96 protein-coding genes and 4 pseudogenes are annotated in these 107,792 nt (G+C 71.8%); 48 read left to right on the top strand and 52 right to left on the bottom strand.

All coding sequences use genetic code 11. The annotated features are described in order from the left end of the window. Positions 1 to 145: 145 nt before the first annotated feature. The 5 genes from purU to ACZ63F_RS02385 all read right to left on the bottom strand — a co-directional run bounded on the left by purU (position 146) and on the right by ACZ63F_RS02385 (position 5,100). Complete coding sequence (gene purU / locus ACZ63F_RS02405; RefSeq protein ID WP_469707916.1) at positions 146 to 1,051, bottom strand: formyltetrahydrofolate deformylase; 906 nt, start codon at positions 1,049 to 1,051, stop codon at positions 146 to 148. Then, positions 1,048 to 1,920 carry a methylenetetrahydrofolate reductase gene (locus tag ACZ63F_RS02400; protein ID WP_469707915.1) on the bottom strand — a complete coding sequence of 291 codons (873 nt, stop codon included), beginning with the start codon at positions 1,918 to 1,920 and terminating at the stop codon, positions 1,048 to 1,050. Before ACZ63F_RS02400 ends, purU begins: the two co-directional genes overlap by 4 nt. Positions 1,921 to 1,951: 31 nt before the next feature. Continuing rightward, positions 1,952 to 3,295: an aminomethyl transferase family protein gene (locus ACZ63F_RS02395; protein ID WP_469707913.1), complete on the bottom strand. Its 1,344-nt coding sequence runs from the start codon at positions 3,293 to 3,295 to the stop codon at positions 1,952 to 1,954. A gap of 91 nt (positions 3,296 to 3,386) precedes the next feature. Continuing rightward, complete coding sequence (locus tag ACZ63F_RS02390; protein ID WP_469707912.1) at positions 3,387 to 3,578, bottom strand: hypothetical protein; 192 nt, start codon at positions 3,576 to 3,578, stop codon at positions 3,387 to 3,389. Positions 3,579 to 3,750: 172 nt separating this feature from the next. Then, positions 3,751 to 5,100, bottom strand: coding sequence for an aminomethyl transferase family protein (locus ACZ63F_RS02385; RefSeq protein ID WP_469707910.1), 1,350 nt, complete (start codon positions 5,098 to 5,100; stop codon positions 3,751 to 3,753). 313 nt (positions 5,101 to 5,413) lie between these two features. Between ACZ63F_RS02385 and ACZ63F_RS02380 the strand changes: the two genes are divergently transcribed. From ACZ63F_RS02380 to ACZ63F_RS02370, 3 genes and pseudogenes are all read left to right on the top strand, one after another. Continuing rightward, on the top strand, positions 5,414 to 6,064 hold the full coding sequence (locus ACZ63F_RS02380) for a TetR/AcrR family transcriptional regulator (RefSeq protein WP_469707907.1): 651 nt from the start codon (positions 5,414 to 5,416) through the stop codon (positions 6,062 to 6,064). Between the two features lie 277 nt (positions 6,065 to 6,341). Continuing rightward, the gene (locus tag ACZ63F_RS02375; RefSeq protein WP_469707906.1) at positions 6,342 to 7,517 is read left to right on the top strand and encodes an MBL fold metallo-hydrolase; all 1,176 of its coding nucleotides are present in this window, start codon (positions 6,342 to 6,344) and stop codon (positions 7,515 to 7,517) included. 82 nt (positions 7,518 to 7,599) lie between these two features. Next, positions 7,600 to 7,820: pseudogene (locus tag ACZ63F_RS02370) on the top strand (substrate-binding domain-containing protein); the annotation flags it as partial. A gap of 125 nt (positions 7,821 to 7,945) precedes the next feature. Here ACZ63F_RS02370 and ACZ63F_RS02365 read toward each other — a convergent pair. The 3 genes from ACZ63F_RS02365 to ACZ63F_RS02355 all read right to left on the bottom strand — a co-directional run bounded on the left by ACZ63F_RS02365 (position 7,946) and on the right by ACZ63F_RS02355 (position 13,308). Continuing rightward, positions 7,946 to 9,637 (bottom strand): tannase/feruloyl esterase family alpha/beta hydrolase, encoded by a 1,692-nt coding sequence (locus ACZ63F_RS02365; RefSeq protein ID WP_469707904.1) that lies wholly within the window; start codon positions 9,635 to 9,637, stop codon positions 7,946 to 7,948. 536 nt (positions 9,638 to 10,173) lie between these two features. Beyond that, positions 10,174 to 11,595, bottom strand: coding sequence for an alpha/beta hydrolase-fold protein (locus ACZ63F_RS02360; RefSeq protein ID WP_469707902.1), 1,422 nt, complete (start codon positions 11,593 to 11,595; stop codon positions 10,174 to 10,176). Positions 11,596 to 11,916: 321 nt separating this feature from the next. Next, positions 11,917 to 13,308: a hypothetical protein gene (locus ACZ63F_RS02355; RefSeq protein ID WP_469707900.1), complete on the bottom strand. Its 1,392-nt coding sequence runs from the start codon at positions 13,306 to 13,308 to the stop codon at positions 11,917 to 11,919. 750 nt (positions 13,309 to 14,058) lie between these two features. Between ACZ63F_RS02355 and ACZ63F_RS02350 the strand changes: the two genes are divergently transcribed. Beyond that, positions 14,059 to 15,384, top strand: coding sequence for a lipase family protein (locus ACZ63F_RS02350; protein WP_469707899.1), 1,326 nt, complete (start codon positions 14,059 to 14,061; stop codon positions 15,382 to 15,384). Positions 15,385 to 15,447: 63 nt separating this feature from the next. Here ACZ63F_RS02350 and ACZ63F_RS02345 read toward each other — a convergent pair whose 3' ends face one another. After that, on the bottom strand, positions 15,448 to 16,494 hold the full coding sequence (locus ACZ63F_RS02345; RefSeq protein ID WP_469707898.1) for a LacI family DNA-binding transcriptional regulator: 1,047 nt from the start codon (positions 16,492 to 16,494) through the stop codon (positions 15,448 to 15,450). A 109-nt stretch (positions 16,495 to 16,603) separates the two neighbouring features. On the opposite strand from ACZ63F_RS02345, the gene ACZ63F_RS02340 reads away from it, so the two are divergent. The 6 genes and pseudogenes from ACZ63F_RS02340 to ACZ63F_RS02315 all read left to right on the top strand — a co-directional run bounded on the left by ACZ63F_RS02340 (position 16,604) and on the right by ACZ63F_RS02315 (position 22,260). Continuing rightward, positions 16,604 to 17,782: a phytanoyl-CoA dioxygenase family protein gene (locus ACZ63F_RS02340; protein WP_469707897.1), complete on the top strand. Its 1,179-nt coding sequence runs from the start codon at positions 16,604 to 16,606 to the stop codon at positions 17,780 to 17,782. Between the two features lie 16 nt (positions 17,783 to 17,798). Further along, entirely contained in the window at positions 17,799 to 18,560 is a 762-nt protein-coding gene (locus ACZ63F_RS02335; protein ID WP_469707896.1) for an SDR family oxidoreductase, read from the top strand. An 83-nt stretch (positions 18,561 to 18,643) separates the two neighbouring features. Further along, positions 18,644 to 18,841: pseudogene (locus ACZ63F_RS02330) on the top strand (Gfo/Idh/MocA family protein); the annotation flags it as partial. A 116-nt stretch (positions 18,842 to 18,957) separates the two neighbouring features. Then, complete coding sequence (locus tag ACZ63F_RS02325) at positions 18,958 to 19,722, top strand: SDR family oxidoreductase (protein ID WP_469707894.1); 765 nt, start codon at positions 18,958 to 18,960, stop codon at positions 19,720 to 19,722. 135 nt (positions 19,723 to 19,857) lie between these two features. Then, on the top strand, positions 19,858 to 20,646 hold the full coding sequence (locus ACZ63F_RS02320; RefSeq protein ID WP_469707892.1) for an SAM-dependent methyltransferase: 789 nt from the start codon (positions 19,858 to 19,860) through the stop codon (positions 20,644 to 20,646). 57 nt (positions 20,647 to 20,703) lie between these two features. Beyond that, positions 20,704 to 22,260: an oxidoreductase gene (locus ACZ63F_RS02315; RefSeq protein WP_469707890.1), complete on the top strand. Its 1,557-nt coding sequence runs from the start codon at positions 20,704 to 20,706 to the stop codon at positions 22,258 to 22,260. A 91-nt stretch (positions 22,261 to 22,351) separates the two neighbouring features. Here the strand turns inward: ACZ63F_RS02315 and ACZ63F_RS02310 are convergent, their stop codons facing one another. Together ACZ63F_RS02310 and ACZ63F_RS02305 are read right to left on the bottom strand one after the other, a co-directional pair. Further along, the gene (locus ACZ63F_RS02310) at positions 22,352 to 24,025 is read right to left on the bottom strand and encodes an esterase-like activity of phytase family protein (RefSeq protein WP_469707888.1); all 1,674 of its coding nucleotides are present in this window, start codon (positions 24,023 to 24,025) and stop codon (positions 22,352 to 22,354) included. A 208-nt stretch (positions 24,026 to 24,233) separates the two neighbouring features. After that, on the bottom strand, positions 24,234 to 27,020 hold the full coding sequence (locus tag ACZ63F_RS02305; RefSeq protein WP_469707887.1) for a lectin: 2,787 nt from the start codon (positions 27,018 to 27,020) through the stop codon (positions 24,234 to 24,236). A 366-nt stretch (positions 27,021 to 27,386) separates the two neighbouring features. On the opposite strand from ACZ63F_RS02305, the gene ACZ63F_RS02300 reads away from it, so the two are divergent. Continuing rightward, positions 27,387 to 28,868 (top strand): FGGY-family carbohydrate kinase, encoded by a 1,482-nt coding sequence (locus tag ACZ63F_RS02300; protein WP_469707885.1) that lies wholly within the window; start codon positions 27,387 to 27,389, stop codon positions 28,866 to 28,868. Positions 28,869 to 28,946: 78 nt separating this feature from the next. Beyond that, positions 28,947 to 29,375, top strand: coding sequence for a VOC family protein (locus tag ACZ63F_RS02295; protein WP_469707883.1), 429 nt, complete (start codon positions 28,947 to 28,949; stop codon positions 29,373 to 29,375). A 351-nt stretch (positions 29,376 to 29,726) separates the two neighbouring features. Here ACZ63F_RS02295 and ACZ63F_RS02290 read toward each other — a convergent pair whose 3' ends face one another. Continuing rightward, positions 29,727 to 30,713, bottom strand: coding sequence for a helix-turn-helix transcriptional regulator (locus ACZ63F_RS02290; RefSeq protein WP_469707881.1), 987 nt, complete (start codon positions 30,711 to 30,713; stop codon positions 29,727 to 29,729). 92 nt (positions 30,714 to 30,805) lie between these two features. Between ACZ63F_RS02290 and ACZ63F_RS02285 the strand changes: the two genes are divergently transcribed. Further along, positions 30,806 to 31,204 carry a VOC family protein gene (locus tag ACZ63F_RS02285; RefSeq protein WP_469707879.1) on the top strand — a complete coding sequence of 133 codons (399 nt, stop codon included), beginning with the start codon at positions 30,806 to 30,808 and terminating at the stop codon, positions 31,202 to 31,204. Positions 31,205 to 31,220: 16 nt separating this feature from the next. On the opposite strand, the gene ACZ63F_RS02280 is transcribed toward ACZ63F_RS02285, so the two are convergent. Further along, positions 31,221 to 31,739 carry a P-loop NTPase family protein gene (locus ACZ63F_RS02280; protein WP_469707877.1) on the bottom strand — a complete coding sequence of 173 codons (519 nt, stop codon included), beginning with the start codon at positions 31,737 to 31,739 and terminating at the stop codon, positions 31,221 to 31,223. A 120-nt stretch (positions 31,740 to 31,859) separates the two neighbouring features. Here ACZ63F_RS02280 and ACZ63F_RS02275 point away from each other — a divergent pair, with 120 nt between their 5' ends. Together ACZ63F_RS02275 and ACZ63F_RS02270 are read left to right on the top strand one after the other, a co-directional pair. Continuing rightward, positions 31,860 to 32,627, top strand: a complete 768-nt coding sequence (locus tag ACZ63F_RS02275) for a hypothetical protein (RefSeq protein ID WP_469707876.1) — start codon at positions 31,860 to 31,862, stop codon at positions 32,625 to 32,627. 39 nt (positions 32,628 to 32,666) lie between these two features. Further along, complete coding sequence (locus ACZ63F_RS02270; RefSeq protein WP_469707875.1) at positions 32,667 to 33,872, top strand: cytochrome P450 family protein; 1,206 nt, start codon at positions 32,667 to 32,669, stop codon at positions 33,870 to 33,872. A gap of 81 nt (positions 33,873 to 33,953) precedes the next feature. Here ACZ63F_RS02270 and sbnA read toward each other — a convergent pair whose 3' ends face one another. The 7 genes from sbnA to ACZ63F_RS02235 form a co-directional block, all read right to left on the bottom strand. Further along, positions 33,954 to 35,045, bottom strand: coding sequence for a 2,3-diaminopropionate biosynthesis protein SbnA (gene sbnA / locus ACZ63F_RS02265; RefSeq protein ID WP_469707873.1), 1,092 nt, complete (start codon positions 35,043 to 35,045; stop codon positions 33,954 to 33,956). A 36-nt stretch (positions 35,046 to 35,081) separates the two neighbouring features. Next, entirely contained in the window at positions 35,082 to 36,152 is a 1,071-nt protein-coding gene (gene sbnB, locus ACZ63F_RS02260) for a 2,3-diaminopropionate biosynthesis protein SbnB (protein ID WP_469707872.1), read from the bottom strand. Continuing rightward, positions 36,149 to 37,153, bottom strand: coding sequence for a TauD/TfdA family dioxygenase (locus ACZ63F_RS02255; RefSeq protein ID WP_469707870.1), 1,005 nt, complete (start codon positions 37,151 to 37,153; stop codon positions 36,149 to 36,151). Before ACZ63F_RS02255 ends, sbnB begins: the two co-directional genes overlap by 4 nt. Before the next feature lie 39 nt (positions 37,154 to 37,192). Further along, complete coding sequence (locus tag ACZ63F_RS02250; protein WP_469707868.1) at positions 37,193 to 40,465, bottom strand: non-ribosomal peptide synthetase; 3,273 nt, start codon at positions 40,463 to 40,465, stop codon at positions 37,193 to 37,195. A 13-nt stretch (positions 40,466 to 40,478) separates the two neighbouring features. Next, positions 40,479 to 43,061, bottom strand: coding sequence for a Pls/PosA family non-ribosomal peptide synthetase (locus ACZ63F_RS02245; RefSeq protein ID WP_469707866.1), 2,583 nt, complete (start codon positions 43,059 to 43,061; stop codon positions 40,479 to 40,481). A 339-nt stretch (positions 43,062 to 43,400) separates the two neighbouring features. After that, positions 43,401 to 43,682 carry a hypothetical protein gene (locus ACZ63F_RS02240; RefSeq protein ID WP_469707864.1) on the bottom strand — a complete coding sequence of 94 codons (282 nt, stop codon included), beginning with the start codon at positions 43,680 to 43,682 and terminating at the stop codon, positions 43,401 to 43,403. Positions 43,683 to 43,760: 78 nt separating this feature from the next. Then, positions 43,761 to 44,201, bottom strand: a complete 441-nt coding sequence (locus ACZ63F_RS02235) for an ATP-binding protein (RefSeq protein WP_469707862.1) — start codon at positions 44,199 to 44,201, stop codon at positions 43,761 to 43,763. Positions 44,202 to 44,486: 285 nt separating this feature from the next. Here ACZ63F_RS02235 and ACZ63F_RS02230 point away from each other — a divergent pair, with 285 nt between their 5' ends. Genes ACZ63F_RS02230 through ACZ63F_RS02220 form a run of 3 tightly spaced genes read left to right on the top strand, consistent with a single transcriptional unit; the run spans position 44,487 to position 46,485 of the window. Then, positions 44,487 to 45,362 carry a helix-turn-helix domain-containing protein gene (locus ACZ63F_RS02230; protein WP_469707861.1) on the top strand — a complete coding sequence of 292 codons (876 nt, stop codon included), beginning with the start codon at positions 44,487 to 44,489 and terminating at the stop codon, positions 45,360 to 45,362. Beyond that, positions 45,359 to 45,643: a DUF397 domain-containing protein gene (locus tag ACZ63F_RS02225; RefSeq protein ID WP_469707860.1), complete on the top strand. Its 285-nt coding sequence runs from the start codon at positions 45,359 to 45,361 to the stop codon at positions 45,641 to 45,643. The genes ACZ63F_RS02230 and ACZ63F_RS02225 overlap by 4 nt, the downstream gene beginning before the upstream one ends. Before the next feature lie 35 nt (positions 45,644 to 45,678). After that, the gene (locus tag ACZ63F_RS02220; protein ID WP_469707858.1) at positions 45,679 to 46,485 is read left to right on the top strand and encodes an SAM-dependent methyltransferase; all 807 of its coding nucleotides are present in this window, start codon (positions 45,679 to 45,681) and stop codon (positions 46,483 to 46,485) included. A gap of 73 nt (positions 46,486 to 46,558) precedes the next feature. Here the strand turns inward: ACZ63F_RS02220 and ACZ63F_RS02215 are convergent, their stop codons facing one another. Further along, the gene (locus ACZ63F_RS02215) at positions 46,559 to 47,416 is read right to left on the bottom strand and encodes a chitosanase (protein WP_469707857.1); all 858 of its coding nucleotides are present in this window, start codon (positions 47,414 to 47,416) and stop codon (positions 46,559 to 46,561) included. A 127-nt stretch (positions 47,417 to 47,543) separates the two neighbouring features. Beyond that, positions 47,544 to 47,744 carry a hypothetical protein gene (locus ACZ63F_RS02210; RefSeq protein ID WP_382729210.1) on the bottom strand — a complete coding sequence of 67 codons (201 nt, stop codon included), beginning with the start codon at positions 47,742 to 47,744 and terminating at the stop codon, positions 47,544 to 47,546. Between the two features lie 185 nt (positions 47,745 to 47,929). On the opposite strand from ACZ63F_RS02210, the gene ACZ63F_RS02205 reads away from it, so the two are divergent. Then, positions 47,930 to 48,712, top strand: coding sequence for an Fpg/Nei family DNA glycosylase (locus tag ACZ63F_RS02205; protein ID WP_469707855.1), 783 nt, complete (start codon positions 47,930 to 47,932; stop codon positions 48,710 to 48,712). Positions 48,713 to 48,752: 40 nt separating this feature from the next. On the opposite strand, the gene ACZ63F_RS02200 is transcribed toward ACZ63F_RS02205, so the two are convergent. Next, positions 48,753 to 49,325: a dihydrofolate reductase family protein gene (locus ACZ63F_RS02200; RefSeq protein ID WP_469707853.1), complete on the bottom strand. Its 573-nt coding sequence runs from the start codon at positions 49,323 to 49,325 to the stop codon at positions 48,753 to 48,755. A 206-nt stretch (positions 49,326 to 49,531) separates the two neighbouring features. Between ACZ63F_RS02200 and ACZ63F_RS02195 the strand changes: the two genes are divergently transcribed. Next, positions 49,532 to 49,819 (top strand): hypothetical protein, encoded by a 288-nt coding sequence (locus ACZ63F_RS02195; RefSeq protein ID WP_352364292.1) that lies wholly within the window; start codon positions 49,532 to 49,534, stop codon positions 49,817 to 49,819. Positions 49,820 to 49,821: 2 nt separating this feature from the next. Here ACZ63F_RS02195 and ACZ63F_RS02190 read toward each other — a convergent pair whose 3' ends face one another. Further along, positions 49,822 to 50,136, bottom strand: a complete 315-nt coding sequence (locus ACZ63F_RS02190) for a DUF6343 family protein (RefSeq protein ID WP_469707851.1) — start codon at positions 50,134 to 50,136, stop codon at positions 49,822 to 49,824. A 151-nt stretch (positions 50,137 to 50,287) separates the two neighbouring features. Here ACZ63F_RS02190 and ACZ63F_RS02185 point away from each other — a divergent pair, with 151 nt between their 5' ends. After that, positions 50,288 to 50,647 carry a tetratricopeptide repeat protein gene (locus ACZ63F_RS02185; protein ID WP_469707849.1) on the top strand — a complete coding sequence of 120 codons (360 nt, stop codon included), beginning with the start codon at positions 50,288 to 50,290 and terminating at the stop codon, positions 50,645 to 50,647. 64 nt (positions 50,648 to 50,711) lie between these two features. On the opposite strand, the gene ACZ63F_RS02180 is transcribed toward ACZ63F_RS02185, so the two are convergent. From ACZ63F_RS02180 to ACZ63F_RS02170, 3 genes are read right to left on the bottom strand one after another with little or no spacing between them, the layout of a single operon-like run. Further along, the gene (locus ACZ63F_RS02180) at positions 50,712 to 51,632 is read right to left on the bottom strand and encodes a M56 family metallopeptidase (RefSeq protein WP_469707847.1); all 921 of its coding nucleotides are present in this window, start codon (positions 51,630 to 51,632) and stop codon (positions 50,712 to 50,714) included. 6 nt (positions 51,633 to 51,638) lie between these two features. Next, complete coding sequence (locus tag ACZ63F_RS02175) at positions 51,639 to 52,055, bottom strand: BlaI/MecI/CopY family transcriptional regulator (protein ID WP_469707845.1); 417 nt, start codon at positions 52,053 to 52,055, stop codon at positions 51,639 to 51,641. A gap of 60 nt (positions 52,056 to 52,115) precedes the next feature. Continuing rightward, positions 52,116 to 53,528, bottom strand: a complete 1,413-nt coding sequence (locus ACZ63F_RS02170; RefSeq protein WP_469707844.1) for a PepSY-associated TM helix domain-containing protein — start codon at positions 53,526 to 53,528, stop codon at positions 52,116 to 52,118. Between the two features lie 123 nt (positions 53,529 to 53,651). Between ACZ63F_RS02170 and ACZ63F_RS02165 the strand changes: the two genes are divergently transcribed. Then, positions 53,652 to 54,296, top strand: a complete 645-nt coding sequence (locus ACZ63F_RS02165) for a peptide deformylase (RefSeq protein ID WP_469707842.1) — start codon at positions 53,652 to 53,654, stop codon at positions 54,294 to 54,296. A gap of 341 nt (positions 54,297 to 54,637) precedes the next feature. Here the strand turns inward: ACZ63F_RS02165 and ACZ63F_RS02160 are convergent, their stop codons facing one another. Beyond that, the gene (locus ACZ63F_RS02160; protein ID WP_469707840.1) at positions 54,638 to 56,065 is read right to left on the bottom strand and encodes a dihydrolipoyl dehydrogenase family protein; all 1,428 of its coding nucleotides are present in this window, start codon (positions 56,063 to 56,065) and stop codon (positions 54,638 to 54,640) included. A gap of 136 nt (positions 56,066 to 56,201) precedes the next feature. Between ACZ63F_RS02160 and trxA the strand changes: the two genes are divergently transcribed. Next, positions 56,202 to 56,582: a thioredoxin gene (gene trxA, locus ACZ63F_RS02155; protein WP_352364070.1), complete on the top strand. Its 381-nt coding sequence runs from the start codon at positions 56,202 to 56,204 to the stop codon at positions 56,580 to 56,582. A gap of 36 nt (positions 56,583 to 56,618) precedes the next feature. On the opposite strand, the gene ACZ63F_RS02150 is transcribed toward trxA, so the two are convergent. Then, entirely contained in the window at positions 56,619 to 57,665 is a 1,047-nt protein-coding gene (locus ACZ63F_RS02150; protein ID WP_469707837.1) for a LacI family DNA-binding transcriptional regulator, read from the bottom strand. Between the two features lie 281 nt (positions 57,666 to 57,946). Here ACZ63F_RS02150 and ACZ63F_RS02145 point away from each other — a divergent pair, with 281 nt between their 5' ends. Continuing rightward, positions 57,947 to 58,618 carry a TetR/AcrR family transcriptional regulator gene (locus ACZ63F_RS02145; RefSeq protein WP_469707835.1) on the top strand — a complete coding sequence of 224 codons (672 nt, stop codon included), beginning with the start codon at positions 57,947 to 57,949 and terminating at the stop codon, positions 58,616 to 58,618. A gap of 9 nt (positions 58,619 to 58,627) precedes the next feature. Next, entirely contained in the window at positions 58,628 to 59,809 is a 1,182-nt protein-coding gene (locus ACZ63F_RS02140; RefSeq protein WP_469707833.1) for an FAD-dependent oxidoreductase, read from the top strand. Here ACZ63F_RS02140 and ACZ63F_RS02135 read toward each other — a convergent pair. Then, on the bottom strand, positions 59,784 to 60,464 hold the full coding sequence (locus tag ACZ63F_RS02135) for a TetR/AcrR family transcriptional regulator (RefSeq protein ID WP_469707831.1): 681 nt from the start codon (positions 60,462 to 60,464) through the stop codon (positions 59,784 to 59,786). The two genes, ACZ63F_RS02140 and ACZ63F_RS02135, sit on opposite strands and share 26 nt — an antisense overlap. Positions 60,465 to 60,566: 102 nt before the next feature. On the opposite strand from ACZ63F_RS02135, the gene ACZ63F_RS02130 reads away from it, so the two are divergent. After that, positions 60,567 to 61,124 (top strand): NAD(P)H-dependent oxidoreductase, encoded by a 558-nt coding sequence (locus ACZ63F_RS02130; RefSeq protein WP_352364061.1) that lies wholly within the window; start codon positions 60,567 to 60,569, stop codon positions 61,122 to 61,124. A gap of 94 nt (positions 61,125 to 61,218) precedes the next feature. Here ACZ63F_RS02130 and ACZ63F_RS02125 read toward each other — a convergent pair whose 3' ends face one another. After that, positions 61,219 to 62,100 carry an LLM class F420-dependent oxidoreductase gene (locus ACZ63F_RS02125; RefSeq protein WP_469707829.1) on the bottom strand — a complete coding sequence of 294 codons (882 nt, stop codon included), beginning with the start codon at positions 62,098 to 62,100 and terminating at the stop codon, positions 61,219 to 61,221. A gap of 324 nt (positions 62,101 to 62,424) precedes the next feature. On the opposite strand from ACZ63F_RS02125, the gene ACZ63F_RS02120 reads away from it, so the two are divergent. Then, on the top strand, positions 62,425 to 63,399 hold the full coding sequence (locus tag ACZ63F_RS02120; protein WP_469707827.1) for an alpha/beta hydrolase: 975 nt from the start codon (positions 62,425 to 62,427) through the stop codon (positions 63,397 to 63,399). 279 nt (positions 63,400 to 63,678) lie between these two features. Here the strand turns inward: ACZ63F_RS02120 and ACZ63F_RS02115 are convergent, their stop codons facing one another. Continuing rightward, complete coding sequence (locus ACZ63F_RS02115) at positions 63,679 to 65,364, bottom strand: right-handed parallel beta-helix repeat-containing protein (RefSeq protein ID WP_469707825.1); 1,686 nt, start codon at positions 65,362 to 65,364, stop codon at positions 63,679 to 63,681. 155 nt (positions 65,365 to 65,519) lie between these two features. Beyond that, positions 65,520 to 65,684, bottom strand: coding sequence for a hypothetical protein (locus ACZ63F_RS02110; protein WP_469707823.1), 165 nt, complete (start codon positions 65,682 to 65,684; stop codon positions 65,520 to 65,522). Positions 65,685 to 65,843: 159 nt separating this feature from the next. Between ACZ63F_RS02110 and ACZ63F_RS02105 the strand changes: the two genes are divergently transcribed. Further along, the gene (locus ACZ63F_RS02105) at positions 65,844 to 66,908 is read left to right on the top strand and encodes a helix-turn-helix domain-containing protein (RefSeq protein WP_469707821.1); all 1,065 of its coding nucleotides are present in this window, start codon (positions 65,844 to 65,846) and stop codon (positions 66,906 to 66,908) included. Positions 66,909 to 66,911: 3 nt separating this feature from the next. Here ACZ63F_RS02105 and ACZ63F_RS02100 read toward each other — a convergent pair whose 3' ends face one another. Continuing rightward, complete coding sequence (locus ACZ63F_RS02100; protein WP_469709291.1) at positions 66,912 to 70,928, bottom strand: molybdopterin-dependent oxidoreductase; 4,017 nt, start codon at positions 70,926 to 70,928, stop codon at positions 66,912 to 66,914. 547 nt (positions 70,929 to 71,475) lie between these two features. Between ACZ63F_RS02100 and ACZ63F_RS02095 the strand changes: the two genes are divergently transcribed. Continuing rightward, complete coding sequence (locus ACZ63F_RS02095; protein ID WP_469707819.1) at positions 71,476 to 73,107, top strand: SpoIIE family protein phosphatase; 1,632 nt, start codon at positions 71,476 to 71,478, stop codon at positions 73,105 to 73,107. A 177-nt stretch (positions 73,108 to 73,284) separates the two neighbouring features. Here ACZ63F_RS02095 and ACZ63F_RS02090 read toward each other — a convergent pair whose 3' ends face one another. Further along, positions 73,285 to 74,310 (bottom strand): alcohol dehydrogenase, encoded by a 1,026-nt coding sequence (locus ACZ63F_RS02090; protein ID WP_469707817.1) that lies wholly within the window; start codon positions 74,308 to 74,310, stop codon positions 73,285 to 73,287. 488 nt (positions 74,311 to 74,798) lie between these two features. On the opposite strand from ACZ63F_RS02090, the gene ACZ63F_RS02085 reads away from it, so the two are divergent. Further along, the gene (locus ACZ63F_RS02085; protein ID WP_469707815.1) at positions 74,799 to 75,002 is read left to right on the top strand and encodes a cupin domain-containing protein; all 204 of its coding nucleotides are present in this window, start codon (positions 74,799 to 74,801) and stop codon (positions 75,000 to 75,002) included. On the opposite strand, the gene ACZ63F_RS02080 is transcribed toward ACZ63F_RS02085, so the two are convergent. The 3 genes from ACZ63F_RS02080 to ACZ63F_RS02070 all read right to left on the bottom strand — a co-directional run bounded on the left by ACZ63F_RS02080 (position 75,003) and on the right by ACZ63F_RS02070 (position 78,591). Beyond that, complete coding sequence (locus tag ACZ63F_RS02080; RefSeq protein ID WP_469707814.1) at positions 75,003 to 76,190, bottom strand: hypothetical protein; 1,188 nt, start codon at positions 76,188 to 76,190, stop codon at positions 75,003 to 75,005. A 64-nt stretch (positions 76,191 to 76,254) separates the two neighbouring features. Beyond that, a complete protein-coding gene (locus tag ACZ63F_RS02075; protein WP_469707812.1) occupies positions 76,255 to 77,673 on the bottom strand; it encodes a lamin tail domain-containing protein in 1,419 nt (472 codons plus the stop codon). Positions 77,674 to 77,832: 159 nt separating this feature from the next. Beyond that, a complete protein-coding gene (locus ACZ63F_RS02070) occupies positions 77,833 to 78,591 on the bottom strand; it encodes a GbsR/MarR family transcriptional regulator (protein ID WP_469707810.1) in 759 nt (252 codons plus the stop codon). A 236-nt stretch (positions 78,592 to 78,827) separates the two neighbouring features. Here ACZ63F_RS02070 and ACZ63F_RS02065 point away from each other — a divergent pair, with 236 nt between their 5' ends. The 3 genes from ACZ63F_RS02065 to ACZ63F_RS02055 all read left to right on the top strand — a co-directional run bounded on the left by ACZ63F_RS02065 (position 78,828) and on the right by ACZ63F_RS02055 (position 81,850). Beyond that, positions 78,828 to 79,502 (top strand): DUF4097 family beta strand repeat-containing protein, encoded by a 675-nt coding sequence (locus ACZ63F_RS02065; RefSeq protein ID WP_469707809.1) that lies wholly within the window; start codon positions 78,828 to 78,830, stop codon positions 79,500 to 79,502. A gap of 232 nt (positions 79,503 to 79,734) precedes the next feature. Then, positions 79,735 to 80,532: an alpha/beta fold hydrolase gene (locus ACZ63F_RS02060; RefSeq protein WP_469707807.1), complete on the top strand. Its 798-nt coding sequence runs from the start codon at positions 79,735 to 79,737 to the stop codon at positions 80,530 to 80,532. Positions 80,533 to 80,623: 91 nt separating this feature from the next. Further along, positions 80,624 to 81,850, top strand: coding sequence for a glycoside hydrolase family 88 protein (locus tag ACZ63F_RS02055; protein WP_469707805.1), 1,227 nt, complete (start codon positions 80,624 to 80,626; stop codon positions 81,848 to 81,850). A 10-nt stretch (positions 81,851 to 81,860) separates the two neighbouring features. On the opposite strand, the gene ACZ63F_RS02050 is transcribed toward ACZ63F_RS02055, so the two are convergent. After that, complete coding sequence (locus tag ACZ63F_RS02050) at positions 81,861 to 82,046, bottom strand: hypothetical protein (RefSeq protein WP_469707803.1); 186 nt, start codon at positions 82,044 to 82,046, stop codon at positions 81,861 to 81,863. A gap of 335 nt (positions 82,047 to 82,381) precedes the next feature. Here ACZ63F_RS02050 and ACZ63F_RS02045 point away from each other — a divergent pair, with 335 nt between their 5' ends. The 4 genes from ACZ63F_RS02045 to ACZ63F_RS02030 all read left to right on the top strand — a co-directional run bounded on the left by ACZ63F_RS02045 (position 82,382) and on the right by ACZ63F_RS02030 (position 84,212). Next, entirely contained in the window at positions 82,382 to 82,555 is a 174-nt protein-coding gene (locus tag ACZ63F_RS02045) for a hypothetical protein (RefSeq protein ID WP_351955444.1), read from the top strand. A gap of 132 nt (positions 82,556 to 82,687) precedes the next feature. Next, entirely contained in the window at positions 82,688 to 83,179 is a 492-nt protein-coding gene (locus ACZ63F_RS02040; protein ID WP_469707801.1) for a DUF2975 domain-containing protein, read from the top strand. Continuing rightward, on the top strand, positions 83,179 to 83,400 hold the full coding sequence (locus tag ACZ63F_RS02035; protein ID WP_388598878.1) for a helix-turn-helix domain-containing protein: 222 nt from the start codon (positions 83,179 to 83,181) through the stop codon (positions 83,398 to 83,400). The genes ACZ63F_RS02040 and ACZ63F_RS02035 overlap by 1 nt, the downstream gene beginning before the upstream one ends. 161 nt (positions 83,401 to 83,561) lie before the next feature. After that, a complete protein-coding gene (locus ACZ63F_RS02030) occupies positions 83,562 to 84,212 on the top strand; it encodes an NAD(P)-dependent oxidoreductase (RefSeq protein WP_469707799.1) in 651 nt (216 codons plus the stop codon). 75 nt (positions 84,213 to 84,287) lie between these two features. Here ACZ63F_RS02030 and ACZ63F_RS02025 read toward each other — a convergent pair whose 3' ends face one another. Next, complete coding sequence (locus ACZ63F_RS02025; protein ID WP_469707797.1) at positions 84,288 to 84,509, bottom strand: hypothetical protein; 222 nt, start codon at positions 84,507 to 84,509, stop codon at positions 84,288 to 84,290. A gap of 28 nt (positions 84,510 to 84,537) precedes the next feature. On the opposite strand from ACZ63F_RS02025, the gene ACZ63F_RS02020 reads away from it, so the two are divergent. The 3 genes from ACZ63F_RS02020 (at position 84,538) to metX (ending at position 88,240) form a co-directional block, all read left to right on the top strand. Then, entirely contained in the window at positions 84,538 to 85,233 is a 696-nt protein-coding gene (locus tag ACZ63F_RS02020; protein ID WP_469707795.1) for a hypothetical protein, read from the top strand. Between the two features lie 449 nt (positions 85,234 to 85,682). Further along, the gene (locus tag ACZ63F_RS02015; RefSeq protein WP_469707793.1) at positions 85,683 to 87,044 is read left to right on the top strand and encodes a bifunctional o-acetylhomoserine/o-acetylserine sulfhydrylase; all 1,362 of its coding nucleotides are present in this window, start codon (positions 85,683 to 85,685) and stop codon (positions 87,042 to 87,044) included. Beyond that, complete coding sequence (gene metX, locus ACZ63F_RS02010; RefSeq protein WP_469709288.1) at positions 87,041 to 88,240, top strand: homoserine O-acetyltransferase MetX; 1,200 nt, start codon at positions 87,041 to 87,043, stop codon at positions 88,238 to 88,240. The genes ACZ63F_RS02015 and metX overlap by 4 nt, the downstream gene beginning before the upstream one ends. A gap of 40 nt (positions 88,241 to 88,280) precedes the next feature. On the opposite strand, the gene ACZ63F_RS02005 is transcribed toward metX, so the two are convergent. The 4 genes from ACZ63F_RS02005 to ACZ63F_RS01990 all read right to left on the bottom strand — a co-directional run bounded on the left by ACZ63F_RS02005 (position 88,281) and on the right by ACZ63F_RS01990 (position 91,731). Beyond that, complete coding sequence (locus ACZ63F_RS02005) at positions 88,281 to 88,619, bottom strand: hypothetical protein (RefSeq protein WP_469707791.1); 339 nt, start codon at positions 88,617 to 88,619, stop codon at positions 88,281 to 88,283. Positions 88,620 to 88,921: 302 nt separating this feature from the next. After that, the gene (locus tag ACZ63F_RS02000) at positions 88,922 to 89,782 is read right to left on the bottom strand and encodes an MBL fold metallo-hydrolase (protein WP_469707790.1); all 861 of its coding nucleotides are present in this window, start codon (positions 89,780 to 89,782) and stop codon (positions 88,922 to 88,924) included. Next, a complete protein-coding gene (locus ACZ63F_RS01995; RefSeq protein ID WP_469707789.1) occupies positions 89,779 to 90,531 on the bottom strand; it encodes an SDR family NAD(P)-dependent oxidoreductase in 753 nt (250 codons plus the stop codon). The genes ACZ63F_RS02000 and ACZ63F_RS01995 overlap by 4 nt, the downstream gene beginning before the upstream one ends. A 600-nt stretch (positions 90,532 to 91,131) precedes the next feature. Then, complete coding sequence (locus tag ACZ63F_RS01990; protein ID WP_469707787.1) at positions 91,132 to 91,731, bottom strand: TetR/AcrR family transcriptional regulator; 600 nt, start codon at positions 91,729 to 91,731, stop codon at positions 91,132 to 91,134. A gap of 136 nt (positions 91,732 to 91,867) precedes the next feature. Here ACZ63F_RS01990 and ACZ63F_RS01985 point away from each other — a divergent pair, with 136 nt between their 5' ends. After that, positions 91,868 to 93,031 (top strand): epoxide hydrolase family protein, encoded by a 1,164-nt coding sequence (locus ACZ63F_RS01985; RefSeq protein WP_469707785.1) that lies wholly within the window; start codon positions 91,868 to 91,870, stop codon positions 93,029 to 93,031. A 343-nt stretch (positions 93,032 to 93,374) separates the two neighbouring features. Next, complete coding sequence (locus tag ACZ63F_RS01980) at positions 93,375 to 93,530, top strand: hypothetical protein (protein ID WP_469707783.1); 156 nt, start codon at positions 93,375 to 93,377, stop codon at positions 93,528 to 93,530. 320 nt (positions 93,531 to 93,850) lie between these two features. On the opposite strand, the gene ACZ63F_RS01975 is transcribed toward ACZ63F_RS01980, so the two are convergent. Further along, the gene (locus ACZ63F_RS01975; RefSeq protein ID WP_469707781.1) at positions 93,851 to 94,546 is read right to left on the bottom strand and encodes an SDR family NAD(P)-dependent oxidoreductase; all 696 of its coding nucleotides are present in this window, start codon (positions 94,544 to 94,546) and stop codon (positions 93,851 to 93,853) included. A gap of 134 nt (positions 94,547 to 94,680) precedes the next feature. Here ACZ63F_RS01975 and ACZ63F_RS01970 point away from each other — a divergent pair, with 134 nt between their 5' ends. Next, complete coding sequence (locus ACZ63F_RS01970; RefSeq protein WP_469707780.1) at positions 94,681 to 95,568, top strand: helix-turn-helix transcriptional regulator; 888 nt, start codon at positions 94,681 to 94,683, stop codon at positions 95,566 to 95,568. Between the two features lie 212 nt (positions 95,569 to 95,780). Here the strand turns inward: ACZ63F_RS01970 and ACZ63F_RS01965 are convergent, their stop codons facing one another. The 5 genes and pseudogenes from ACZ63F_RS01965 to ACZ63F_RS01945 all read right to left on the bottom strand — a co-directional run bounded on the left by ACZ63F_RS01965 (position 95,781) and on the right by ACZ63F_RS01945 (position 99,887). Then, positions 95,781 to 96,239, bottom strand: coding sequence for a MarR family winged helix-turn-helix transcriptional regulator (locus tag ACZ63F_RS01965; RefSeq protein ID WP_469707779.1), 459 nt, complete (start codon positions 96,237 to 96,239; stop codon positions 95,781 to 95,783). A 181-nt stretch (positions 96,240 to 96,420) separates the two neighbouring features. Next, the gene (locus ACZ63F_RS01960) at positions 96,421 to 96,990 is read right to left on the bottom strand and encodes a TetR/AcrR family transcriptional regulator (RefSeq protein ID WP_469707778.1); all 570 of its coding nucleotides are present in this window, start codon (positions 96,988 to 96,990) and stop codon (positions 96,421 to 96,423) included. Positions 96,991 to 97,246: 256 nt separating this feature from the next. Beyond that, positions 97,247 to 97,869: pseudogene (locus ACZ63F_RS01955) on the bottom strand (dioxygenase family protein). A gap of 134 nt (positions 97,870 to 98,003) precedes the next feature. Then, positions 98,004 to 98,708 (bottom strand): dioxygenase family protein, encoded by a 705-nt coding sequence (locus ACZ63F_RS01950; protein ID WP_469707776.1) that lies wholly within the window; start codon positions 98,706 to 98,708, stop codon positions 98,004 to 98,006. 243 nt (positions 98,709 to 98,951) lie between these two features. Continuing rightward, positions 98,952 to 99,887 (bottom strand): amidohydrolase family protein, encoded by a 936-nt coding sequence (locus ACZ63F_RS01945; protein ID WP_469707774.1) that lies wholly within the window; start codon positions 99,885 to 99,887, stop codon positions 98,952 to 98,954. Between the two features lie 364 nt (positions 99,888 to 100,251). Here ACZ63F_RS01945 and ACZ63F_RS01940 point away from each other — a divergent pair, with 364 nt between their 5' ends. Both ACZ63F_RS01940 and ACZ63F_RS01935 read left to right on the top strand, forming a co-directional pair. After that, positions 100,252 to 100,812 (top strand): MarR family winged helix-turn-helix transcriptional regulator, encoded by a 561-nt coding sequence (locus ACZ63F_RS01940; protein ID WP_469707772.1) that lies wholly within the window; start codon positions 100,252 to 100,254, stop codon positions 100,810 to 100,812. A gap of 469 nt (positions 100,813 to 101,281) precedes the next feature. After that, complete coding sequence (locus ACZ63F_RS01935) at positions 101,282 to 102,247, top strand: SDR family oxidoreductase (RefSeq protein ID WP_469707770.1); 966 nt, start codon at positions 101,282 to 101,284, stop codon at positions 102,245 to 102,247. A 127-nt stretch (positions 102,248 to 102,374) separates the two neighbouring features. Here ACZ63F_RS01935 and ACZ63F_RS01930 read toward each other — a convergent pair. Both ACZ63F_RS01930 and ACZ63F_RS01925 read right to left on the bottom strand, forming a co-directional pair. Then, positions 102,375 to 102,506 (bottom strand): annotated as a pseudogene (locus ACZ63F_RS01930) (IS5/IS1182 family transposase); the annotation flags it as partial. Between the two features lie 215 nt (positions 102,507 to 102,721). Then, positions 102,722 to 104,110 carry an AbfB domain-containing protein gene (locus tag ACZ63F_RS01925; RefSeq protein ID WP_469707768.1) on the bottom strand — a complete coding sequence of 463 codons (1,389 nt, stop codon included), beginning with the start codon at positions 104,108 to 104,110 and terminating at the stop codon, positions 102,722 to 102,724. Positions 104,111 to 104,335: 225 nt separating this feature from the next. On the opposite strand from ACZ63F_RS01925, the gene ACZ63F_RS01920 reads away from it, so the two are divergent. From ACZ63F_RS01920 to ACZ63F_RS01910, 3 genes are all read left to right on the top strand, one after another. Beyond that, on the top strand, positions 104,336 to 105,760 hold the full coding sequence (locus tag ACZ63F_RS01920; protein ID WP_469707767.1) for an amidase: 1,425 nt from the start codon (positions 104,336 to 104,338) through the stop codon (positions 105,758 to 105,760). Positions 105,761 to 105,821: 61 nt separating this feature from the next. Beyond that, on the top strand, positions 105,822 to 106,040 hold the full coding sequence (locus ACZ63F_RS01915; protein WP_366356216.1) for a hypothetical protein: 219 nt from the start codon (positions 105,822 to 105,824) through the stop codon (positions 106,038 to 106,040). A 133-nt stretch (positions 106,041 to 106,173) separates the two neighbouring features. Further along, entirely contained in the window at positions 106,174 to 107,664 is a 1,491-nt protein-coding gene (locus ACZ63F_RS01910; RefSeq protein ID WP_469707765.1) for an SPFH domain-containing protein, read from the top strand. Positions 107,665 to 107,792: the final 128 nt, after the last annotated feature.

The raw sequence follows: 107,792 nt of genomic DNA, 5'->3' as shown, positions 1-107,792 counted from the left end.
ACTCCCTCCCCCCCCCCCCCCCCCCCCCCCCCCCCCCCCCCCCCCCCCCCCTTGCCCCCCCCCCCCCCCCCCCCCCCCCCCCCCCCCCCACGACGAGACCGCCTGTCCCCGCACCGGGCGGTGGTGGTGCCGTCGGCCTGTGCTGTCAGGCGAAGACGATGGTGTGGTTGCCGTTGCGGATGACGCGGTCCTCGGCGTGCCACAGCACCGCGCGGGAGAGCACGGCGCGTTCCACGTCCGCGCCGCGGCGGGTGAGGTCGGCGGCGGTGTGGGCGTGGGTGACGCGGACGACGTCCTGCTCGATGATGGGTCCTTCGTCGAGGTCCTCGGTGACGTAGTGGGCGGTGGCCCCGACCAGCTTCACGCCCCGTTCCTTCGCCTTGGCGTACGGTCCGGCGCCGATGAAGGCCGGCAGGAAGGAGTGGTGGATGTTGATGATGGGGACGCCGACCTGCTCGATGAAGTCGCCGGAGATGATCTGCATGTAGCGGGCCAGGACCACGAAGTCGACGTTGCCCCTGAGCAGCCGCAGGTGCTCGGCCTCGGCGGCGGACTTGTCCGCGCCCTGGCAGGGGACGTGGAAGAAGGGGATGCCGAAGGAGCGTACCTCCTCGGCCACGTCCGGGTGGTTGGCGATCACCATGACGACGGTGACGGGCAGTTGGCCCTGCCGGTGCCGCCACAGGAGGTCGAGCAGGCAGTGGTCGGACTTCGAGGCGAAGATGGCGACCCGCTTGGGCACGGCGAGGTCGCGCAGGGTGTAGCTCAGCCCGAACGCGTCCACGAGGTGCTCGTCCAGGTCGGCGCGCAGGGCCGGCAGCGCGGCCTGGAGACCGTCGAGGCCGAACACGGTGCGCTGGAAGAAGGCACCGCCCTGCGGGTTGTCGGAGTACTGGTCGAGGGAGACGATGTTCGCGCCGTGCCGGCCGAGGACCGAGGTCACGGCGGCGACGATGCCCGTGGCGTCGGCGCCCTGCACGATCAGCGAGGCCTGCGACGTCGACGCCCTGCCCACGGTGGTGCGGGCCGGGGCGGCGTGCGTGAGGGTCATGCCAGGCTCTCCTTACGGAAGCGGGCGGCCCAGTCGGAGGTGGCCTTGAGCCCGCCGAACGTATAGAAGTGGATCTTCAACTCGCCGTGGCGGACGGGGTCGTGGGCCGCGGCGAGGTCGCGCAGGAAGCGGTCGGGTCCCGCGGTGCCCATCAGGTTGGTCAGGGAGAACCCGTACTTCTTCACGACGGAGGCACTGGTGCCGACGCCGAAACGGGCCGCGTACGACATCAGGCGGCGCACGCCGGCCGGACCGGGCACGCCGATCCTGACCGGCAGCCCGATGCCGTGGCCGCGGACCTCCTCCACCCAGGCCAGCACCGGATCGACGTCGAAGCCGAACTGGGTGATGATGCCGCCCTCCAGGGGCTGGGCGGTGAGCGCCGAGTGCTTGGCGCGCAACGCGGCCCAGAGTGCGCCGCCGTCGATCGCCGGATGGCCTTCCGGGTATCCGGCGATGCCGACGTGGCGGACGCCGTACTCCTGCAGGAGCCCCGTGTCGATCAGGGACAGGGAGTCGGTGTAGGGGCCCTCGGGGTGGGCCGGGTCGCCGCCGACCAGGAACACGTTGTCGCCGGTGCCGTCCGCCCGCAGTCCGGCCAGGAAGCGCTCGAAGTCCTCGCGCGAGCCGAGACGGCGGGCCGATATGTGCGGGACCGGGACGAAGCCGAGCCGCTTGACCGCCCTGGCCGCCGCGAGGCGCAGCTCCAGGTCCTCGTTGCCGAGGAAGGTGACATTGATCCGGGTGCCCTGCGGAATGCTGTCGCGGGCCTCCTCCAGTTTCGGGACGTCCTTCCCCGTCATCTCCAGGGAGAAGTCCTCGAGCAACGACGTGCCGGCCGCCGCTCGTACCGTGCTCGCGGGATTCATCTCTCTCGCCTCGTCTTTCGTACGGCCGTCGTCAGCGGTCGCGGCGGTAGAGCGTGCGCGCGTGCTCGTCGAACGGGGAGGGCTGGACGGTGGCGCGGATGCGCGGGAAGCCGAGATCGGCATCGGGGTCGGTGCCCGCGCCCGGGTGCTCGCCCCAGACCACCTCGACCCGGGTGCCCGGTTCGGCGTGCTCGGCGTCGACGAGGCTCTGCGCGAGCACGGCGCCGACCGGGTCGATCGACGCGCTCTGCATCGTGACCCCGACCAGTCCCGCGTCGGTCTCGACGCGGTGGCGGGCGTAGGAGAGGACGAAGCCGGGGTCCTCGCCCTGCCCGACGACACTGCGCACGTCGTCCGGATCGAGGACCAGGGTGACCTTGGAGCGCAGTGGCCCCTCCTTGGCCTTCAGGAGGGCGTCCCGGCCGACGAAGTCGTGGTTGAGGTGGATCAGCTTGCCGTAGCCGAGTTCGAACGGGGAGACGTAGTAGTCCTCGATGTCCGGGGAGAAGAAGCTTCCGTTCAGCGGGCGTTTGCCCTCGATGCCGAACAAGGGCAGCCACGTGCGGTATTCCGCGAGCTCGGGGTCGGTGTAGATACCGGGGACGGGCGAGGGGATCCAGCCGCTCTCCACGCTCGGCGTGGTGTACGCCAGCGCCCCGACCTGGACCAGGCCGAGCGGCTCGCCCGCCTTCAGGAAAGCCTCGTGGACGTACGCGGCGTGCTCCCACGGGCCGATGAACTCGAAGCCCGCCTGGCCGGCCATGCCGTGCCGCAGGGCGCGGAAGGAGCGGCCGTCGAGGGTGACCTGGCTGGAGTGGAAGAACTTCGTCTCCGGCAGCGGTCCGCCGAAGGCCCGCTCGACCAGGTCCATCGCCAGCGGGCCCTGGATCTGGTAGCGGAACAGCTTCGGGTCCCCGCCGCCGGGCCGGAACGCTGACGACGCGTCGGTCTCGAACGCGACGTCGTAGCCGCCCTTCTCGGCGTGGTACTGCACCCAGTGCTGCGCGGCCGGGATGCCGCTGAGCAGGTACGTGTTCTCGCCCTGCCGGGCGAGGATGCCGTCCGTGACGATGTCGCCGTGGCGTGTGACCGGCACGTACTGCTTGGCCTGGCCGATCGCGAACTTCTCGAAGTTGTTGACGCCGTGGTCGGCGAGCACCTTCGTGGCGTCGGGGCCCTCGATCCACATGTCGTACATGTGGTGGGAGAGGTTGAGGAGGGCCACGCCCTCGTGCCAGGCGGCCTGTTCCTGCCGCCAGCCGGAGTACTCGCGGGCCACGACCTCGGGGGTCCACGGCTCGGCGTCCGGCTGCCACAACAGCGCGACGGGCGATCCGGCCTTGTCGATGCCGTCCTGGAGAGAGGGGAGTCCCATGGCGGTTCCTTGTCTTGTAGCGATCTGTCCCGAGAAAGCTAGATCGATCTAGTAGAACTAAATCGATCTAGCGGAAGCTAGCAGAGCGGCCTCACCGAGAGGAGTGCCCGGGGCGCATCCTTTGCTGACGGGACCCGCGTGCCGCGCCGTCGGCCGGGTTCCCGCAGGCCGGGTCGAGGTCCTGGTCGTAGAGGTCTCGGGTGGAGTGGTCGAGGTACGCGGAGGCGATGCGCACCGCGTCGAGCCCCGCGTCGAGCCCCGAGTCGACGTCGTGGACGCGCACGCAGAACGCACATACTGCGCCCGGAGCCGGGCCGCGGCCCCCACTCCGGCTCGCGTCGGCGAGCGACGCCGGTCCTGGGGCGAACGGCCTTGCCACGCCGGTGTGACGGAGAGGACAGGGCCGCCGGGCCCCGGGATCGTGGTGTCCGGGGCCGGACGGGGTTGCCGGCAGGTCAGCGCTTGTCGCTCGCGAACGGCCTGCGGGAGATGGTGGCGCGAAGGGTGGTCTGGGAGTGCCGTTCCACCGAGGGATTGGCGGACCCGCCGTCGGGTTCGCCCCACACCAGCCGGATCTCGCGGCCGAAGCCCACCTCGTCCGCGTCGATCATGCAGACGGAGATCCAGCCACGGACGTTGGCCGAGTAGCTGCACAGGGTCGAGACACCGATCAGCCTGCCGTCGACGCTCTCGACCCGGTCGAACTGCGCGGCCGAGTAGAACGCGGCGGGCATCTCGATGTACTTGAACCGCCGGTCGCCCTGCTCGTACATGCTGGCGAAGACGCGGGCGACGTCGTCGCGGTGCCAGGACAGCCACACCTTCCTGCGGTGCTTGCGCCCGCGCATTTCCTCCAGAGCCTCCCGGCCGATGAAGTCGTGGTCGAACCTGAGGATGTGGCCGTAGCCCAGGTCGTAGGGGGTGACGTAGTAGTCCTCCACCTTGTCCGGGGTGAAGCTGCCGCCGGTCGAGAGGTGGGCCTCGAAGGAACGTGCGCCCAGCCACTCGCGGAACCGGCGCGTGCTCTCGCCCGAGTAGACGGCGGGCACGGTGGAGGCGATCCAGCCGGACTCGGTGGCCACGGACGCGTAGGCGCGGCCGCCCACCTGCCGGATCCCGTACGGCTCGCCCGCCTCCAGGATCGTGTCGCGGATGCCGTCGAGGTCGGCGTAGGGGCCGAAGAACTCCAGGCCCGGGAAGCCGGACATGCGGTGGTTGAGGGCGGTGGTCTCGTACTTGCCGATCTGGAAACGACCCATGCTGAAGAACGGGATGTCGGGCATGGGACCGCCGTTGACCACCTCGAAGATGCGGGCCGCGTGCGGTCCCTGCAACTGGAGGCGGTAGAACTCGCGGCCGTTCGGGTTCTGCGCGGTGCGCTCGTCCCGCCGGAGGGTGACGTCGTATCCGCCGGTCTCGGCATGGAAGTGCACCCAGTTGAGGGCGGGCGGCCGGCCGACGAGGCGGACCAGGTTGTCGGCGAGGCAGAAAAGGATGCAGTCGCCGATCATCCGGCCGTCGTGGTTGACGGCGATGAACTGCTTGGCCTGCATCGGGCCGAAGCCCTCGAAGCTGTTCGCGCCGAGCGCCGACAGCAGGCGGTAGCAGTCGGGACCCTCCACGGTCAGGTCGGTCATGTGGTGGGAGAGGTCCATGAGCGCCGCGCTGTTGCGCCAGCTCTCCTGCTCGTCCCGCCAGTTGGTGAACTCGGCGCGGATCGGGAAGGGGTAGGCCCCCGACCGGCCGCCGCGCAGCAGCCTCAGCGGGCCGCCTGCCTCGCGTATCTGGTCCTCGAGATGTGCCATTGCTTCCTCCGTGTTGTGCCTGTGCGGCTGCGGGCTCGTCACCAGGGATCGGGAAGGGAGGGAAGGGAGGGAGGGAAGGGATCGCCACGGGCAGGGCCGGCGGGTACGCGGGCAGGGGGCGCTCTCGGCCCGGCGTACCGCATACCGCATGCGCAGCGAACGGGAGCGGGCTCCGCCGCTATGTGAACTGTACTGTACAGTACTGTTATGGCCCGACGGGGACAAGGGGTCCGTGCGCACGGCCGGGAAGGCACGGACCGGGGCGGCCTCCACTGCTCCGCCCCGCAAGAAGGCGGCTTATACGATGGCGACCGTGCCCAGAACGAGATCCGCCGACCGCCGGAACCTGATCCTGCGAGCAGCCGGCGAGCTGTTCATCGCCAGAGGCTTCGCGGGCGTCAGCATGGACAACGTCCTGGCGGAGGTCGGCGGATCCAAGGCGACGCTCTACCGGCACTTCTCGGACAAGGCGGAGCTGTTCCAAGCCGCGGTGGAAGCCCTGTGCGACGAATGGTCGAAGCCGGTGCACACCTTCACGCCTCCGGGCACGGATCTCGCCGAGACACTCACGGCCCTGGGCGGGCATTTCGCCGCTCTGGTGCTCAGCCCCCAGGCCGTCGCCCTGCACCGGCTGGTCACCGCGGAGGCCGCACGCATGCCGGAGGTGGGCCGGGCCTTCTTCGAGCACGGCCCGTCGGCCGGCCAGCGTGTCCTGGCCGGGTATCTGCGGCAGGCGCGCGACGCCGGCGAGATCGAGGTGACCGACCCGGCCCGTGCGGCGGCACAGCTCTACCAGGCGATGCTGGGCGACGCCCAGATGCGCCTGCTGACCAACTCCCCGCAGAAGCTGGACGACGCGGAGATCCAGGAGGACATCGCCGTCGCCGTAAGGGTCTTCCTGCGCGGCGCGGCCCCGGCACCCACCCGCACCGGCGCGGTCACGACGCGAGCCGTCGGACGGTAGCCGCGGCGCTCCCGCTCCTTGCATGGACGGGCCGGACCGGTGGTGCGCGACGCATCCCGACTCTCCGGAGTGACCGCCGTGGCACCCGCGCAAGGAAGCGGCTCGCCACCTTAGGTTGCGGTGCGCGCACTCCCCCTGTCGCACGAAGAGGAGCAGCATCACGCGCAGTGATCGCGGTCGCAGTGCGCGGTGCCGGGACGACGAGCCGGTCCGGTCCCGCGTGTCCCGACCCGACCGCCCTCGCCACGTCCCGCACAGCACACAGGAGCCGCCCACCATGTGCCAGCACGACCATCCGACACAGAACCCGGCGAGCGGCACACCCCGGGACGGGACACCGCACCCGTCCCGCCGGACGCTCCTGGGCGCCGTGGCGGCGTCGGCGGTCGCCGCCGCACCGTTGCTCACCGCGGCACCCGCCGCGGCCGCACCCCTCGGGGCCGCACCCGCCACGGCCGCACCCGGCACAGCCTTGTCGCTCGTCCTGCTCGGCACCAACAGCGGACCGCCACCCCTGGCGAACCGCTACGGCATCTCGTCCGCCCTGGTCGTCAACGGCAGGACGTACGTCGTCGACTGCGGCCGCGGAGCGGTGAGCCAGTACATGCGCGCGGGGCTGTCCATGCCCTCGCTCACCGGAATCTTCCTCACCCACCTGCACGCCGACCACATCGTCGACTACTACTCCTTCCCCCTCCTGGCCGCCGGCGCGGCCGGCACGCAGGGGTTCCGGACACCGGTGTCCGTCCACGGCCCCGGCCCCGCCGGCATCCCGTCCACGGTGGCCGGCGCCCCCGGCCCGCTGCCGGGCACCGTCGCGATGACCCGGCTGGCCGGACAGGCGTACGCCGCCGCCCCCACCTTCTTCATGACCGAACACATCGGCATCGACCCGGCCACCCTGCTGGACGTCCACGACGTGCTGCCGCCGGCCGCGGCGGGCGCGTCGGCGACGGACACCGCACCCGCCATGCGCCCCTTCACCGTCATGGAGAACGACGACGTCAAGGTCACCGCCGTCCTGGTGCCGCACGGCGCCGTGTTCCCCGCCTACGCCTACCGCTTCGACACCGACCACGGCAGCGTCGTCTTCTCCGGCGACACGACCCTCTCCCCCAACGTCATCACGCTGGCCCGGGGAGCGGACGTGCTGGTCCACGAGGCCCTCTACCCCGAAGGGCTCGCGGGCCTGGGCCTGTCGCAGTCCCTCATCGACCACATCCTCGCCACGCACACCGACGTGGCCGAACTCGGCCGGATCGCCGCCGAGTCCGGCGTCGGCACCCTGGTCGCCACCCACCTCAGCCCGGGCGACCCGGCGGCGGTCCCCGCGGCGACCTGGCGACGTCTGCTCCGCGACAGCGCACGCAGCGCCGACTTCGGCGGCCGGACGGTCGTGGGGGCGGATCTGCTGAACGTCCCGGTCGTGCGGCGACGGGCGCGCCGGGGTTAGGGCAGGGACGCGCCCCGGCTCTGCGGCTACCCCGTTGCCGCCCGCTCGCGGATGAGCCGCACCGTGCGCACGGGCTCCTCCGGGCCTGCGGGTCCCCCGTGACGTGTCGCTCACCGGCTTCGACGACGTCCCCTACGCCGCGGACCTGACCCCGTCCCTCACCACGGTCCGGGTCCCGTACGAGGAACTGGGGCGGACCGCCGTACGCCTGGCGTTCGACCGCGAGGAGACGTCAAGGGTGACGACCATGTGGTCCTGAGCACCCAGTTGGTGATCCGGGAGTCGGGGCGGCCGCACAAGTGACGTACCGCCGTACCGCCCCCGTTTGGTGCGCTCGGTGGTGCCGATCGGGCTACGGCCGTGCCCCCGGTCGGCCGGGGGCACGGCTTCGCATCTTGGACGCGGTCCCGTCCGGTCGGCTCACACGGTCAGTGCTTGCCGTTGGTGACGAGCCACTTGCCGTCGACCCAGTTGCCGACGGTCTCGTAGCCGGAGCGGAAGGAACCGAGCCAGTTCAGCTCGAGGTTCGCCTCGGCGGTGGACCTGACGGGGGTGTAGCTGCTCGCGTCGGTGGCCGGGCCGCCCGTGGTGTTCTTGGCGTAATAGGGGAAGGGGTACACCGGGCGGGAGGCGGTGGTGTTCCCGCTGCTGTCGACCGACCTTGTCGTCAGGCTGGCCGGGGCGTCGCCCTTGGTGACCCAGTCGGTGATCGCGGTCAGTGCGTCGAAGGTGTCCGGGCCCTGGCCGCCGCCGCAGTGCGCCACACCGGGGAGCAGGAACAGCCGGGCGAAGCTCTCGGTGGCCGCCTCGCCACCCATGGCCTTCTCAACGGCCTTGTAGTAGGCCATCGTTCCCACGGCCGGTATGTGCTGGTCGCCCAGTCCGTGCCAGAGGATCAGCTTGCCTCCGGCCTTCCTGAAGGCGCTGAGGTCCGGGTCGGTGGCGTCGTACATGCCCTCGCCCAGCTGCATGACTTTGCGGTAGTAGGCGGCCGTGAACTTGATGTCCTTGTACGTCAGCGCCGGCTGCGGGCTGTCGAAGATCTGGTAGCGCAGGGTCTCGCGGACGAAGCTGATGTCACCGGAGGCGCCGGTGGCGGTGGCCGGGGTGATGATCCCGGCCCAGTTCAGCTCGGAGCCGCGCAGCTGGTAGCCCGGGTACAGCAGCCTGCCGTGCTCGTCGGTGGGGCCGGCGTAGATCCGGCGCAGGGTGGTGACCTGGTCGGCGGTCAGGCAGTAGTCGTCGGACGTCGACGTCTGCCCGGCCTTGCACCGGATGGTGCCGGGGTCCCAGGTGCAGCTCAGCGGGTCCGCGATGATGCCGTCGGCGGGCGCGCCGCAGCCCTTGAGCACGGCCTTGTGCAGGTCCGCGAGGTCGGCGTTGGTGATGGTCGCCGGGCCGCCGTCGAGGTAGACGGACTGAGCGGTCCAGGCGTGCGAGAAGGTGTTCAGCGCGGTGAAGTTGTTGGCCGGGGCGCCGGCGATGATGCCGTCGAAGTCGGTCGGGTAGCGCTGGGCCTCGGTGAGCGCCTGGTGACCGCCCTGCGAGCAGCCGTCGAAGTAGGAGTGGGTGGCCGCCTGGCCGTAGTACTTCTCGATGACGGCCTTGGACGCCTGGACCAGCTCGTGGTCGGACTTGTAGCCGAAGTCCGCGCGCAGCGTCGGGTCGCTGGAGAAGAGCCCGCCGCCCTGGTAGTGGCCCTCGTCGCTGGAGGCGACGGCGAAGGCGCCGGACGTGAGCGGGACACAGCCGGTGGAGGCGGGGGCGTTGGTCACGTTGGTGTTGCCGCACAGACCGCCGCAGCCGACCTGGAGGTAGTCGGCCTGCCAGCCCGTCTCGGGCAGTTTGATCTCGAAGTGGATCTGCGGGGCGATCACGCCCTTCACGTCGCAGGCGGCCCAGTTGCCCAGCGTGTTGCTGCTCGCGGCGAGTTCGGCGGCCGAGGTGATCTCGAAGGGAACGCCGGGGACAGCGCTCGCCAGGTCCAGCTGGGCGACGGCGGAGCAGGACATGGCCGGCGCGATGCCCGAGGACGTGTCACTCGCCGCCCTGACGGAGGTGGCGGTGGAGACCTGGCCGCCGGTCAGGGAGATGGCGAGAGCCGTACTCGCTCCCGTCACGAGCGCGAGACCCGCAGCGAGGACCGCCAGGAAAGGAGTTGTCTTCCAACGACACCATCTGGAGAGCATGCGCATGCTCCGTCTCCGTTCGAACGTCAGGGAAGCCGGGCGGTTTCGGCGCGGCAGGCGGGCCCATCGGCAGCGACACCGGCCTTGTTGTGTGACTGCGGCTTCGCATGGGGCTACGGCGAGAAAGAACGTAGTCCCGTCCTCCGCCCCCAACAAGACCGTCGACCAAATTGTTGACGTTTTTGTCTCACCGTGACCTCCGGGGCGCCCTGCGCCGTCGAGCAAGCGGCCTTCCCTGCCGGTACCGGGCTCGATGCCGGAGCCCCTGGGCGGCCGGACCGCCGGCCGGGGTTGGGGGGGGGGGGGGGGGGGGCCTCCCCCCCCCCCCCCCCCCCCCCCCCCCCCCCCCCCCCCCCCCCCCCGGCGCTCCGGCAGGGCACCACCGGACCGGACCGCCGCCGTCGTGCGCGCCGCGGCACCCGAGGACCGGGGATTTCGTGGCGTGGCTCGCGTGTCCCCGTCGCCCGCTACCGCGACTGGCGCATGATCCAGTCCCGGATGCCCGGGATGGTGTAGGCGATGCGCCAGGTCTCCATGTGTGCGCTGGTCGTGGAACCGGACGGCACGGTGGTGCCGGCCTGGAAGGACGCGTAGTTGACCGGGGCCTTCTGCTGCTTCAGGCTGCGTACGTCCGCGGCGAACTGGGCGGCGGTGGACCGGCCGTCCCACACGGCGGTGCCGACCTTGGTGCCCGCTTCCTCGATGACCTGGGTGATCGCGTTCTCACCGGGGAAGGCCTTGGTGTCGTCCTGGGAGACGACGATCCACAGCTTCTTGGCGGCGAGCGGCGCGGCCTGGTCGGAGGGCCACTGGCCGGCGACGATGTAGGCGGCGGCGAACAGGTCGGGGTACCTGATGTTCAGGCCCAGCGACATCATGGCGCCCATCGACTGACCGGTGGTGTAACGCCGGTCGGCATCGATGCTGTACTCCTGCGTCACGGCCTCGACGAGGTGGGCCGTGGCGTCGAACAGGGTCGACGGCTCGTAGGTGTCGTCGATCACGACCGCGCCGTACTCGGGCGCCAGGACGAAGGCCTCGTGCCGTGCCTGGTCCTCGTCGCTCGCCCAGCACACGGCGCCCAGCCCCTGGACCAGGGGGCCCTGCGTGGCGACGTTGACGACGCTCGCGTCGTGCATGAACAGCACCAGCGGGTACCGCTTGCGAGGGTCGTAGCGCTTCGGGACGAAGAGGTTGTACTTCAGGGTCTGGCCCGTCGCGGGGTCGTCGAAGGTGAACTGCCGGAAGTCGTCGACGATCAGGTTGACGACCCGGCTGGTGGTCAGGGTCGTGCCGTCGGGTGCGTAGCGGCGGCCCTGGACGGTGGTGACGGTGTCCTTCTGGACGAGGGAGGCCGCGGCCGCCACGATCGTGCCGCCCGGCGTGGTGTCACCGACCTGCGGGCCGCCACTGCCCGGAGCACCGCCGCCCGACCCGTCGGACGCGCTCGGCGAGGGGCTGGGCGACGTGCCGGCGCTGCTCGACGCGGTGGGCGAGGCACCGCCGCCACCAGGGCCCTGCTGGGTGACCCACAGCGCCGCCGCCGTGTCGTCGGCCGAGAGCTCGATGATCACGTAGCGGCCGTCCCTGCCCCGCTCCGCGAGCTCGGCCGTCCTGTTCGCGTACACCTTGGTGATGGTCCGGTCCGTCACGCCGAACGTCGACGTGCTCAGAGACGAGGTGGCGATGTCCCGGTCGTACTCCACGGCCACGGCGATCAGCTTCTGCCCGTCGCCGAAGACCTTGGTGACGGCGGTGGCACCGAGTATGTGACCGGCTCGCGAGCGCGTGCCGTCTGAGGCCGCGGCCGAGCCGTAGGCCGCGGTGCCCAGCAGGGCCGCGGCTCCGGCGGTCGCGGACCCGGCGATGAACGTACGCCTGGCAACCAATGGGAACTCCTCATGGCAGGGGCGGGAAACCGTCGGGAAAATTCACGGCGGTTCCCCTACGGGAATTTTCTGACGTGGCGAACCGCTCCCGGACGCTCGCCGGTGAGGGCGGATTTCATGAACGCGGCGCGGTCGGCGGTCGTCTTCGCGGCCGACGTCACCGTGACGTCCGTGGCGAGTTCGGTGGCGGCCGACCTGCCGTATCGGACAGCGAGGCCGACCCGGATGGCCCCACGGCCGGCTTCCTTCTCTTTCTCGACTTCGCGTATGACACGCGAATGCGAGGGGAATCGAGGACGCCGGCAACGGAGGCGGTGTACCTCAGTGCAGGGCTTTGATGATCCGTTCGATCCGGGCCGCCGCCTTCTCCGCGGTGCCCTTCATGTAGAAACCGTCCACCGCTTCGTAGGTGAAGTGCTCGAAATTCCAGCGGTCGGGCATGTTCTTGGCGCCGCCTTCGAACATCGACATCACGAAGGTGCTGGCGAAGGGCGACGCCTTGCGGATGGCCGTGGCGGTGGAGGTGGACAGTTCGGGCTCCACTCCGGCGAACACGCCCTTGCCGACCTGGAAGATCCACAGGGGTACCTCGGCGGTGCCGACGGGGGTGAAGGTGGCCGTCTTGACCGGTCCGGTGGCCTGGGCGGTCTGGACCTGGGTGGTGGTGATGTCGTCGGTGACCAGGCGGACCGTGACGTTCCTGCCGCGCTCGTAGGAGGTGATGGCCTGCGCCACCCGTACGATCTCGTTCCCCAGGCGCTCGCCCTGCGCGGTCAGCAGGGCGAAGCCGGCGTCGTGCAGGTCGACGCCGTAGGTCCAGTTCTTGTCCTTGTCGATCGTGTAGCGCTTCGAGCGGTAGCCCGGGAACTGGTCGCCGCAGGCGCCGACGAGCCAGAAGCCGATGGCGCCGGAGTACTGGGCCTCGACGTGGGCCACGGCGGCGCCCGCGAGGTCGGCGGTGATCGGCAGGCTGCCGTCGCTCATCACGGAGTCCTGCATCACGCAGGACTGCACGTTGTAGTTGGTCAGCACGGCGATGGGGTTGCCGTCGAGGTCGTTGAACCGGGCGACGTACACGCCCTTGTCCGAGGGACCCTGCTCGTCGGCGCCGAGCCAGTAGCCGTCGGCGGTGAGCACATTGCGGTTGACATTGACATCGGCCGCGCCGGCACCGTAGCCGACCTCGGCGTCCTGGAGGTTCTGCACCGCGTCCGCCACCGCGCTCCGGGCGGCGGCCGCGATGTTCTGCACGTACGCCGCCGCGCCGGAGGACGAACTGGCGGCCTGGACGTGCGGCGCGGAGAAGCAGTGCGTCACCGTGACCATGATGTCGGCGGCGGCGATCCCGGTGGCCGCGGTGACGGCCTGCCGGACCAGCGTGATCGCCTCCGCGCTGATCGAGGTCAGGTCCAGGACGACCAGAGCGATGCGCCGGGACCCGGACTCCACGAGGAGCACCCGCGCGTACAGGTCGTCGTGGACCGAGGTGAAGTTGTCCAGCGGCAGCAGCGCGGACGAGGGGGTGAACGCGGCCTTTCCCGCACCCACTTTCAGGCCGGTGCCGGACGCCGTCGCGGCCCGGGCCGCGGTGGCGCCGCCCACGACGGTCGTGGCCGCCGCGGCGAGGGCCGCGGACGCGGCCACGAAGGACCGCCGGCTCACGGGCCGGGAGGCACCGGCGTCCTCGGTCCCGGCTTCGTGCTGTTCGGACATCACAAACCTCCGCAGTACATCTGGGGCGAACTCGTCAGAAATTCCTCGAGTCCGCCTCGTCGGCTCGTCTCGTTCAAGCGGATTCAGCATCACAAGCGCATCGCGGCGATTCACGAGCATCACCATCGATATGCCGTCGGGCAATTCTCAGGACGCAACCATTGGGTTCATCGCGTGCATGCTGCGCGCCATGCCGGCGTTTTTCGGCTCACCCGGAGCGGAAACTGCACGCGAAACGCAAGGTCGGGCACCCGGTGCGCGCGAAATCGGCCACACATGTCATTTCCTTGGCCGTCCGCTGTGAAATGGCCATGAATTCTTCGCGTCGGCTCTTTTCAGCCGACCCGGCCCGGACAGCGGCAATGCCCGGCCGGCTCGAAGACTCGAAGACCCGGCGAGACGACGGAGGTGGCACACGCAGGCCCGCCTGCCGGTGCTCTCCGGACCGAGGCCCCCACCCGGTCGCGAGGCATGGGCAGTTCAGGAACACCCCCCACCGGCCCGCACCCGAACGAGAGACACGCGCGCAAGCCGCAGGCCTCACGATCCGTGACCACCGCAGGTCGTTGTTGGACGGGCCGTCACATTACCGAACCGTAACCTGCACGGTGGTGCCACGAGTAACTTACTCGCGCGTAAGGTTCTGGCGCAGTCGCCACCGAGCGGCGAGAGCGCGCCCATGGGACGGCCGCGCTCCCGTGCCGCACCCGCCTGTGCACCTCACTCCAGCCGCATCACAGGAGGTTCGCCATGCCCGCACGCAGACGGCTTCTGGCCGCGGCAGTCACCGCTGCCGCCTGCCTAGGCGCTCAGGCCCTCTCGGAGACCCCCGCCTCGGCGGCCGCCGAGGTGGTCTCCCGGGGTGTCGCCATCCCCGCGTTCTACAACCCGCCCGCCGAACTGCCCGCGGCCGACGGCACCCTGATCCGCAGCGAGCCGCTCCGGCTCGCCCTCAGCCTGCCCGGCCTCGGCGGGCCGCTCCCCGGCAGCGCGACCCGTCTGATGTACAAGTCCACGGACTCCACCGGCCGGCCGGTGGCCGTCACCGGCGCCTACATCGAGCCGTCCGCCGCATGGCAGGGCGGCGGACCGCGCCCCCTGGTCGTGGTGGCTCCCGGCACCATGGGACAGGGCGACCAGTGCGCCGCCTCGCTGGGACTCGAACACCCGGTGACGGTCAACAGCCAGACCGTCTCCGTCGGTTACGAGGACCTGGCGATCTACCGTCTGCTCGCGAAGGGCGTGGCGGTGGTCGTCACCGACTACGTCGGTCTCGGCGCGACCGACCGCCTGCACACCTATGTCAACCGCGTCGACGAGGGGCACGCGGTGCTGGACGCCGCCCGCGCCGCCCGCTCGGTCGGCGGAGCCTCCGTCACCGAGGCCTCCCGGGTGGGGCTGTTCGGCTACAGCCAGGGCGGCGGGGCGACCGCCGCAGCAGCCGAACTCCAGGCGTCCTACGCCCCCGACGTCACACTCGCCGGCACCTACGCGGGCGCCCCGCCCGCCGACCTGACCTCGGTCACCAAGGCCATCGACGGCAGCGAACTGGCCGGTGCGCTGGGCTGGTCACTCAACGGCTTCCTCCAGTCCGACCCCTCGCTGCGGCCGATCGCCGAGGCGCATCTCAACGCCACGGGCAAGGCCGCCCTGGCGGACCTGTCGACCATGTGCGTCGGCGACGCGATCCTCGGCTACGCCTACGCGAAGAGCACCAAGTGGACGACCGACGGGCAGTCCATCAGCGACATCATCGCCAACACGCCCGTGCTCCAGTCGTTCCTGGACGGCCAGCGCATCGGCACCCGCACACCGTCCGGACCCGTCCGCATCGCAACCGGCGTCAGCGACGACCTCGTTCCGCACTCCCAAGCCCGGCAGCTCGCCGTCGACTGGTGCCGCAAGGGGGGTGACGTCACGTACAAGGCCGTCGTCCTGCCCGACGTCGGCAGCGCCCTCCTCAACCACTTCGCGCCGCTCCTCACCGACCAGGGCGACGCAGTCCGCTGGCTGGCCGACCGCCTCGCCGGCGAGGCGCCCACCTCCAACTGCGCCGGCCTGCCCGTGCAGCCCTGATACCGGGCCACGCCGGAGTGTGCCGGGCAGGGCGGCAGCAGGTCGGCGGCGGTCCTTCGACGTTCAGGCCGCGGGCGTCGTCGACGGGGTCCCGGGTGGCATGTTGAAGGGTGTGACCACCTGGATCGCCGACGGCAGGGCGGGGCCGTCGGGCGGGAGTGCCTTGTGGGCGCGCATGATCGTCTGGCAGGCGCGGCGCATGTCCTGGCGCAGGTCGTGGTGGAGCACCGCGGACAGGCGGCGCTCGCGCAGCAGCCGGGTGTTGTCTCGGTCCAGGTCGTGGGCGATGAACACCACGCACTGGCGTCCGAGCGCGTCGAACGCCTCCAGGGTGGCGCGGTTGCCGCCGCCCACGGAGTACACGGCCACGATGTCCTCGTCGCGTTCGAGCGCGTCGACGACGAGGTCGTACTGGGTGGTGTCCAGGCCGTCGCTGTCCGTGACCTCCACCAGGGACCGGTGCGGACCGGTGAGGCGCATCGCGCTGCGGAAGCCCATCTCGCGCTCCTCCTCGCCCCGGAAGGATCCCCGGCTGAGGGTCGTGAGCACATGGCCGGGCCGGTCGCCCAGCCACTGTTCGAGGAGATAGGCGGCCGTGGTGCCTGCCGCGCGGTTGTCGATGCCGACGTAGGCCATGCGTGCGCTGTGCGGGAGGTCGGTCACCAGGGTGACGACGGGGATGCCCGCCGCGACCAGTCGCCCGACGGCGGCAGCGACCTCCGGTACGTCGGGGGCCTTGAGGATCACGCCCTGCGAACCCCGCTTGGCGATCTTGTCCAGGGTCCCGATCAGCTCGGCGGCCGGGCAGGTCTCACGGAAGTGGAAGCGCGACCGCACGACGGCGGGATGGAGGGAGGGCAGTTCGGCCTCCAGCGCCTCGCGCACCGCGGTGGAGAACCGCTCCGGTGCCTGCATCACGATGTCGATCATGAAGGTGCGGCCGCCGATGCGGACCTGCGCCTGCTGGCGGTCCAGGTCCTTGATGGCTTCCCGCACCTCCCTGACGGTGCTCTCCCGCACATTGCCGCGCTCGTTGAGCACACGGTCCACCGTGGCCGTGCTCAGGCCTGCCTGGCGGGCGATTTCCCTGATCGGGTAAGGGTGCCTCATGACGGATTCGCAAACCTTCTGATGCACTTTTGATGTATTGCCAAGCATTGAATGATGGCTTCGGGTTCTCAAGACTGGCAGAAATGCACGGACGACGAAAGGACCACGGATGCCCATCTCCACCGCGGGAGCGCGGACCTGGCTGACCGAGGCCGACTGCGACCTCGACGCGTTCCGCTCCCTCGTGGACCAGCGCACCGATCCCGCCGACACCCCCTCGGCCGAGCACGTGGAGCAGAACGTCCCGCTCTACGACAGCGACCGGCTCCGCCTCCTCACGGCCACCCCGGAAGGCCGGCGCGAGGTGCAGGGCGAACTGGTCCGGGCACTGCTCGACGGCCCCGGCATCGTGGTCCTCAAGGGTGCGTTCGCCGATGAGGACGTCGTCGACCGGGCCACCGCGGCCTTCACGGCGCTGATCGAGGAAGAGCGCGCGAGCGGTGCCGCCCGCGGCGACCACTTCGCGAAGCCGGGCGCCAACGACCGCGTCTGGAACGCCCTGGACAAGGTGGCCGTACGGGCGCCCGAGGTGTTCGCCGACTACTACGCCAACGACATGGTCGCGCTGATCGCCGAGGCCTGGCTGGGCCCCGCCTACCAGGTCACCTCACAGGTCAACGTGGTCAACCCGGGCGGCGCCGCACAGAGCGTGCACCGCGACTACCACCTCGGCTTCCTCTCCCAGGAGCGGGCCGCCGCCTACCCGGCGCACGTGCACCGCCTGTCCCCCGTCCTCACCCTCCAGGGCGCCGTCGCCCACTGCGACATGCCCGTCGAGTCCGGCCCCACGCTCTACCTCCCGCACTCCCAGAAGTACGAGCCCGGCTACCTCGCCTGGCGACTGCCCGAGTTCGTCGAGTACTTCGACACCCACCACGTCCAACTCCCCCTGGACAACGGCGACGCCGTCTTCTTCAACCCCGCGCTCTTCCACGCCGCCGGGCACAACCGCTCCACCGGCATCCGCCGCATGGCGAACCTGCTGCAGATCTCCTCCGCCTTCGGGCGCGCCATGGAGACGGTGGACCGTGCGGCGATGGCGCGCGCCCTCTTCCCCGTGCTGCTGCGCCGGAAGGCCGAGGGGGTCTCGGAGGACTGGCTGCGCCGCGTGGTCGCCGCCACCGCCGAGGGCTATCCCTTCCCCACCGACCTGGACCTCGACCCGCCGGTCGACGGTCTCGCCCCGCCCTCGCAGGCGGACACCGTGTGGAAGGCCGTGGCGGAGGGCTGGTCGCCCGAGCTGCTGCACGAGGAACTGCAGGCGGCCGCCAAGCGCCGCCGGAGCTGAAGGGAACACCGGATTCATGGGACTGCTGGAGGACAAGGTCGTCCTCGTCAACGGCGGCAGCCAGGGCGTCGGCGCGGGCATCGTGCGGGCGGCGGTACGGGAGGGCGCGAGCGTCGTCCTCACCGGCCGCCGGGCCGAGGTGGGCGAGCGGCTCGCCGCCGAGACAGGCGCCCGCTTCGTACGCGCGGACCTCGCCGACCCGGAGCAGGCACGCGACAGCGTCGTACGCACCCTCGACGCGCACGGCAGGATCGACTGTCTGGTCAACGCGGCCGGGCTGACCTCGCGCGGCTCGCTCCTGGACACCACACCCGAGCTGTTCGACCAGCACATGGCGATCAACCTGCGGGCGCCGTTCTTCGCCATGCAGGCGGCCGTGGCCGACATGGTCGCCCGTGAGGCGCCCGGCACCATCGTCAACATCATCTCCGACTGCGCCCACGGCGGCCCGCCCTTCCTGGCGCCGTACTCCGCGGCCAAGGCCGGCCTTGCCGGGCTCACCCGCAACGCCGCCCACGCCCACCGCTGGGACCGCATCCGGATCAACGGCCTCAACATCGGCTGGACCGACACCGAGGGCGAGGACGAGGTCCAGCGTGCCTTCCACGGCGCGGGCGACGACTGGCGGGAGCGGGCAGCGGCGGCCCAGCCGATGGGCAGGCTCGGGCAGGTCGACGAGATCGCCGACTTCGTCGTCTTCCTGCTCTCCGACCGCAGCGGGGTGGTGACCGGGTCCGTCATCGACTGGGGCCAGGTCGTCTTCGGCGGCCAGGGCTGAGCCGCTTCGTCGGGAGAGAGGGCGGAGAACCCACCTGGTTCGGCAACCATGAGGCTGAGCGGGATCGCCGGAGCGTGCGAGGGATGACGGACACACCCCTGCGGATCGGCGTCCTGGGCGCCGCCCGGATCGCCGAACTCTCGATCGTCGGACCCGGTCGTGCGGGCGGCCACCGACTCGTCGCGGTGGCGGCCCGGGACCGGGTCCCGGCCGTGGAGTTCGCCGCCGCGCACGGCGTGGAGCGGGTGGTGGACTCGTGCGCCGAGCTGATCGCCGACCCCGGGACCGCGAAGTCCCCCTCGTCCCAGATCAGTTGCCGAGAGCATGCCGGGTATGCGGTTTCTGCAATGAGTTATGCTCGCGCAGCGTATGCGACTGATCATGACGTGGGGGCCCGATGGGTACGCTGGGCGGCAGAACGGCTCTGGTCACCGGTGCCGGGCGCGGGATCGGCCGGGCCATCGCCCGCCGTCTCGCGGCGGACGGCGCGCTCGTCGCCGTGCACTACGGCAGTGACGAGACCTCGGCCCGGGAGACCGTCGCGCTGATCACCGATGCCGGTGGCCGCGCGTTCCCGCTGCGCGGTGCGCTCGACGAGCCCGACGGCATCCGGACCGTGTACGAGCGGTTCGACGCCGGGCTGCGCGCCCTGGGCGAGCCGACCGCGCTGGACATCCTGGTCAACAACGCGGGCTTCAACATCGGGGGCGGTGTCCGTGAGGTGACCCCGCAGGACTTCGACCGGCTCATGGCCGTCCACGCCAGGGCCCCGCTCTTTCTCGTGCAGGAAGGACTTGCGCTGCTGCGCGAGGGCGGCCGTATCGTCAACATCAGTTCGGCGGCCACCCGTGTCGCCCTCCCGTCCGCCCTCGCCTACTCCATGGCCAAGGCGGCCCTGGAGGCTCTCACCCACACCCTCGCCAAGGAGCTGGGGGTCAGGCAGATCACGGTGAACTGCGTGGCACCGGGGTTCGTCAGGACGGACATGAACCGAAGGCGCTGGGCAACGCCCGAGGCCGAGGCCCAGCATGCCGCGCTCTCCGCGTTCGGCAGGATGGGGGAACCCGCGGACGTCGCGGACATCGTGGCCTTCCTCGCCTCCACGGACTCCCGTTGGGTGACGGGACAGTGCATCGACGCGTCCGGCGGCTCGGCCCTGTGACCGCTGCACCGAACGGCAACTCTGCGCGAAGCCCGGGCCAATGACACAATCACAACGCCCCCCACCGCCTCGTCCGCGGCGCGCGAAGCGACCTCGGTGAGCCGGTCAGTGATCTAGTGCGCGCTGGAGTCATGCATGACCGCCTTACCTTCTTCCGAAGGCCAGATCGACACGAGCAGGCCCCATCCGGCACGGGTCTACGACTGGCTGCTGGGCGGCAAGGACAACTATCCGGTCGATGAGGAGGTGGCGTCGAAGCTGCCGCCGGAAGCGCGTCTCAACGCGATGCGCAACAGGGCTTTCATGCACCGCGCGGCCGCCTGGCTGGCCGGCAACGGCATCGACCAGTTCCTCGACATCGGTACGGGCATCCCGACCGAGCCGAACCTGCATCAGATCGTGCAGGGCACAGTGCCGTCGGCGCGGATCGCCTACGTCGACAACGACCCCATCGTGCTGCGGCACGCGGAGGCTCTCCTCTTCAGCAGCCGCGAGGGGGCCACGGACTACATCGAGGCCGACGTGCGGAGGCCGGGAACCATCCTCGACCACGCCCGGACGTTCCTGGACTTCACCCGGCCGGTCGCGCTGTCGATGATCGCGCTGATGCACTTCATCACCGACGACGAGGACCCCTACGGTCTGACGCGGACGATTCTCGACGCGCTGCCCTCGGGCAGCTACTTCATGTTCTCCCACGGCACCACCGACGAGCACCCGCACCTCGTCAAGTCGGTGAACGCGACCTACCGCAAGGGCGAGATCCCCCTGCGCATGCGTACGCGGGCCGAGATCGAGCCGTTCTTCGAGGGCCTGGAACTGGTGGCTCCCGGACTGGTCACGGCGACCCACTGGTACCAGGACCCACCGGCTCCCGCCCAGGAGCTGAGCGGCTTCTACGTCGGCGTCGCCCGCGTGCCGTGACAACGCCCCCGCCCCCGGGGCGAGGCGGGAACGCAGGAGGATCACTACGCTGCACGGGTGTTCTCATACGACGAATTGACTTCGCCGGAACGCGAGTTGTGGGACGCGTTTCCCGAGGGGCGGGCCGTGAGCCTGCGCGCGGACGGGCCCGGGGACGACCGCGCCGTCGAGGGTGGGCGCTGGGGGCCGGAGCGGACGGTCAGGGCCTCCGTGATCGCGGCACTGATGCTGGGCGCGCGCAGCGGGCAACCCGGCGCCGTGCCGTGTCTGCGGCTGGCCGGAGCCCGTATCGCCGGCCCGCTCGACCTGGCCGGCGCGCAGCTCGCGTACGCCCTCTGGCTGGAGGAGTGCTGGTTCGACGAGGCGGTGAACCTGCTCGGGGCGACCACCCAGACGCTCGTGTTCAAGGGCTGCCGGGTGCCCGGCATCGAGGCCGGGGCGGCCCGTGTCGAGGGGAACCTCGACCTGGGGCGCTCGATCGTCGAGAGCGGCGCCCCGTCGCACTTCCACCATCGCGTCACCGCCCTGTCCCTCACCAACTCCCGGGTGACCGGCGGGGTGATCCTCAACAGGGCCGAGCTGAACGCGCCCGGCGGGTGGGCCCTGGCCGGCGGCGGCCTGGTCATGGAAGGGGGACTCTTCTGCCGGCCCGGGTTCGTCGCGCGGGGTGAAGTACGGCTGCCGGGTGCGCAGTTGCCCGGCGGGCTGTACATGAACGGCGCGCGTCTCGAGGAGCCCAGCCCGCGTGGCCTGGCGCTCAACCTGGAGAACTCCGTGACCTCGACGGTCGTCCTGTCCAGCGGGTTCGTCGCGAACGGCACCGTGGAGCTGCGGGGCGCCCGTATCTCGGCCGGCCTGAGCTTCGCGGGGGCCGTGCTGAACGGGCCGCCCGAGGGCGCCGGGCCGTCCCTGTCGGCCTCGTTGATGCAGGCCGTCGACTTCGACTTCACGCTCGCCCGGCCGCCGTCGGGCGCCGTGGACCTGCGGGGTGCGCAGGTGTCGTACCTGCGCGACGGCGAACGCAGCTGGCCGGACGTGGTGGAGCTGGACGGCTTCGAGTACGGCGCCATCAGGGGGGTCGAGGCCGGCGGGCGGCCGGAAGCCGCGGGGCAGCGCAACTCCGTGGCCCGCCGGGTGGCGTGGATACGGCGCAGCCCCGGCTACAACCCCCAGCCCTACGAGCAGTTGGCGAGCTGGTACCGCAAGGCCGGGCACGACGACGAGGCCCGCCGGGTGCTCCTCGCCCGGCAGCGCCACCGGCGGCGGACCCTGCCCCCGGCCGCGCGGGCGTGGGGGCACCTGCTCGACGTGACCGTCGGCTACGGCTACCGCCCCTGGCTGGCCGGCGTCTGGCTGCTCGCGCTGACCCTGCTGGGCACCCTGTCCTTCGGCGGCCACTCCCCCAAGCCGGTCCAGCAAGGCCAGGGCGCCCCGTTCCAGCCGCTCGTCTACACCCTCGACCTGCTGATCCCCATCGGCGGCCTGGGCCAGCGCGGCGCCTGGTACTGGCCGGACGAGGGCCTCCAGTGGCTGGCCTACCTGCTGATCGCCTTCGGCTGGATACTGACGACCGCCGTCATCGCGGGGGTCACCCGCGCCCTGCAGAAGAACTAGCGGCGACTGCCCGGCGCGGGCGCCCTCGGCAGCCGAACGGGCCCGTCCACCGACGGACGGGCCCGGGTCCGGACGCTGGGCGCTGGGCGTGTCAGTTCACGCGCACGGTGACCGTGACGGTCTTGAGCACGGCCGGCAGCTTGGTGGTGTCGACCTTCAGGATCTCGCCGTTGTCGGTCTGGCCCGTGGCCGGCAGCACCTTCTGGTGGACGGTCCACTTCCCGTCGGGGTCGACGGCGATGGTGTCGATGCCGAAGTCGTCGTCGTTGGACAGGTACAGCGTCTTGCCCGCGTCCGTGGTGGCGACGCCCTCGACCTTGTCGTGCCCGAAGAACTTCCCGCTGGGGTCGAGCTGGCTCACCAGCGTCCCGACGTTGAGGTAGGGCTGCTTCTGCGCGACCTGGACGCCGGCGCCGGTGAGCGCGGTGAGCGCGGCGTTGGTGCCGACCTTGCCGACGAACGCCTCCGGCGACTTGCCGCCGACGGTCAGCCCGCTGACGTCGGTGGCACCGTTGATGTCGACCTCGTAGAGGGACTTCTGGGCGAACGGCTCGACGTTTCCGTCGCGCTCGTCGACGACGAACTTCGTGTCGGACAGCGCCGTGATCTCGCTGTTGGCGTCACCGGTGGTGGCCGGGTCGTCCAGCAGGTACAGGTACTGCTTGGTCCTGAACGTGCGCAGGTCGATGGTGACGATGCGGGTGGGCGCGAGGTTGGACGCCTTGGTGCTGCCCAGATCCGGCTGCTGCAGCGCGGCCTGCATGACGCCCACCAGGGTCGAGCCGTCCGGCGTGACCGTCAGGCCCTCCATGCCCTTGTTCTTCAGGCGGTTGGCCAGCTCGGCCGGCAGGTAGGCGAGGATCTTGTGGAACTGGTTGTCCTGGCTGTCCTTGTACGGGGTCAGCCGGCCCAGTTCGTAGCCGTTCGCGTCGAAGTGCGTGAGGTACGGACCGTACTCGTCCGAGACCCAGAACGTGCCGTCGGGCAGCGCCACCAGGCCCTCGGAGTCGTAGCCGTAGGGGTCACGCCGGACGGGCACGGGGGTGCCGCCGTTGGCGTTCGTCGCGGTGACGTCGTCGATGACCTCGCTCGTGTCGTGCGGCGGACGGCCGCTGTACGGCACGCCGCCCAGGCTCTTCGGGCCCTTGAGCGTGATCTTCCCGACCAGCTCGGCCCTGCCCTTGTCGAGCTTGAACTCACCGATCTGCGGGGTGAAGTCGGTGAGCATCTCGGACTTGTTGCCGTCCGGGGCGTCGGCGTTGGGACCGCGGTCGGTGAGGCCGTAGAAGCGGCCGGACTTGCCCGGTACCGGGGTGAGCGCGGAGCCGTAGCCCTCGCCGGAGATGCGGGTGGTCGTACCGCCCGGTCCCGCGACCGTGGCGAGCGAGGGCAGCGGGTCGCCGTTGCGCTGCGTGTCCTTGAACAGCTGCACGGCGTCGGTCGCCGTGTACGTGAAGGTGTCCGTGCCCTTGAAGCCGGCGTGCGGCGTGTACGTGAACGTGCCGTCCGCGTCGACCGTCGCCGTGCCGTGGGACGGGGTGGTGTGCCGCACGACCGCGGTCGCGCCGTCGTCGTTGCGCAGCACGTCACCCGTTACCTTGCCGTGGCCGGAGAACGAGTCGGCGGCCGCGTCGAAGTCGTGCGTCGGGGCCGACAGCCAGCCGTGGGCCTGGGCCACGACGGTGCCCGTACCCGCAACGGCGACGGTGACAAGGATCGCTGTGCCGATCCGGGTGCGCTTGCGCAAGCGAGGTCTTGAGGTCATGCCCATGAACTTGTAGGTCGGGAGTGAACCCTGAGTCGCCATCAGGTGAACCGACGGTTCAAAGTGGCCTGTTTTCGGCCGGGTCGCAGCACGTCCACGCATCTGCCATGTTCACATCTTGACGGACGTGGTATAGACCAACTGCTGATCACTCCGCGGGTGCGCGGAGCCGGCCGGGCGTGCGGCTGCCCGGCCGGCTCGGTGCCGCTCAGCCCGGCAGTCTCCAGTTCTGGGCGGCGGTGCCGTTGCAGGTGTACAGTTGGAGCTGGGTGCCGTTCCCCGTCGAGGAGTTGGGGTCGTCGAGGCACAGCTTCGACTCGGGGTTGACCAGCGACCCGTTGCCGCCGGCGGTCCACTGCTGGGCGCCGGTGCCGTTGCAGGTCCACAGCTGGATCAGCGTGCCGTTGGTGGTCCCGCTGTGGTCGGCGTCCAGGCACTTGCCGAGGGCCCGGACCGTTCCGTCGCCGGCGACGATCCAGTCCTGGGCGTACGTGCTGTCGCAGCCCCAGATCTGGACGTGGGTGCCGTCAGCGGTGCCGGAGGACGCGACGTCCGCGCACAGGTTCGAGGCCACCGACGAGGTGAGCGGACCGATCCGCGGCGAGGTGGGCGCGGTGGTGTCGCCCGCGTACGAGGGCGGCGCCGCGCCGGCCGCGGTCGCCCAGGAGGTGTTGGCGCCGGTGCCCAGCGTGAAGTCCAGCGTGCCGCCGGCCGTGATCGCCGTGGTGGGGGCGTAGGCGTTGTTCCACGCCGTGCCGTTCCACGCCGCGGACTGGACGTAGGGGGCGTTGTCGGCGGCGCCGTTGCCGTTGACCGTGAGCGTCCTGCCCGACGGGAGCGTGACCACGGCCTGCGTGAACAGCGGTGAGCCGAGGGCGAGGTCGGCGGTGCCGGGCGTCTCGGGGAACATGCCGAGCGCCGACCACACGTACCAGGCGCTCATCGCACCGAGGTCGTCGTTGCCGTCGGCCAGGCCGCCCGGCGTGTTCGACCAGATCTGGTCCTGGATCGCCCGCACCGTGCCCTGCGTCCTGTAGGGCTGCCCGGTGTAGTCGTACTCCCAGGGAAGTTCGATGCTCGGCTCGTTGCCGACCCAGGCGTAGCCGTTGGCGCCGGTGTAGCTGCGCAGCACGGTGTCCAGGTAGTGGTTCATCGCCGTGTTGCCGCCCTTGGCGCGGGCAAGCCCACCGATGTCGAAGGGCACCATCCCGGTGTAGATCCACGAGTCGGCCTCGACCATGTCGGTGCCGCTGGTGGGATCGAAGCCGCCGGTCCACGAGCCGCTCGCGTTGCGGGGCTCCACGAAGCCGGAGGCGGGGTTGAGCACGTTGCGCCAGTCCTGCGCGCGGTTGGCGTAGGTCTTCTGGTTCGCGGTGTCCCCGAGCGCTCCGGCCAGCGCGGAGATCGCGAAGTCGGCGGTGTCGTACTCCAGGGTGGTGGCCACCGGGCCGTAGAAGTTGCAGCAGCCGTAACTGCCGTCGTGCGGCATGTAGCCAGGCGAGTTCAGATAGGCGAGGCCGGGGCGGTCGTTGTTGGCGGTGCTCGCCTGTTTCAGCATGTCGGCCAGGGCGGCCGTGGTGTCGAAGTTCCGGGCGCCGAAGGCGTAGTAGTCCGCGAGGATGGCGTCCGCCGGGTCACCGACCATGACGTACGACTCGCCGTTGTTCTCCGACCACTTGGGGAAGATCCCGGTCTGCGCGTAGTCGTCGACCATGGACTGGGCGGTGTCCGAGGCGACCTGGGGCGCGACGAGGGCTTCGAGCTGGGCCTGCGAGCGGTAGATGTCCCAACCGGAGTAGTTCGCGTACACCGCGCCGTGACCGGCGTCCACGGTGTGCGTCTTCCCGTCGAAGCCGTAGTACTGCCCGTTGCTGTCGCTGATCACGTTCGGGTGCAGCAGCGAGTGGTAGAGCGCCGTGTAGAAGCTCTGCTGCTGTGCGGCCGTCCCGCCGGCGATCTGCACCTTGCCGAGCGTGCTGTTCCACGCGTTCTGCGCCGCGGTCCGCGTCGCGTCGAAGTCCCAGCCGGCGTTCTCCGCGGTCCGGTTGGCGACCGCGCCCGCGACCGACACGTAGGAGATGCCGACCTTGGCCTGCACGACCGGGTTGCTCGTGGTGTTGAAGGTGACGTAGCCGTTCGAGGCGGCGGCGGCCGGGGCGGCGCTGCTCCGTGTGCTCTTCGCGGACCCGGGGTGCGCGGTGCCGGGGTTCTTGCCGTGCAGGACCGGCTGGTTGGGCTTCTCAGCGGCGTTCTTCGAGGCCTTGGCGGTGGCCGGAGGCGTGGTGGCCGACGCCTTGGCGAGCGAGCTGCCCTGCGAGGCGAACGGCTGGTCGAAGACCATGTCGAAGTACACGGTGTACGTGTTTCCCGCGCCGCAGAAGTGGCCGCTGGTGACCTGCCCGCTGACCTCCGTGTTCGACACCTTGGTGAACTGGGTCGAACTGGCACCGTTCTGACTGCCCGTCAACTTGAAGATCAGGTTGGCCTGGCTGGTCGAGGGGAAGGTGAAGCGGGCCATGCCGCTGCGGGTCGTGGTGGTCAGCTCGGTGGTCACCTGGTTGGTGAGCGTGACCTTGTACGACCCGGCGGAGGCCGACTCGTCCGCGTGCGAGAACGCGTCCGTGGCACCGGTGTTCACCGCTCCCACCGTCGGCAGCACGGGTATGTCCCCGGCCGCACCGCAGCCGGGACCGCCGATGTGGGTCAGGCTGAAGCCGGTGATCGACGAGTCGTTGTACTCGTAGCCTCCGCCGTCGGGCCGCGACGGCGTGTCCGGGCTCCACTGCACCATGCCGAACGGGACGTCGGCGCCCGGGAAGTCGTCGGCCTGGTTCGACGTTCCGATGAACGGATTGACGAGAGTGGCCGGTGAGGTGACGAGCGCGGCCTTGCCTGCGGCCCACGCCGGGGTGCACAGTCCGGCCGCGGCGAGCGCCGCGGCCGCGAGGAGACCGGTCGCCATGGTGCCGGGAGGTCTCGACAGTCGTGTGATCACGGGGTGTGCTCCTCTACTCGGAAGTTGAGGTCCGACAACGTTGTCGGCGCGGTCGGGAACGCGACCCCGGATGAGGAACGGCGCGCGCCGGGTGGTCGGATGGCCAGCGCTGACAACGTTGTCCGACCGTGGAGACGAGGTGCCTGAGCTACGAACGCTTCGAAGGGTCCCCGGGCCGTGAGCGCCCCGGGAGCAGAGCGGGAACTGTCCGTGAAGCTAGCCACAAGGCAGGGGCATGTCAACGACTGCCGCGCAGTGGCGCGTTGGGTACGACGCGAGCCGGCCGCCGCGGCCTGCGGGTCGCAGACGCCGTCACCGCGGAGCGGCAGGCTACGGTGGCGCATCCGGCGCCAAGGGAGGCAGCACATGATCGACGTCGTTCTCGGAGTGGACGTGGGCACTTCCAGTACCAAGGGCGTCGTGGTGGACACGGCCGGCCGCGTCCTGGGCGAGGCCGTACGCGGTCATGCGGTCGACCGTCCCCGGCCGGGGCACGTTGAGATGGACGCACAGGTGTGGTGGGACGAGTTCGTCTCGCTCGCGGCCGAACTCCTGGACCGCGACGACGTCACCGTCCGGGCCGTCGGAGTCAGTGGCATGGGCCCGTGCACCCTGCTGGTCGACGGCGCGGACCAACCGGTGCGTCCGGCGGTGCTGTACGGCGTGGACACCCGCGCCGGGGAACAGATCACGCGGCTGAACCGGGAGTTGGGGCCGGACACGGTCTTCCGCAGGTGCGGTTCGGCGCTGTCGTCCCAGGCCGTCGGGCCGAAGCTCGCCTGGATCCGCGAACGGGAGCCCGACGCGTGGGCGCGCGCCCGCCGTCTCTACATGCCGGCGTCGTGGCTCGCCCACCGCCTGACCGGCGCCTATGTGCTGGACCTGCACTCCGCCAGCCAGTGCACCCCGCTGTTCGACATCCACGAGCAGCGCTGGATCCCCGAGTGGGCCGAGCACATCGCACCCGGCATCGAACTCCCGCCGCTGCGCTGGCCGGGCGAGGAGGCCGGCCGGGTGCGGACGCCCGTCGCGGGCGTCCCGGCGGGGACGCCGGTCATCGTGGGGACGATCGACGCCTGGAGCGAGGCCGTCAGCGTCGGCGGCCACGGTGTCGGCGACCTGATGCTGATGTACGGCACCACGATGTTCCTGGTGAACACCGTCGACCGGCTGGTGACCAGCCCGTCGATGTGGTCCACGGTGGGTGCCCTGCCCGGCACCCGCTGCCTGGCCGGCGGCATGGCGACCTCCGGAGCCGTCACCGACTGGCTGGGACAGCTCTTCGGCGGCATCGGGCCCGGCGTGCTGTTCGGCGAGGCGGCCGCGTCGCCGCCGGGTGCGAACGGCCTGGTGATGCTGCCCTACTTCGCCGGGGAGCGCACGCCCGTCATGGACCCCGACGCCCGAGGAGTGATCGCGGGCCTGACGCTGGGTCACACCCGGGGCGACCTGATGCGGGCGGCGCTGGAGGCGACCGCCTACGGGGTCCGGCACAACGTCGGGACGATGCTCGCGGCCGGCGCCGACATCCGGCGGATCGTCGCGGTGGGCGGCGGCACCCGGGGCGGGCTGTGGCCCCAGATCGTCAGCGATGTCACCGGCCTCGAACAGATCGTCGCCCGCACCACCATCGGGGCCAGTTACGGTGCCGCCTTCCTCGCCGCCGGGCTGACCGGCCGGCCGGACATCACCGCCTGGAACCCGCCGGAGTCGGTGGTCCGGCCCGATCCCGCGACCGCGGCCGTCTACGGCCGCCGGTTCACCCAGTACCGGGACCTGTACGAGAGCACCACCGCGGTCACCCACGCCCTGGCCCACGACCAGCGGACCGGCCCTCGAACACGCTGACCGGCTTGCGCAGTTGTTGCCGGCGCACCGCGAAACAACGGGCCGCGCAGCGCGGAGTGCGCCTGTTACGGTACGCCGGTGTCAGCGATCAAGCAGTTCCAGGTCACCTTCGACTGCGCGGAACCCGAGCGTCTCGCCCGCTTCTGGTGCGAGGTGCTGGGGTACGTCGTACCACCGCCGCCGGCGGGGTTCGCCACCTGGGACGAGTTCAGGCGCGCGCAGCCGCCCGAGCAGCAGGACGCGTGGTTCGCCTGCGTGGACCCTTCGGGAGTGGGCCCGCGGCTCTACTTCCAGCGCGTGCCCGAGGGGAAGGCCGTCAAGAACCGGGTGCATCTCGACGTGCGGGTCGGCACCGGCCTCGTGGGCGAGGAGCGCCTCGCCGCGCTGGAGGCCGAGTGCGCGCGGCTGGTCCCGCTCGGCGCGGTGCACGTGCAGACGCTGTACGACGGCAATGACGCGTGCATCCCGATGCTGGACATCGAGGGCAACGAGTTCTGCATCGACTGAGCACGCCCGGCCGCCCCGGGGTTGTCCTGGTCCGCTTGGTCAAGTCCATCCGTTCGTCGGGCCCCGGGAGCGCTCGCCGAGGTGCTCCGGCCGCGGCCGCCGGCTGTGGGGCGAGGTGCTGGCGCGATGTCGAACGGCAGCCGTGCACATGGAGGTTCACGACGTCGGGTGCCGGAGTGGTTCGGCCACGGTGCGGCACGGCGTCGTCCGACGCCCGGTCAGAAGCCGGTGAGCGTGGTCTTGTCGATGGCGGAGCCGCTCTCCTGGAGGCGGTGGGCCGCGCGGAGGGTGGCGGCGTTGACCGGGCCCAGGTCGCGGGGTTCCGACCGCTCCGGGCCGGCCCGCTCGCGGTCAGGTCCGGCGGGCGCAGGACGCGAGGCGGTCGGCGAGGGCGGCGACGAGGTCGCGCAGTTCGCCGGGGCGCTCGACGACGAACGGCCGGTCCAGCGCGGCGAGTACCGGAGGCAGCCAGTCGAGCCGCTCCACCCGCAGCTCGACCCGCAGCCAGCGCTCGGCCGCCGGGTCCCGGTCCGCCGCGGGTTCGTGTTCCTCCAGGGTGGCAACGGCGGCGGGCAGCCGGGCCCGGATCTGCTCGGGCGTCCCGTGGATCCGCAGGGTCACCTCGTGCCGGTACCCGGCCGTGGCGAACCCGGAGAGCACGCGCTCCGCGGGAGCGGGGCCCTCGGGCGCCTCGAAGGAGCCGGGCAGGGTCCGCGCGTCCGCGATCCGGTCGAGCCGGAAGGTCCGGTCCGCACCTGCCGAGGCGTCCCTGCCGGTGACGTACCAACGGCCCGCGTGTGCGACGATCCCGTACGCGTGCAGGGTGCGTTCGCTGCGCCGTCCGTCGCGGTCGCAGTAGCGGATCGAGACCGGCCGGCGGTGGCGTACCGCGTCGGCGACGGTGAGCAGGACCCCGGCGTCCGGGGTGTCGAACTCGCCGGGCCGGTCCGTGAAGGCGAGGGCCTCCAGGAGGGCGTCGAGACGGCGCGCGACATGCCTGGGCAGCACCCGCCGGATCTTCGCCGCGGCCGTCTCGCTCGCCGTGAGCTCCGTCGTCAGCCCGGCCCGGCGGCCGGCGACCAGGCCGAGCAGTACGGCCAGCGCCTCGTCGTCGCCGAGCATGAGCGGCGGCAGGCGGTAGCCGGGGGCGAGCCGGTACCCGCCGTAGCGGCCGCGCACCGATTCGACGGGCACGTCGAGGTCGATCAGCTGGTCCACGTACCGCCGTACGGTGCGCCCTTCGACGCCGAGCCGGTCGGCGAGTTCGGCCACGGTCCGGGTGCCGCCCGACTGCAGCAGTTCCAGGAGGGTCAGCACGCGGCCGGTGGGTCGGGACATGGACACAATCTAGCGCGAATACCGGACCGATTCTGTCCGCTATTTCTCCTAGCCTGCGTGGTGCCCAGCTTCAGCACAGCCAAGGAGACACCATGGACTTCGTCTCGATCCGCATCATCACCGGCGACGTGGCACGCCTCGTCGCGTTCTACGAGCGGGCCACCGGGGCTCGGGCGGCGTGGGCCACCGAGGACTTCGCCGAGCTCAGGACGGCCGGCGCGACCCTCGCGATCGCCGGCACCCGCACCGTCCCGCTGTTCGCACCGGGCTCCGCCCGCCCGGCGGAGAACCACAGCGTGATCACCGAGTTCCTCGTCGACGACGTGGACCGCGTCCACCGGAACCTGAAGGACTTCGTCACCGACTTCGTCACCGAGCCCACCACGATGCCCTGGGGCAACCGGTCGCTGCTGTTCCGCGACCCCGACGGCAACCTCGTCAACTTCTTCACCCCCGTCACCCCGGCTGCCGTCGCGAAGTTCGGGCGCTGACGCCTCGGCCGCGCTCTCAGAGGGCGGCCAGCCAGGCCGCCGTGTCGTCGGGGTGCGCGAAGCGGTGGGTGTCGAGGGGGGCGAAACGGGGATCCCCGACCCGGCGCCCGATCTCGCGGCTTCGGGGGCCGTGCTGGGACCAGGCCCACCAGGCCGGGTGCTCCCGGCTCAGCCACCCCGACCAGGTCTCCCTGTTGCCGCCGAAGAGGGCCTCGCGTGTGACGGTCCGCCGGACGGAGCGGCGCAGCACGCGGGGCATGACGACGCGCCTGGGATAGTCCAGCCAGACCACGGTGTCGGCCCGGACCCACAGCAGGTCACGGACTTCCGGATAGCCGAGCGAGTCGACGATCCAGCGCGGCCCGGCGGTGAGCCGTGCCACGTCCGCGGACAGTTCGCCGTTGACAGCCCAGCCGGGGCCGTTGAAGTACAGCGCGTCCATCTCGTGGTAGGGCAGGCCCAGACGACCGCTCAGGGCCCGGGCGAGCGTGGACTTGCCCGCGCCGGTGACCCCCACCACCAAGATCCGCTCCATCCGTGCACCCTATCCCGCGGCCTCACCTGCGCTGCCCTGAGTACGGCTACTCATGCCGCCGCGCACCGGGGCAGGGACGATGGGCCGTACCGGCGGGCGGGAGACAGGGGGACACGGACCATGGGCAGGTTTCTCGGAGCGCTGGCGGCCGTCGTCGCGGCGGCCACGGCGCTGATCCTCGCGTACGTGGCGGGGGCGCCGCCCGCTGTGGTGTTCGCCGTGGGTGCGGGGGTGCTGAGCCTGCTGTGGCTGCTGCTCCTGCTCACCCTGCCCTGGAACCTGTACTTCAGGGCGCATGCGGTGCTCGCCGAGATCGCGGTCAGCCGGGAGAAGGGCATGACGGTCCCGGCGGCCCGGGACGCCGAGGCCGCGCGCATCGCCCGCGCGATGCTCCGGGCGGCGGTCGCGGGGCACCTCGTGACCGCCGCGGCCGTCGTCGCGGTCACCTGGGCGACGGGCGAGTTCACGGGGTACTGGTTCGCCGCGTTCTTCCTGCTGAGCACCTTCTTCCGGCCGGCCGGCGCCTACTTCGGCCAGCTCCGCAGGCGCCTGGGCAGCCTCCTCGAGGACGTCACGTACCCGCGGGACGACGTCGTCGAACTGCACGCCCGGCTGGACCGCGCCGAGGCCGGGACGCGGGTCCTGGCGGATCAGGCGGAGGAACAGCACCGGGCCCTCGCCGAACTGCGGCATGCCGTCGACGCGCTGGCCCAGCGCTCGGACGAACGGGCCGAGGCGGCGGATCGCAGGATGGTGGCGTTGGGAAGGCAGTTCGAGGCCACGGTGAACCGGCTCACCGACGACCAGGAACTCATCGCGGGCATCAAGGCCTTCCTGCGCCTGCTGCGCTCCCCCGACGCCGCCGACGGCGCCCCGGCCTCCGGGTGACCGACCCCCGTCCGCTCCCGCACTGTCTAGGGTTGGGGCATGGACGCCCGTACAACGCACCCCGCTCCGGCTGCCGTTGACCACGCCGAGCTGCTCGCCGACCCGTACGCCGGGTACGCCCGGCTGCGGGAGGCCGGACCCGTGCACCGGATCACCGGCACCGACGGGCTGCCTGCCTGGCTGGTGACGCGGTACGAGGACGTGCGGCAGGCCCTGGCCGACCCACGGCTCTCCCTCGACAAGGCCCACGCCGAGCCCGGCAGTTATCGCGGGCTCGCGCTGCCGCCCGCGCTCGACGCCAACCTGCTGAACATGGACCCGCCGGACCACACCCGCGTCCGGCGCCTGGTGTCCCGGGCCTTCACGCCCCGCCGCATCGCCATGCTGCGCGAACCCGTCCGGGCGACCGCCGACGCGCTCCTGGACGCGATGGCGCCCCTCGGCCGTACCGATCTGATCGCCGCCTACGCGGCGCCGCTGCCCGTCGCCGTGATCTGCGAGCTGCTGGGCGTGCCCGAGGGGGACCGGCCGGACTTCAGGTCCTGGACCGACGCGCTCGTCGTGCCGGACCACACCCGTCCCGGGCGGGCGAAGGAGGCCGTCGGGGCGCTGCTGGCCTTCTTCGTCGGGCTGCTCGCCCGCAAGCGTGCCGAGCCCGCCGACGACCTGCTCTCCGCCATGATCGCCGTGCGGGACGAGGAGGACCGGCTCAGCGAGGACGAGTTGATGTCGCTGGCCTTCCTCATCCTGTTCGCCGGGTACGAGAACACCGTCCACCTGATCGGCAACGCCACGCTGGCCCTGCTGGAGAACCCCGGGCAGCTGGCCGCGCTGCGCGCGGAGCCGGCCCGGCTCGGGCCGGCCGTGGAGGAACTGGTCCGCTACGACGGGCCCGCGCCGCTCGCGATCCGCCGCTTCCCGACCGAGGACGTCGTCATCGGCGGGGTCACCGTCCCGGCGGGCGAGACGGTGCTGCTGTCCCTGGCGGCGGCCCACCGCGACCCGCGCCGCTTCCCCGAGCCCGACCGGCTCGACCTCGGCCGTGACGCCACCGGGCACCTGGGCCTCGGCCACGGCATCCACTACTGCCTGGGCGCGCCACTGGCCCGGCTGGAGACCGAGATCGCCCTCGGCGCGCTCCTCGCACGCTTCCCCCGCCTCGAACTCGACGTCCCGGTGGACCGGTTGGAGTGGCGTCCGTCGATGCGCACCCGCGGGCTGCGCGCCCTGCCCGTGCGCTACTGAGCGGACCGGCCGGCAGGCGGCGGCCCCCCGGTCGCCGCCGCGTGGGCGTGTCCGGGGGGCCGCTGCCGGCGTGCACCGCCGTCAGGTGCTGGTACGCCGGCGGGCCGGTGCCCGGGAGGCCGACTTGGGCTCCCGGGGCAGGGGCTTCGCCGGCGCGGTGTCCCTGGTGCCGAGCACCTGGCCGTCGCCCGCGGTGCGGGCCACCAGGTCGCCGTCCTCGGTGGCCAGCACCTGGTCGCCGTAGAGGTCGTGCAGCCAGTTGGTCTGGTAGATGGTGTCGAGGTAGCGCTCGCCGAGGTCCGGTGCGATGGCGACCGCGGTGAGGTCGCGGGCGTCGTGCCGGGTCAGCCAGTCGGTCGCGCCGCTGACCACGGTCCCGGTCGAGCCTCCGAAGAGGAAGCCGTGCCGGGCCATGCGGTGACACATCCGGATGGTGTCCGGCTCCTCCACCTGGATCACCTCGTCGACGAAGGACTCGTCGAGCAGCGGCGGGCGCATGCTCATGCCGAGGCCCGGGATCATCCGGCGGCCCGGCTCGCCGCCGAACGCCACCGAACCGGCCGCGTCCACCGCGACGATCCGCACCGGCCGGTGCCACTCGCGGAAGTAACGGGCGCAGCCCATCAGGGTTCCGGTGGTGCCGGCCCCGACGAACAGCACGTCGAGTTCCGGGAACCGGCGGGCTATCTCCGGGCCGGTGGTGCGGTAGTGCGCCGTCCAGTTGCCCACGTTGGTGTACTGGCTGAGCCACACGTACCGGTCGTCCGACTTGCACAGCGAGCGGACGTACTCGATCCGCGTGCCCAGGAACCCGCCGTTGGAGTCCTGGTCGGCCACGATGTGCACCTCGCTGCCGAGCGCCTCCATCAGGAGCCTGGTCGACAGGTTGCAACGGGAGTCCGTCACACACAGGAACCGGTAACCCTTGCTCGCGGCGATCATGCTGAGCGCCACGCCGAGATTGCCGGAGGAGGACTCGACCAGCACGGAGTCCGCTTTCAGGATTCCGTCCCGCTCGGCGTTCTCCACCATCTCGTTGGCGGCCTTCAGTTTGATGGATCCGGCGAAGTTGAAGGCCTCGCACTTCAGGTAGAGCGGGTGTCCGCAGATCGACTCCAGGTCGACGTAGAGGTCGCCCTCGTTGAAGGCGTAGGGAGCGGAGATGACAGGCACGGCGGGCCTCCTGGTGCCGGGCCGAGGACGACGGCCTCAGCCGTAGCGGCGCAGTTCGTGGAAGAAGTCATCGATGAGACAGAGGTCCCCGGCCCGGGACACCTCGTCGTAGACGTACTTGCCGACGGCGAGGTCGAGGACGCCGAGTCCGAAGGGCGAGAAGATCACCGGGCGGTCGGGCGGCGGGGCGGCCCGGCCGGCCATGATGTCGCCGAGGGTTCCGTTGAGGAAGTCCCGGTTCCCGGTGAGCTGTTCGACCAGGTGGGGTGACGTGTCGGCCTTCAGGCAGTGGTCGACGTCGTCGACGAAGTTGGCCGCGCCCAGGAGGACCTCGGGGGCGAGGTCGCGCAGGGACACGTGCAGGACCAGCGGGTTGTGGGTGAACCAGGCCGGGTCCGTGACATGGGGTTGGCCGGCGATGGTGGCGAAGACCACCAGGTCGCTGCCGCGGACCAGGTCCTCGGCGTTGTCGTGGACGGTGATCCGCGCGCCGGTGCCGGTCTGTTCCAGGTAGCCGCGGAAGCCGCCGGCGCTGTCGGCGGACAGGTCGTGCACGCCGATCTCGTCGAAGTCCCAGCCGGTGCCGGCCAGGAAGGTGTGGATGTAGCGGGCGATCAGGCCGGTGCCGAAGAAGCCCACCCGGCGGGGGCGGGTGCGGCCCCGGCTGAGCCAGTCGGCGGCCAGGGCGGCGGAGGCCGCGGTCCTGGTGGCGCTGATGATCGAGCTCTCCAGGCAGGCGAAGGGGTAGCCGGTGTCGTGGTCGTTGAGGATCAGCACCGCGGAGGCCCGCGGCAGCCCGGCGCCGACGTTCTCGGGGAAGCTGGAGATCCACTTCAGGCCGTCAACCTGGACCGGCCCGCCGAGGGAGGCCGGCAGCGCGATGATCCGCGAGGCCGGCCGGTCCTCGAAGCGCAGGAAGTACGACGGCGGGTTGACCGAGTCCCCGGCGTCGTGCAGCCGGTAGGCGGTCTCGACCAGCTCCACGAGTTCCTTCTCGCGGCCGCTCAGGGCGCGCTGCACCCGCTCACCGGTGATCACCGCGAAGGTCGGCGCGGATCCCGGCCCGGGCCGGGCCGCCCGGGCGGCCGTGGACAGTACGTCGGTCATCGCTCGCTCGCCTCCAGGGCCTGGCAGTCCTCGGCAGGCCGGACGGGGTCGCCCATGCCGACGAGGACCTGCCGCTCGCCGGTGAAGGCCTCTCTGCTGTGCGCGGTGCGGATGTTGTCCACGAGCAGCAGGTCACCCTGGTGCCAGGGCTCGCGCCGGGTGTGTGCCTCGTAGGTGCTGTTGATCAGCTGGACGACGTCCTCGCCGACCGGACTGCCGTCGCCGTGGCGGGTGTTGAACGGCAGTCCGTCCGCGCCGTAGACGTCCACCAGGTACTCGCGGACCTCGGGGGCGAGGGTCCATTCGTTGAGGAAGGCGATCTGGTTGAACCAGCAGCGGCGGCCGGTGACCGGGTGCCGGACGACGGCGTTGCGACGCTGTTCGGTGCGCAGGCTGCCGTCGGGCTGCCAGGTGAAGTCGATGGCGTTGGCCCGGCAGTAGCCCTCGATCGCGGCGCGGTCGGCGGTGCCGAACGACTCCGTGAGGCTGGCACCGATCTCGTCGTTGTAGGTGCGGGTCAGGATCCAGCCCTCCCGCTCGAACCGTTCGACGAGCCCCGCGGGCAGCGCCCGCAGCACCTCCTCGGCGTCGGCCACCGCGGTCGCCCCGCCCTGCTCGGCCGCGGTGCGGCAGGCGAACAGCATCAGGCCGGGCACCCGGAGCTGGTAACTCAGTTCGTGGTGCATGCACATGGGCTGGTTGGCCGGCCAGGGCGTGGAGTCGTACACGCCGGGCAGGTGGGCTTCACGGGGGGTGAAGGCCTCCCGCTCCGTCATGAGTTCCCCGGCCAGCTGTCCGAAGACGGCACCGACCTGGGCGGTGTCGCGCAGTCCGAGGCCGCGGACGACCAGTGCCCCGTGCTCGGTGACCTGGGCGCGCAGCGCCTCGCGGTGCTCGGCCGCCCACTTCGGGGGGTCGTCGGGGGGATCGACGCACAGCAGGGCCGGCTTGTCCGGCCGCAGCTCCACGTCGAGCGCTGATGCCAGGGAGGAGAAAGGCATCTCGGGTTCCTTTCGGTCGCCCGCCTGGGGTGTGACGGGTCAGGAGGAGGCGAGGGGGAGGACGGTGGTCAGGACGGCCTGCGCGGCCTCGGTGGGGCGGGTGCGCAGGAAGTGGTGGCCGCCGTCGGCGAGTTCGTGCAGCTCGACGCGGTCGGCAAGGAGCAGCCAGTCCCGGTGCAGCCGGGCGTGGCCGGCGGTGTGCGGGTCGTCGGCGGCGACGACCACCGAGACCGGGACGGGCAGCTTGGCGGACGGCGGGGCTTCCAGGGCCGAGCCGAAGTAGCGGTGGGCCGCGGCGCAGTCGTGCCGGTATGCGGCGGCGATGTGGGCGGCGTGCCGCGGGTTCAGCTCGGCGAGTTCGGGGTGGCCGCCGTCCGCGGCCAGGCGGGCCGCGATCTCGGCGTCGCTCAGGTGCGCCAGCTCGGCGACGGCGGTGCGGCGTTCGGCGGCGGTCCCGAGCAGGTGCGCGGCGAGGAAGAGCCGTTCGACGGGTACGCCCCGCTGCTGGAGCCTCCTGGCCGTCTCGACGGCCGGTGCGGTTCCCGAGGAGTGGCCCCAGAGCAGGACCCGGGTCAGGCCGCGTGCCGTGATCTCGGCGGCGACCTGCTCGGCCACCTCCTCGACGGACGCGAACGGCTCGGGGGGTTCGGCCAGGTTGTGGCCGGGCAGGTCCACGGCCAGGACCGCGAGGCCGCTGCCCGCGAGCGCACCCGCCATCGGCTGGTAGTTGACCGCGTTGCCGCCCGCGTACGGGAAGCAGACCAGGGCGCTCCCGGGGGTGCCGTTCCCGTCCGCCAGGGTCAGCAGCAGTTCGGGGCGCTGCCGGGCCGGGCCGTCGAGGAGGGCGGCGAGGTCGGCGAGGACCGGGTGCCGGGTGATGTCCTTCAGGGACACCGCGCGGTCGAGGGCGAGGCTGAGTCTGACCGCGGTCAGGGAGGTGCCGCCGGAGTCGAAGAAGTGGTCGGTGCGGCCGACCTGCTCCTCGGGCACCCCCAGCAGTTCGGCCCAGGCGGCGGCCACTTTCCGCTCGGTCGCGCTGAGTCCACCCGCGTCGGCCCCGTGCGGGGCGCCGTCCGCCCGCCGTGCCTCGCCGGCGGGGGCGGCTTCGGCCAGCCTGGTGAGGGCCTTCTTGTCGATCTTGCCGTTGGCGGTCAGCGGCAGGCTGTCCTGCCGGTGGAAGGCGGAGGGCACCATGTAGGCGGGCAGTGTCGCGCCGAGCGCCTCGCGCAGGGCCTCCGGGTCCTGCCGGTCGCCCGAGTAGAAGGCGATGAGCTGCTTGCCGCCGCCGGTCCGCTCGGCGACGACCACCGCGCCGTCCCGTACGCCGGGCACCCGCAGCAGGCAGTTCTCGATCTCGCCGATCTCGATCCGGAATCCGCGGATCTTGACCTGGCTGTCCCGGCGGCCCAGGAACTCCAGCTTGCCGCCGGGGTGCCAGCGCCCCCAGTCGCCGCCCAGGTACAGGCGTTCGCCCGGCCGGTACGGGTCGCTGCGGTACGCCTCCCGGGTGCGCTCGGGGTCGTTGACGTATCCGCGGCCCACGCAGACGCCGGAGAAGGCGATGAGTCCCGGGGCGCCCAGCGGTACCGGTGCCAGGTGCTCGTCGACGACGTGGACGCGGACGTTGTTGACGGGCCGGCCGAGCAGCACCCGGTCGGGCACCTCCGTGAGGAGTTCGTGGTTGGTGTCGTCGGACGTCTCGGTCAGCCCGTAGGCGTTGAGCAGGCCGATGCCCGGCTGGACCGCCAGCCAGCGCTGGACCAGTTCGCGCTTCAGCGCCTCGCCGGTCACCGACACGTACCGCAGGTCCGGCAGGGTGCGCGGGTGCTTCTCCAGGTAGGAGACCACGACCTCCAGGTACGACGGCACGAGCTGGGCCACGCCGACCCGGCCGCGTACCAGGGTGTCGGTGAACCGGGCCACGTCCGTGATCACGTCCTGCTCGACCAGCAGGGTCCGCCCGCCGACCAGCAGCGGGGCGACGAGCTGCCACAGGGAGATGTCGAAGCACTGCGGGGCGGTCTGCGCGACCACTGTCCCCGCGCCGATCTCCAGGTCGTCGATCTTGGCGTGGAGGTGGTTGAGCATGCCCGCGTGCTCGCACATCGCGCCCTTGGGCTCGCCGGTGGAGCCGGAGGTGAAGTAGATGTAGGCGAGTTGACCGGCGTCGACGCGGATCCCGGGGTCGTCGTCGGCGTGCGGTTCGGCGTACGCCGCGTCGAACGGCAGCTTCTCGACGTCCGGCAGGGCGGCCAGCGCCCCGTCCAGGGTGGCGGTGCTGCCGGGCTCGGCCAGGACGAGCCGGCAGCCGGCCCGGGACAGGGTGGCCTCGATGCGGCCGGCCGGGAAGTGCGGTTCGATCGGCAGGTACACGCCGCCCGCCTTGAACACCGCCAGTACCGCCGCCGGCCAGTCGAGGGTGCGCTCGGAGACGACGGCGACGACGTCCTCCCGGCCCAGTCCCCGGGCCAGCAGGGCGCGGGCCAGCCGGTTGGCGCGGCGGTTGAGTTCGTCGTACGTCCACTCCCGCGTGCCGTGCACGGCCGCCACGGCCTGTGGATGCGCCCGCACTTGCTGCTCGAACAGTTCGTGCGCGCGGGCGTCCGGCAGCGGGCGGTGCGGCCCGGCCAGGCCCTCCAGCTGCTCGTACCGTTCCTCGGCGGAGAGCAGGCTCTGCCGGGTGTGGTCGGCGCCGGGGTCCGCGGTGAGCAGCCGCAGCGCGGTGAGGTGGTAGCCGCCGATGCGGGCGGCGGCCTCGGCGTCCAGGACGTCGGTGCGGTATCGCACGTGCAGCGTCATCCGGCCGTCCCGGTCGGACCAGCGCACGTCCAGGACGCATCCGTCGGCGTGGGCCGCCTGGACTCCGAATCGGCCCCAGGCGGTTTCGTACGGGGGCTCGGTCAGGCCGAGTTCGCCGCGCAGCTTCGCCACCGGGTGGTCCCGGTGGGCCGACACCTCCGCCTCGGCGTGGCCGGCGGCCGTGAGCAGGGCGGACCAGCTTCCCGGGGGGACGGTCACCCGGCAGGGCAGCGGCTCGCCGCCGGCGTCGGTGACCAGGCCCGTGACCACGTCCGGCTCGCCCGAGAGCGCGGCCAGCACCTTGAGGTGGGCGGCCAGCAGCAGTGCACGGACCGGCAGGCCCTGCCGGCCGGCCATCTGCCGCACCGCCCGCGTCACGTCGTCCGGCACCGGTGTGCGGTGTCCGGCCGTTCCCGGCGCCGGGTGCCGGACCCAGCGGGGCACGGCGGTGGCGCCGCCGGCGGTCAGTGTCCGGGTCCAGAACTCCCGGTCCGTCTCCACGCGCGTTCCCATCGGATGACCTTCCTCAGCTCACGGTCGCCGTGGCGGCGTCGTCGGCTGCTGTCGTGACCCGGCCGGTGCCTGCGGACCGGCTGCCGCCGTCCGGCATGTCCACCGCGGGATTGCCGCCCCACCGGGCGTTCGGGGGGAGTTCCTCGCCCTTCATGAGGAAGGAGTCGGGTGCGAGCACCGCACCGTCGCCCATGGTCACGCCGTAGTGCACATGGGCGGCGACGCCCAGCGTGCAGCCGGCGCCGATCGTGGTGACGTCGGACTTGAAGGTGCCGTCCTCCTGCGAGTGGCACTGGATCTTGCTGCCGGCGTTGAGGGTGCAGTCGTCGCCGATGGTGGCGAGGGTCCGCTCGGTCAGGTAGCAGCCGTCGTCGAACACCCTGCGGCCGATGCGCACCCCCAGCAGCCGCCAGACCAGGCTCTTGAACGGGGTTCCGTTGAAGATGTTGAGGAAGTGGTCCGGGACCTTCCACAGCCGTTCGTGCCACCAGAAGTACGGGTCGTAGATGGAGCAGAGCCTCGGGCGCAGTGCGCGGAACGAGGCGAGGCAGCGCTCCACCAGGACGAAGTAGGCGGCGGAGAAGGCGAGGGTGAGCGCGAAGTAGCCCGCTATGATCACCTGTCCGACCACGCCGTACAGGTCCACGGAGGCGAGGCCGAAGAGGGTGAGCGCGAAGGTGTGCAGCCAGCGCACGAACAGCATGAGCGCCATGGAGCAGAGGTTGTAGCGGTTCTTCGCGGCCAGCCGGCGGCGGAACGTCTCGCCGGTCCGGAGGTGGTCGAAGCCGGCGTCGCGGTCCACCGAGCGGGGGATCTCGAAGCAGGGTGAGCCGAGCAGCCCGACCCCTTCCCGGATCTCGCCGTCGAGGGGCACCATCACCTTGGTCGCGAGCAGGCAGTTCTCACCGGTCCTGGCGCCCGCCGGATAGGCGATGTTGTTGCCCAGGAAGTTGTGCGCCCCGATCGTCGCCCGGGACAGCCGGAAGGACGTGCTGGAGAAGTCGGCGTTCAGGACGGAGAGGCCGTCGGCCACCATCGTCCCGCTGCCGACGCTGACCAGCAGGGGTGTCTCGTGCTGCACCTCGGTGCCGAAGTTCGACCCGGTCTGCTCGACCCGTGACAGGTCGTATCCGATGCCGCGGAGGTAGCCCACGATGTAGGAGCTGTCGCCGAAGAGCCAGGCGAAGAATTTGACGTTCGTCATGCGGGCCGTGGTGCGCTGCAGCGCGTAGTGGAACCCGTAGAGCGGGTAGACCTTGTCGGGCTTGACCAGGAGGCCCACCAGGCGCGGCAGGGTGCACAGGGCCGCGAGTCCGACCACGAGGAACCCGAAGAACAGCACGGCGGAGAGCAGAGCTGCGTCGGGGAGCAGTTGCGACCAGCCGAGCGCGGCCGTGGTCGGGTCGAGCCGCTTGCCGATCACCGGCACTTCGGTGAACACCATGTAGACGCCGCCGATGGCCAGCGGGACGTACAGGAGGAACAGCTGAAGCAGCGTGCCGAGGCCGAACCAGGCACGCCGCAGGGTGCCGCAGTGCGCCGGGGCGATCCGGATGTAGTCGGTCCTGGTGGGTTCCGCGGGGGATCCGTGCCAGCGCTCGCCGTCCGGGACCGCCTGGCCGCGGTGCAGCGCGGAGGAGTGGCCGAGTTGGGCGCCGTCGCCGACGGAGGTGTCGATGTCCAGGACGGTCTTCTCGCCGACGAAGGCGTTCGTGCCGAGGGTGATGCGGCCGGTCTGGATGTGTCCGGCGTGCGCCCGGTAACCGAGGAAGAAGGAGTCCTTGCGGATCACCGTGCCCGCGCCGATGGTCAGCAGGTCGGTGCAGACGGGCACGGAGTGGGAGAGGATCGTGACGCCCTTGCCGATGCGGGCGCCGAGGGCCCGCAGGTAGAGCACGTACAGCGGGGTCCCGGTGAGGAAGACCATCGGGTTCGCGTGCAGCAGCGCCTTGACGAGCCAGAACCGCAGGTAGGTCAGGCCCCAGACGGGGAACTCGCGGGGGCGCCAGCGGCCGACGAGCAGCCATTTCGCGACGACGGGGAAGGTGCACAGCGTCACGAACGCGGCGCCTCCGAAGAGCAGCGACCGCAGATAGACGTCGGCCAGTCCCTTGCCGGTGGCGATCCACTCGTATCCCGTGGCGGTGACGTATCCGGAGACCAGGGAGTAGCCCAGGAAGACCAGCAACTGGAGGGTTCCGCAGACCAGATGGTTCCACCGGGCGGGGCGCGGGCCCGGTGCCGGTGACGGCTCGGGCGGCTGCGGGGCGGGCACCGGATCGGCGGGGGCGGGGGCGGTCTCGCCGAGCGCCGCCGCGAGGCTGCGGATCGTGGGGTGCCGGTAGATGTCCCGCATGGAGGGCGAGGGCAGGTCGGCGGCCTTGCGTATTCGTGCGCAGAACTGGGCCATGACCAGGGAGTTGGCACCGAGGTCGGTGAAGAAGTGGCCGTCGACCGGGACGGTCTCGGCGTCGAGGAGGTCGGCCAGTGCCTGCGCGAGTCGCCGCTCGGTCTCCGCCCCCCTGGGGCCGGTTCCGGTCAGGACGACGGCAGGTTCATCCGGCTCCGAAACGACCTCGGAGGACTGTTCCACCATGCGATCTCCTGGAGAACGGGATGTTCCTGATCACGAACCGGCGGATTCAGTTTGTCCGGATAAGAGGCTTACCTGCCACTTGTCCCCTGGGTGGGCGCGACCGCCCGGCACGCGCCGGCAGGCCCGCGTTCCTTTGGTTTCACGCCCGGAAGACGAGCGTGCGAATCACCCGAACGGCGGCCCCCCGGCCGGCAGCACCCGGCACGGGCAGCGGCATCGGCATCGGCATCGGCATCGGCCGCGGAACAGAGCCACCGCAGGCGGTGGTCGTGACCGGATCCGTGCCGCGCCGGCGGGAGCCCTCACCGGCGGCGCACGGGCACGGATCCCCGGGTCGCGTCAGCCGTCGGCGCCGCCCGCCGCCGCGACGGCGGTCTCGTGCGCCGCGATCCCGACGAAGCGGCGTACGGCCTCCACGGGCATGTCGAGCCCCTCGGAGGCGGCACGCTCGTCACCGAACACCTGGACCGCCTCGGCGACGGCCACGGCCAGTTCGGCCTCCGCCTTGCGGACCTTCACCTCGGCCTTGTCGACGGTGTCGACCACCGCCAGCTGCCGGCGCTGCTTCTCCTGCAGTCGCTGCTTACGGGAGGGCGTTTTGTCAGAGTTCTGCGCAGTCACGACCAAGATCATATGCGGGCCCCCACACCCGCACGAAATCGGCAACTCCAGCCCTCGACAGTGCCGTTGGCTCTCCCGTCAGACCGTCAGCGTCGCCCACACCGCGTGGCCGCTGGTGAGCCTCGACCGGTCGACGCCCCAGGAGTCGGCGAGTTGCTCGACGAGCAGCAGCCCCCTGCCGCCCTCGTCGTCGGGGCCCGGGTCGCGCCGGGGCAGCCCGTCGCCGGAGTAGTCGTGGTCGTGGACCTCCAGCCGCACGCATCCGTCGCCGACGAGCCCCATGCCGCACAGGATCCGCACGCTGAGCGTGTGGATGACGGCATTGGTGGCCAGCTCGGACACCAGCAGCACCGCGTCCTCGCACACCTCGCGGGAGAGTCCCCACCCGGTGAGCCTGGCTCTCACGGAGCGACGGGCGACTCGCACGCTGGAACGGTGCGAGGGCAGTTCGAGCCAGTGCGCACGGTCGGGTGCGTCTACGTCTAACAGGTCGCGGGGGGTGGTCGCGTGGGGGGACACGATGGCTGCCTTCCGTGAGACGGGCGCGGCGGAGAGCGGGCGGTGCAGGCTGAGCAGGCAGAACGGGTGGAGCGGAGCGGCCGGGCGAGCAGGACTGGGCAACGGTCTGACGGGGTCCGTGGCGTCGTCCGTGCTCGTGGCCGCGGTTACTCAAGTAATCATGCGCGCATGCGAGTTCAGGCTGCAACCGACTCCCTGATAATTTCAGCATGCCGGTTTCGGTCTGGCCGCTTCAGCAAGTGCCTGCCACACTCGACCGGGTGACAGTCCCTCAGGAGGTAGGGCGTGAGCGAAAGCCGTTCGAACGCGGGGAGCACCAGTGCGCCCACCGTGCTGCGCATGATCCTGGGCCGCAGGCTCCAGGAGCGGCGGCAGGAAGCGGGCGTGTCACTGGAGGACGCGGCGCGGGCGCTTCGGGTCACCCCTCTGACCATCCGCCGTCTGGAGAAGGCGGAGGTCACCCTCAAGCCCCTCTACGTGGAGAAACTGCTTGAGACCTTCGGCGCCGACCGGCAGGAGCGCGACGAGTTCGTCGCCTTCGCCGAGCGGGCCAACGAGCCCGGCTGGTGGCACACCTACCGGGACGTGCTGCCCACCTGGTTCAGCGCCTACGTGAGCCTGGAGACCGGCGCGACGACCCTGCGCACGTACGAGCCGCACTACGCCACGGGGCTGCTGCAGACCCGGGAGTACGCCCGCCATGTGCTCAGCGGCGGTTTCCCCAACGACAGCGACGAGGATCTGGAGCGGCGGGTGAACCTGCGGCTGCGCCGCCAGGCCCTGCTGGAGCGCTCCGACGCGCCGACGCTGTGGGTGGTGATGGAGGAGGCCGTGCTGCACCGGGTGGTCGGCGGGCCCGAGGTGATGCGGGAGCAGATCGAACGGCTCCTTGAGGCCTCGGAGCTGGCGCACGTCAGCGTCGACGTCGTCCCGTTCACCGCCGGCGCCCACGTGGGCGTGTGCGCCCCGTTCACCTACTTCCGGTTCGCGGAGCCCGAACTGCCGGACGTCGTCTACACCGAGGTCCTCTCCGGCGCGATGTACCTGGACCAGCGCTCCGACGTCGTCGCCCACCTGGAGGCGCACAACCGCATGTCCCTGCTCACTTCGGACACGCAGAGCAGGGCGCTGCTGAACCGTATGCGCAAGGAGTACTCATGACCACCTTCGACGCCTCCTTCGACACCTGCTGCGACGGCAGGGTCCACGACGTGTACAACGGCATGCCCGCATCGGACCTGGGGGAACAGGGCTGGGAGTCGCCCTGGAGCGGCCCCAACGGCGGTCAGTGCGTACAGACGAAACAGCTCGCCGACGGCAGGATCGCCCTGCGGCAGTCGACGGATCCGGCCGGCCCCGCGCTGATCTACACCCCGGAGGAGATCACCGCGTTCGTCGCGGGGGTCAAGCGGGGCCTCGCCGACCACCTCACCACCGGCTGACACCTCCCCCACCCACCCCCTCTGAAAGGTTCAGGATGACCAACTCGCCCGCGGCGCGGGACATCGACACCAGCAGGCCCCACTCCGCCCGCATGTACGACTACTACCTGGGCGGCAAGGACCACTTCGACGTCGACAAGGTGGCCGCCGAGACCGTCGCGTCCGCCTACCCGGGCATCTTCGTCTGCGCCCGGGAGAACCGTGCCTTCATGCACCGCGCGACCCGCGTCCTCGCCCGCGAACACGGCATCCGGCAGTGGCTCGACATCGGCACCGGCATCCCCACCGAGCCGAACCTGCACCAGGTCGCGCAGTCCGTGGTCCCCGACGCCCGGGTGGTGTACGCCGACAACGACCCGCTGGTGCTCAAGTACGCCGAGCGGCTGATGCGCAGCACGGTCGAGGGCCGCACCACCTACATCGAGGCGGACGTCAACGACCCGCAGTCGCTGCTCGACGCCCCGGAACTGGCGGAGGTCCTGGACCTCGGGCGGCCGGTGGCGCTGTCCCTGAACGCCCTGATGCACTTCGTGACGGACGCACAGGACCCGTACGGCATCGTGAGCCGGCTGCTGGACGTGCTTCCCCCGGGCAGCGCGCTGGCCCTGAGCCACTGCACGCCCGACTTCGACCCGGACACCTGGCAGAAGGTCACCGACATCTACAACAACGCAGGAACGCCGGTGCAGTTCCGCTCGCGGGCGGACGTGGCGCGGTTCTTCGACGGGCTCGAACTGCTCGAACCCGGCGTGTCCGTGGGCCACCGCTGGCGCCCCGACGCCGAGCCGACCGCCACCGACGCGGAGGTCAGCCTGTGGACCGGGGTGGGCATCAAGCCGTAGAGGCCACTGCGAGGGGGGAACAGCCTCCGGGCTGTCGTACCGCATGGGGGTGCGGTACGACAGCCCGGGGGTGTCAGCCAATGTGGTAGCTGTCGCCGTACACCTTCCAGTCCAGCGGGGTGTTCAGGCACAGGTTGCCCTTGTTCAGGAAGACCCGCTGCTCGGTGTCGACCCGGGTGGTGTCGCTGTGCGCCTCCTCCTGCTTCATGGCCCACACCCGGGCGTCGAGGAAGGCGTTGAGGTACGTCTTCTCGTTGCCGCCCTGCGCCGGCGGCTTGGCGTGGCCGAGGGCGCGCTTGCGTATGTTGCGGAAGCTGGTGGGGTCGTCGCCGTCGCCGTGCATGACGATGGCGTCGTAGTAGGTGAACTGCCCCAGCGTGCCCAGCCCGTCCGTCTTGCCCTGCTGCACGGCCGGGTTGAAGTACACGCGGTCGCGTTCGTCGTTCTGGGCCTGCTGGAAGGCGGTGTCCTGGGCGGCCTTGCGCCAGTCCGCCGGGAAGTTCGGGTCCAGGCCGCTGTGCGAGTCGGTGCCGTTGACCCGGCGCAGGGCGGGGAGGTACTTGGCGAGCACGTTGCCGGGCTTGCGGTCGGTGTAGAGCTGGACGAGGTCGAGCATGTCGCCGGTGCCGGAGCAGAAGCCGATGATCCCGGCCGTGTAGCCGCGGCCGTCGCCGATGTCCTCGATGTACTTGTACTGCGCCTTCCAGTCGAGCGAGGAGTTCTCCGCGCTCGACACCAGCTTCATGGCGATCTCCTTCTTCGCCGGGTCGTCGAGGCCCACGCAGCTCGCGGCCGGCGCGGCGGCGGAGGCGTGCCCCGGGCGCAGCAGCACGGTTCCGGCACCGACGGCGGACGCGCCGAGCAGGGCGAGCAGGGTGCGGCGGGAGGTCAGGACGGGGTGGGTCGTGGTGGTGTCGTTCGGGTTCCGCACAGCGGCTCCAGTGGGGGGTTGAGGAGGTTCACCGATAGGAAGGTTTCCTATCAGTTGAGCGCGCTGATGTGTACCCGTCACGCAGAAAGTTCGTAGAGTCGAACAAGGCCGCCGGCGCGGCCCGGGGTCAGCCGGTGGCGGTCCAGGCCTGCGGGCCGATGCCGCGCCACTCGATCAGCTCGGGATCGTCGACCGTCGTACTGGCCTCGGGCAGGCCCGCGCGACGCAGGAACTCGACGATGTCGAGCAGGTGGTACGCGATGCCGACGTACTCCCCGCGGATGGTGACCCGCCGGCCGCCGTCGGGGCCGGGCGGCTGCACGATCACAGGCGCGCCTTCCATAGTCTCCGGATGCCCCCGGGCGGCCCGGATCATGCGGCGGGCCGCGCCCTCGAGCGGCACGGGGACGAGCCGGCGCCGCCCCCGGCCTCCGCTCCTCGTGACGGTTGGCGGGCACGCGGGCGGCTACCCGGTCCGCGGTGGGCACGACGAGATCGCCGCCGGGAGGAATGATGCCTGAACTGCCGGACGTGGAGGGTTTCCGTGAGGTGCTGGACTCCTGCGGCCGGGGGCGCCGCGTCCGGCACGTGGACGTGCGGGACGCGGGCGTCCTGCGCGGCGTCGGCGTACGGCGGCTGCGGCGCGAGGTGGAGGGCCGACGGCTGGGCCTGCCGCACCGCCACGGCAAGCTGCTGGTCGCGCCGGTCGGCGACGGCCCGGCCCTGGTGTGGCACTTCGGCATGACCGGTGCGCTCATACCGGCCTCGGCCGGCGATCCCCTGCACCGGCACGACCGGCTGATTCTCACGCTCGACGGCGAACGGCAGGTGCGCTATCGCGACCAGCGCAAACTCCAGGGCGTGCGGCTGGCCGACGGGCCCGGCGCGGTGGCGCACCTACTGGAAGGACTGGGACCCGACGCCCTCGACATCGGCCGCGGGGACTTTCTCGCACTGCTCGCCGGGCGGCGGGGCACCGTGAAGGGCCTGCTGATGGACCAGTCCGCCGTCGCCGGTCTCGGCAACCTGCTCTGCGACGAGATCCTGTGGCGGGCCCGGGTCGCGCCGGGACGACCGGCCCGCGACCTCGACGAGGCCGAGGCACGTCGGGTGTTCACGGCGATGGGGCGCGTGCTCGCCACCTCCTGCCGCGCGTCCCGCGTACCACCCTGCCCCGGCTGGCTCACCGGTCACCGCGACGACACCGATCCGGCCTGCCCGCGCTGCGGCACCCCGCTGCGCTCCCGCCGCGTCTCCGGCCGCCGCACGGTCTGGTGCCCGGCCTGCCAGCACTGACGCGGCACCCGGCGCAGGCCGGGCCGGCAGCGGCACGCGGTCAGCGGACGACGTCGAAGACGTTCTTCTGCACGCCGTTCGCGTAGACCTCGTGCTCGACCAGCTTCAGCTGCTGGGTGTCCTTGTCCGTGGCGCTGAACAACCGCTTGCCCGCGCCGAGCAGGAGGGGATAGACCAGCAGGTGGTAGCGGTCGATCAGGCCGGCGTCGGACAGCGCGTGGTTGAGCGCGGCACTGCCGTGCACAATGACCGGGCCGCCCTCGGTCTGCTTGAGGGCGGCGACCTCGTCGACCGAGCGCAGGATCGCGGTCTCCCCCCAGTTCGACACCAGGTCGCCCTCGGTGAGGGTGGTGGACACGACGTACTTCGGCAGTGTCCTGTAGCGCGCGAACTCCGCCATGTCCGGCCACACCGGGCTGAACGCCTCGTAACTGGTCCGGCCCATCAGGACCGCGGTCGACTCCTTCTGCTCCCGCTCCTTGATCTCGAACGCCTCGGGGGCGAACTCGACGCCCTTGAAGGTCCATCCGGAGTTCCGGTAGCCGGGCTCGCCGCCCGGAGCCTCGACGACGCCGTCGAGGGAGACGAAGGCAGTGCTGATCAGGGTACGCATCACGGTGTCCTCGCGGTCCGGGGTCTGCCGCGGTGCTCCGCGGTCCCTCCCACCCTCCAACCGACAATTAAATTTGTCAAGAAAACTCGACTTGTCGGAGGCGGGCGTCACGGACACCGGAGGCAGGCGACGCCGTGTAGTCCCCCGCTTCTCAGGTACTCGACCGGGCAGGACCGTTCCCCCGCGGACCTGAGGAGATGACTGGGATGCTGTTCCTCGGACTGCTTCTGCTCGCGGCGACCGTCGCCTTCACCGCCCTGGCGATCGTCGGCAACATGTCCGGCGGGCCCGGCTACACCGTGTCCGTGCTCGACCACCACATCGCCACGCTCGGCCCGCTGGCGATCTTCTGCGCCGGTCTGGCGCTGGCGCTGATCTTCTGCCTGGCCCTGGCCGTCATGACCGGCGGCGCGCTCCACCACCGCCACGGCCCGCGCGAAGGCGGCCCCGGTACCGCGTCCGGCCGCTTCACGGGGCCGGCCGCCGGGGCCTGACCTCACCGGGGGCCGACGCGCTCCCTGCGCAGTCTGCGACCCACGACCAGCAGGTCCACGGCCGCCGCCACGGCGAGGACCGCACAGACCACGGCAAGGGTGACCAGGGCGCCGCGGCCAGGGCTGTCACCCGCCCCGGAGGCGACCGCCCAGGCGGCGAACAGCGCTGCCGCCATGGCGAACAGGGGCAGGAAAAGACCGCTCAGCAGCCGGCGCAGACGCACCGGGCTGCGGGCGGTGACCGGTTCGGCACCGGTCCCCACACGGCGGCCGCCCGTCGCCCCGGGGCGCGCCCGCTCGGTGGGCTCGTGGTCCACGGCTATCCCCTTCCCCGGCGGTCGGGTGTCCGTCCACCGTCGCGTTGCCCGCACCGGCACCGCCAAACCAGTCCCTCCGCACAGCCCCTCCGCAGAGTTGGTGGAATTTTCAACCAACTCGGTACGTTGTCGCCGCCGAAGGAGGTCACGAGTGGACACGACGTACGACACCACGTACTACGACCGGGGAACCGCCGCCGAGCGCTGGGCGCGAGCGCAGCTGTTCTTCGACGCCAAGGACTACGCGGGCGCCGCGCAGGTGCTCGCCGGGCTGGTCGAGGAGGCGCCGGAACAGACCGGACCCCGGCTGCTGCTGGCGCGCGCCTACTACCACTCGGCCCAACTGCGCCGCGCGGAGGCCGAGTTGCGGGAGATCGTCGAGCGCGACCCGGTGGAGCACTACGCCCGGCTGATGCTGGGCCGTACGCTCCAGCGGCAGGCCCGGCACGAGGAGGCGGAGCCACACCTGCGGATCGCCTCGGCACTGGCCGGGGACTTCCCGCAGGAGTGAGCGGCAACCGACGAGGAGGGGCCCCTGACATGGCCAGGGGCCCCTTTCGCCGTCGTACGGGCCGTCACAGGGGCGCGGCCGCGCGCAGGATCAGGAACAGCGTCACCGCCGCGTTCGCCGAGGACATCGCCGAGACGAGGGTGCCCACGGCGGCGCCCCAGACGGCGAGGCCGGCCGCGGTGAACGCGGAGGGCCGGCTGCGGGCCACCGGGGCGGGGCCGAGCAGCGCGGCGACCCGGCGCGGCACCGGACCGGTGGCGGCCACCGCGGCCGGCGTCGGCACCGGGGTGCCCACGGAGAGCAGCGCGGCCTTGCCGATGGCCCGCGCGACCGTGCGCCGGTCCGCCACCGAGCGGGCCGCCTCCTCGTCCGCCCAGCGCTCGGCCGTGTAGCGGACGGCGGTGCGCAGGGGCCGCAGGAAGGGGTTGGCGCGTGCCGCAAGGTGGACGGCGAGGAGGTGCCGGTGGTGCCGGGCGGCGAGGTGGGCGCGTTCGTGGGCGAACAGGGCCCGGCGTTCGCCCGGGGCGAGGCCGTCCAGGAGCGCGGTGGTGACGACGATCCGGCCGGGGAGCGCGTAGGCGTAGGGGGTGCTGTCGGGCAGCACGGCGACCGCACGGCCGGGCAGTGCGGTGAGCGTCCGGCGGGCCCGCCGGGTGATGCGGTGGTGGCGGTGGAGGGTGCGGCCGCACAGGACCGCGACCGCGGCGAGGGCGGGGATGGCGGCGCGGCCGGCGATCCTGTCGTGCGGAACGGCGGCCCGTACCTCGGGGTCGGACCAGCCGTCCGGGAGGGGGTTGCCGGGGAGCTGGGCGGTGCCGACCACCATCAGCAGGGCGAGGCAGAGCGTGCTGCAGCCGCCCATGACCACGGCCACCGCGGTGAGCAGCCGGGTGGCGGCGCGCGGGTGCAGCCGACCCTCGGCCAGCCGGGCGACGGGCCACGCGGTCAGCGGCAGGACCAGCGGCAGGAAGACGAAGACCCCCATGGGCGGTCAGTCTTCCGTACCGCCGGAGTCCGCGGGCGGGATGGTCCGAGTCTTCACCGGGCCCGGCCCCGCGGCGTCCAGCAGGGCCCGCAGCACCTGCTCGTCACCGGGCGGCAGGGCGGTGACGAAGCTGGCGAGCACCGCCTCCCGGTCCCGTTCGCCGTCGAGGAGCCGGCGCATCCGCAGGGCGGCGAGCCGGGCGACGTCGGCGGTGGGCGTCCACAGGAAGGAGCGGCCCTGCCGTTCGCGGGCGACGACGTCCTTGGCGAGCAGCCGGGTCAGGATGGTCACGACGGTGGTGTAGGCGAGGTCGCCGCCGAGCCGCTCCTGCACCCAGGCCGCGCTGACGGGGCCGCCGGCCTCGCGCAGCGCGCCCAGCACCTGGCCCTCCAGCTCCCCCTGCCTGCGCCGGGCCCGCGCCATAGCCCCGTCTCCCTCCGGCGTCGGCATGTGGTGACACGCGCATCGGCGTGTCCCACCACGCTACTTCACGCCGGCCCTGCCCCCGTAGGTGCGGCGGCCGCGACGGTGCGCGATCTCGCCGAGCACGATGTCCGCGGCGAGGAAGGCGGCCAGCGGGATCCCGAGCAGCGGCACGAACCAGCCGAGGACCGCGACCATCGCCATCGCCGGGACGAGGAGGTACGGCGGGACCTCCGCCCAGGCGCCGCGCGGGATCGGCCTGCCGAAGGCGGAGCCGCGGCCGCGCTGCCACCACATGCGGTAGCCCCACACGATCAGCAGGATCAGGGCGAGCGCGAGCACGGCCAGGGCGAGCTGGTTGACCAGGCCGAAGAGGATGCCGGTGTGCAGGTCGATGCCCCAGCGGGTGAGTTTGGCGAGGACCGGGTAGTCGGCGAAGCGCAGGACGTCGGTCACCTCGCCGGTGCCCGGGTCCACGGCGACGGAGTCCTGCTTCTCGGGCCAGCTGCGCTGGACCTGCCGCACCACGTAGGCGCTGTTGGCGTCGGCGGGCGGGACGATCTCGACGGGGTCGCCCAGCCCCTCCGCACGGGCGGCCGCGAGCACCTTGTCCAGGCCCACGCCGTGCCCGGCGTCACCGCCGGTCCCGGCCGCGGCACCGTGTCCCGCGTGCTCACCGCCGCTCGCGGCCGCGGAGACGGCGGGGGTGGCCTGGCCGAGCGAGGTGCGCAGGTCGTCGATGGTGGCGCCGGCATAGGTGGACCAGGTCAGGCCGGTCGCCGAGAGGAAGACGAAACCGGCCGCGGCCCAGACGCCGACGGTGCCGTGCAGGCCCAGCGTGCGTCGCCGCCCGCTGGTGCCGCGCACCTTGCGCAGCGCCCGCCGCCGGGCGAACCACAGCACCAGGCCGCCGCCCGCGATCGCCCACAGCCAACTCGCCGCGAACTCGCTGTAGAGCCGCCCGGTGTCGCCGAGGTGCAGGTCGCGGTGGAGTTCGTCGATCCACGTGCGCAGCGGGAGCGCCCCCGTCGAGCCGTACTGTTCGAGCGCGCCGCGTACCTTGCCGGTGTACGGGTCGACGAACACCGCGAGGGTGTGGTCAGGGTCCAGGCCCCGCACGCCCGACAGCAGCACCCTGGTGGTCGCGTCCGCCTCGGGCGACGGCCGTATCGCGGAGACCGTGCCCTCGGGGTGGGCCTCGCGGGCGGCGGCCACCTGCTCGGAGACCGGCAGCTTGCTCCCGCCCACCGGGACGGTCAGCTCATGGGCGTACACCAGCTTCTCGGCCTGGAAGGAGAAGGCGTACAGCAGGCCGGTGGCGGCAGCGACCAGCAGGAAGGGGGCGACCAGGACGCCGGCGTAGAAGTGCAGGCGCAGGACGAGGGGACGCAGCGGGGCCCAGCGGCTCGGGGACGCGGCCGGGGCGGTGGGTTGCGGGACCTCGTCCGTGGAGGTCGAGGGGGCGATGGACATCGAGGGCTTCTCCGGGGACTGGTTGCGGGGCGGGGACGGTCCAGTAGTCGGACCGCCCTCCGGCGGAGTTCCCCGCACCAGAAGTGGCCTGAGTCACACGCCACGCCATGACATGCTGGCCCGATGGCATCTCCCAGCGATCGCGCACCCCTTGCCGAGCGGGTCGAGGAACTCCTCGCTCCCGGCGGCCCGTTGCCCATCGTCGCGGCCGGCGACCCGGTGCTGCGGCGCGGAACCGAGCCGTACGACGGGCAGTTGGCCCCGGCCCTGCTGGCCCGCTTCGTCGAGGCACTGCGGATCACCATGCACGCGGCACCGGGCGTGGGCCTCGCCGCACCCCAGGTCGGCGTCCCGCTGCGGATCGCGGTCATCGAGGACCCGGCACCGGTGCCGCAGGAGGTGGCGGTGGCCCGGGGCCGGGTCCCGCAGCCGTTCCGGGTGCTGGTCAACCCGGTCTACGAACCCGTCGGCACCGCCCGCGCCGCGTTCTTCGAGGGCTGCCTGAGCGTGCCGGGCTGGCAGGCGGTCGTGGCCAGGCCCGCGAGCGTCCGGCTGACCGGCACGGACGAGCACGGGCACCCCCTGGACGAGGTGTTCACGGGGTGGCCGGCCCGCATCGTCCAGCACGAGACCGACCACCTCGACGGCACGCTGTACCTGGACCGGGCGGAACTGCGCTCACTGTCCTCCAACACCGCCATGGCGGATCGCTGGACCCAACCGACCCCGGCAACGGCCGCCGAGGCCCTGGGTTTCGAACTACCGTGACCACAGCGTCCCGTCAGGGGCGCGGGGAACTGCGCGACCAGCCACGACAGCGCCGCAGTCGGCCGGCATCCCCAGGCCCCCCGCCCCCCTTCTGCCCTACCCCCGGCGACGGCCGCCGGGCCCTGGGCTACAGCGCCCCGTAGGGGCGCGGGGAACTGCGCGACCAGCCACGACAGCGCCGCAGTCGGCCGGCAGCCCCAGGCCCCCCGCCCCCCTTCTGCCCTACCCCCGGCGACGGCCGCCGGGCCCTCGGTTACAGCGCCCCGTAGGGGCGCGGGGAACTGCGCGACCAGCCACGACAGCGCCGCAGTCGGCCGGCAGCCCCAGGCCCCCCTTCGGCCCTACCCCCGGTACGCCTCGAGAAGCCGCAACCAGACTTCGCTCAGCGTCGGATAAGACGGCACCGCATGCCACAGCCGGCTGATCGGCACCTCCCCGGCCACCGCGATCGTCGCCGAGTGGATCAGCTCACCCACCCCGGGCCCCACGAACGTGACCCCGCGCAGGATCTCCGCCTCCAGGTCGACCACCATCCGGGCCCGCCCCTTGTAGCCGTCGGCGTACAGGCCGGCCCCGGCGACGGACGAGAACTCGACGTCGACGGCCCGCACCCGGTACCCGGCCTGCTCCGCCTCCGCGAGGGAGAGCCCGACGGCCGCCGCCTCCGGGTCGGTGAAGACGACCTGCGGTACGGCGTGGTGGTCGGCGGTGGCCGCGTGCGCACCCCACGGCTCGTCCAGCAGCGGCGTGTCCGCGACCCGCGCCGCGATCGCCGCGCCCGCGACCCGGGCCTGGTACTTCCCCTGGTGGGTGAGGAGCGCCCGGTGGTTCACGTCCCCGACGGCATACAGCCAGTCGGTGCCCTCGACCAGGAGGGTGTCGTCGACGGACAGCCAGGAGCCCGGCTCCAGACCGACCGTGTCCAGGCCGATGTCGTCCGTGTGCGGGACGCGCCCCGTGGCGAAGAGGATCTCGTCGGCCTCGATGCGGTCGCCGCCGTCGGTGACGGCCACCACCGTGCCGTCCTCCCGGGTCACCGACCGGACGGACGTTCCGGTGCGGACGTCGACGCCGGCCTCCTTGAGCGCGTCGGCGACGAGTTCGCCGGCGAACGGCTCCATGCGGCCCAGCAGGCCCTTGCCGCGGACCAGGAGGGTGACCCGGGAACCGAGGGCCTGCCAGGCGGCCGCCATCTCGGTGGCGACGACACCGCCGCCGACGACGATCAGCCGGCCCGGTGCCTGCTGGGCGCTGGTGGCCTCGCGGCTGGTCCAGGGCTTCACCTCGGCGAGGCCGGGCAGGTCGGGCAGCTGGGCGCGGGTGCCGGTGGCGACGGCCACCGCGTGCCGGGCGGTGAGGGTGGTGAGGGTGCCGTCGGGGCCGGTCACGGTGACCGTGCGGGGTCCGGCGAGGCGGCCGTGGCCGCGGTACAGGTCGGCGCTGATGCCGTCGAGCCAGGCGACCTGGCCGTCGTCCTTCCAGTTCGAGGTGAAGTAGTTGCGGCGGGCGAGGACCGCCGCGGTGTCGAGGGGGCCCTGGACCGCCTGGGCGAGGCCCGGCAGGCGGCGGGCGTCGGACTGGGCGATGACCGGGCGCAGCAGGGCCTTGCTGGGCATGCAGGCCCAGTACGAGCATTCGCCGCCGACGAGTTCGCTCTCCACGACCGCGGTGGTGAGGCCGGCCGCACGGGTGCGGTCGGCGACGTTCTCCCCCACGGGCCCGGCCCCGAGCACCACGACGTCGTAAGCGATGGATTCCGTTTCCGTCATGGGGCCAGTCTTGCGGGTGGTGTGCGCGGAGGCCACACGGGTAGGCAGGCGGAATACCTGCCCGGCCGGACATGTTGTCGCGAGCGGTTCCGCCCCGCCCCGGGGCGCCCCCCACGTCAGGAAGAGGGAAGCACGCATGAGCAGCACCGTGGAGCTCACCAAGGAGAACTTCGACCAGACGGTCACCGAGAACGAGTTCGTCCTCATCGACTTCTGGGCGTCCTGGTGCGGCCCGTGCCGGATGTTCGCGCCGGTCTACGAGAAGGCCGCCCAGGACAACCCCGACCTCGTCTTCGGCAAGGTGGACACCGAGGCGCAGCCGGAGCTGGCGCAGGCCTTCGGCATCCAGTCGATCCCGACCCTGATGATCGTCCGCGACCAGGTCGCCGTCTTCGCCCAGCCCGGCGCCCTGCCGGAGGCCGCCCTGACGGACGTCATCGGCCAGGCCCGGAAGCTGGACATGGACGAGGTCCGCAAGAGCATCGCCGCGCAGCAGGACGCCACGCAGGGCGAGTAGGAACCGGCAGGCCGAGCGGCGCGGCGCCGGCCGGGGTCAGCTGGACTCGCGCTGCACGACCGAGGCGCCGAGCACCCGGTGCGTCTCCGGTTCGGCGCCGGGGTCGCGCACCACGCGGTCGACCAGTTCGGCCAGCTCCCGGCCGGAGGGCAGGTCGATGTGGATCGTGGAGAGCCGGGGCCGCAGCAGCCGGCCCAGCATCAGGTCGTCGGCGCCGAGCACCGCGGTGTCCCCGGGGATGCGCACGCCCGCGTCCTGGAGGGCGCGCATGAGCAGCATGGCGTACTCGTCGTTGTACGCGAACACCGCGTCGATCTCCAACTCGGGCCAGCGTGCGGCGAGTTCGGCCGCCGACTGCTCGGTGAAGGCGAGCGGCACCATGGTCACCCGGGCGTCGGTGCCGCGCAGGGCCTGGCGCACGCCTTCGAGACGGGGCCGGGAGTAGGTCTCCAGGCCGGTCTCCTCGGGGACGACCACGCCGATCCGGCGCCGGCCGCGGGCGTACAGGTGGCGTCCGGCGCAGTGGCCGACGGCGTCGTGGTCCATCAGCAGGGCGTGGGCGCCCTCGACGCGTTCGGGGCCGAAGGTGACCACGCCACGGGCGCCGGCCCGCTTGAGGACCGCGACGCCCTCGGGGCCCAGTTCGGCGTCCGGGACCAGCACGGCCACCGGCCTCAACTCCGCCCAGGCGCGGGCCGCTTCGTCACCGCGCAGGCCGACGGTGCCGTACTGGACGACCGTGTAGTCGAGGCGGCTGAGGGCCCACTGGAGTTCGTTGATGAACTGCCCGTACAGCGGGCCCATCGCGATGGCGGGGGCGGGCATCAGGACCATCCGGCTGTGTCCGGCGCGCAGGCTGCGGGCGGCCGCGTGGGGGACGTAGCCGAGTTCCTTCGCGGCCTCGTGGACCCGGCGGCGGGTGGGCTCGCTGATCCGGACGGCACTGGTGTTGTTGAGGACGTAGGAGACGGTCGCGCGGGAGACGCCCGCCAGGCGGGCCACATCGGCGCTCGTGGGGACCGAGCGCGGGACCGGCGACGCTGCCGAGGGCGGTTTCGGGATGTGCACCATGACGTACGGCATCTTGGCAGAACCCCGGGGACGGGGGACCGGCGGGGCAAGGTGGTTCACCGTTCGACGAGTTGAACCCTGATCAGCCGCCCCGAAGGCCCATCACGCGGACCCCAAGGCCCATCGCGCAGGCTCCCAAGGCCGTCCGCGCGCAGGCCCCCAGGCCGTCCGCGCAGGCTCCCAGGGCCGTCCGCGTGGGCCTTGATCAGCCGATCCAGGGGTCCTTCACACGATGGGCCGAACATGTACGTCACGAACTTGTTCGCAACGAACATGTTCGTTATGGTGGGCGCATGCCAGCAACTCCCCGCTCCCGGCGGGAGCGTCCCGCCAAGCCCGCCCTGACCAGGGAGGGCATCGTCGCCACCGCCGTGGAGATCCTGCGCGCCGAGGGCCTGCAGAAGGTCACCATGCGACGCCTGGCCCAGGAGCTCGACACCGGACCGGCCTCGCTCTACGTCTACGTCCGCAACACCGCCGAGCTGCACGCGGCGGTCCTGGACGAGCTCCTCGGCTCCGTCGGCCCGGCCCCGGCGGAGGGCGGCTGGCGGGAGCGGCTGGAGCAGGTGCTCATCGCGTACACGCGGATGCTCATGGAGTATCCGAGCCTCGCCCGCTCCGCGCTGACCGCGTGGCCGAGCGGCCCGCACTACCTGGACCTCATCGAGACCCTGCTGGGCCTTCTCGACGAGGGCGGGGTACCGCGCGAGCGGGCCGCCTGGGGCGTCGACCTGCTGCTCCAGCGCGCCACCGCGACCGCCGCGGAGCACGCGGGCGAGGCGTCCCAGGAGGACTGGGACGCCCTCGGCCGGGCGCTGAGCCGGGTGTCGGACCGCACCCATCCGCACATCGCCGCCGCCTCCGGGGTGCTTCTGTCGGGCACCCCCGAGGCCCGCGTGTCCTGGGCCTTCCAGGCCCTGATCAACGGCATCGAGCACACCGCCGTACCCGAACCCCATGACTAGGAGACCCCCATGTCCACTGCCCACCACCCCATAGCGGTCGTCGGAGCCGGTCTCGGCGGGCTCACGCTCGCCCGGGTGCTGCGGGTGCACGGCGTCGAGGCGGCCGCCTTCGACCTCGACGCGTCGGCGACGGCCCGCACCCAGGGCGGCATGCTCGACATCCACGACGACTCCGGCCAGCCGGCGCTGCGCGCCGCCGGGCTGTACGACGCGTTCCTGGCGCACGTCCACGCGGGCGGCCAGGCGACGCGGGTCCTGGACAAGGACGCCCGGGTCCTGCTGGACATCCCCGACGACGGCGCGGGCGGGCGGCCCGAGATCGACCGGGGCGAGCTGCGCCGGCTGCTGATCGGCTCCCTGCCCGAGGGCGTGATCCGCTGGGGCGCGAAGGTCACCGGCGCCCGCCCGCTCGGTGACGGCCGGCACGAGGTGACCCTGGAGGACGGCGACTCCTTCACGACCGATCTGCTGGTCGGCGCGGACGGCGCCTGGTCCCGGATCCGCCCACTGGTCTCCGACGCGCGGCCCGCGTACACCGGGGTCTCGTTCGTGGAGGCGGACCTGCCGGACGCGGACGTACGGCACCCGGTGAGCGCCGAAGTGGTCGGCGGGGGCATGCTGTTCGCGCTCGGCGCGGGCCGGGGATTCCTCGCCCACCGGGAGAGCGACGGCAGCCTGCACGTGTACACGGCGGTGGAGGTGCCCGAGGAGTGGCTGGACGGGATCGACTTCACCGACACCGAGGCCGCCAGGCGGGCCGTGCTCGACCACTTCGGCGGCTGGGACAAGAGTCTGCGGGCGCTGGTCGCGGACGCCGAGGGCCCGCTGGTGCCGCGGCGGATCCACGCCCTGCCGGTCGGCCACCGCTGGGACCGGGTCCCCGGGGTCACCCTGCTCGGTGACGCGGCGCACCTGATGTCGCCGTTCGCCGGCGAGGGCGCCAACCTGGCGCTGATCGACGGCGCGGACCTGGGGCTCGCGCTCGCCGCGCACCCCGGCGACCCCGAGGCCGCCGTGGCCGCCTACGAGGAGAAGATGTTCACGCGTGCCGCGCGGTCCGCCGCGGACTCCGCGGCGAGCGGAGCCATGCTGTTCCGGGCCGACGCGCCGCAGGGCCTTGTCGACATGTTCACCGGCGCCGGTCCGGACGGCGGCGGGGCGGACGTCAGCGGGGCGGCGCCGTCCGCGTGACGCGGTCGACCAGGTCGGTCCAGCCGGCCTCCAGGCGCTCCATCGGGATCCCGCACTGCCTGGTCAGATGGTGGATCTGGGCGGGGTCGAGGTAGGCGAGCAGCGTCTGGGCGAGCAGTTCGCAGTCGGCGTCCGGATCGATCTGCCGCAGCAGCACCGTCATATGGGTGCGCAGCGCCTGGATCGGCGGATTGGCGTAGCGCCTGGTGGGCTCGGGCTGGGCGGCCAGCTGGAGGTCCAGCTGCTCGGCCGCGCGGTAGAGCACCGCGATGCCGAACGCCCGCAGCCGTTCGACCGGCGGAGCGCCGGGGCCGAGGGGCGGGGGCCCGCCCATGAAGTCCGCCTGGAGCTGTCGCGAGGAGTGGTCGAGCAGCGCCATCAGCAGTCCGGTACGGTCGCCGAAGCGGCGGAAGACCGTGCCCTTGCCCACCTCGGCCGCGGCGGCCACCGCCTCCATGGTCACGCCGGCCACCCCGTGCTCGGCGATCAGCCGGGCGGCGGCCTCCAGCAGCCGGGCGCGGTTGCGGGCCGCGTCGGCGCGCAGGCACGGCTCCTCGGGAGCGGGTCCGACCTCGAGCAACTGCGGGGTGTCGAAGGGCTCCTGGGGTTGTGGGAGGGGCGGCAGGACGCTGGACATGAAGACAGCGTAAAGCATCGGGAACAGAACTGGACCGAGGTCCGTTTAGCGTGTTAGAAATTATCCGGACCGTGGTCCGGATTCGTTACGGCAGTGTTTCACCCCCCCTTGGAGTTCCCCATGTCTGTCCGCATCCTTGCGCTCGTCGGCAGCCTTCGCGCCGGTTCGCACAACCGCCAGCTCGCCGAGGCGGCCGTCAAGCTCGCCCCCGAGGGTGCCGTCGTCGAGGTCTTCGAGGGCCTGGCCGACATCCCGTTCTACAACGAGGACATCGACGTGGCGGGCGACGTCCCGGCCGCCGCCGCGAAGCTGCGCGAGGCCGCCCAGGCCGCCGACGCGTTCCTGCTCTTCTCCCCCGAGTACAACGGCACCATCCCGGCCGTCCTGAAGAACGCCATCGACTGGCTGTCCCGCCCGTACGGCGCCGGCGCCTTCGGCGGCAAGCCGGTCGCCGTCGTCGGCACCGCCTTCGGCCAGTACGGCGGCGTGTGGGCGCAGGACGAGGCGCGCAAGGCCGTGGGCATCGCCGGCGGCAAGGTGATCGAGGACATCAAGCTCTCGATCCCCGGTTCGGTGACCCGCTTCGCCGAGACCCACCCGGCCGACGACACCGAGGTCGCCGCCCAGCTGACCGAGGTCGTCGCCCGCCTGCACGGCAACGTGGCCGTGGCCGCCTGACCCATCCCCCGAGAGGGGCCGGCACACCCGCCGGCCCCTTTCGCATGCCCCGCGTCCCGCGTCTCGCGTCCCGCCCCCGCTTCCCCGCTCCCCCTCACTCGATCCCGGCGAGCCGCTCGACGGCCGGGGCGGCGAAGGTCTCCATCCATCCCGAGGTCTCACCGAGGCGCGGCGCGAGGATGACGGTGTCGAGGCCGAGCTTGGCGTAGCCCTCGATGTCCCGGGTGAAGGCGTCCAGGTCGCCCGCGGTGACCGGCTCGGCGCCGTACGCGATGGTCTTGCGGATGCTGTCGTAGTCCCGGCCGACGGCGTCGCAGTGACCGCGCAGCACCTCCAGCTTGTGCCGCAGCTCCTCCGGGGAGGAGGGGATGAGGTTGCAGGCGTCGGCGTACTGGGCGACCAGGCGCAGGGTCTTCTTCTCGCCCTGGCCGCCGATCATGATCTCGGGGTGCGGGGTGCTCACCGGCGCGGGCACGCAGAGCGTCTCGGCGAGCCGGTAGTACCGGCCCTCGAAGGGACCGTCGTTCTCCGGGTCCCACATCTGCAGACAGATCCTGAGCGTCTCCTCCAGCCGCTCGAAGCGCTCCTTGAGCGGCGGGTAGGGCACGCCGAGGCCGTGGTGCTCACGGTCGTACCAGGCGGCGCCGATGCCCAGGGTGGCCCGGCCGCCCGACACCACGTCCAGGGTGGTGGCGATCTTGGCGAGCAGCCCCGGGTGCCGGTACGTCACACCCGTCACCAGGGCGCCGAGCCGCACGGTCGAGGTGCGGCCGGCGAGGTAGCCGAGAGTGGTGTAGGCCTCCAGCATGGGGTCCTCGGCGCCACCGTTGAACTCCATCTGGAAGTAGTGGTCCATCACCGAGACCCAGCTGACGCCCGCCGCCTCGGCCGCGGCACCGGCGGCGGCGAGTTCGGCGCCGAGGGCGGGTCCACCGCCGGGGTGGTTGAACCGGTTGATGTGCACGCCCACGCGCATGACCGTTCTCCGTTCCGCCTTGAGGTTCCGCGCTGGAGTTCCGCGCCGGAGTTCCGCGCCGGTGTTCCACACTGGTGTTCCGCGCCGACGTTCAGCACCGGTCGTCCGCATCCGCACTGACCGTCGTCCGCGACCTCGACGCTAGATCCTGGAGCGCGCTCGAAGTCAAGCCCTGGCTCCGGCGGCCCGGCGTGTCCGCGCGTGCTTCCGGACAGGCACCCGCCGGACGGCGGGGAGCTTCCGCCGACCGGCGGCCCCCGGTCAGCGCACGACCGCCCGGATCATGGGCATACGAGCCGCAGAACCCCACATCGAGGAGCCGCGATGACCGCCGTACCGCCCCCGTTCGACCCCGAACTCGCCGCCGCCCTGGAGCTGATCAAGGACGCGATCTCTCCGTCGTTCACGATGGCGGACATCACCGAGATCCGGCAGGGCCCGGGGATACAGCTCCTGGCCGAGCTGGACCTCACGATGGACGGCGCGTTCGACGTGGAGGACCGTACGGTCCCCGGCCCCGCGGACGCCCCCGAGATCTCGCTCCTGGTCTGCCGCCCGGTCGCCCCGGCAGCCTCCGGTCCGCTGCCGGTGATCTACCACGTGCACGGCGGCGGCATGGTGCTCGGCAACAACCGGGTGGGCGTGGACGCCCCGCTGGCCTGGGCGAAGGAGCTGGGCGCGGTGGTGGTGTCGGTGGAGTACCGGCTGGCGCCCGAGCATCCGCACCCCGCACCGGTCGAGGACGTGTACGCGGGCCTGTTGTGGACCGCGGAGCACGCGAAGGAGATCGGCGGCGACCCGGAACGGATCGTGATCGCGGGTGCCAGCGCGGGCGGCGGCCTCACGGCGGCGCTGGCACTTCTCCTGAGGGACCGTCAGGGTCCCTCCGTCATCGGCCAGATGCTGCTCTGCCCGATGCTCGACGACCGCAACGACACCCCCTCCAGCCACCAGATGAAGGGCGTCGGCCTCTGGGACCACACCTCCAACGAGACCGGCTGGACCGCCCTGCTCGGCGAGCGCCGGGGCGGACCCGACGTCTCCCCCTACGCGGCCCCGGCCCGCGCCACCGACCTCACGAACCTCCCCCCGGCCTTCCTCGACGTCGGCTCCGCCGAGACCTTCCGCGACGAGACCGTCGCCTACGCCTCCCGCATCTGGCAGTGCGGCGGCGTCGCCGAACTCCACGTCTGGCCCGGCGGCTTCCACGGCTTCGACGGCTTCGCCCCCCAGGCCGCCGTGTCCCGGTCGGCACGGGCGGCACACATGGACTGGCTGCGGCGGGTGCTGGCGCGCTGAGAACCGGTCGGGCCCGCGGTCAGCGCGGGCCCAGGCCCAGTTGGCCGCGGTACGGCGGCCGGGGGCCGGCGGCGGCCGTGATGGCGGTGCAGGTCGGGTGGGTGGGGCAGGGGGTGGTCGGGGTGAGGAGGGTGTTGGAGGTGAAGTGGAGGTGCTGGGGGTCGCCGCAGTCGGGTGCGGGGGGCCAGGCGCCCGGGTAGGGGCGGCGGGCGAGCCAGGTGGGGACCTTGTCGTCCCAGTAGTTGCCGGTGTAGCGGATGTTGCGGACGGGGCGGGTGCTCAGTTCTCGCTGCAGCCGCCGATGGAGGCGACGTAGTCGTGGACGACGTTGTCGCGGACGGTGACGCGGTTGCTGGTGTCGTCCGTGTAGATGCCGACGTTCCAGACGGCGCCCGGGCTGTCGGTGACGGCGTTGCCGGCGACCAGGGCGCCGTCGGCGTAGGAGGGGCCCTGGTCGCCGCGCAGGTAGATGCCGCCGCCGTCGGCCAGCAGGCGGTTGGTGGCGAACACCCGGTTGCCGAGGACGCGGGTGCGGCGGGTCAGGCCGCGCAGGTCCTCGCTGGGGCCGGAGAGGATGCCGGTGTACGGGACGTGGTCGACCTGGTTGTGGGCGATGAGGGTGTCCTGGGTGGCGCTGTTCCAGACGGCGGAGGCGGCCCGGTACTCGGCGCCGATGTGGTGGATCCAGTTGTCCGTGATCCGGTTGCCCGCGTTCGTGCCGCGGGTGGCCGGTGGCAGGACGCCCAGTGTGATGCCGCCGTCGGAGATGTCCGTGAGGACGTTGCCGGTGACCGTGGTGTGCGAGGTGCCGGCGGTGAGGGCGAGGCCCTGGGCGCCGAGGTGGACGAAGCGGTTGCCGGTGAGGGTGATGCGGTCGGTGTACCGGAAGGTGACGTTGCCGGGGACGGTGAGGGCGGTGATGTCGCCGCCCTGGCCCGGATGCATGTACATGCTCCAGGCGGCGGCGAACCCGGCCGGTCCGTTCGGTGCCAGCCAGGTGGCGTGGGCGAAGGTCAGGCCGCGGAGGGTGAGGTCGTGGAGCGGGCGGGAGGCAGCGGTCCCGGTGCCGCTGAGCAGGGTCTGCAGGGTGGGGGCGATGGCCTCGGTGCGGGTCATGTCCTCGCCCGCGCGGGGGCGGTAGAGGAGGGTGTGGTGGCCGGGGCGGGAGCGGTCCAGGTACCAGGTGCCGGCCCGGGTGAGGAAGTCGGGGGCGTTCTCGACGTCGTGGGTCCGGGTGAGGGCGTCCGCACCGTAGAGGGTCCGGGCCAGCCGCCAGCAGGGCTGGTCCATGGTGATCGTGGTCCTGGCGGGGGTGGTCGCGGATACGGAGACCGCCTTCACGCCGCAGCGGCCTTCCGCGTAGTCGTACCGGTAGACGACTTCGAGGTCGGCGGGGCGGTGCCAGGACAGGGGCAGCCTGCTCGTCGTGGTGTAGCCGGTGGCGGTCGGGGTGAGTGAGCCGGGCAGGGGTGCGCCGAGGGACGCGCGTGGGGCCCGGTGGCCGTCGACGTAGAGCTGGCGGGTCTCCAGGCTGCCCACGTCGGCCTGCCAGACGCCGGGGCGGCCGGGGGCGTGGCGCCAGCCGGTGACCGGCCGCCCGCCGCTGAGCGTGACCGGTTCCTGGTGTGCGGTGCCGTAGCCGTACGCCTGGTAGACCACCCGGTGGCCGTTGCGGCCGGAGTCGGCGGAGGTCAGGCGAAGGGGGGAGGTGAGGCGGTAGGTGCCGGCGCGCAGGTTCACCGTGACGTCCGAGGTCATGCGCGGGGCGACGGCCCGAACCGCGCGCTGGGCGCGGGCCGGGGTGGCGAAGGGGCGGTCGAGGGTGCCGGGCCCGTGGTCGTCGCCCCAGGGGGCCACGTAGAGCTGGGTGGTGGGTGGGTGGTGCGGGGCCGGCGCGCCGGCCGTCGATGCCAGTGCGGCCGCCACGGCCAGGGCGGCGGCCGCACTCCCCCGTGCAGTCCTCATGTCTCGTGCCTCCCGCTCGTCGGATGGACCCCATCGTCGGGCGGGTGTGGTTGCGGGCGCGTCGGCCGATCGTCTGTGCCCGGGCGTCCTTGGTCCATGCCTCGGCATCTTTGGTCGCCGTTCACGCACCGGAGGGAGGCGGAGCGGGGCCGGGCTCAACCCCCTTTCGCCGAAGCCTTCTTGATCGCCTCCCTGATCCTGGAGCAGGTGCCGCAGCGGCAGACGTTCTCGATGGCGACGATGTCGGCGTCCGCCGGGCCGCGGGGTGCGTTCGAGGAGGGCGGCGGCCGCCATGATCTGGCCGGCCTGGCAGAAGCCATGATCTGGCCGGCCTGGCAGAAGCCGCACTGGGCCACGTCGCAGACCAGTTAGGCGGTCTGCCGTTGAGGACGAACCGCTGGGAGGGGCGGGGGCACCCGCGGGTTGCCTGCCGTGCCGGGCTCTGCTCGCCGGAGCGTTGGATGGCGCATCATGGCCGTATGAAAGAGCTGGCGGGGCGGCTGGCCGCGGTGGACCCGGATGCCGGGGCCGCCGTCGCGGTCATCGCCTACTTCGACCGGCTGGCCGAGACCCGGGCCGGTCTGGAGGCGCTGGTGCGCGGTGCCGCCGTGCTCGCCGGGTGCCCGGCGCGGCTGGCGGACGAGGAGCGGCGGGTCCGGATGCGGGTGGAGCCGGACGGCCGGCGGACGGACGTGGTGGGCGCGCCCAGGCCCGGGTGGCCGGGTACGCCGTTGGTGCCGGGCGGGCCGCCGGCGCTGTGGCTCGAGCGGGCCGGGGCCGAAGGGCCGAGCGTCGTCGACGCGGTGATCCTGGAGCGGGCCTCGGCGGCCGTGCGGTCCGTGCTCGACCGCACCCGGGGGCGGGCTCCGGGACCGCCGGTGGACGACCCCGCGCTGGTCGAGACCGTTTTGGACGCCGGCGCCCCGCTACCGGCCCGGCTGCACGCGGCCCGCAGGCTCGGCCTGGACACCGCCGACCCGGCGGCGCGCTTCCGGGCGGTGGCGGTGGCCGGTGGACCACCCCGGATCGTCGCCGACGGCCCGGCCCGAAGCGCGCTGGACGGGTTGCCCCGGGGCGTGGTCGACGGCGTGCCACCGGCGGTGCCGGGGGGACGTGCGGGCGTGGGCACGGCGGTCGCCGTCGCGGACCTCCCCGAGTCCTGGGCGGCGGCCCGTACCGCGCTGCGGTTCACCTCCGACGGTGGCGCGCGGGAGCCCGGCGGCCCACCTGTCGTGCACGCCGACGACCTGGGCGGGGTCGCGCTGCTCGCCGATCTCGTCGTACCCGGGGCGGAACCGGCGCCGGACGTCCGCGCGGTGCGGGCCGCCGCGGCGGACGCGCCCTGGATGCTGCGCACGCTGCACGCGGTCGCGTCGACGGGGAGCCTGCGGGCGGCGGCCGCCGGCATCAACGTCCATCACTCCACGCTCCAGGACCGGTTGACGCACGCCGAGCATCTGCTCGGCTGGCCGGTGCGCACTCCGCAGGGCCGGTTCCGGCTGCAACTCGCCCTCACCATGCACCACCTGATGGACAGCCGGTAGGGGTCAGTAGACGTCCCGGACGTAACGCCGGTCCGCGGCCAGCTGTTTGACGTACGCCGTCGCCTCGTCCTCGGTCAGTCCGCCGTGCACGGCGGCGATGTCCTTCAGGGCCCGGTCGACGTCCTTGGCCATCCGGGAGGCGTCGCCGCAGACGTAGAAGTGGGCGCCGTCCTGAAGCCAGGACCACAGCAGCGGGCCGTGTTCGCGCATCCGGTCCTGGACGTAGACCTTGGCACGCTGGTCGCGGGAGAAGGCGGTGTCGAGGCGGCTCAGGGTGCCGTCGGCGAGCAGGGCGGTGAGCTCCTGCTCGTAGTAGAAGTCGGTGGCCCGGTGCTGTTCGCCGAAGAACAGCCAGTTGGGGGCGCGGTGGCCGCGGGCGCGGCGTTCCTCCAGAAAGCCGACGAACGGCGCCACGCCGGTGCCGGGGCCGACCATGACCATGGGGGTCGCCGGGTCGGCCGGCGGCCGGAAGTGCGGGGAGCGCTGGACGTGCACCGGGACCGGCGTGCCGGGTTCGGCGTCCGCGAGGAACGGCGAGCAGACGCCCTGCCGGGGCCGGCCGTGCAGGTTCTCGTAGCGGACGACGGAGACGGTGAGCGAGACCTGGTGGGGGTCGGTCAGCGGGCTGGACGAGATGGAGTACAGGCGGGGCTGGAGCCTGCCGAGGACGTCCGCCCACTCCTGGGCGCCGGCCCGGATCCCGAACTCGGCGACGACGTCGGCCGCCTGGCGGCCCCAGGACCACTTGGCCAGCTCGTCCTTGTTGTCGGGGCGCAGCAGCTTGCGCAACTCCCGTGGGTCACGGGTGCGTTCGGCGGCGAAGCGGAGCAGGTCGGGGGTGACGCGGGTGATGTCCAGGTGGCGGGCGAAGGCCTCGGCGAGGGGGATCTCACCGACTCCGTTCACCTCCACGGCGGTTGCGGCGTCGAGACGGGTGAGGTCCAGCCATTCCGCCACCAGGTCGGCGGAGTTGAGGGGACGGACGCCGAGTGCGTCGCCCGCCTCGTAGACCAGTGGGGTCTCGCCGTCGCGGGTGTCGAAGGTGAAGCGGCGGACCTCCTTTCCGGCGCCGGGCAGGCTGAGCAGCCGGTTGCCGACGAGCCGGGCGGTGGTGGGGGCCGGGCGCCGGGACCTGGCGGGCCCGGGGGCGGAATCCGTCGCGGCGGCAGACGGGGGCTCGTCCTTGAGGGCGGAGAGCACCTGGTCCAGCCAGGCCTCCGCCTGCGTCTCGTAGTCCGGCTCGCAGTCGGTGCGCGGCGTGATCCGGACCGCGCCGAGCTCGTCCATCCGGCTGTCCAGGCGGCGCCCGTGCCCGCAGAAGTCGTCGTAACTGGAGTCGCCGAAGGCCAGCACGGCGTACCGGCGGCCTTCGAGGCGCCCGGCGTCGAGGGCGGCGAGGCCGTCCCAGAAACCGGCGCCGTTGTCGGGGGCGTCGCCGTCGCCGAAGGTGCTGGTGATCAGGAGCAGGTCGGCGCCCGTGGGCAGGGCGGACGGGTCGGCCTGGTCCATGGCGACGAGGGAGGCCGCGTGGCCGCCCGCGGTGAGGCGCTCGGCGGCGGTGGCGGCGAAGTCCTCGGCGTTGCCGGTCTGCGAGGCCCACAGGACCACCACCTGGCGGCCGGGCGTGGGCAGGGGGGCCGGGGTCGCGGCGGACCGGGAGTACATGCCGGCGAGGGTGCCGTTGACCCACAGGGCGTGCTCGGGGCTGAACGGCGCGTCCGGCGGCAGCACCGGGATGCCCGGGGCGCCGACCGGGACGCCGGCGAGGAAACCGAGCAGGTACTGCCGTTCGGTCGCGGTGAGGACCGGCGGCGGGGCGGGGTCGAGGCCGAACACCGAGGCGGCGGAGGGCGGCGGCACCGCCGTGGGCGCGGCGGCGGCAACGGGTACGTCGACGACGGCCGGGGTCTCCTGCGCGCCGGGCACCTGCACGCTCACCGGCGTGGCCACCTTGGTCAGCGACACCGCGCACACCTTCAGCTCGGGCTGGAACGACAGGGGGTCCACCGCGTCGCTGGTCACCGCGTTGACGCTGAGGTACTCGCCGAACAGGTCGTTCCAGTGGAAGGGCGCGAAGCAGGTTCCGGCCAGCACCCGGTCGGTGACGACCGCGGGCAGCACCGCACGGCCGCGCCGTGAGGCGACCTCCACGGAGTCGCCGTCGGCGAGACCGAGCGCGGCCGCGTCCTCGGGGTGGACCTCGACGAACGGGCCGGGGTTGAGCCGGTTCAGCTTGGCGACCTTCGCGGTCTTGGTCAGGGTGTGCCACTGGTGCTGGAGTCGGCCGGTGTTCAGGACGAACGGGTAGTCGTCGTCGGGCATCTCGGCGGGGTCCAGGTGCGGCCTGGCGTGGAAGACGGCGCGCCCGGAGGCGGTGGCGAAGGTGAGGGAACCGTCGGGGCCGAGGTACCGGACGGGGTTGCGGTCGGGGCCGTCGGCGGTGGCGGCCGGCCACTGGACGGGGGCGGCGCGCAGCCGGTCGTAGGTCACGCCCCGCAGGTCGTAGCCGGTCTGCGGGTTGTGGAAGCGCTTGATCTCCTCGAAGACCTCCTCCGCGCTGTCGTAGGAGAAGCCCTCCTCGTACCCCATCGCGCGGGCCACACCGGCGATCAGCCGCCAGTCGGCGGTGGCCTCGCCGGGCGGGTCGGCGGCCGGGCGGGCGAGGGTGAGGTTGCGCTCGCTGTTGACGAGGACGCCCTCGGTCTCGGTCCACAGGGCGGCGGGCAGGACGACGTCCGCATAGGCGTTGGTCTCGGTGTCGGTGAAGGCGTCCTGGGTGACGACGAACTCGGCGGCCTCCAGGCCCTCGATGACGGTCCTGCGGTTGGCGACGGAGGCGACCGGGTTGGTGCAGATGATCCAGCAGGCCTTGATCTCGCCGTCGGCCATCTTCCGGAACATCTCGACGGTGCCCTTGCCGACGCCGTCGGCGCGGATGGCCCCGGGCGCCAGCCCCCACTGCTCCTCGGCGAACGCCCGGTCGGCGTCGACGAGGACCGACCGCTGGCCGGGCAGCCCCGGTCCCATGTAACCCATTTCGCGGCCGCCCATGGCATTGGGCTGGCCGGTGAGGGAGAGCGGGCCGCTGCCGGGGCGGCAGATCTTCCCGGTCGCCAGGTGCAGGTTGACCAGGGCGTTGGTGTTCCACGTGCCGTGCGTGGACTGGTTGAGGCCCATGGTCCAGCAGCTGGTCCACTCCCCCGCCTCGCCGATCAGCCGGGCGGCCGCGCGCAGGTCGGCCTCGGGGATGCCGGTGATGTCGGCGACGGTGGCGGGCGGGTAGCCGGCGAGGAACTCCGGCATCGCCTCCCAGCCCTCGGTGTACGCGGCGATGAAGCCGGGGTCGGTGTGCCCGTTCTCGTGGAGCAGGTGGAGCAGGCCGTTGAGGAGGGCGAGGTCGGTGCCGGGTCTGACCTGGAGGAACAGGTCGGCCTTGGCCGCGGTGGCGGTGCGGCGCGGGTCGACGACGATCAGCTTCGCGCCCGCCTTCACCCGGTCCATCAGACGCAGGAAGAGGACGGGGTGGCAGTCGGCCATGTTGGCGCCTATGACCAGGAAGACGTCCGCCCGGTCGAGGTCCTGGTACGAGCCGGGGGGGCCGTCGGCGCCGAGCGAGAGCTTGTAGCCGGTGCCGGCGCTGGCCATGCACAGCCGGGAGTTGGACTCGATGTTGTTGGTGCGCAGCCACCCCTTGGTGAGCTTGTTGGCGAGGTACTGGGCCTCCAGGCTCATCTGACCGGAGACGTAGAGGGCGACCGCGTCCGGGCCGTGCTCGTCGACGATCGCCCGCAGCCGCCGCGCGGTCTCGGCGACCGCCGCGTCCACGGCCGACGGCACCGCCTCCGCGCCCCGCTCGGGCCGCAGCAGGGCGGTGGTCAGCCGGCCGGGCGCGGCGAGCATGTCGGCGGTGGTGGCGCCCTTCGTGCAGAGCCGGCCGAAGTTCGCCGGGTGCTCCTTGTCGCCGGACGCCTTCAGGACGGTACGGCGGCCGTCCGGGCCCCTGCCGATGTCCAGGACCATGCCGCAGCCGACCCCGCAGTACGAGCAGACGGTCCGCACCCTGCCGGTGTCGGTGCTGCGCGAGTCCGGCGCGGCCACGGGCGCCCCCTGTTCCTGCTGGTCAGCCTCTTCCGTCCGGTCCCGACGGTAGGTACGGCTGATTACACCGGCGTCACCGCTCCCGATCAACGGGGGTTAAGGCCGCCGCACAGTCGCGGTCCCGGCGATGTGAGCGACGGCGCCCGCGATGCCGGCCGGAGCGGTCCCGGGATGCGCCGTGCCGGGACCTGTTGCACGATGAGGGCGGCCGAGGGAGGGGGCAGGCGAGGAGGACCGGGTGGACAGGAGCACCTCCTCACGAGGACGGGCCGCACCGGCACCGCCGGTCGCACCGACGACACCCACGGCACCCACGGGAGCGACCGGACCGACGGGAGCGACCGCACGGGACACACCGGGGTCACCGGGCGCTCGGGATGCCCCGAAGGCGCCGGTCGCGCCCCTCGCGCGGGGCACACCGGCTCCGGCCGATGCGGACGCACCCCCCGCCGGCATCGGCTACGTCGACATGCTCCGCGGCATCGTCGAGGACGCGGCCGTGGGCTTCGCCGTGCTCGGCACCGATCTGCGCTACCTCTACGTCAACCCGCACATGGCCCGGGCCACGGGCGTGCCCGCCGCGGCCTACCTGGGCCGCACCCAGCGCGAGGTGCTGCCCCACCTCAAGCGCCCCGACCAGGTACTGCGGGACGTCATCCGCGACGGACGGCCCCGCGAGGCCGTCGTCACCGGCCGCACCTGGGTGGACTCGCCGTACCAGGTCCGGGAGTGGCGGTGCGTCTACCACCGGCTCGTGGACGGCACGGGCCGGGTGGTGGGTGTGGCCGCGGTGGGCCTGGAGATCAGCGAGCCGCAGCAGTACGTGTACGAGCTGGAGCGCGCCCACCGGCGCCTCGCGCTGCTGGACTCGGCCGCGTCCCGGATCGGCACCGGCACCGATGTCGCCGGGACCTGCCGGGAGCTGGCGGAGTTCGTCGTACCGGAACTCGCGGACGCGGCCGGGGTGGAGCTCAGTCCGCCGGACACCGTGCCCGCGCGGCGGACGCCGACCCGGCTCGCGGCGTACGCCACCCGTCCCGGGCTGGTCACCGGTCTCGCGGCCCTCGACGCGCGCGGCGAGCTGGTCGGCTGGCCGCGCGGCACCGGGACCCGGCGGAACCTGGCGGCCGGCCGGATCTGGCGGCGCAACGCGATCACCGCGGCGCAGTGGCGGTCACTGGTCCCGCGCTGGGCGCCCGCCCAGGCGTGTCTGACCGCCCGGGTCCACTCGGTGCTCCTCGCCCCGCTGGTCGCGGACGGCCGGGTGCTCGGCATCCTGCTGCTGGCCCGGGCCGGGGACTCCGCGCCGTTCTCGAACGAGGACGCCACGGTGGCCCGCGAACTCGCCGCCCGCGCCGCCCGCGCCCTGGACCGCGCGGTCCGCTTCGAACGCGAGCACACCATGGCCCTGGAGCTGCAGCGGGCCCTGCTCACCGAGCCCGGCCAGTTGCGGCAGCACGGAGGTGTGGAGACCACGGCCCGCTACCGGCCCGCCGACGACGGCTCGATGATCGGCGGCGACTGGTACGACGTCCTGGCGCTGCCCGACGGCCGGACGATGCTGGTCATCGGGGACGTGATGGGCCACGGGGTGGACGCGGCGGTGGCGATGAGCCACTACCGTTCGACGCTGCGCGCGCTGGCCCTCGCGGGGCTCTCGCCGCGCCGCATCCTCCAGCACGCGGACCGCATGGTCGCCGACTCCGGCTTCGAGCGGGTGGCCACCTGCTTCCTCGCGCTCGGTGACCCGGACGTCGCCACGCTCACCTATGCGAGCGCCGGCCACCTGCCGCCGGTCTGGCTCACCCCGGAGGGCGAGATGCAACTGGTCCCGGTGCCGGTCGGCCCGCCGCTGGGCAGCGGAATCGGGCGCTACGAGCAGGGCGTCGCCCCGGAGAGCGGCGGGGTGCTGCTCCTGTACACGGACGGTCTCGTGGAGCGGCGCGGCGAGGACATCGACCGCGGTCTGGCCCGGCTGACGGGGCTGTCGCTGTCCCCCACCGATCCGCTGGACAAGATCGTCGACACGGTCCTCGCGCACCTCGCCGCCGGTTCCGAGGACGACATCGCACTGCTCGCGGCCCGCGCGGTACGCGGCTGAGCGCACGCCGGTGAGCCGGGGCGCGCACCCGCCGTGCGGCGCACCTCTGGGCGTGCCTCGTCACCGTGCGGAGGCGTCCGGACCGGGCCGCCGGCCTCCCCGTGTACGAGCGGGTGGGGCCGTGGGTGCCCCCCCGGTAAGGCCTTCGTGGCGTCGGCCGCAAGTCGACCGCGGGTCTCAGTCGTAGGTGAGGACCATGCGGAAGCGCGCGGCCCCGGTGAGCATCTTCTGGTACGCCTCGTCCGCCTGCTCCAGCGGTACGGTCTCGATCGTCGGGCGGATCCCGTGCAGGGCGCTGAACTCCATGGTGTCCTGCACGTCCTGCGCGGTGCCGGACGGATGGCCGCGGATCTCCCGCGCGGCCGTGAGCAGCTGGAGCGGACTGATCCCGAGCGGCTCGGGGTCGATGCCGATCACCACCAGCTCGCCCCGGGGTCCCAGCCCGTCCACGGCCGCCGAGATCGCCCGGGAGTTGCCCGCGGTGGCGAGCACGGCCTTGGCGCCGCCGAGCGACTGCAGGGCCTCCGCGACCGGGGTCTCGGTCGTGGAGTCGACGTAGTGGTGAGCGCCGAGCTGCTTCGCGAGGTCCGCCTTCTCGGCGCCGCGGGCGATGGCCACCGTCTCGAAGCCCATGGCCACCGCGTACTTCACGCCGAGGTGACCGAGGCCGCCGAGGCCGACGACGGCGACCAGGTCACCGGGCTCGGCCGGGCTGCGCCGCAGGCCGTTGAAGGTGGTCACGCCCGCGCAGCCGAGCGGCGCCGCGTCGGCCGAGGTCAGCCCGTCGGGGATGCGGGCCAGGGCGTCGACCGGCGCGATCACCTGCTGGCCGAAGCCGCCGTCGTAGGTCCAGCCGGGCACCTTCAGGTTCTCGCAGACGATGAAGTCACCCTGGCGGCAGGGCTTGCAGTGGCCGCAGCTGCCGCCGAACCAGCCGACTCCCACGCGGTCGCCGATCCGCCAGCCCCAGTCCTCGATGCCCTCGCCGAGCTCCTCGATCCGCCCGGCGATCTCGTGGCCGGGCACCACCGGGAACGTGACACCGGGCAGTGCGGCGGTGACGAAGAAGGTGTCGCTGTGGCAGATGCCGCAGGCCTCCACGGCGATCCGTACATGACCGGGGCCCGGCCTCGGCACGTCCCGCTCGACGATCTCGAACGGCCCGCCCAGGGCGGCCACCTGCGCGACTCGGTAGGTACTCATGCGTCTTCTCCGGGAACGGGTACGACGGGTAGGGGTCCGAAGCCCCCCTCTCCCAGCACACCAGTTCCGGACCGATCGCGCGCGTCGAGCCCCGCCCGACGCCGCCGCCCCCGCCTCCGGCGGTCAGCTCCCGACGTACTTCCGCAGCCAGGGCAGCACCAGCGCCCGGGTGGCCTTCGTGCCGATGCCGACGAAGGCCTGGTCGTGGGCGTGCTCCAGGAACGTGAGCTCGACGTGGGCGGACTCAGCGGCCGTGCTTCCGCCCGGTCGGCGACGCGCACGGCGAGGACCACCCGCCGGCAGTGCGGATCGGCGGCCAGGACCGCCGCCGTGAGGCTCCACAGCGGCGCCGGGAGCAGCCCGTCCGGGCGGCCGGCGCCCACCCGTACCTCCAGGTCGCGAGCGCCGGCCGGATACGCGTCCCGCGGCACTCCGCTCCAGGCGTACGTCCACCGTCACCCCTTCCCCGGCGCAGGTGGAAGCCGGCCGTGGCCGGCCGGTCCGGCGAACTGCGCACCGGCCCGGTCACCGAACCGGTCGAGCTGGCGGCGGGGGACTTCGCCCAGTTCCCCGGGGACATCCCCCACCGCCACGTCTGCCTCAGCGAACGTGTGGTCGCCCACATGGTCACCACGCTGCCTCAGCTGCGGCAGATCAGTCCCACCGTGCTGCAGGGCGGGCCGGGCGCCTGATCAGGAGGTGATGCCGTTGTACTGGTCCCAGGTGTAGGCGAGGTCCGGCGCGGAGGGCTTGCCGGGCCAGTCGAAGTAGTCCCAGACGAGTTCGGCGGGGTTGGTGGCGAGGTACCCCCGGCCGGGCAGGTCGTCGCCGTCGTCCCAGGCCCACGGCGGGTTGGCCGCGTCGGTGTCGCAGGCGCCGTTGGCCGGGCCGAGGACACCGCCCGCGCCGCACTTGGCGCCGTAGGGGTTGGAGCTGTCGTCGCCGGCGAAGTTGTTCGTGGTCGCGAACAACGTGGTGAGGGTGCGGTTCGCCCACATGCCGTTCGCCGCGAAGACGTCGGTCAGGGTGTACTGCACGTCGCGGTCGTTGGAGCCGGACGGCACCTCGGCGGTCGCGCCGGGGTAGTAGACGATGCCGTCGCCGCTCGCGTACTGGCTGCGCTCCTGGGACAGGTAGCCCTCGGCCCACGCGGCGTGGGTGTTGGGCTGCTGGGTGGTGAACGGACGGCCGTGGCCGTCGTCGTGCGGGTCGCCCTGGAGCTTCAGGGTGCCGTCAACGCTCTCCTGGCCGCTGGTGAAGTCGCTGCCGGCGGGCACCCAGGAGTAGAAGTTGCTGTGCGCGACGGTGACCGCCGCCTTCAACTGGCCGTGCGCGGAGCCGTCGTTGGCCACGACGACCAGCACGCCCTCGGCGTCGTTCTCGTGCTCGGTGAGATCCTCCTGGTAGTTGTCGAGGACACCGTCCGACCAGTCGCGCGGGTGGAAGTACGTGTACAGCAGGTAGGAGAAGGACGGGGTCTGCACGACCGAGTAGTAGACGTGCGCCGCGAGCGGGAACTGGCTGGTGTTCTCCCAGTTGTTGCGGCCGTTGAGGTCACCGTCGTAGTCGTAGGACGTGATGTAGTCGGACTTGCCGCCGAGCGCGGTCTCGCCGGTGGAGTCGACGTCCTGGAAGTTGACCGGCGCCCACCACTGGGCGAGGGCGGCGCGGTCGGCGGCGGCGTCCGCGTGGGCCGCGGTCGGCTGGGTGAGGCCGGCACCGCAGACGGCGGCGAGGGCGGCCGTCACGGCGAGGGATCTGCGTCGGGTCAGAGGCGCACGGAAACGGTGGGGGCGGCTGGTTGCCACGGTTCCTCCGGGGGCGGCGAAAGGAACCGGCACGTCGGTGAAGTCGACGTGCCGGTAAGGGAGTTGACGCATGTTCCGGTGGTGCGTGTGATGCCGCGCGTACGATACAGCGCGGCCCGGGCGGCCCGGCAGGGCGTCAGCAGGTGACGGTGCCCCTGCGCAGCGCGTGACCGCTGTCGTTGCTGTCGTCGGACCACCACACCGGCTTGGTGCCGCCGCTGCACGCGCCGGAGCCGGAGACGGCGAAGCCCTCGTTGTTGAAGTTGTCCATGCCGGACGGCCGGTTGTAGACGGCCGTGGTGGCGAACACGCCGGACGAGTTGATCTGCAGGGTGCGGTGCCGGCCGGAGCAGGTGTCGTCGCAGACCGCCCAGAGGCGGGACGCCTGCGGCTCCCACTGGAGCTCCATGACACCGGCCATGCCGCTGCTGACCGACGCCACCCGGGTGAAGGTGCCGCCGTCCTCGAGGACGTAGCCGTAGATCATGCCGGTGCCCTCGACAGCGACGAAGAACACCCCGCCGGTGTGCGAGCCGTAGTTCGCCGGGTTGTAGGCGGCGCCGGTCGAGGCATCCTTGAAGCCGGCGGCGGTCAGGGTGGCGTCCGGGACCCAGGTGATGCCCTCCAGGCCGAGGTTGGCGCCCACCGACGGCAGGTCGGAGGTCAGGTTCCACTCGGTGGCGGCGGAGAGGGTGGTGGCGGTGCCGCTCACGTCGTACTTGAGGACGGAGAGCCTGCTGGTGCCGGACGAGTCCGCGTTGCGCTCACTCGCCACGTACACGCCGCCGCCGGAACCGGAGCCGGTCAGCGTGACGCCCTCGTCGTCGGGCGTGCCCGAACCGCCCGGGAACCTGAGCGTCTTGCCGGACGTCCAGCCGTTGGTGGTGTCGGCCTTCCAGGCGGTGGAGCCGTTGGGCACCAGCCGCCACAGCTTGCCGCTGTTCTGCGCCGCCCACAACACGCTCCCCTCCTGGTAGAGGCCGCTCATGTCGGAGCCGAAGGCGTTCTTGGTGTCGGCGGTGGCGATCGAGCTGCCGCCCGGCCATGCGGTCGCCGACATGCCGCCGGAGCCGCAGTCGTTGGCGGCACCGAGCGTCAGCGCGGCGGAGCCGAAGGCGCCGGTGCCGTCGGGGCAGCGCGACCACGACGGGTCGGAGTGCTGGGTCCAGCTGAAGCTGTCGACCAGGGTGGTGCCGTCCGCGAGGTAGAGGCGCGCCTCGTCGTCGGAGCCCAGGCCGAAGGCGTTGTGCACGTCGAAGGCGACGAAACCGCCGGGCGCAAGGGTGGTCCCGGAGGCTATCGCGTACGTGGAGCTGTCGTTGTCGTCCCGGAGGATCCAGCCGGAGAGGTCCACCGTGGCGGTGCCCTTGTTGTAGAGCTCCACGGAGTCGTTGACGCTCCCGGTGGTCACCACCTCGTTGATCCGGATGTCGTCCGCCGCCGCCGCGTGGGCGGGGGACGCCGTCAGGGCGCCGACGGCGAGCGTCGGTCCGGCGACGGCGACCAGCAGAACACGGAGGCTGCGGCGCCACCGGCGAGCACGTGATTCGGTCACGAAATCCGTCCTGGGGTTGGTTTGTGACAGGCCGCCAGGACCTTTCCGGCGCAGCCCGAACGGCCGCCTTCGCGCAGGTGAGGGGGTCGTGAACGCTCGGTGAGCGAACCGCCGGGATCGACCGGGCACACCGGCGAACTCCGCCGCCCGGCCGCGCGTCTACGCGGGGCCGGGGCCCGGCCGGCCGGTGTCGTCGGCGGCGGTCGTCGCGGGTTTGCTGTGCAGGACTTCACGGGCCTGTTCGGCGGCGCGGGCGATGCTCTCGCTGACGAAGTCGAGAAACCGTGCGATGTTCTCCAGACGGTTGGCGGCCGGGGTGCGCGCGCCGAGGATGCCGACGCCCTGACGTGCGGTCTCGGCGATCTGGGCGGTGCCGCGCGCGCTGGCCATCATCGACTGGTACCAGACGTCGTCGTCGACGAAGTAGCTCTCGCGGCGGCGTTCGTCGCGCTCCCGGCGGACCAGCCCCTGCTCCTCGAGGAAGGCGACCGCCTTCGAGACGGACGCCGGACTGACCTGGAGCCGCTGCACGAGTTCGGACGCGGTGAGGCCGGCCGCGTCGCTGATGCAGAGACAGGCCAGCACCCGGGCCATCATCTTGGGCGTACCCGACTGCATGAAGACGGTGGTGAGCGTCTCCTCGTACTCGGCCACGGCCTCGGCGTCCCGTCCGTGCGGCTGGGGCACCACCCCGGGCCCCCGGGAAGAGGCGGGCCGGCGCCGGTGCGCGCGGCGCTCGGTGGCGCGGTGGGCCAGGTCGGCGCGGTAGGCGGTGGGACCGCCGTTGCGCATCACCTCACGCGTGACCGTCGAGGTCGGCCGGTCGATGCGGCGGGCGATCTCGGCGTAGGGGAGGCCGTCGGCCAGCCCCAGCGCGATCTGCTGGCGTTCCTGCTGACTGAGCCTGCCTCCCGGCATCACGGTCTCCTGACTGTTCCCGCGGGACGGTCCCGCCCCCCCGAGGATAGCGTTCGCTCTCAATTCATTGCAACGATCGATGAGCTTGCGTTGCATTACCTTCAGATCAGTTGCAACAGTTTTAGCAGCTTGACGTGCAGTTATGCGTTTCTTACGCAACGAATCTGTTGTCGCAACCTGGAAAGCAACGTAGCGTTTCCGTTGTCAGAAACAAGGAACGCCAACGGGAGACCACGATGCAGAAGTTCGACACCCCCGCCCCGATCTCCGCCGTCCTGGCCATCCCCGCCGGACGCGTCCAGTTCATCGCAGCGGACCGCGCCGACACCACGGTCGAGGTCCTGCCCGCCGACCCCGCCAGGAGCCGCGACGTCAAGGCGGCGGAGCAGACCGCCGTCTCCTACTCCGACGGCGTCCTGCGGATCACGGCCGGGACCCCCGGCAACCAGCTCTTCGGCCCCTCCGGCTCGGTGGAGGTCACCGTCCAGCTGCCCGCCGGCTCCGGCGTCGAGGCGAAGGCGGCCAGCACCGAGCTGCGCGGGGTCGGACGCCTCGGCGACGTCGTCTTCGACGGCGCGTACCGCAGCATCAAGATCGACGAGGCCACGAGCCTCCGCCTCACCGCGACCGACGGCGACGTCGAGGTCGGCCGGCTGGGTGGCCCCGCGGAGATCAGCACCGCCCGGGGCGACATCCGGATCAACGAGGCGACCAGCGGCACGGTCGTCCTGCGCACCCAGGACGGCGACATCTCGGTCACCGCCGCCACCGGAGTGTCGGCAACCCTCGACGCCGGCACCGGCCACGGCCGCGTCAGCAACGCCCTCAAGAACGACGGCACCACCGAACTCGACATCCGCGCCACCACGTCCCGCGGCGACATCACCGCCCGCAGCCTCCAGGCGGGCTGATCGACCGTCCGCCCGAGGGGCCCGGCGTCCCGCACGCCGGGCCCCTCGGGGAAACCGCACCAGCCGCTCTCACACGACCAGCAGGGGGAACTGAGACATGACGACGAACGGCACCGCCTCGACCGGAACGACCGGAAGGACGGGAACGACGGGAACGACGGGAACGACAGGAAGGGACAGAGCAACCGGGAAGGACAGTGCATCCGTAAAGGCGGGCACAGAGTGGACCGGTATGGTCCCGGTGGACGACACGGCCCTGGCCGTCACCGACACCGGCGGCCCGGGTGTCCCGGTGGTCTACCTCAACGGCCAGTTCGCCACGCAGGGGTACTGGCGGCGGATCGTCGCCGAACTGGGCCCGGGATGGCGGCACATCACCTACGACGAGCGGGCTCGCGGCAGGAAGTCGCAGCGCTCCGCGGACTACTCCTTCGAGGCCGCGGTCCGGGACGTCGACGCCGTCCTCGCGGCCAGAGGGGTGGACCGGGCGCTGGTGGTGGGCTGGTCCTACGGCGCGGTCGTCGCGGCGCACTGGGCCGGCCGGAATCCGGAGCGTGCCCTGGGCGCGGTCCTGGTGGACGGCGCGTTCCCGTACGACTGGCTCGACGAGGCCATGGAGGTACGGATCCGGCAGCTGTTCAGGCGGCTGGGCCGGTTCACGCCGCCGCTGCGCCCGACGGGCCTGGTCCCGCGGATGACCCCCACGGAGATGGCGGAGAGCAACATCGAGCTCGGCAGACTCTCCCGGGAGCGCGAACTGGGCCCGGTACTGGACGGCATCAGCGTGCCCGTGCGGTACGTGGTCGCCTCGGGGACGTCCTTCGGCAGCCGCGGTGACGAGCAGGAACGGATACGCACCGGCCTCGACGCGGCGACCGCCCGGAACCCGAACATCGCCGTCGCCGCGAAGGTCGCCGCCAACCACGGGGCGATCCTGCGGAAGGGGTTCCCGGCCGTCGCCGAGGCCGTACGAGAGGTCGCCGGCCTGGGCAACGACCGCCCGCCCCACGAAGGTCCTTCACATATCTGAACCTTGCGCACATGTATATACGCCGACGCCGTCACATGCGAGACTCCTTCAACTCCCCCGCTCACCGGTTCAGTTGGAGAGGAAGGCACCCATGCACATGTCCCGCAGGGCCGTGCTGGCCACCGGAGGCGGCGCCGCGGTGGCGTACGCGGCCGTACCTCAGTCCGCTCAGGCGCTCACCGGCCGGGTGCCGGCGGCGACGGAGGCGGTGCTGCGAGGCGCGGCGGACTACGCGGTCGCGAAGGTGCGTGCCGTCGCGCCCGGGGTGACCGCCTTCCCCGTGGGGACGAAGTTCGAGAAGTGGGTCTACTCCCAGAACGGCGACTGGGTCGGCGGATTCTGGCCCGGCGTCCTCTGGATGAGCTGGCTCCACAGCGGCGACGACAGCCTGCGCACCCTCGCCCTGGCATCGGCCGCGAAGCTCGCCCCCCGCCGGTACGACACCGGCACACACGACCTGGGCTTCCTGTTCACCCCGTCCTGGGTCACCGCCTGGCGGCTGACCGGCGACCCGTCCTGGCGGGACGGCGCCGTCCAGGCGGCCCGCTCACTGCTCCAGCGCTACAACCCCCGTGGCCGCTACCTGCGGGCCTGGGGTGCGCTGGGCACCTCCGACAACGCGGGGCGCATGATCATCGACACGATGATGAACCTCGACCTGCTCGTCTTCGCCGCCCGGGAGACCGGCGAGAGCGCGTTCATGGACGCGGCCGTCGGACACGCGCAGACCACGCAGCGCCTCTTCCCGCGACCGGACGGCTCCACCCCGCACGCCTACGACCTCGACCCCGCCACCGGCGCCCCCGTCGGCCCGAACACCGTCCAGGGTTACAGCCCCACCTCCTGCTGGGCCCGCGGACAGGCCTGGGGCATCTACGGCTTCACCACGATGTACCGCCGCACCGGCGACCACCGGTTCCTCGCCACCGCCCGCACACTCGCCGACTACGCGGTCAAGGCCCTCGGCCCGGACCACGTACCCGTCTGGGACTACCGGGCACCGCAGCAGCCGTACGACGTCAAGGACGCCTCCGCCGGGGCCGTCATGGCCTGCGGGCTGCTCGACCTGGCCGCCGCCTCGGGCCACCCGTCCTACCGCACCACCGCGCTGCGCATCCTCGGCGCCCTGTGCGCGACCTGCCTCACCACCCACTCCGCCCGCGCCGAGGCCGTCGTGGCCCGCTGCACCCGCAACCGCCCCGCCGAGGACGGCGTCGAGATCTCCCTCCCCTACGCCGACTACTACCTCCTCGAAGCGATCCTGCGCGTCCTGCGGCCCCACGACCTGGACCGCGCGATCGACCTCTCGACGGTCTGACGGCACGCCCCTAGGGGGCGGTGTTCGTCGCCGCCCCGGGAGCGTTCGCCGGCGGTGCGGTGAGGGGAGAGGGCGGGGGCGGGGACGCTTCTCCCGAGTCGGCCTGCACGACGAGGACGACCGCGATGACCGCCGTGGTCAGGGCGGCCATCGCGGCCAGCCACCAGATCGGGATCGCTTTCGCGTGAGCGGCCATGGCACCCTCCTTCGACGCGGAGCGTACGCCGTTGCCCGAAGACGGAACTCCCTTTTCACAGCACGCGACAGCCGACGCCCCACACCACCGGCCTCACCGCCACATTCTGACCGCCTTCCACGGTTGTCGCGCCGAATTGAGAAATCCACAAGGGAAATGACCGGGTATCACCCGAAACAACCGGCGCTCCCGACCGCGTCCCACCGCCCGCGCACGGCCATCCGCCCACGCAGGCGCCCCACGGCGACCGACGCACCCCCGTGGTCGCCCGGCGACGGGCTTGTGGAGGTGATGTGCGGGCATACGGGATTTCACCCTTCGAGAGGAGCCCGCTCATGGCCGGCATCGTCGCAGCAGTCCTGTTCTTCATCGCCTTCCTGATCAACGCGGCGGACATCAGCACCAATGACACGTTCACCTCCACGAACGTCATGCTGCTGGGGCTGACCGCCCTGGCCCTGCACGTGGCGGGGATCGGCACGGCCCGGTCGTACCGGAGCCGCCGCTGACCGCGCGTCCATGACCGCGTCGCTGCGGAGCAGACGGACACCATCGCCTCCACCTCGTGCTCGTGCTCTTGCTCTTGCGAGACCTATCGATACTCGATAGATTTCCATCGCAATTCGATGGAGGGGCAGGTCATGGGAAAGCTGGCAGTGCGTACGCTGCGCGCCGTACTCACCCTGGTGCTCACCGGCACCGGGCTCATACAGGCACTGATGGTCTGGACGTTGGTGAGCGGGAACGACCCGGAGGACGGGACGCTCCCGCTGACCGCACTGCGCGTGATCACGATCCTGGGCATGGTCTCGGTCCAGGTCGCACTGGTCTGCGTATGGCGGCTGGTGACGATGGTGCGGCGCGGAACCGTGTTCTCCCACGCCGCCTTCCGGTACGTGGACGGCGTGATCGGCGCGATCGTGGCGGCCGCCCTCCTGTGGTTCACGGTCACGGCCGTCAACGCGCCGGGCCAGCGGGACGACCCGGGTGTCACCGTCATCATGGGCGGGATCGGCGTGGCCGTCCTCGGGGTCGCGCTCATCGTGCTCGTGCTGCGGATGCTGCTCGTCCAGGCCGTCGCCCGTGACGTCGAAGCGACGCAGATGCAGGCCGAGTTGGACCAGGTGATCTGATGCCGATCGCCGTCGACATCGACGTGATGCTGGCCAAGCGGAAGATGTCCGTGGGCGAACTGGCCGACCGCGTGGGGATCACGCCCGCCAACCTCGCGGTACTCAAGAACGGCCGCGCCAAGGCGGTGCGCTTCGCGACCCTTGCCGCACTGTGCGAGGTACTCGAGTGCCAGCCGGGCGACCTGCTGCGCTGGGAGGCCGGGGAGGCGGCCGCCGACTGACGCGGACGTGGACCACAGCAGCGCGGCACCGCTGGACCGCTCACCACTGGACCGAATGAACGCAGATCGCCGGGATCGGCCCGACACCGCACGTTTGTCATGAAAGGTCTCGGTAATCTGCGAACCCGGAGACGGCCGACGGGAAGTGGAGATTCATTCGCATGTCCAAGATCGCCCTGTTCGGTGCCACCGGCACCATCGGATCCCGCATCCTGGACGAGGCGCTCCGTCGCGGCCACCTGGTCACTGCGGTCGTACGCGACCCGGCGAAGCTCACCCGGGACGACCCCGGACTGACCGTGGTCACCGGCGACGTTCTGGATCCCCGGTCCGTCGCCGAGGCGGCCGAGGGGCAGGACGTCGTGGTCAGCGCGGTCGGCGGAGGCGACGGGCCGGGCCACATCGCCACCATCAGGCCCAGCGTCGAATCCCTGGTCGCCGGCATCCGCAGCCTGGGGGAACCGGCACCACGGCTCGTCCTGGTCGGCGGCGCCGGCTCCCTGCGCACGCCGGACGGCAGGCAGGTCTGGGACGCTGAGGGCCTGCCGGAGTTCCTGCTCCAGATCATGCACGCCCACGGCGACGCCCTGGACTTCTGCCGCACCGTCAGCGATGTGAGGTGGACGAGCCTCAGCCCCTCCGCGACGATCGAGCCGGGCGAGCGGACAGGCGTCTATCGCATCGCCAAGGAAGACCTGCTCATCGCCGAAGACGGCAGCAGCCGCATCTCCGCCGAGGACTACGCCGTCGCCCTGCTCGACGAGATCGAACAGCCACGGCACATCGGCGAGCGCTTCACCGTCGGCTACTGAACCCGCACCCTTCGCCCACTCGAGTGAACACGGCACCGGACAAACCCCTCGGGCACCCTGCCCACCCTTGACCGGCTACCAGATCAGGCACCAGTAGTCGCCGTAGTGCCCGATGCCGATGCGCCCGACCTGCGGAACGAGGCTCGGGTTCGGCTGTCCCACGGCCGACAGCGAGCAGACCGGGTCGCCGACCGCCCTGGCGGCCGCCATCCGCTTGGCGGCGGCCACGGCCTGCGGCGACGTGACCCAGGTGGTCGTTCCCGGTCCGTTGCCGGTGACGGTCGGGGCCGGAGTCATGGGTCCGGGTGTCTGCGAAGGCCGTGGGGTGAGCGGGGGCGGACTCGGCCGGGTCGTCGTCGGAGGCGGCGGCGGAGGAGGGGGCGCGCTCGGCCGGGTCGTCGTGAGGGACGGGCGCGGGGGCGCGCTCGGCCGCGTGGTCGTGGGGGCCGGTGGGGGCGGGGGCGCGCTCGGCCGCGTGGTCGTGGGGGCCGGCGGGGGCGGGGGCGCGCTCGGCCCGTGCGGGGTGGCGGACGGGCTCGGCGTCGGTGTGCGGGGAGGTGCCGGCTTCGTGGTCGGCGTGTGCGCCGGCGGCGTCTGCACAGGCGGCGTCTGCACGGGCGGGGGGACCGGGGTCGTCCGGTGGGGCGCCGGACGGGTGGCGGTCGGCACCGGCGGCACGGTCCGGGTCGGCCTGGGCGTGGGGGTCCGTGTGGGCTTCGGCGTCGACGGGGCCGGTGAACTCGGGGCCGACGGCCGCGGTGACAAGGATGGGGACGGGGACGGGCTCGGCGTCGACGCCGACGGCGTCACCACGGCTGACGGCGTCGGGTGCGAGGCGTTGCCGCCGTGGCCTGACGACAGAAGCGCCCAGGCTGCCAGACCGCCCCCCAGGGCGACCACGGCCGCTCCGCCCACGATCCACGGAGCCTTCCGCGATGGCCGCCGGTGCCGGTTCATGATTCTCACTGTCCATCCCATCGCCGACGGCCTCAAGCCGAAGCCGAGCCGGAACCGAGCCTGAGCCGAGCCGCCGCCCGCTCCTGCCGAACGTCCGCCGGTGCCGTGCTCCCGGCCCCGCACGGACGGCGTACGAGCACGGGGGGCGCGAGATCCGGCCCGCCTGGCGGCACCGACGATGACGAAGGGCGGACCGGTCGGTGTGCGCGGCTCACCCCTGCGGGAAGGTGTGTCCGCCTGCGTCACTTCGGTGAAGAGGACTCCGTCGTGCTGGCGTTGGCTGCCCCTGTGTGGTTCCCTGTCTCCATGACCGTGCTTGTGACCCGCCGCCACGTGGACTACGTGCGTGTCACCGCGACAGGTTGTCGCGCCGAGAGCTGACGCTCCGCTCCGGCCCTTTCTCCCTCTCCCGCGGTTCCGCCTGTTCCGCTTCTCCACTCTGCTCTGCCACGGACGCGTGCCCGCACGCGCGCCGTCGCACCCTCACGCCTGCCCGCACAAGGAGCACCCGCCATGAGCCAGCCCCTCGACTCCGTCACCGCCGGTCACACCGTCGACGAGACTCCCGCCGGACCCGACACCTCGGCCTGGTCCTTCGAGACCAAGCAGATTCACGCCGGGGCCGCGCCGGACCCGACGACGGGAGCCCGGGCGACGCCGATCTACCAGACGACGTCGTTCGTGTTCCGGGACACCCAGCACGCCGCCGACCTGTTCGCCCTGGCCGAGCCCGGCAACATCTACACCCGCATCCACAACCCGACCCAGGACGTCTTCGAACAGCGCGTCGCCGCACTGGAAGGCGGTGTCGCGGCCGTGGCGCTGTCCTCCGGGCAGGCGGCCGAGACGCTGGCCATCCTGACGCTGGCGAGTTCCGGCGACCACATCGTCTCCAGCACGTCGCTGTACGGCGGCACTTACAACCTGTTCCGGCACACGCTCCCGAAGCTGGGCATCGAGGTGTCCTTCGTCGACGATCCGGACGATGTCGACGCCTGGCGGGCGGCCGTCCGGCCCAACACCAAGGCGCTGTTCGCGGAGACGCTGGGCAACCCGCGCGGCAACGTACTCGACGTGCGGGCCGTCGCGGACGCCGCCCACGCGGCGGGCGTGCCGCTGATCGTGGACAACACGGTGCCGACTCCCTATCTGCTGCGGCCCATCGAGCACGGCGCGGACATCGTCGTGCACTCGGCCACCAAGTTCCTCGGCGGCCACGGCACCGCCATCGCGGGCGTCGTCGTGGACGGCGGCACCTTCGACTTCGGTGCGCACGCCGATCGGTTCCCCGACTTCACCGAGCCCGACCCGAGCTATCACGGGCTGCAGTACTGGCCGGCGCTCGGCCCCGGCGCCTTCGCGATCAAGCTGCGCGTGCAGTTGCTGCGCGACCTCGGCCCGGCGCTCTCCCCGCACTCCGCGTTCCTGCTGCTGCAGGGCGTGGAGACGCTGAGCCTGCGCATCGAGCGGCACTCCGCGAACGCGCTGGCGCTGGCGGAGTGGCTGGAGCAGCGGGACGAGGTCGCCGCCGTCCACTATCCGGGCCTGGCGTCGAGCCGGTGGTACGAGGCGGGGCAGAGGTACCTGCCGCATGGTGCCGGCGCGGTGGTCTGGTTCGAGCTGCGGGACGGCGTCGAGGCGGGCAAGCGGTTCGTGGACGCGGTCGAACTGTTCAGCCACCTCGCCAACATCGGTGACGTACGCAGCCTGATCATCCACCCCGCCTCCACGACCCACAGCCAGCTGGACGCGGAGCAACTGGCGGCGACCGGCACCGCGCCGGGCCTGGTGCGGCTGTCGGTCGGCATCGAGAACCTCGCCGACCTCAAGGCCGACCTGGAGGCCGGTTTCCGCGCGGCCAAGGGCGCGTCCTGAACGCCGTACCCACCACCGGGGTTCCCCTTCCGCCGGCCACCGGGGCCTGGCGGGAGGGGGACCCGGCCGGGCACCGGCAGTGGTACGTGGCCGAGAAGCCGCTGTCGCTGGAGGCAGGTGGTGAACTGCCCGGCGCCCGGCTGGCGTTCGAGACCTGGGGGCGGCTCGCGCCGGACCGCAGCAATGCCGTGCTCGTCCTGCACGCCCTCACCGGTGACAGCCATGTCGCCGGACCCGCCGGGCCCGGCCATCCGACCCCGGGCTGGTGGGACGGGCTGGTCGGGCCGGGCCTGGCGCTGGACACCGACCGGTGGTTCGTCGTCGCCCCGAACGTCCTGGGTGGCTGCCAGGGCAGTACCGGACCGGCGTCGCCGCGTCCCGACGGACGTCGCCGCTGGGGCGGCTCCTTCCCCTTCCTGACCCAGCGCGACCAGGTCGCCGCCGAGGCCGGGGTGGCCGATGCGCTGGGTATCGACCGGTGGGCGCTGGTCGTCGGCGGCTCGATGGGCGGGATGCGCGCCGTGGAATGGGCGGTCACCCACCCCGAGCGCACCGGGGCGTTGCTGCTGCTCGCCACCACGGCGGCGGCGAGCGCGGAGCAGATCGCCTGGGCGAACATCCAGTTGCACGCCATCCGCGGCGATCCGCACTGGCAGGGCGGTGACTACCACGACACGGGGCGCGGCCCGCACGCCGGCCTCGGCCTCGCCCGCCGCCTGGCCCATGTCACCTACCGCAGCGAACCGGAACTCCAAGTCCGCTTCGGCCGTGCGCCTCAGGGGGCCGAGGACCCGTTCGGCGGCGGTCGTTACCAGGTGGAGTCGTATCTCGACCACCATGCCGCCAAGCTGATCCGGCGCTTCGACGCGGGCAGTTACCTGGTGCTGTCCGAGGCGATGAACGCGCATGACATCGGCCGCGACCGCGGTGGCGTGCGTGCCGCCCTCGGCCGCGTCACCGCCCGCACCCTGGTCGCGGGCGTCGACTCCGATCGCCTCTACCCGCTCTCCCAACAGGCCGAACTGGCAGCGAACATCGGCACGGCGGACGCCGTCCGGGTCATCGAGTCCCCGTACGGGCACGACGGTTTCCTGATCGAGACGGAACAGGTCGCCGCGCTCGTGGCCGAGTTGCTCCCCAGGGCCGTACCCGACGGCCTGCCGCAGCCTTCCCGTGGCTGCGCGGAACGATCGTGAACAACGCCGGCCTCGTCGGACAGCGTCCGCCTGTGCAGGTTCACCGTCCGGCGGCCGCCGTGTCCCGGAGGGACTCCACGAGTTCCCGCCTCGCGGCAGACGCCTTCGCCAGTACCTTGGCTCGGTAGGGATTCGCGACGTCCAGAGCCGACGCCACCGCGACCGCCTCGTCCAACAACGCCAGGCGCTGCCCGGGCAGCTCCCGCACCAGCGGCGACGCACTGGCCTCGACCAGAACGTACGCCAGCTTCGACCCGTACACCTCCGGCTCGACCTGAGTCAGCAGGCGGTAGATCCGCAACCCCTCGGTGCCGCCCACCACCCGCCGGTTGGCACTGAGCAACTGGACCCTCGCCCGCATGACCATGTCCTGATCCATCGATCCCCCTCCGTTTCCCCACCCCCGCCTGCACCCGTCCCACGACGGGACAGCACGACGAACGCGCCGACACCCGGGAACGGATGCCGACACGCACGTCGGTGAGTGGATGACGACGAGTCTGCGGGCAGGCCACCACCCCGGACAAGCCTGAACGGACGTGCGCTCCGTCCTACCGCACAACACGTCCGAGCAGGCATGATGGACCTGACACTCACTCACGCCCCGTCACCGCGCGCGACAGCGGCGGCACATACGTCGGGTCCGTTTCTTCCTGCTTCCTGCGCCGTCCGGGCGAAGTCTCAGCTGTGGCCTGCGTAGAGGGCCTGGCAGCTGCCCCAGAGGCTGCTGCGGTTGAGGTGGTCCGGATACCGCCGGGCCATGGCCTCGTAGAAGCCCTGCGCCGTCGGCTCCACCTTGAGCAGTTCCTCGGCGTCGTTGAGGTAGCGACGGGTTCCGAGGATCTGCCGCTCGGCGTCGTCGTCGTGGTTCCGGTTCTTGTGGCCTGCGACGAGGTGGCGCGCGCCCAGGGCCTCGACCACGTCGATGGCGTGGCGCCATGCGTCGAGGCCTCCGTCACGGGATTCGACGAGGTACTGGTGGACCCCGTCGTAGACGACGTCGCCGGCGACGACGAGGTCGAGGTCGGGGACGTGCAGCACGCTGGTGTCGTCGGTGTCACTGTGCCCGACCTCGATGACACGCAGCTCGTGCCCTTCGAGGAGGATCCGGTTGCCGATCTCCTCGACGGCGGTGGCGGTGACGGGCGAGTCCGGGATCTGTCCGGGCAGGATGCGGTCCCAGAATCCCGCGCGCGTCTGGGCGGTGCGGTGCATCTGCCCGATGGTCGACGCCGTGGCCACCACCTGGGCGCCGGGGAACCGTTCGGCGATGCTCGCAGCGCTGAACCAGTGGTCGCCGTGCGCGTGGGTGGAGAAGATGCAGGTCAGCTTCCTGTCGCTGGCCTGCACCCGCTCCGCGACGACGTCCGCCTGGGCGGCGGTGAGCGGCGGGTCGACGAGAACCGCCTCGTCGCGGCCGCGGATCAGCGTCGTGGAGACCGGCGCCCAGGTGCGGGCGCCCCCGTCCGGCAGGAGATCCGGGAGGGCGAGCGGGATGGCATCGGAGACCAGGACCTCGTAGGTCAGACCGATGGCGTTCACAGGGCGGCTCCGAAAGTTCCGAAGGAATCGAGGGCGGCGACTGCCTGGGCCGAGTCGTGCAACTGCAGCTGGCGGCCGGGCTGGGGCGAGGCGGAGGCGGCGACGGCGACCGCGCCGATCTGCGCGGACGTCACCTGGGCCGGGTCGGGGGTTTCGACGAAGCGGGTGGCTACAGGGCCGAGTTCGAGCAGGAACACCCGCTTGGCGCCCTCCAGTTCGGCGGCGAGCACCTGCTGCATCATCAGGAGAGCGGCCTGTTCCATGCTCACCAGACCGCTGTTGGGAATCGGGAAGCGGGCGGACTGGCCCACCACCACCAAGTACGCGCCCTGGTCCGTCATCCGGGGCAGGGCGGCACGCAGCACGGCCATGTGCGCCGTCGCCAGGTCCACGAAGGCGGCCTGCCAGTCCGCCTCGTCGATCTCCCACAACTGCTTGCCGTGCCACCAGCCGCCGATCGGGACGACGACGTCGTCCACGCCGCCGAGGCGTTCGACCATGGTCGCGACGAGCGTCTCGGCACCCGCGAAGGTCGTGTAGTCGAACTCGAACAGGTGCAGACGCTCGGTCGCCGCCTTGCCGAGCAGGGCACGGAACTCCTCCGCGCGCTCCTGACTGCGTGTGGGCACCACGACCTGGGCGCCGGCGGCGAGGTAGGCGCGCACCGCGCCCTCCCCCACCCCTCCGGTACCGCCGGGGATCAGGACGCGCCGTTCGGAAAGGTCGGGGAGCGAAGTGTGGTCGAACATGGAACTGCCTCCTTGGCAGGGCCGAGCTTGGTGGACCGGGTCGGTGCGTCCGGGCCCATGGACCTGGACCTGAGGGCTTCGGACTCGGTGAGGCCGGATCGGCAGGCCTGGACCGACGGCAGACCGCCCGCTTGCACATGTTGGGATACCCAACGTTGACCAGGCCAACGTAGCACGAATCCGTGGGCCATCCCAACGGTTGCAGTGAGGACATGAGCGGCAGGCGGAGGGAAGAGCGAGGCGGAGGACGACCTCCAGGCGTCGGCTCGAGTCCGGGGGCCATGTCGACCGTCGCGCCGACCCGGAGGATCGACGCCGTAACGTCGTCACTGTGAACCGGCCGGGCCTGCACTACCGGTGGGGGGTTGAGGTCGAGGTCGAGTCCGGTTCCGGCTAAGGGGTTCAGGTTCAGAGGCCGCCGACATCCACGTACTGCGTGAAGGAACTGTCGTGCTCAGCCTTGGTCACTGAAGCCTCCGGACAGTGCCACGACCGCGCGTGTCCGCAGTGCGCCCAGGTCCGCGCTTCGGGTGACGCACGTTCTGTCCTGGCACCGCCACCGGGGCGGGACGATCCCCGGCAGCGCTTGAGTGCCGCGGGTCAGGGCCGGTCGTCCGCGAGGGCGATTGCGTGCGTCTCGGGAACTCCCAGCATCAGCAGACTCGTGATCGTGACTGCTCGGGCGCCGAGGGTTCCGTTCGCGCGGCCGCTGTCCGCGATGGCGAACACGACGCCGTAAGCGAGTTGACTCAGGAGACCCGCCGGCAGGTGGTGCGCGAACACGTCGTCGTCCTGGCCCCGTTTCACGAGGTCGGCGAGGAGTTCGTCGACCGGCCCGAGCAGGGCGTGGATCGCCTCGCCGTACTCGCCACGACGCAGCGCCAACAGCACTCGGTACCGGTGTGCCACCGGCCAGACACGGGCGATGAACTCGACCCACGCCGCGTCCGCAGCCGCGCCGGAGGCGTTGACTTCGGCGAGCACGGCTGTCATCTCGGCGACGGCACGTTCCGTAAGTGTCCGGACCAGGTCGAGGCGCGAGGGGAAATGGTCGTAGACCGTGCGACGGACGACGCCGGCAGTGGAGGCGATCTCGCCCATCCCGGCGTCCGGCTTCTCTCCCAGCAGGTCGAGGGCGACATCGAGGATGCGATCGCGCGTCTCGATCACCGAGCGCGCACGGGAGGACTTGGCCGGCACGACCCGATTATTGCACACCCGTGTACGGTGAAATCCGAAATCCACTGCACACGGGTGTACAGTAAATCTCGCTGTACACCCGTGTGCAGCGGAAGGCCGCACCGTGCCTCGAAGCTCAGCAGAAGAGGAGAAGGCAATGACCGCACCGACGCCGCACGCCTCGGCCCTCGTCCGCCCGTTCACCGTCTCGATCCCGGATGCGGAGATCGACGACCTGAAGCGGCGACTGGCCGGAACCCGGTGGCCAGATCCGGAGACGGTGGGCGACTGGTCCCAGGGGGTTCGCGTGGAGAACGCCAGGGCCCTGGTCGAGTACTGGGAGCGCGGCTACGACTGGCGGCGCCTGGAGTCCGAGCTCAATCGCTTCCCCCAGTTCCTGACCGAGATCGACGGGCTGGACATCCACTTCATCCACGTCAGGTCCCAGAACCCCCACGCGATGCCGCTGATCCTCACGCACGGATGGCCGGGCTCGATCCTCGACTTCCTGAAGCTGATCGGCCCGCTGACCGATCCGGTTGCGTTCGGAGGGGACGCCGCCGACTCATTCGACGTCGTCGTCCCGTCGCTCCCCGGGTTCGGGTTCTCCCAGAAGCCCACCCAGGCCGGGTGGACCGCATCGCGCATCGCGACCGCGTGGGCGGAGCTGATGAGGCGCCTTGGCTACACGCGGTGGGCCGCGCAGGGCGGCGATTGGGGCGGCGTCGTCACCACCGACCTCGGGGCCATGCGACCCGAGGGGCTCGTCGGGATTCATCTGAACACGCAGTACGCCTTTCCGGCGCAGATGCCCGAAGACTTGTCGCCCGAGCAGCGTGACGCGGTGGAGACCCTCGCCTTCTACGCCGGGGAGCTCGGTGGGTCCAACCACCTTCAGGGTACGAAGCCGGAGACGGTCGGATTCGCCCTGGCGGACTCTCCCGCAGGTCAGGCGGCCTGGATCTACGAGAAGTTCCAGTCCAAGACCGACAACCACGGGCTCGCCGAGGACGCGCTGAGCATGGACGACATGCTCGACGCGATCTCGCTCTACTGGTTCACCAACAGCGCGGCGTCGTCCGGCCGAATCTACTGGGAGAACAAAGCCCGCACCTTCGCCGGCCCGAAGCTGACCCTGCCGGTCGCGGTGACCGTCTTCCCGAAGGACATCCCGCGCGTGCCGCGACGCTGGATCGAAGATGCCTACAGCAATCTGATCCACTACGGCGAGGCCGACAAGGGCGGGCACTTCGCGGCCCTGGAACAGCCCGAGACCCTGGTCAGCGAAATCCGCGCCGGCCTGCGTGCCCTGCGTTCCTGACGCCGATCACCATGCCTTGCCGAAGGCGTGCCGCACAAGGACCGCTGGTGGCCACTGGCTGGGACGGCACCACAGCCCGACTTCGACTTCGCCATCGACACCGCGTGGGCCTGCTGAGGGCGCTGTTCGCCGGAATGCGCAGCGACGCGTGTCCTGCTGAGGAGACGCGGCGCATCCTGCGTCGGGACGAGGCGGCGATGACCGACGAGCCCCTGCGCAAGGCCGTCCGGCACGGAGAAGAGCTGACCCCCCGGGCTGCGGAACCTCGTTCCAGCAGATGATGTTGCGGTAGCGGTGTTCCGCCCAGCGCCGGGCGGTCGGGTACGGCTCGCCGGGAAACAGCGTGAAGGCGGTGGGCACGGTCACCGTCTGCGCGTTCTGCTCCTGTGCGCTGCGCGGCGTCGCCCGCACCGCCTCCCAGCACCAGCGTGCGGCGGAGGCTCCGGTGCCGGTGAACCAGTACAGGGCGATGTTGTCCACCTGCTGTGCCACGCGGTGAGCCCGGCCGGAGAGTCGAGCAGGGAGTAGCCCAGCGGCCGCGGGAGCACACTCTGGACCAGCGCATGGGTGGGGCCGGTCATCATGAATGCGTCACGCTTGGCGATCATGCGTTTTTCTGTGTCGCCGGCCGCCGCCAGATCTTCGGGCAGGGGGGAAGCGAACGGCCGTTCTCGATCCTGAGCGACCACGGAGATCACCAGGACCTTGAACGCCGCAACCCCGGGCAGGGGTGGTGGCTCGGGCCGCGCTGTTTCCTGAGCAGCCGGCGGACGACACGGCCCGCCGGCTGCCATCGCCCACGCATCAGTGACCGGACCGTCACCACACGACCGGGCCGGTCTTGTCGAAGAAGCCGCCGGTCGGGCCGTCGGCGCCGATCGAGGCCATGCGGACGACGATCTCCGCGCCCTCTTCGATGGTCTGGGTGCCCTTGTGACCGTTGAGATCGGTGGCGGTGTAGCCGGGGTCGACGGCGTTGAACCGGACGGTGGGGAACGCCTTGGCGTACTGCGAGGTGACCATGACCAGCGCGGTCTTGGACGAGTTGTAGTCCAGCAATGCCACCCGGGACTCCACCCGGCTCGGGTCGGCGCACGCAGCCAGCGAACCCACACCGCTGCCGACGTTGACGACGACCGGGGCGTCGCTTGCTTCCAGCAGCGGCAGGAAGGCGTGCGTGACCCGCACGACGCCGAAGACGTTCGTGTCGTACGTGGTCAGCATGTCGGCCCCGGTGACCTCGCCGACCGGCTTGCGCGCGCCCACGATCCCGGCGTTGTTGACCAGGACGTCGAGACGGCCTGCGTCCGCGCGGAGGAATTCGGCCGCAGACTTCACGGAATCCTCGTCGGTGACGTCGAGTTGAACGAAGCGGGCGCCGAGCGTCTCGGCCGCCGTTCGGCCGCGGTGGGCATCGCGTGCCCCGACATAGACGGTGTGCCCGGCCTCGATCAGACGACCAGCCGCCTCGAAACCGAGGCCTTTGTTCGCTCCAGTGATCAATGTGATGGTCATGTGCTCACTCCGGTGCTCGGTGGGTCGGTGATGTCTCCACCGTCGGCGCACCGCGGACGAACAGGCAGTGCCCGCCTCAGCCAGTGGACCAGCAGTACCAGGCTGTCCGGGCGCGGCGGCGCGATACTGGGACGGTGAGCGAATCCAGGGAACTGGGCAGAGCCCTGCATGGCTGGCGGGACCGGATCGCCCCTGCCACGGTCGGACTGCCCGCGGGCGGGGTACATCGGGCCGCCGGACTGCGCCGCGAGGAACTGGCCCAGCTCGCCGGCCTGTCGGTGGACTACATCACCCGCCTGGAACAGGGCCGGGCCACTTCCCCGTCGGCGCAGGTCCTGTCCGCGCTGGCCCGCGCCCTGCGGCTGTCGGCAGCCGAGCGTGCATACCTGTTTCTCCTCGCGGGTCAGCCGGCGCCGGATCCCGGGCAACTGTCGGCCCACGTTCCACCGGGGGTCCGAAGGCTGCTCGACCAGCTGGACGGCTCACCGCTGAGCGTGCATGACGCCGCCTGGAACCTGATTCTGTGGAACCCGTTGTGGGCAGCCCTGTTCGGAGACCGGTCCGCGCTGCACGGACGCGAGCGCAACGTCGTCTGGCGGCACTTCGCCGGTCTGCCCAGCCGGGTCAGCCACACCCCCGAGCAGGAGGCCCGGTTCGAGGCGGCCGTGGTCGGCGATCTCCGGGCGGCGACCGCCCGCTACCCCGCCGATGCCGACCTGCGCTCCCTGATCAAGGACCTGCGGGGGGTCAGTACCGACTTCGTACGCCTGTGGGACACGGGCATCGTGGGCGTGCACGAGTCGGACACCAAGACCGTCCGTCACCCTGATGTCGGCGCCATCACCTTCGACTGTGACGTGCTGACGGCTCCCGGCAGCGATCTGCGCATCGTCGCCTGTACCGCCGCTCCTGGCAGCGACGCCGCCGACCGGCTCCGGCTCCTCAACGTCATCGGCACCCAGACCATGACCAAAGACAGCACCCCAGGACAGCAGTCGGCGGGCACACTCGACCTCCACTGACCGCAGCCCGGCGTACCGACCAGACAACGGCTCGCTGTCGACGCCGACGAGAGGTCCCCAGACAGGCGTGGTCTCATCGGCCGCGAACCGGACGTTCGTCCCAGCGGTGAGTGGTCCATGCCCGTCGCATCGGACCACGAACGGTGATGATGGTGTCGGTCAGGTAAGGAACGCTGAGCGGCCCGCCGCGCGCCTCTCGCGCCGGTGCCGCGCTACGCGGATTCCGGTGCGTGCGCCGTGAGGACCTTCGCCAGCAGCGCGTGGAGGTGGCTGCGCTCGTCCGCGTCCAGGGCCGACAGCAGTTCGGCCTGGGCCTTGTCGGCGTTGAGCTGGATCTGCTCCAGGTAGCGCAGACCGGCCGGTTGGATGGTGACGAGGTTCCTGCGCCGGTTGGCGGGGTCGACCCGACGGTCCACGTGGCCGCCGGCCTGGAGCCGGCCGACGATGCCGCTGACGTCGTTGCGGTCCAGGCCCAGGCGCCTGCCGAGGTCGGCCTGGCTCAGCGCGCCGTACTCCTCGAGTGCGGCGAGGACGGCGAAGTCGGAGCGCGCCGTCAGAGGCATGTGCCTGGCGGTCGTCCGGGCCCCGATCGTGGAGACCTTGTTCGCCTGCCAGCTCGTGAGCGCCCGCAGTCGCACCGGTGGCCGCAGGTCTTCGTCCGCGTCGCTCATGCTCCCCACGATAAACGTTGACCAGCCCAACGGAAAATTAGGCGCCCGCAGCCGCGACTTCGCGCGTCCGAACCGCCCACCAGAGTCCAGGGGGTCACGGCTCCTAAAAGATCGCCAGCGGATTGACCGGTAGCCCTGTGGCGCCACGTACGGGAAGCGCGCCGAGCACGAGGGTGGGCGCTCAGTTGCCGGAGCTCCCGAGGGTCTCCCTGAGCGAATCGAGGACCTCGTCGACGAGTTGGGGCAGTTCCCGCTCCGGTTGGTCACCCCAGAGCTCGAACGCGACCCGGAACGCCGCGACCATGGCCTCCGCGATGACGCGTGCCGTGCGCTCCTCGACACCGCGAGCGCTCAGCGCTTCGGCGATGGTGTCGGCGACCGCCGCGAACATGATCAGCTCGCGTTCCCGCAGCTCCGGAGTAAGAGTGATCAGGCGCCGGCGGTCCTTCGCCTCGTCCTGCCTGAGCTGCAGCGCCGCGGCTGCGATGTTGAGACCCGAGGCGGCGGTCCTCGCGGCGGACCATGCGGTCGGCGCCGCGGCGATGGTCTTCGCGACCCGCTCCCGCAGTTCGTCGTGGCCCGTGAAGAGCACATCGCGCTTGTCGACGAAGTGCCGGAAGAAGGTGCGGGTGGTCACGCCCGCCCGTTCGGTGATCTGCGGGACGGTGGTCTGGGCGAAGCCGTTCTCGAGGTACAGCTCAAGGGCCGCTCGCTCCAAACGGCCGCTGGTGTCTGGCTTCCACCTGCCCACGGGCAGATCCTAGTACGAAATACTCCTGGTCCTTGTCCGATGCCGCAGCTCAGGCGGCCTCTTCCGACCTCGGTCCCACGGCCTACGGTGCCACGGCTCCGAGCAGCTGCTCGGTGGCCCGTGGCCCCGGCACTTGCCCGGCTCAGGCGAGGCGGGGGAACAGTGTCTCGGCGCCGTCCGGATATTTCGTCTCCGGGGCGGCCTACGAGGGGGGCCCGCGCAGTGCGGCAGGTGTCTGCACGAGTGGGTTCACGGGTCAGGGAGTTTGGAAGGAGCGTTTGGAGAGCCCGAATCGGTAGCCCTCGATCGTGGTCTGGACGGTCGGTTGGGGGTTTGCGGCGGCCCCGAGCGTGACGAAGAGCGGCATGTAGTGCTCGACGGTGGGGTGGGCGAAGTGCAGGGCAGGAGCCTGGCTGCGGTAGTTCGCCAGCGTCTCGACGTCACCGCGGGAGAGGGCGTCGGCCGCCCAGGCGTCGAATTCGGCGGACCAGCTCGGCACCACGTTGTGCACGAACTGGTCCCGGGTGAGGAAGGGGACGCCGTGCGTCATGAAACCCGACCCGATGACGAGGACGCCTTCTTCGCGCAAGGCCCTCAGCCGGCGGCCGATGTCGACGAGCCGGGCGGGGGCGTGCACCGTCGGCAGGGACATCTGCAGGACCGGCACGTCGGCGTAGGGATACATGGTCTTCAGTGGGCGCTGACGATCAGGATGGCCGTCGGCTTGGGCAGTGCCTGCGCCCAGCCGAACAGTTCCTTCATCCACGGCGCGTCCTCGAACAGTGCCGGAGAGCCGTGGCTGAGGTAGAGGGCCGGCATGGGGCCGTCGGCCGGCGTCCAACGGCGCTGGTTGCGGCTGGCGGGAGCCTGCTCGGTCATGAAGCGGTCGTAGACGGCCTCGGGATGTGCGGTGATGTCCATGTGGGCCATATCAGGTCGAGGTGGAGGCTGGTCCCGTCGGCTGCCAGGATGCGTCCGCGCGGGCCGGCCACGGGGTGAGGCGCCGTGGTGTCTCACCGTGGGGGAACCGTGTCCCCCTCAGGGGCGGGGCGCAGGACGAAGTCGTAGGTGAGGGTGCGGTAGGGCCGGTCGAGGCCCTGGTCGTGGTGAAGTGTGGTCGTCCTGACCGCTTCTGCGGGCACGGCGCCCTCGATGGTGCTCTCGACCAGCGGATCGCCGTCGAAGTAGATCTGGGTGGTCAGCGGCAGGCACCCGTCGGCGGAGACGATCGCGTGGATGTGCAGGGGGCGCGCTCCTTCGAGTTGCAGGGCGCGGATCAGTGTGCCGAGCGGGCCGTCCGCGGTCAGGCCGAAGGTCTCGGTGCCGGGCATCACCGTGCGGAACTCATAACGCCCGTCAGGGTCGGCGACCACCCGGGCCCGGAGGTTGTTCGCCGGGATGCCGGTGGAGTCGTTGGGGATGTCCAGCGGCTCGAAGTCGCGGCTGTCCATGCTGGAATAGACGTTGTCGGCGTCGATCTGCCAGATCTCCAGGGTGGCTCCTGGCTGCGGGACTCCGGTGGTGGTGCGTACGGTCCCGGACACGATGAGGGGTTCGCCGGGTTCGTCGGAGCGCATCGGTAAGACGGCGGGGCTGTGCAGGACGGGTGCTCCGGGGCGGTGGGCGGGGCCCTCCATCTCCCAGTGGCTTGCGCCGTCCTTCTCCGGATGGGCGTACGTGGCGCCCGCGGTTCCTCTGAGGACGGTCTTGTGGAACAAGATGCCGGCTGACGGGAGTTCGCCGGCATCGGCAACCTGTTGCAGCCAGTCGATGGCGACGCCCAGTTCCCCCAGGGTGACCTGGTGTTTGAGGATGACGTCGTCGACGGCGCGGCTCGGTGAACACGACCTGCAGGCGGGTGGTGGAACCGCTCATGTGGGGATACTCCGTTTCAGTGGCGGAAGGTTCGGCGTCGAGTTTCGGCGGACCGGCCTGGAACGCTCCTTGTCGGAACGGACGGTTCAGCGCCGGATACCGGCGGTGAGCTCCTGCCAGTTGCGGAAGGCGATGCGCTCACGGGTGGCCCCGTCCACCGGGGCATCGTCCAGGAAGCGCCGTGCGGAACCGCCGCGTTCCTGGTTGAACGGATAGTCGGAGGCGTACATGATCCGCTCGGCCCCTACCGTCTCCAGCGTCCAGCGCAGGTACTTGTGGCTGGAGATGCCGCCCGGAGTGACGAAGACGTTCGAGCGGAAGTACTCCGCGATCGGGCGCCGCAGGGTCGTGAGGCGGTCCATGGCCGCGATGCGGTCGAGGTAGAACAGCACGACCTCGCCCCAGTGCCCCAGGATCACCTGCAGTCCTGGGAACCGGTCGAAGACGCCGGCAAGGATCATCCGGAGCAGGGTCAGCCCGGCGTCGTAGTGCCAGCCGAACGCGCCGGTGGCCAGCATGCTGTCCACCGGATCGCCGAAGCCCCGGTAGTAGGCCGCCGTGACGGCCGGGAACGGGACGCTCGGGTGCAGGTAGACCGGTGCGCGCAGGTCCTCGGCGGCCTCGTAGATGTCCCAGAACTCCAAGGCGTCCAGGGAGCGGCCACCGGAGTTCGCGTTCAACAGGGCCCCGCTGAGGCCGAGTTCGGTGACGGCGCGCCGCAGTTCGTCGGCCGCGGCCGGCGGCGCGGGGGTGGCGAGCGCCGCGAACCCTGGAAACGGCCTGGGTGGTGGCGCACGGCAGCGGCGACGGCGTCGTTGGTGGGCCCTTGGAGAGAGACCGCCTCCGCCGCGCCGAGATTCTGCAGACCTGGCGTCGTGAGGGACAGCACCGCCGTGTCGATCCCTGCGTCGTCCATGGCGGCGACGCGGCCGGCACCCATGTCGAGCAGTGCCGGCGTCAGAGCGCTGTCGACGGCCCACTTCATCATCGGCTCGGCCAGCCGAGGGTCGCGCCGGCGCCATGCCGCGATCACGTCGGCGGTGACGAAGTGTTCCTCGAGTCCGTAGAGCCTCATGAAGGCCCGCTCAGCCGCGGACCGGCCTGAGCGCGCCGGCCCAGGACTCCAGCTGGGTGAACAGGACGGAGGCGGCGCCCTCGTGCACCGGCGAGGGCTTGAACACCGAGAAGCCCTCGAAGTCGGTGGGCCAGCACCCACGTCGCCACCGCCAGTCCGTTGCGGCCGGGGCGGGTACTGCCCAGGATGACGGCGATCTTCAACTTGCTCATGAGGTTTCCGATCCGTGACATGAAATTTCAAGTCACGACGCTAGCCCGCCACACTCGAATATTCAAGTGAGGCCCGAAGGGGGTCGATAGACTGCGCCCATGCCTGCCTCCGGAGGACCGAACGTTTCCGAGCCACGCTGGCTCAGCAGTGCGGAGCTGGCGGCGTGGCGCGGGTTCGTGAGACTCACCCACAGGCTGCCCGCGGCTTTGGAGGCGCAGCTCCGGCAGGACTCGAGGCTCAGCTTCATCGAGTACCACGTGCTGGCCCAGCTGTCCGAACAGCCCGAGCGCCGGATACGGATGAGCGAGCTGGCGGCGCTGGCCGACACGGAGCTGTCCCGGCTGTCCCACATGATCGGCCGGCTGGAAAAACGTGCTTTCGTGCGCCGCGAGCCCGACCCGGACAACGGGCGGTACACGCAGGCCATCTTGACCGAAGCGGGTTTCGCACATCTGGCGGAGGCGGCCCCCGGACACGTCGACCGGGTGCGGGACCTGTTCGTCGACGTCCTGACCCCGGAGGAGCTGGGGATGCTGCACCGGGTCGCCGACAAGGTGCTCTCGCGCATCGAGGGTCCGTCGGCCGCGGGGACGACGGAGACCCACGCACACAGCGGGAGCGGGCTGCCGAGCGACTCGAGCGTCTCCGGCCAGGCGTGACCGGACGTCACCAGACACGGTGACGGTGCCGCGAGCGGGGGGCGAACGCCATCGGTTCGCGCTCGCGCAGTTCAGCGGTGTCGTCCATCGGTTTCCGCCGACCTACCGCCCCTTCGCGGCACATCTGCCGAGCGGCGGCGGCGATGTTCATCCCCCGGACGGTCCGGCGCCACCGCGATGGCCTTCGCGACGCACTCCCTGAGTTCGCCCTGCTCCAGGTAGAGCTCTCACGACACTCAATGTCATGAGGCAGCCGGGGGCGGGACATCTGCCCCGACCGCCCATTCCACCCTAATCCAAGGCCTGAACGACGCAACGCCCGGTCGGCAACCCGGCCCGCGGGATGAAATCAAGGGCCGTGACGGCTACGATGATGACACTCGATGTCGTCACGCGGTGGATCGCCGACGACTGCGTACGGACTCGGTACGGCCATGCCCTGCCAGTCCGTCGGGAAGGGAGTCTCCTCATGCGTGTTTTCGTGACCGGCGCGACCGGATTCATCGGTACGCCGCTTGTGAAGGACTTGCTGGACAACGGGCACGAGGTGCTCGGCATGGCCCGAACGGACGACGGCGCCGCGAGGCTGGCGGCGGCGGGCGCCGCGGTGCACCGGGGCGGCCTGGCAGACCTCGACAGCCTGCGGAAGGGCGCGGCCCAGGCAGACGGCGTGATCCACCTGGCGTACCTGCACGGCATGGGGCACATGCCGTTCGGCACCAGGCTGGGAATCCTGCTGGGCGGCAGTCCGCGCGGGATCATCGGCCGATTCGCCGCGGCAGGGGCGGGCGCGGACCGGAAGGCGATCGACACGTTCGGGTCCGTCCTCGCGGCCACCGGCGGGCCTCTGGTGGTGGCGTTCCCGACGATGACACTCGCGTCCGGACACCTCGTCACCGAGCGCGAGGCGCCGGATCCGGCCTCGCCCGGCGCGGCACGCATCGGTTCGGAGACGGCGACACTGACCCTGGCCTCACAGGGGGTGCGGGCGTCGGTGGTGCGGATTCCGCCGACGGTGCACGGCGACGGGGACAAGGCCATGATTCCGCGGCTGATCACCGCGGCCCGCAAGAAGAACATGGCCGGCTACGTGGGCCCCGGCTCCAACCGCTGGTCCGCAGCGCACAAGCAGGACGTCGCGCAGTTGTTCCGGCTGGCGCTGGAGGACGGTTCGGCGGGATCGAGGTACCACGCGGTGGCGGAGGAGGGCGTGCCGATGCGCTCGATCGCCGACGTCATATCCAAGCGCCTCGACGTGCCGGCGCGGTCGCTGACCAAGGAGGAAGCAGCCGGCCACTTCGGCTGGCTCGCGGCGTTCGCGGCCCGGGACAACCATGTCTCGAGTGAGCTGACACGCAAGGAACTCGGCTGGCATCCGACCGGCCCCGGCCTGCTCGCCGACCTGGACCGGCCCGAGTACTTCACCGCGCGCTGAGCCGAACGCCTGGCAGGTCGCCGCGCTCCGGCCGTCGCCGACGGGGTTGCCTGCCGAGGTCGACGGCGAGTACGAGGGCCCTACCCCGGGCGCGCGACGCGGCTTCGGCGGACATTGAGCTCTTCCAGCGGCGCCGCTCCAGCGGCAGGACAGCCTTGGCGATGGACGTCATGCGAGGTGGGCTGCATCGGGCCCTGCGAAGGATTCGCCAGGATCCGAGGCGGGCGGTTCCTCGTTCGACGGCTGCACGGGCCGGCGCGCACAAGGGTCGGATCCACGTCTCCCCGTCGAGCACCCGGCGAGCGTTCTGGCGCTCGCCGGGGCCCTCATACCTGGCCACCCCGCCCTCCGGCCCCCGCGCCCACCGCACGTCCGTTGCGCTTCTCCGCGGGAAGTCCCGGGAAACGGGGGGACTCTCGGGTCCACCCCTGACGGGTCATCAAACATGGTTGCCCAGGTCAGCAGCAGTGCAGGTCAGGCCCAGGATGTCACCGGAACGAACGAACTGTCCTGCCGGAACAGGTCGGTGCCGTTCGAGATGTCCACGCGGAGTTGGTAGTTGTAGTGGCGCAGGTAGTGACCCGGGTAGTTGTACGACTCGAAGCGGACCGAGCCGTCGGCCGTGCCCGTGCGGGCGATGAACGTGGCGTCCTGGGCGAAGGTCGTCGTGCCGTCGTCCGGGTCGAAGCGGCCGCGGAAGTCGTAGTGGCGCAGGTAGTTGCCCGAGGCGTCGCGGAAGGAGCAGGCGCTTGCGTCGGCGAGGCCCGCGACGACCGTGAAGGTGGCCGCCCGCTTGTCGGCGGTGGCGCTGGAGCTCGTCACCACCGGGAGGTCGAGGAGGCCGGCCACCTTCTCCCAGTATCGGGTGGGGTAGTTGACCGACTGGAGGGAGCGGGTGGCGTTCTTCGTCGGCGACGGGCCGCCCGGCACCGTTTCCTTGATCACCGTGAAGTGCCGGGCCGTGCCCGAGAGGGTCGGCAGGGCGGTCGGCACGGACCACGTGGCGAACGTGTCGTAGCTGTCGCTGTAGTAGTAGGTGCCGTCGCCGTAGCCGTCGAAGAAGATCCGCCGGCCGCCGTTGTCGAGCTGGATCACGGAGGGGCCCTCGCGGTAGCTGCCCCAGCCCGCCCAGTCGCCGGTCCTGGAGATCGTGTAGGGGCCCTCGAGGCTGCCGGCCGTGCCGTACTCGATGTACTTCGCCGTCTCGTTCTTCGTGAAGGCGTGGTAGGTCGAGCCGATCTTCACGATGTACGTGTCGATGTGGTTCGGGCCGATGCCGGAGAGCGCGGTCGGTGAGGTCCACGCCGTGAGGGCGGAGTCGGTCGCCGTCAGGACGTACGGGGTGAAGATCCACTCGTCGTCCGTGGTCGAGCAGGAGACGATGACGTTGACGCTGCCGTCGCCGTCCACGAACCACTCGGGTGCCCAGGCCCGGGACAGGTTCGTGAGGGGGATCGTGTAGTCGTACAGGAACGTCCAGCCGACCCGGTCGGCACTGCGGGCGAATCCGATCGTGGTGCTCTCGTCCTCCCAGGTGTGGGTGGTGTAGGTGATGTAGTAGTAGCCGTCCGTGTGCTTGAAGATGCTCGCGTCGCGGATGCGGTTGCTGGGCGGGGTGTAGGCCGAGGACTGCAGGAGGCGGAAGTCGGTGGCGTCGTCGGACTGGTAGACGTTCACCGTGCCGTCGTCGCTGTCGAGGAACGGGACGATCGTGTAGCGGGTGGCGTAGCCGCTCGCGGGTGCGGCTGCGTCGGCCGTGCCGAGCAGGCCGGGCAGTTCGCCCAGGGCCAGGGCCGCGGCGGGCAGGGCGGCCAACGCGCGCAGCAGGGTGCGGCGGGACGGGGCGGGGGGACGTGTGGTCACGGCGGCTCTCCGAGGGCTCGTGCAGGCGCGGACACAGCACTGCGTCCGGTATCTCGAACGGAGTTCGAGAAGTCGACGCAGAAAGTAGGAGTCGCGCCAGGTGCACGTCAATGCTTTACGCAGGACTGGCGCGCGGCTGGACGCCGCCTGTGCGAAACCTGTCCCGACGGGGCCGGATCGACGTTACTCTCCGGTAAATGCTGCGCCCCGGAGGTGGGTTCCCGTATGCCGTACGACCGTTCCGCAGGGCTCGCCGAGTCCGTACGCACTCTGGCCGCAGGCGAATCGACCTCGCGTCAGCTGGTCGAGGAGACTCTCGCGCGCATCGAGGCAAGCCAGGGCTCCCTCAACGCCTTCCGGATCGTGCGCCGTACCGCCGCCCTCGCCGAAGCGGACGCCGCCGACCGGGAGTTGGCCGCCGGAGTGCGGCGGCCCCTGCTCGGGGTGCCGGTGGCGGTGAAGGACGACACGGACGTGGCCGGCGAGCCGACCGCCTTCGGCTGCCCGGGCGAGTTCCCGCCGGTGACCGAGGACGGGGAGGCGGTACGGCGGCTGCGCGCGGCCGGGGCCGTGATCGTCGGCAAGACCAACACGTGCGAGCTCGGGCAGTGGCCGTTCACCGAGGGGCCCGCCTTCGGTGCCACCCGCAACCCGTGGCAGCCCGGGCACACTCCGGGCGGCTCCTCGGGCGGGTCCGCGGCAGCCGTGGCGGCGGGCCTGGTGCCGGCCGCGCTCGGCTCGGACGGTGCCGGATCCGTACGCATCCCGGCGGCCTGGACCCACCTCGTCGGCATCAAACCGCAGCGCGGCCGCATCTCCACCTGGCCGCGCGGCGAGTCCTTCCACGGCATCACGGTCAACGGCACCCTGGCCCGCACGGTCGCCGACGCGGCCCTGCTGCTGGACGCGGCGAGCGGGAACCATCCGCAGGATCCGCACCAGCCGGCCCGGGTGACGCTCACCGAGGCGGTCGGCCGGGACCCCGGGCGGCTGCGCATCGCCCTCTCCCTCAAGCCGCCGTTCACCGCGCTCCCCGCCCGTCTCCAGCCGGAACTGCGCACCCGCGTCCTCGAACTCGCCAACACGCTCGCCGAGTTGGGCCATACGGTCGAGGAGGCCGACCCGCCCTACGGCCAGATCGGGCTGACCTTCGTCCCACGCGCCACGGCAGGGATCGCCGAGCGCGTCCGCGAGGCGCCGCACCCGGACCTGCTCGACCCGCGCACCCGGGAGGCGGCCCGCCTGGGCCGGCTGCTCGGCGGGGCCCCGCTGCGGGCCGCCCGGCGTGCGGAGGCCGGACTGCGGGGCAGGATAGGCGCCTTCTTCGCGTCGTACGACCTGGTCCTCGCGCCGACCACCGCCGCTCCCCCGCCCCGCGTCGGCGCGCTGCTGGGGCTGGGCCAGTTCGCCACCGACCGGGCGATGATCGCCGCCTGCCCCTACGCGTGGCCGTGGAACGTGCTGGGGTGGCCGGGGGTGAACGTGCCCGCCGGGTTCGCCGGGGGCGGGCTGCCGGTGGGGGCGCAGCTGCTCGGGCCGGCGGACAGTGAGCCGTTGCTGGTCTCCGTCGCCGCCCAGTTGGAAGCCGAACTGCGCTGGCACGAGCTCTGGCCGCCGCGGCCCGCGGCCGTCGACGCCTCGGCGGCGTGAGAGCGGCAGGCCGAAAAGCAGGCCACTTTCCCCGCGCTTGACCTGCCCGTACTCTCTGACCATGGACGATGCGTCGATGGTCGGGCTCGTGGGGCGGGTCAGCGGAGCGATCGGGCCCGGGCTCGTCGGCGAGGTGATCGTCCGGGTCCGCGGAGGCGCCGAGCACTTCCTCGCGTACGCCGCCGACGGCACCGGCCGGATCGAGCGCGGCACGGTGGTGATGGTGGTCGAGTACCTGCCGCCGCGGACGGTCTACGTCACGCCCGCGTACGACAGTTGAGCGGTCATAGCCCCAGGTGAGGGGCGTATGCGTCAAGATTGCAACAAGGAATCGCCGGCGTCTTCACCCGGCGCCCGCACGGGCGCACACTCCCTTCGTTCGGTGCCGAAAGGGCACCATTCAAAGGGGGCGTATGCCGATGGTTGTCGGCGTCGTTGCGGGGGTGGCGGTTCTCGCCGTTCTCGTGCTGATCGGTGTGTTCAAGATGATGTGGCGGGTCGCCGAGCCGAACGAGGCGCTCATCATCTCCGGTTCGAAGCATCGGACCGAGGGTCTCGAAGAGGGCATGGGATTCCGGATCGTCACGGGGCGCGGCACGCTGGTGCTGCCGGGCGTGCAGGCGGTGCGCAAGCTGTCCCTGGATCTCAACGAGACCGAGTTGTCGGTGGACTGCGTGACCCAGCAGGGCATTCCGCTCAAGGTGCGGGGTGTGGTCATCTTCAAGGTGGGCGACGACTTCGTGTCGATCGCCAACGCGGGCCGCCGGTTCCTGGACCAGCAGAAGATGATGTCCGAGCGGGTGCACAACGTCTTCGCGGGTCATCTGCGGTCCATCGTGGGCGGGTTGACGGTCGAGGACATGATCCGCGACCGGGACAAGCTCACCGGGCAGACCCGGGCCGCCTGCGGCACCGAGATGGAGAAGCTGGGGCTCATCGTGGACTCCCTGCAGATCCACGAGATCGAGGATCCGACCGGGTACATCCAGAACCTGGCGATGCCGCACGCGGCGGCCGTGCAGCGGGACGCGCGCATCGCGCAGGCGGAGGCGAACCGGCTCGCCACCGAGGCGGAGCAGCAGTCGTTCGCCCGAATGGCGGAGGCCACCCGGGACAGCGAGATCCTCCAGGCCGGTTACCAGGCCGAGCGGGACAAGGCGGCCGCCCAGGCCCGTCAGGCGGGTCCGCTCGCCGACGCGGCCGCCCGGCAGGAGGTCGTGGTCCAGGAGACGCGGGTCGCCGAACTGGAGGCGCACCGGCGCGAGCAGCAGCTGCAGGCGGACGTCCGCAAGCCGGCCGACGCCAAGGCCTACGAGAAGCGGACACTGGCCGAGGCCGAGCGTGACGCGCGTATCTCGGCGGCCCAGGCGAAGGCGAAGGAGACGGAGCTGGCGGCCGCGGCCGAGGCGACCCGGGTCAAGACGGCCGCGGGTGCCGAGGCCGAGGCGACCAAGTCCCGGGGTACGGCGACCGCGGCGGCGACCCGGGCGACCGGTGAGGCGGAGGCGGCCGCCGCGCAGGCGAAGGGTCTGGCGGAGGCCGAGGCGGCCAGGGCGAAGGGACTCGCGGAGGCGGAGGCCATCAAGGCCCGTGCCGCCGCCCTCGCGGAGAACCAGGAGGCGGTCGTCGCCCAGCAACTCGCCGAGAACTGGCCGGAGATCGTCAAGGCCGGGGCCTCCGCCTTCGGCAACGTCGACAACATGGTGCTGCTCAACGGCGCCGACGGCATGGCCGAGTTGTTCGCCAAGGCGCTCACCATGGGCGGCACGGGGCTCGGTCTCGCCCGGCAGCTGCTCGCGTCGATGAACCAGAACGGGCAGGCGTCGGGCGTGACGTCACCGGTCCTCAACGGGGTCACGGCTCCGAAGTCCCAGAAGGTGCAGGTGGAGGAGGACGGCGAGTAACAGCCGGACGCAGGGGTGGGGGGGGGGGGGGAGGGGGGGGGGGGGCGCCCCCAGCATCCCTCCTTCCCTTCTCTCCATCGCCCGACGCCCCTCCTCCCCCCCCCCCTCCCTCCCCAATCACAATAAGA

This window comes from Streptomyces sp. NPDC104761 (genome assembly GCF_055583445.1).
This window is presented reverse-complemented; position numbering and strand designations above follow the sequence as displayed.

Excerpts from the sequence above, each read along its gene's own strand:
- ACZ63F_RS01920 (WP_469707767.1), top strand. The coding sequence starts at position 104,336 with ATGCCGTACGACCGTTCCGCAGGGCTCGCCGAGTCCGTACGCACTCTG.
- ACZ63F_RS02220 (WP_469707858.1), top strand. The coding sequence starts at position 45,679 with ATGACCAACTCGCCCGCGGCGCGGGACATCGACACCAGCAGGCCCCAC.
- ACZ63F_RS02170 (WP_469707844.1), bottom strand. The coding sequence starts at position 53,528 with ATGTCCATCGCCCCCTCGACCTCCACGGACGAGGTCCCGCAACCCACC.
- ACZ63F_RS02060 (WP_469707807.1), top strand. The coding sequence starts at position 79,735 with ATGGTCCCGGTGGACGACACGGCCCTGGCCGTCACCGACACCGGCGGC.
- sbnB (WP_469707872.1), bottom strand. The coding sequence starts at position 36,152 with ATGACCGACGTACTGTCCACGGCCGCCCGGGCGGCCCGGCCCGGGCCG.
- ACZ63F_RS01975 (WP_469707781.1), bottom strand. The coding sequence starts at position 94,546 with ATGACCATCACATTGATCACTGGAGCGAACAAAGGCCTCGGTTTCGAG.
- ACZ63F_RS02040 (WP_469707801.1), top strand. The coding sequence starts at position 82,688 with ATGGGAAAGCTGGCAGTGCGTACGCTGCGCGCCGTACTCACCCTGGTG.
- ACZ63F_RS02130 (WP_352364061.1), top strand. The coding sequence starts at position 60,567 with ATGTCTGTCCGCATCCTTGCGCTCGTCGGCAGCCTTCGCGCCGGTTCG.
- ACZ63F_RS01910 (WP_469707765.1), top strand. The coding sequence starts at position 106,174 with ATGCCGATGGTTGTCGGCGTCGTTGCGGGGGTGGCGGTTCTCGCCGTT.
- ACZ63F_RS02025 (WP_469707797.1), bottom strand. The coding sequence starts at position 84,509 with ATGACTCCGGCCCCGACCGTCACCGGCAACGGACCGGGAACGACCACC.
- ACZ63F_RS02225 (WP_469707860.1), top strand. The coding sequence starts at position 45,359 with ATGACCACCTTCGACGCCTCCTTCGACACCTGCTGCGACGGCAGGGTC.
- ACZ63F_RS02180 (WP_469707847.1), bottom strand. The coding sequence starts at position 51,632 with ATGGGGGTCTTCGTCTTCCTGCCGCTGGTCCTGCCGCTGACCGCGTGG.
- ACZ63F_RS02175 (WP_469707845.1), bottom strand. The coding sequence starts at position 52,055 with ATGGCGCGGGCCCGGCGCAGGCAGGGGGAGCTGGAGGGCCAGGTGCTG.
- ACZ63F_RS02200 (WP_469707853.1), bottom strand. The coding sequence starts at position 49,325 with ATGCGTACCCTGATCAGCACTGCCTTCGTCTCCCTCGACGGCGTCGTC.
- ACZ63F_RS02290 (WP_469707881.1), bottom strand. The coding sequence starts at position 30,713 with ATGTCCCGACCCACCGGCCGCGTGCTGACCCTCCTGGAACTGCTGCAG.
- ACZ63F_RS02115 (WP_469707825.1), bottom strand. The coding sequence starts at position 65,364 with ATGAGGACTGCACGGGGGAGTGCGGCCGCCGCCCTGGCCGTGGCGGCC.
- ACZ63F_RS02205 (WP_469707855.1), top strand. The coding sequence starts at position 47,930 with ATGCCTGAACTGCCGGACGTGGAGGGTTTCCGTGAGGTGCTGGACTCC.
- ACZ63F_RS01985 (WP_469707785.1), top strand. The coding sequence starts at position 91,868 with ATGACCGCACCGACGCCGCACGCCTCGGCCCTCGTCCGCCCGTTCACC.
- ACZ63F_RS02120 (WP_469707827.1), top strand. The coding sequence starts at position 62,425 with ATGACCGCCGTACCGCCCCCGTTCGACCCCGAACTCGCCGCCGCCCTG.
- ACZ63F_RS02320 (WP_469707892.1), top strand. The coding sequence starts at position 19,858 with ATGACCGCCTTACCTTCTTCCGAAGGCCAGATCGACACGAGCAGGCCC.
- ACZ63F_RS02090 (WP_469707817.1), bottom strand. The coding sequence starts at position 74,310 with ATGAGTACCTACCGAGTCGCGCAGGTGGCCGCCCTGGGCGGGCCGTTC.
- ACZ63F_RS02245 (WP_469707866.1), bottom strand. The coding sequence starts at position 43,061 with ATGGTGGAACAGTCCTCCGAGGTCGTTTCGGAGCCGGATGAACCTGCC.
- trxA (WP_352364070.1), top strand. The coding sequence starts at position 56,202 with ATGAGCAGCACCGTGGAGCTCACCAAGGAGAACTTCGACCAGACGGTC.
- ACZ63F_RS02375 (WP_469707906.1), top strand. The coding sequence starts at position 6,342 with ATGTGCCAGCACGACCATCCGACACAGAACCCGGCGAGCGGCACACCC.
- ACZ63F_RS02385 (WP_469707910.1), bottom strand. The coding sequence starts at position 5,100 with ATGGCACATCTCGAGGACCAGATACGCGAGGCAGGCGGCCCGCTGAGG.
- ACZ63F_RS02005 (WP_469707791.1), bottom strand. The coding sequence starts at position 88,619 with ATGGATCAGGACATGGTCATGCGGGCGAGGGTCCAGTTGCTCAGTGCC.
- ACZ63F_RS02145 (WP_469707835.1), top strand. The coding sequence starts at position 57,947 with ATGCCAGCAACTCCCCGCTCCCGGCGGGAGCGTCCCGCCAAGCCCGCC.
- ACZ63F_RS01945 (WP_469707774.1), bottom strand. The coding sequence starts at position 99,887 with ATGGCGCCGGCGCGACCCTCGGCTGGCCGAGCCGATGATGAAGTGGGC.
- ACZ63F_RS02160 (WP_469707840.1), bottom strand. The coding sequence starts at position 56,065 with ATGACGGAAACGGAATCCATCGCTTACGACGTCGTGGTGCTCGGGGCC.
- ACZ63F_RS02105 (WP_469707821.1), top strand. The coding sequence starts at position 65,844 with ATGAAAGAGCTGGCGGGGCGGCTGGCCGCGGTGGACCCGGATGCCGGG.
- ACZ63F_RS02195 (WP_352364292.1), top strand. The coding sequence starts at position 49,532 with ATGCTGTTCCTCGGACTGCTTCTGCTCGCGGCGACCGTCGCCTTCACC.
- ACZ63F_RS02150 (WP_469707837.1), bottom strand. The coding sequence starts at position 57,665 with ATGCCGTACGTCATGGTGCACATCCCGAAACCGCCCTCGGCAGCGTCG.
- ACZ63F_RS01915 (WP_366356216.1), top strand. The coding sequence starts at position 105,822 with ATGGACGATGCGTCGATGGTCGGGCTCGTGGGGCGGGTCAGCGGAGCG.
- ACZ63F_RS02355 (WP_469707900.1), bottom strand. The coding sequence starts at position 13,308 with ATGTCCGAACAGCACGAAGCCGGGACCGAGGACGCCGGTGCCTCCCGG.
- ACZ63F_RS02250 (WP_469707868.1), bottom strand. The coding sequence starts at position 40,465 with ATGGGAACGCGCGTGGAGACGGACCGGGAGTTCTGGACCCGGACACTG.
- ACZ63F_RS02325 (WP_469707894.1), top strand. The coding sequence starts at position 18,958 with ATGGGTACGCTGGGCGGCAGAACGGCTCTGGTCACCGGTGCCGGGCGC.
- ACZ63F_RS01995 (WP_469707789.1), bottom strand. The coding sequence starts at position 90,531 with ATGTTCGACCACACTTCGCTCCCCGACCTTTCCGAACGGCGCGTCCTG.
- ACZ63F_RS02285 (WP_469707879.1), top strand. The coding sequence starts at position 30,806 with ATGGACTTCGTCTCGATCCGCATCATCACCGGCGACGTGGCACGCCTC.
- ACZ63F_RS02300 (WP_469707885.1), top strand. The coding sequence starts at position 27,387 with ATGATCGACGTCGTTCTCGGAGTGGACGTGGGCACTTCCAGTACCAAG.
- ACZ63F_RS02340 (WP_469707897.1), top strand. The coding sequence starts at position 16,604 with ATGCCCATCTCCACCGCGGGAGCGCGGACCTGGCTGACCGAGGCCGAC.
- ACZ63F_RS02280 (WP_469707877.1), bottom strand. The coding sequence starts at position 31,739 with ATGGAGCGGATCTTGGTGGTGGGGGTCACCGGCGCGGGCAAGTCCACG.
- ACZ63F_RS02140 (WP_469707833.1), top strand. The coding sequence starts at position 58,628 with ATGTCCACTGCCCACCACCCCATAGCGGTCGTCGGAGCCGGTCTCGGC.
- ACZ63F_RS02035 (WP_388598878.1), top strand. The coding sequence starts at position 83,179 with ATGCCGATCGCCGTCGACATCGACGTGATGCTGGCCAAGCGGAAGATG.
- ACZ63F_RS02395 (WP_469707913.1), bottom strand. The coding sequence starts at position 3,295 with ATGGGACTCCCCTCTCTCCAGGACGGCATCGACAAGGCCGGATCGCCC.
- ACZ63F_RS02135 (WP_469707831.1), bottom strand. The coding sequence starts at position 60,464 with ATGCTTTACGCTGTCTTCATGTCCAGCGTCCTGCCGCCCCTCCCACAA.
- ACZ63F_RS02270 (WP_469707875.1), top strand. The coding sequence starts at position 32,667 with ATGGACGCCCGTACAACGCACCCCGCTCCGGCTGCCGTTGACCACGCC.
- ACZ63F_RS02165 (WP_469707842.1), top strand. The coding sequence starts at position 53,652 with ATGGCATCTCCCAGCGATCGCGCACCCCTTGCCGAGCGGGTCGAGGAA.
- ACZ63F_RS02110 (WP_469707823.1), bottom strand. The coding sequence starts at position 65,684 with ATGGCTTCTGCCAGGCCGGCCAGATCATGGCGGCCGCCGCCCTCCTCG.
- ACZ63F_RS02100 (WP_469709291.1), bottom strand. The coding sequence starts at position 70,928 with ATGGTCCTGGACATCGGCAGGGGCCCGGACGGCCGCCGTACCGTCCTG.
- ACZ63F_RS01965 (WP_469707779.1), bottom strand. The coding sequence starts at position 96,239 with ATGAGCGACGCGGACGAAGACCTGCGGCCACCGGTGCGACTGCGGGCG.
- purU (WP_469707916.1), bottom strand. The coding sequence starts at position 1,051 with ATGACCCTCACGCACGCCGCCCCGGCCCGCACCACCGTGGGCAGGGCG.
- ACZ63F_RS02335 (WP_469707896.1), top strand. The coding sequence starts at position 17,799 with ATGGGACTGCTGGAGGACAAGGTCGTCCTCGTCAACGGCGGCAGCCAG.
- ACZ63F_RS02055 (WP_469707805.1), top strand. The coding sequence starts at position 80,624 with ATGCACATGTCCCGCAGGGCCGTGCTGGCCACCGGAGGCGGCGCCGCG.
- ACZ63F_RS02400 (WP_469707915.1), bottom strand. The coding sequence starts at position 1,920 with ATGAATCCCGCGAGCACGGTACGAGCGGCGGCCGGCACGTCGTTGCTC.
- ACZ63F_RS02125 (WP_469707829.1), bottom strand. The coding sequence starts at position 62,100 with ATGCGCGTGGGCGTGCACATCAACCGGTTCAACCACCCCGGCGGTGGA.
- ACZ63F_RS02065 (WP_469707809.1), top strand. The coding sequence starts at position 78,828 with ATGCAGAAGTTCGACACCCCCGCCCCGATCTCCGCCGTCCTGGCCATC.
- ACZ63F_RS02095 (WP_469707819.1), top strand. The coding sequence starts at position 71,476 with ATGCTCCGCGGCATCGTCGAGGACGCGGCCGTGGGCTTCGCCGTGCTC.
- ACZ63F_RS02045 (WP_351955444.1), top strand. The coding sequence starts at position 82,382 with ATGGCCGGCATCGTCGCAGCAGTCCTGTTCTTCATCGCCTTCCTGATC.
- ACZ63F_RS02310 (WP_469707888.1), bottom strand. The coding sequence starts at position 24,025 with ATGACCTCAAGACCTCGCTTGCGCAAGCGCACCCGGATCGGCACAGCG.
- ACZ63F_RS02030 (WP_469707799.1), top strand. The coding sequence starts at position 83,562 with ATGTCCAAGATCGCCCTGTTCGGTGCCACCGGCACCATCGGATCCCGC.
- ACZ63F_RS01940 (WP_469707772.1), top strand. The coding sequence starts at position 100,252 with ATGCCTGCCTCCGGAGGACCGAACGTTTCCGAGCCACGCTGGCTCAGC.
- ACZ63F_RS02255 (WP_469707870.1), bottom strand. The coding sequence starts at position 37,153 with ATGCCTTTCTCCTCCCTGGCATCAGCGCTCGACGTGGAGCTGCGGCCG.
- ACZ63F_RS02275 (WP_469707876.1), top strand. The coding sequence starts at position 31,860 with ATGGGCAGGTTTCTCGGAGCGCTGGCGGCCGTCGTCGCGGCGGCCACG.
- ACZ63F_RS02015 (WP_469707793.1), top strand. The coding sequence starts at position 85,683 with ATGAGCCAGCCCCTCGACTCCGTCACCGCCGGTCACACCGTCGACGAG.
- ACZ63F_RS02050 (WP_469707803.1), bottom strand. The coding sequence starts at position 82,046 with ATGGCCGCTCACGCGAAAGCGATCCCGATCTGGTGGCTGGCCGCGATG.
- ACZ63F_RS02345 (WP_469707898.1), bottom strand. The coding sequence starts at position 16,494 with ATGAGGCACCCTTACCCGATCAGGGAAATCGCCCGCCAGGCAGGCCTG.
- ACZ63F_RS01935 (WP_469707770.1), top strand. The coding sequence starts at position 101,282 with ATGCGTGTTTTCGTGACCGGCGCGACCGGATTCATCGGTACGCCGCTT.
- ACZ63F_RS02350 (WP_469707899.1), top strand. The coding sequence starts at position 14,059 with ATGCCCGCACGCAGACGGCTTCTGGCCGCGGCAGTCACCGCTGCCGCC.
- ACZ63F_RS02070 (WP_469707810.1), bottom strand. The coding sequence starts at position 78,591 with ATGCCGGGAGGCAGGCTCAGTCAGCAGGAACGCCAGCAGATCGCGCTG.
- ACZ63F_RS02080 (WP_469707814.1), bottom strand. The coding sequence starts at position 76,190 with ATGCGTCAACTCCCTTACCGGCACGTCGACTTCACCGACGTGCCGGTT.